Here is a 111,164-nt window from a genome sequence, read left to right as displayed (position 1 = left end):
CGGAGAACACGTCGCCCATCTGCCCGACCGGCACCCGCTCGGCGCGCAGCACCGCGTCGGGCTTGAGGATCTCCACGGCGACACCGCGCGGCTCCAGGGCCGCGGCGACCCCGCGCAGCAGCAGGGTCATGCCGTCGCGCCGCAGGTCGGAGTTCTTCCGGACGGCGGCGCGGGTGGCCTCGTCGATCACCTCGCCGAGCCGGTCGGTGAGCACGGCGTGGTCGGGGTCCTCGAAGCGGATGCGCAGGAACTCCTGCCCGGACCACTCGCCGAGCCCCTCCGGCAGCCGGGACAGGCGCTGCGCGGAGCGGAGCGTGGCGAGCGAGGACTCGACCAGGCCGCGCAGCCGGTCCACGATGCTGTCCCGGTTACGCTCCAACTGGCCCAGTTCGTCGGTCAGTACGCGCAGCCGGGGGGCGAACGCCGCGGCCCAGGCGGCGGCGTGCTCGGGCAGCGACGACGCGGGCAGCTCCCGGATCTGCTGCCGGGCGGGGGTGCGGACCTGCTCGTAGCGGACCGCGTTGGCGTGCCGGACCAACACGTCGGAGGCGTCGCGCAGTTGGGTGTCGGCGGTGGACAGGTCGGCGGCGCATCCGCGCAGACCGCGCCGGGCCTCGGCCGCGGCGTGCCGGGCCTCCTCCAGGCTGCCGGGGTACGGCTCCGGTTCGTCCTCCTCGGCCGCGGTCTGCGGGCCGTCGCGCAGCAGGTCGCGCAGGAGGGCGGCGGTCTCGTCGAAGCCGCCCGCCGCGTCCTCGGCGGCACGGTGGGACCGGACGATGTCCGCGTGCGCGGTTCTGGCCTGCTCCACCTCCTCGGTGTGGGTGGCCAGTTCGGCGTTGGCGGCGCGCAGCAGCTGCTGGGCGTGCTCGGCGTCACGCGGGGTGAGGGCGTCGGGCAGCGCCGCGTGGGTGTCGCCGTCGGCCGGGGCGAGTCGTTCGGCCTCGGCGCGCAGCCGGCCGAGTTGCTCGCTGGCGGTGGACTGGCGTGACTCCAGGGTCTGCACGAGCTGTTCCGCGCGGCCGGCGGCGGCCTGCCGGGACGGCCCGTCGGAGCCGTCGGGGCCTTCGAGGAGCTGGGCGGCGCGACTGCGGACCTTGTTGCTGAGGCGTTCGAGTTCGGCGAGCGCGGAGTTCTCGGTGCTCTCCGCGCGGGCCTGTTCGGCGCGCAGGTCGGCGCCGACGCCGACCTGTTCGTAGACCTGCGAGGCCGCACGGTACGCCTCGCGCAGGGCGGGCAGCGAGGAGGCGGACGGCTCGTCGGCGTCGGGCTCGGGGGTGTCCTCGGGGGCGCCGGCGATCTCCGCGCGTTCGGCGCGCAGCACCCGTGCGGTGCGGCGGGCGTCGTCGGAGGCGCGCTGGGCGGCCCTGCGGTCCTCGTCCGCGGCCCGGGCCCGCTCCAGACAGGTCTCCGCGCGGGCCTCGGCCTCGGCGGCGTCGGCGGCCAGTTCGCGGGCCCGGCGCTGCCAGTTGGCGCGCTCGCGCAGCCGGTGGGCGAGCCCGGCGAGCTTGTCGGCGCGGCGGCGGGCCTGCTCGGCGGCGGCCCGGCGGGCGTCGTGGTCCGCGCCGGCCTCGGCGGCGGCCGCGTCGGCCTCGGCCCGCTCCGCCCGCGCGGCCGACAGCTCGGCGCGGGCTTCCTCCGCGGTGTCCTGGGCGGCGGCGACCTCCGCGCCGAGTTCCGCCAGGCGCCCGGGCGGGCAGGACGCCCGCCAGGACGCGAGGCGCGCGGCGAGCGTACGGTCGTGCGCCAGCCGGGCGGCGAGGGTACGGATCTCCTCCTCGCGGGCGGTGGCGCGTCCGCGCAGCTCGCGGCGCTCGCCGTCGGCGGCCATCTCGTCGTGCATCGCCGGGTTCGGCGGGACCAGGAACACGTCGGGGGCGTGGCCGGCGGCGGGCGGCGGGGCCAGCAGCGCGGCGGCGGTGCCCACGGCGACGGTCGACCGCGGCAGCAGCGCCGCCTGGGCCAGGGCTTCCCTGGCCCGCGTGTACGAGTCCGGGTCGGTCACCACGACCCCGTCGACCAGTTCCGGGCGGGCCGCCATCACGGCGGCGTGGTCGGCCGGGGCGACGGCCTGGGCGAGATACCGCCAGCCGGGCAGCGCGGGGACGCCGTGCTCCGCGAGGTACTCCACGGTGGCCAGGACGTCAGGGCCGGGCGGCAGTAGCCCGCCGTCGCCGAGCGCGCCGAGAATACGGGCGTCGTCGGCCGCGGCGGTGCGCAGCTCGAACATCTGGCGTTCGGCCGCCGCGACGCCGTCCTCCAGCATTTCCCGCAGCGGTTCGGCGAAGCGGTCCAACTCCGCGGCGCTCAGCGGTCCTTCGTGGTGGACAGCTCCCCTGGCGCCCCCGGCTCCCCTGGCTTCCCCGGCTGCCGCGCTGCCGACCAGGCCGCTGGTGCCGGCGGTGCCGGACGTGTCGTCGCCCGCGGGCTCCGGCGCGATGGCTGACGCGGTGGGTGACCCGGTGGGTGACGCGTTGGCGGCCCCGGCGCCCGGGTCGCCAAGGCTCAGCAGGGCGACCGCGCGGGGGTCGGTGGTGAGTGCCGTGGTGGCGTCGAGGGCGGCGCGGTGGGCGGTGGTGGCCGCGGTGAGCGCGTCGGTGGCGCGGGCCGCGGCGAGTTCGGCGCGGGCCTCGGCGGCGGCGGCCTCGCGGGCGCGGGAGGTGGCGGCGGTGGCGGTGTCGGCGGCCGCGCGGGCCAGCTTCTCGGCGGTGCGCTCGGCGTCGGCGGCGGCGAGCGCGGCGCGGGCCGGATCGGCGTCGGGCGCGGTGTCGTCGAGCCACCCGGCGCGCACCGCCTCGGCGGTCTCCTGCTCGACCTCGGCGAGCCGCTGGCCGAGGTGCCCGCTCTCGCTGCGGGCGCGCTGCGCCTCGGTGGCGGCCGCGGTCGCGTCGCGGTGGGCGCCCTCGGCGAGGGTCTGGAGCGTGGCGGAGCGCTCCTCCTCGTCGTCGGCCTGGCGCTCGGCCCGGACCGCGGCACCCTGCAGGGCGCGCACCAGTTCGGCGGCGGCCTGCGTACGGGCGGCGAGCGCGGGCGCCGCGTCGCGCTCGGCGGCGCGGATCGCCTCGGTGACCCTGGCCAGCCGGTCGCCGGCGGCACGGTGCCGCAGCACCGTCTCCGCGGTCTGCCAGGCGGAGTGCAGGGTACGGGCGTCGGTGAGCCCCCGGCGCAGCGCGGCGGCGCCCTTCTCGGCGCCGGCCAGCGCCAGCGAGGCGTGCCGGTAGGCGAGTTCGGCGGCGATCCGGGCGCTGCCGGCCCGGGCCTGCTCGGTGTCGGTGACGGTGTGCGCGGCGTCGGCCATGTCGTGGGCGAGGTCGGCGGCCCGGTCGCGTTCCTGGCGGGCGCGGGCGGCCAGCCGCCGGGTGAGCGCGCGGGTGCGGCGCTCGGACTGGGCGTGCACACCGCGGGCCTGGTCGCGTACGGCCGCGGCCTCGACGATCCGGTCCAGCAGGTCGAGCGAGCCGGCGGTGAAGTCGCGCTCGGCGGTGAGTTCCGACCGGCGGCCGAGCTTCCCGGCGAAGCCGTGCACGAGGTCGGCGAGGCCGTCGGTGTCGCGGGTGTCGGTGACCGCGCGCAGCAGCAGGTCGGTGAAGTCGGAGTCCTTCTTGACCGCGAACAGGCCGGCGGCCTCGCCCTCGTCGGCGTTCATCTCGCGCTGGTAGCGGAAGAGTTCGGGGTCCAGGCCGAGGTCACCGAGGTGTTCGTTCCACCGGTCGTGGATCTCCTCCCAGACCACCTCCAGGTGCGGGTACGCCTTGCCTGCCTCGGTGAGGGCGTCACGGAAGCCCTTCATGGTGCGGCGGCGGCCACGCGCGCCGGACGCGCCCTCGACCGGGGGCCGTACCGTCGTCGACTCGGCGACCGGCAGCGAGTCCAGGCCGAGGCCGGGGCCGGGGCGGAAGGAGTACCACGCCTCGGCGAACCGGCGCGGGTCGGAGGAGACCTGCCGGCCGCGCCACTCGCTGACCTTGCCGACCACGACGAGTTCACCGGTGAGGGTGTGCTGCCACTCCAGGGCGACGTGGCCGCAGTCCTCGGCGAGCAGGAACTTGCGCAGCACCCCGGAGCTGGCGCCGCCGAGGGTGTTGCGGTGGCCGGGCAGCATCACCGAGAAGATCAGCTTGAGCAGGACGGACTTGCCGCCGCCGTTCTCCAGGAAGAGCACGCCGGCCGGCGCGGGGCGGCGCGGCGGCCCGGTCGACTCGTCGGCGAAGAAGTCGCCCTGCGCGGGTGCGGGCTGCGGCACGGGCTCGCCGACGCCGCGCAGGTCGAGAACCGTGTCGGCGTAGCGCGCGCCGGCCGGCCCGATCGAGTAGAGGCGCAGTCGGGAGAGCTCGTACATGCGGGGGGCTTTCGTCCTCGGGGCTTCGGCGGGTGGATGCGGTCGGGGGTAGGTCGGGGGTGGTTCGTGGGTTCGGGGAACGGGTCGGGGGTTCGGCGGGTGGATGCCGGTCGGGGCTACGAGGTCAGGGCCACGAGTCGGAGTACGGGGCAGGGCCGCGGATCGGGGGTTCAGGTGGCGCGGCGGTGGGGGCCGGCCGGGGCACGGGTCAACTGCCGGCGTGGAAGGGCAGGCCGGCGTCGGCGGCGAGGTCCGCGGCCTCGCCGTCGGCCGCGGCGGGTACGAGGGTGGCGGTGCCGTCGCCCACCGGTACGACTCCGAGGTCGAGGAGTTCGGCCATGGCGGCGCTGCCCGCCATGTCGCGGACCTGGAGCTGGTAGCGGGCGGTGGTGCGGTAGGTGCCGCCCGACTCGTCGCCGGTGCGCTGCAGGAAGCCGGAGTCGACCAGGAACGCGACGGCCTTCCCGATGATGCCGGTGGTCGAACTCGCCAGCCGGCGGGCGTCCTTGGTGGCGCCGGTGGCGCTGCGCCGGGTGTAGACCCGCCAGGCCGCCTCCAGGCCGGGCGCGTCGCTGGCCGGGTCGGTGTTCTCGCCGCTCTCGTCGGCGCGCTCCTCCAGCCGGCGGCACGCCTGCCGGACGAAGGCGTCCACGCCGTGCACGGTGATCCGACCGATGTAGCCGTCGTCGGCCAGGTCCTCGGGGCGGGGGAAAGCGAGGGCGGCAGCGGCGAGGTGGGCGAGGCCGTGCAGGAAGCGGTCGCCGGAGTCGGACGCGGCGCGGCGGGCGTAGTCGCCCATCCGGACCGCGAACACCGAGTCCTCGCCCGCGGCGACGGCCATGCCCGCCCGGGGCGACACCTCCAGCACGATCAGGCCGAGCCCGGCCGCCACGGCGTCGGCGAGCCGGGCGAACGCCGGGTCCTCGCGGTGGCGGCGGATCAGTTCCGCGTACTCCGCGTCGCGGGCCGGGATCAGCTTGGGCTGCAACCCGAACCCGACCAGGCGGGCGGCGTCCGCGACATCGCCGGGCACGATGGGGGACGGGGTGGCCGCCTCGCCGGATTCCCGTGTGTCGTCCTGCCGATCCGTGATCACGTCGTGCGTTCCTCTGGGAGCTGGGGGTGGGCTGGGTGCGGGTGGGCGGGGCAGGTCGGGCGCCCGGAGCCGAGGTGGGGGCCGGAGCCGTTGCGGAAACCGGGGCCGGGGCCCGAGCGGGGGCCGGGGCCGTCCGCCAGGCGGCGGACGCGCGGGCCGCCGCCCGTCGGACCGAGGCGGCGTTCACCCTTCACGGTCGGCACCTCCCGCCAGCAGGGCGGTCCCGAGGATGAGGTCCGCGCCGCCGAACTCCGGGTCGTCGAGCACGGTGCCGTCGTCCACGGCGAAGAGCAGGCGGGGCTCGCCCTGCCGGTGTGCGGTGCCGACCGGCGGGGACGCGGCGTGGATGGCGAGGAGCGCGACGAGGTAGGGCAGGTCGGGGTCCTGGCGGCGGGCCTCGGCGAGCAGCCCCGACAGCCGGCGGGGGGCGTCGTGCGGCAGGTCGAGGAGGGCGAGCGCGGACTCCAGTTGCTCGTCGCTGAACCGGGAGTCGTCGGGGGTGGCGACCAGGTCGGGCTCGGGCATCTCCGCGCCCAGATGGTCGCGTTCGACCGGCGGGGTGAGCAGGAGGTCGACCAGGTCGGTGACGCGGACGGCGCCGGGGGTGCGCAGGCCGGTGCCGCGGGCGAAGAACGCGTCGGTGACGCGGGACGCCTGCTCGACGGGCAGCGGCAGCAGGGGCGCGACGAGCTGGCCGTACAGGTCGAGTCCGGCGCGGGCGGGCGGCGCGGCGAACGCCTGCCGGTCCTGCTCGGCGCGGAAGAGCGGCCCGGCCTCCAGCAGCCGGGACTGGAGTTGGGTGTGGCGGCGGATGCAGTCCTTGACGATGTCCACCAGTTCGGCGGCGCGCCGCTTGTGCTCGGGCTCCTCCGCTTCGTCGCGCGCCTTGCGGATGTTGGTGAGGATCGCGTTCTCGTGGCGGTAGCGGTCGGCGACGTGGTCGAGGGCCTCGGCGATCATGTCGGGCACCTGGCGCAGCCAGTCGACCGCGCGGACGTCGCGCCGGGTGGCCTCCAGGGTGCGGCGGAGGGTTTCCGCATACTGCACCGTGCGGTAGCGGGCCTGCTCGGCGGCGAGTTGGGCGTCGGCGAGGCGGCCGCGGCTGATCAGCACCTCCAGCTTGACCTCGGCGGCGATCTGGGCGCTGGTGACGTCGGTGTCGAGGGCGCCGACCAGGACGTTGACCGCCTCGTCGGTGGTGCGCAGGTACACGCTGCCGCCGGGGCCGGCGACCTCCTCGATCAGCTTGAAGTCGTAGTCCCGCCGGATGTACGCGCCGTCGGCGCCGAACGTGCCGTAGACGGCGCGGAATCCGCGGTCGGCACTGCCGACGTTGATGAGGTTCTCCAGCACCCAGCGGGCCACCCGCTCGTGTTCGGCGAGGGTGCGGGTGGGGGCCTGGGCGGCGACGCGGGGCAGCAGTCTGGCCACTATCTGGTCGTGGTCCGCGCCGGTGTCGAAGTCCATGTTGAGGGTGACCAGGTCGATCGCGGCCAGCGCCACCTCGGCCATCGCGTAGACCGAGTACGCGCCGGCGAGGTTCGCCTTGCGGGTGTCGAGGTCGTGCAGCGGCGCGGTGCAGGCGAGCGCGCGCAGCCGGCGGGCCAGCCCTTCGTCGGCCGCCGGGCCCGGCGCGGGGCGCGGCGCACCCGGCAGCGGCTGCGGCGGCTGCCGCGACTGCTGCGGCGGAAGGTGCGGGACGGTCGTGGTCACGCCCCAACATTAGGCGGTGCCACCGACAACGCACGAAACGGCACGGATGCGTACGGGGTGGGCGGTGCCGGGTGGAAGCGGCGGGGAGCTGCCATGATCGTGCCACGGGCATCGGCGGGCCGATGCGAGGCGACGGACCCGGGCGGATCATCATGGCGCAGGACGCGGTGGCGCGAGCGGCGATCGACCTCAACGCCGACCTCGGCGAGGGCTTCGGCCGCTGGCGGCTGACCGACGACGAGGCGCTGCTGTCGGTCGTGACGAGCGCGAACGTGGCGTGCGGCTTCCACGCGGGCGACCCGGCGACGATGCGGCGGGTGTGCGATCTGGCCGCCGAGCGCGGGGTGCGGATCGGCGCGCAGGTCTCCTACCGCGACCTGGCGGGCTTCGGGCGGCGCGCGATGGACGTGCCGGCGGACGAGCTGGCGGCGGAAGTGGCCTACCAGATCGGCGCGTTGGAGGTGTTCGCGCGGGCGGCGGGCGCGGTGGTGGGGTATGTGAAGCCGCACGGCGCGCTGTACAACCGGGCGGTGCACGACGCGGAGCAGGCCGAGGCGGTGGTGGCGGGCGTACGGCTGGCGGGGGCGCTGCCGGTGCTGGGGCTGCCGGGTTCCCGGCTGCTGGCGGCGGCGGAGCGGGCCGGGTTGGCGGCGGTGCCCGAGGCGTTCGCGGACCGCGCGTACACCGCGGCCGGCACCCTGGTGTCGCGGCGCGAGCCGGGCGCGGTGGTGGAGGACGCGGACGCCGTGGTGGCCCGCTCGGTCGGGCTGGCCCGCGACGGCCGGGTGGCGGCGCTGACCGGGGAGACGGTCGCGGTCGCGGCGCGGTCCCTGTGCGTGCACGGCGACACCCCCGGCGCGGCCCGGCTGGCGGTGCGGGTGCGCGGCGCGCTGGAGGACGCGGGGCTGCGGGTGGAGGCGTTCGCATGAGCGGGAGCACGGGCGCGGGCGCGCATACGGATAAGGGCTCGGATACGGGCTCGGATACGGGCGGGCCCGTCCGGATGAGGGCGCGGGCCCTGCCGGCCGGGGAGTCCGCGGTGCTGGTCGAGGTGGAGAACGGCGAGCAGGCGCAGGCCCTGCACGCGGAGGTGGAACGGCGGCGCGCGGCAGGCGAGTTGGGCGCGGTGACGGAAGTGGTGCCGGCGGCCCGTACGGTGCTGGTCGCCGGACTGGCCGACCCGCGGGCGTTCGCGGCGGACGTGGTGCGCTGGGAGGTGCCCCCGCCGGCGACCGCCGCGGCAGGGGCGGTGGAGCTGTCCGTACGGTTCGACGGGCCGGATCTGGCGGAGGTCGCGGGTATGTGGGACATGTCGCGGGAGGAGGTCGTGGCGACCGTCACGGGCACCGCCTTCCGGGTGGCGTTCTGCGGGTTCGCCCCCGGGTTCGGCTATCTGACCGGTCTGCCGCCGGAGTTGGCGGTGCCACGCCGGGCCACCCCGCGAACGGCCGTTCCCCCGGGGTCGGTCGGCCTCGCCGGACCGTACGCGGGGGTCTATCCGCGGGCGTCGCCGGGCGGTTGGCAGATCATCGGCACGACGGACGCGGAGCTGTGGGACCCGGCGCGCGAGCCGGCGGCCCTGCTCGCGCCCGGCACCGGCGTACGCTTCACGGCCGCGCGATGACCGCCGCCGCGAGCCCGACCGCGCTGACCGTCGTCCGCGCCGGCGCCCTCACCACGGTGCAGGACCTCGGCCGGCCCGGGTTCGCGCACCTCGGCGTGCCCGCCTCCGGCGCCCTCGACCGGCCGGCGCACCTGCTGGCGAACCGCCTGGTCGGCAACCCCGCGGCCGCGGCCGGCCTGGAGACGACGCTGAACGGCTGCGCGGTGCGCGCCTCGCGCCCGATGCTCGCGGCGGTGACGGGCGCGGCCTGCCCGGTCCGGGTGGACGGCCGCCCGGTGGCCTGGGGCGCGCCGGTACGGGTGCCCGCGGGGGCGGTGCTCGACGTGGGGGCGGCCACCGGGGGCGTACGCGCCTACCTGGCGTTCGCGGGGGGCGTGGACATGCCCGAGGTGCTGGGCAGCCGCGCGACCGACCTGCTGTCGGGGCTCGGCCCCGCGCCGCTCGCCGACGGCGCCGAACTCCCCCTCGGAGCACGCCGGTCGGGCCCGACCGGCGCGTGCGACGTGCTGCCGTACGGCGGGCTCGGCACCGAACTGGTGCTTCCGCTGCTGCCCGGCCCCCGCGACGACTGGTTCGCGCCCGACGCGCCGCGCGCGCTCGCCCGCGGCCGCTACGAGGTCTCCCCCGCGTCCAACCGGATCGGCCTGCGTACCCTCGGGCCGCCCCTGGAACGGGTCCGGGATGCCGAACTCCCCAGCGAGGGAATGGTGTTGGGCGCCGTCCAGGTCCCTCCGGACGGACGGCCCGTCGTCTTCCTCGCCGACCACCCCACCACCGGGGGCTACCCGGTCATCGGTGTCGTCCCGGCCGCGGCCCTCCCCGCCGCCGCCCAGGCCCGCCCGGGCACCCCCGTCCGCTTCACCCCCGCACGGCGCCCCTGAACAGCCGCCAGCGGTCGTAGCCCCGGCGGTGGGACTCGGCCGACGCGTCGGCGCGGAACCAGCCCCGCTCGACGTCCGCACGGCGGCCCGCCGCGGTCAGCGCCTGACTGACCCGCCGCACCTGCGGCTCCGACGTGTCGCGTCCGAGCTGCCGCAACGCATGCTCGATCCATCCGGCGCCCCGCGAACGTCCCTCGGCGGGACCCCACTTGGGCACGACGAGCGTAGCGACCCAGTCGAACAGGACGGCTTCGAAGAACGGTATGCCCCGCAGTCTGCCGGGAGCGGCATCCCAGCTCAAGGGCGCCCTGCCGTAAGGGAGGAGGGCAGCACCGCGCCGAGGGCGTGTTCGGTGGCGCGGCGGGCCGCGTGGTCCAGGAGGGGCACCGTGCCGCGGACTTCGTGGCGGTACTCCTCGGCGGCGAGCCGTAGCAGGTCGGGCAGGAGGTCACGGCTGCGGTCGGCGACCCAGCGGGTGCCGCGCGTGGCCATCCACCAGGTGGAGGCACGCCGCCCGGGCGGAGGGCGGTCGGGGTCGAGCCGGGGCGGCGGACCGGCGGCGAGCCCTTGGGCAGCAAGGATCGCGTGGAAGTCGTGGGCGAGCAGCCGGTGCCCCTTCTCGCTGGGGTGCAGCCGGTCCGCGCTGAGGGTGCCGGGCGCGGTGGACCAGGGCCGGTGCGCGGCGTGCAGGTGGAGGGCGCCGTGGTACGCGGACAGGGCGTGCACGGCGGTGTTGAGCGCCGTCATACGGCGGGCGAGCGGGCGGGCCAGCGGCCAGGGCAGGCCGAGCACGCTGCCGGGGTCGGGCAGGCACGCGGTGAGCACGTCGGCGCCGGCCGCGCGCAGCTCACCGATCGCGGTGTGCAGGTCGGCCGTGACCTGGTCGATCGCGAATCCGCCGCGCAGCGTGTCGTTGCCGCCGACGACCACGGACGCCAGGCGTGGCCGGCACGCCAGGGCCACCGCGAGCTGCCGCCCGGCCACGTCCCCCGAACGGGCGCCGCCGCGGGCGGCGTTGACCACGGCGACGGCGCCCGGCCCGGCGCCGATGCCCTCGGCGAGCAACGCGCCCCAGCCGCGCCAGCCGCCCCCGGGCACGGGGTCGCCGACCCCTTCGCTCAGCGAGTCCCCCAGCACCGCGAACCGCATGGCCGGCTCCCGGCGCGCCGCCGTACCGCGCGCGTATCCCCAGGCGTCCCCGGAAGCGTCCCCGGACGTCTCCGCTCCGGAAGCATTCGCTCCCGAAGTGGCCGCTCCGGGCCGCGACATGGGCAGGTCGGTGCTCATGTCCAGGCGTCCGATCCGGTACCGGCCGGGTGCGGGACGGACGCGTCGTGGGCGACGAGGAACGCGGCGACGGCCGCCGGCCACGGGTGGAGCTCGGCGCGGGCGCGGGCGGTCGCGCGGCGGGTCCGACCGGGCACGGCCAGCAGCCGCCGGACGGCATCCGCGTACTGCGCCGGGGTGGTGGCCGCTGCGCCCGCCGGCCCGATGAGCGCCGGCAGCGCGGAGCGGGCGCTGGCCACCACGGGGGTGCCGCAGGCCAGCGCCTCCAGCGCGGCGAGCCCGAACGTCTCGACCGGCCCGGGCGCCAGCGCCACGTCCGCCGTGGCCAGCAGCGCCGCGAGGTCGGAGCGCCGCGCCACATGGCCGAGGAAGGTCACCGGCAGCCGCGCCGCCCGCACCCGTTCGGTCAGCCGGGCCCGCAGCGGCCCGTCCCCGGCCACCACGAGTGCCGCGGCCACGCCCTGGCCGCGCAGGTGGGCCAGCGCGTCGAGGGCGTCGTCCGGCCGCTTCTCCGGGGACAGCCGCGAGCACAGCACGAGCAGCACCTCGCCGTCCCGCGCGTACCGGGCCCGCACCCGCGGGTCGCGGTGCCCGGGGTGCCATGCGGCGAGGTCCACGCCGAGCGGGGCGCGTACGACGTTGCGGGCGCCGATCCGCTCGAACTCCGCCGCCGCCCACGCGGTGGTGCACACGATGCGCGTGTAGGCGTGCGCGGAGCGGCGGTTGAGGGCGTCGCCGAACCTGCGGGCGAGCGGGCCGGGCACGCCCCAGGTGCCGAGCACGCCGTCGGCGCTCTCGTGCGAGACCATCACGGCCGGCACCCGGTGCCGCCTGGCCCACTCCCCCGTCCAGCGCAGCGTGGTGCGGTCGGAGACCTCCAACCGGTCGGGGGCCAGCCGCGCGAGCAGCACCTCGACCGGGGCGCGGCGGGCCAGCACCCGGTAGCCGCCGGTGCCGGGGATCTCGGGGCCGGGCACCGTGATCACCCGCCCCTGCGGGGTGAGTTCGTCGGACCGCTCGGCGCCGGGCACGACCAGCACGGGTTCGTGGCCGGCCGCCGCGTAGCCCTCGCCGAGGTGCCGCAGCGCGGTGCGCAGGCCGCCGGAGACGGGGGTCACGAAGTTCGCCACCCGCACGATCCGCAGCGGGCCCGTACGGTCCGCGCCGTTCCCGCGCACACCGCCCACACCGCCGGCACCGGTCACGCCGTACGCGCTCGTACCGTTCACGCCGTACGCGGTCGCGTCGGCCTGGTCGTGGCCGCTCATGCCGCCGCCGCCTCGTGCCGGGTGAGGACATCGGCGTAGTGGTCGAGGAGTTGGTCGCCGACCGCCTCCCAGGTACGGGCGGCGACGGCGCGGCGGGCCTGCGCGCCGAAGCGGGCGCGGCACGCGGGGTCGGCCTGGAGCCGCCGTACGGCGTCGGCGGTGGCGCTGCCGTCGAGGGGCGGCACCAGCAGGCCGGTCGCGCCGTGGTCGACCAGGTCGAGCGGGCCGCCGGCGGCGGGGGCGACCGCGGGCAGGCCGCTGGCCATCGCCTCCTGGACGGTCTGGCAGAACGTCTCGAAGGGTCCGGTGTGGCAGAAGACGTCGAAGGAGGCGTAGAGGCGGGCCAGTTCGTCGCCGGTTCTGCGGCCGAGGAACACCGCGCCGGGCAGGGCGGCGCGCAGTCCCGCGGCGCTCGGCCCGTCGCCGACGACGACCACCCGCACACCGGGCAGCGCGCAGGTCTCGGCGAGCAGGTCGACGTGCTTCTCGGGGGCGAGCCGGCCGACGTATCCGACGATCAGCTCGCCGTGCGGGGCGAGTTCGCGGCGCAGCGCGTCGTCGCGGTGGTCCGGGTGGAAGCGCCGGGAGTCCACGCCCCGGGCCCACAGGTGCACGCGCGGCACACCTTGGCGGACGAGCGCGTCCACCGAGGCGCTGGAGGGGGCCAGGGTGCGGGCGGCGGCGGTGTGCACCGCGCGGATACGGCGCCACGCCGCGGCCTCGCCGGTGCTCAGGTACGTCTTGGCGTACCCGGCGAGGTCGGTCTGGTAGACCGCGACCGCGGGCACGCCGAGCCGGGTGGCGGCGGCCATCCCGCGCACGCCGAGGACGAAGGGGCTGGCGAGGTGAACCAGGTCGGCCCGGTGCGCGGCCACGGCGGCCGCGGTACGCCGGCCGGGCAGCGCGACGCGCACCTGCGGGTAGCCGGGCAGCGGCAGCGACGGCACCCGTACGACGGGACAGGGGTCCTGGCCGGGCTCGGGGGCGAGCGGGCCGGCGGGGGCGACGACCAGAGGGGCATGGCCGCGCCTGACGAGGTGCTCGGCCGTGCGCAGGGCGCAGTGGGCCACTCCGTTGACGTCCGGGGGGAAGGACTCGGTGACGATGGCGACTCTCATACCGTGGTTGTCGCCGGACCGGGAGTTGTCAGGGCCACGTGGATCTTTCCCGAAGGGGAACGCCCCGTGAGAAGCTGGCTTCCGAACCTTTCGGGCCGGTGCGCCGGTACCCTCATGGGAGGCGGGCCGCGGCCGTCTCTCCGGCCGCCAGGGTCTTGGCCGAGGCCGGAGGGCATCCGGGACCGAAGCCGTCCCAGCGCTTGCCAGGGGCATCCTGGCCGTGCCGCACGGGGCCGAGGAGGGGAGTCCACGGACATGGACGGCAACGAGGCTCCGGACGACGGTTCCGTCCGGCTGGGACATTCCGGCGGGTTCGCCCGCCCGCTGTCCCGATTACTCCTCCTTGCCTGCGGCTTCGGGATGGCGATCGCCCTGGCCGGTGGCGCGAGCCTGCCCGAGGCCGACGGCGGATTCACCGAACTGCTCACCCGAACCCTGCTCGCCCTAGGCCTGGCCGTGGTCGGGCTCTCGTGCGTGCTGTTGGCGATCGGCCGGTGGCTCGGCCGGCCGGCGGAGCTCTCCGCCGCGGGCATCCGGGCGCCGAAGTGGCGCGGGGAGCGGCGCATCCCCTGGTCCGAGGTCCGGGACTACCGGATACACGGCGTCGACAAGGACCGGCGGCGGCTGCTGGCGGTGTGGCTGGGTCCGGATCGCGACGGCGCACCGCTGTGGCTCGGCGACGTGTCGCGGGCCTCGGTTCCCGAGGAAGAGGTCGTGGCCCTCGTACGCCGCTCGACGAACCGCTGACATCGGTCGAGGACAGCGGGCGGAAGCGGCACTGCGGACGCGGCCTGCGGAGTGGGACGGCGGTGGGCGGAGCGACAGCGGCGGGGGCGAGTCGGTAGGCTTCCGGCGCCCGTCCCCATGGGAGTCCACTCGATCGCCAGGCATAAAAGCCCGGTGGCCGGTAAGGATGCCGGACGGCGTTACACGCCTGGCCACGGAAATCCCGTTGCCATGAGACCCCCCGCACCGGATGCTGACCTCATGTTCGACCCAGACATAGCGCCCAGTGGCACCCTTCTCGGCCTCCTCCAGCGAGGACGCGGGGACGGGCCCCTCCATGCCCTGGCGACCGAGCGGGCGGAGGCCCTCGCCGCCCTGGAGCACTGCGTGCTGCGCGATCCCCGCCTGGACTGGCGGGTCGAGTCGCGCTCGCTGTACTACGCCCGCCTCTACTCCGACCTCGAGGGCCCGCTCGACGGGGTCGAACAGCACCTCTTCCATCCCGACGACCTGCTCGTCCCCGACGAGCACCGCTGCGGGCTGGCGCTGTCCGTGCTCGGGCACCTGGCGGGGTACGGCCGCCGCGACGCCCTGCGGCTGCTGCGCCGCTACGCCGCGGCCGGCGGCTCCTGGTCCTGGGCGCTGGACGAGCTCGCCGTGCGCGACGACGAAGCCGGCCTGCGCGCGCTCGGCCCCGCCGTGGTCGCCCGGTTCCCGGAGACCGAGGAGGGCGACGCAGAGCTGGCGCGCGCCGTCCGCGAGGCGTACGAACCGCGGCCCTGGCAGCTGTGGGCCGAGGACGCCGCCCGGCCCGGCACCGCCGCCCGGGTCCGCAAGGCCACCGAGCAGGTGTCCTTCGACCGCTGGCAGCGGCAGATGCGGTCCGCCGGACCCACCCCCGGGTGGAGCGTCGCGGCCGTACTGGAGTGGGCCGAGCAGGGGCTCGCGCAGTATCCCGTGCTCGACCGCGACCAGCCCGCCGCCCGCTGCCTCGCCTCGGTGGCCGGGCCCGAGGACCGCCCCGCGCTGCTGGACGCGGCCCTGCACGGCCCGTCGGCCGCCCGCGCGGCCGCGCTGCGCCACCTCGTCGACCGCCGCGACCCCAAGGCGTTCGCCCTCCTGGAGGCTGCCGCGGCCGCCGCGGACGAGCGGGTGGTACGGGCCGCCGTCGAGTCGTTCGAGCGGCGTGCCGACGACGACGCGACCGCGCACGCGCGCCAGTGGGCGGAGCGCACCGACCCGCTCGGGTACGCCGCCGCCCGGATTCTGGCCAGACACGGCGGGCCGCGCGACGCCGACCTCGTGCTGGCCGCGCTCCGGCGGGCCGTACAGGCCGGCGGGGCCGACGCCGACGGGCTCGACGCGCTGGTCGAAGGCGCGGGGCGGCTCGCCGCGTGCCGCGCGGCGCCGGTGCTCAGGCATCTCTACCGGGAGACGTCGTCGTCGCAGTTGCGCGGGATCGCCGCACACGCGCTGGCTGCCACCGATCCCGGGTTCGCTGCCGGGTTCGCGGTGGAGTGCCTGTGGGACTGCGAGGAGAGCACGCGGGAGCTCGCGGCGCGGAAGGCCGCGTCCGGCGACGTCCGGGTGCTGGCGCAACTGCGCAGACTGGCCGCGGACCCCGCGGAGGAAGTGGACGTCCAGACGGCGGTCCGGGGCCGGTTGAGCGCCGGCTGACGCGAGGCCCCGCCGGGCGCCGGCGCCGCCCGGGCCCACCCGCACGCGCGGCCGGGCCCACCCGCACGGAAGCGGTCCGCCCCGACCCGCCCGCACCGGAAGCCGTGCCGCGCCCGGCGCCTCGCCCTCGTCGTTCCGCCTCCGGACGTTTCCGGTCCGCTCCCGGGCGGCAAGAAGCCTGGCCGGGCGTACGGCATGGCGCCGAGCGCCCGCACCGCCGACCCACGTCCCCTTTGCTCACACGGTCGGCGGCGGTCGGCCGTCGGCCGTCGGCCGTCGGCACTGATGGGACTCAGCGTGCGGTACCGGCGCCGCCTCGGTACTCCGAGGAGCCGTCCGCGACAGCGCGCCGGGCGGTCTCCTCGGCCGGACCGGCGTCCGCGTACCGCCTGGGCACCCCTTTACCGTGTCCTGCGCGCGGTCCGGTGCCGCCGCACCGTGAGGTCGCCGCCTGCCCGCCTCCATCCCGCCGCCAAGTGCCGCCGCGGTCCCGGATGTTGCGCTCCGCGCGCGGCCGGGCGGCCCGGAGGAGGTACACACGAAAGCGTGGGCTTTTGGCATATGCCGGAAGCACCACCGGAACGGGTATCGCGGAAACCCTTACGGGCCATCGCTCGCTGTGCAACAGTCGTTACTGGTCCATCTGTCCCACCGTCCGCCACGGCCGCACCAGCGGCTGCCCGCAGACATCCCTCGGAGTGCGTCATGCCGTCCCCCGCGCACGCGGATTCCCCCGCAGCACAGCCACCGGGTCCCGGGGCTGTGGATGCTCTGATCAGCCAGGCGCGCCAGTTGCGCAGCCGGGTCGACGAAGTGCTCGGCGAGAGCGTGTCGGCGGCTGAGGACCCGCGGCTGCGGTGGCAGCGTGCGCTGTGCGACCTCGCGGTGCACCAGCTCGATGATCTGGGCACCCACCTGGGGCAGTTGCGGGAGGGCTTCGAGCTGGAGGTGCCGGTCGAGGCGCCGGCGCGGGAGCCCGGGTCGCCGCTCGACGCGGCGATCGGCGCGTCCGCGCTGCCCGACCCGGTCGCGGTCGGTGCGCTCGGGCGGGCCGGAAGCGCCCAGTGGGACCTGCTCACCGATGTGGTGCAGTGGTCAGACGAGTTGTACCGCATCTTCGGCCGCGCCCAGAAGGACGGACCGTTGACCCTGGACGAGTTGCCGTCATGGCTCTTCTCGGAGGACCAGCAACTGCTCACCGAGATGGTGACCGGCTGCCTGGTCGACGGGCGGCCGATCGACGGCGAGTTCAGGATCGTGCGGGCCGAAGGCTCCGTGCGTACCGTGCACATGGTCGGCGAACCGGTCTTCGACGCCGACGGCGGCACCATCGCGATGTGGGCGGTGATCCGCGACGTCAGCGACCTGCGGCGCAGCCAGCGCACCCTCAGGGAGACCCGCGACTCCCTGGAGCGGCAGCGGCAGATCGCGCAGACCGAGCGCCGGCTCGCGGTGGAACTGCAGGAGGCCGTGCTCCCACCGTGGCGCGGCGGCCTGCGCTTCCCGCAGGAGGGCGGTCCCGCCGCGATGGACCTAGCCGCGCGCTACCTCCCCTCGGCGACCAGCGGCCTGATCGGCGGCGACTGGTACGACGCGATGCAACTGCCCGACGGTTCCTCGTTACTGTCGGTCGGCGACCTCACCGGGCATGGTGTGGTCGCGACTTCGGGCATGGCGATGCTGCTCGGCGCGCTGCGCGGCATGGCCGTCGCCGGGTTGGAGCCCGGCGCGCTGATGGCCTCGCTCAACGAACTCCTCGACACCTCCGCGCAGCCCGCCCTCGGCAGCGCCCTGTGCTGCCGGTACGAACCCGGCGAGCGGGTCCTGCGCTGGGCGCAGGCCGGGCACCCCGCCCCGCTGCTGTTCCGCAACGGGACGGGGCGCGTCCTCGACTCGCCCGACGGCATGCTGCTCGGCGCCACCTCCGGTGCCCGGTACGCCCAGGCGCGGGAACAACTCCTCCCCGGCGACCTGCTGTTGCTGCACACCGACGGCCTGGTGCCGAGCCGCTCCCCGCACAACGCGACCGCCGGCGGCAGCGCCGAACGCCTGCTCGCCATGGGACCGCTGTTCGACGGCGCCCGGTCCGCGCAGGACTGCCTGCGCATGGTGGCCGAGGAGTTCGACATCCCCGACCGGGCGGACGACGCGTGCGTACTGATCGCGAGGATCTCCTGACCGCCCGAGCGATCACCCGAGCGAATGTCCGAGCGTGAGGTCATCCGACCGCGAGGTCACCGGACCGCACGACGGACCGTACGACGAGACGGCTTCATGACCAACTGGCCGTGGAGCGCGGGCACATGACCGACCGGGGTTTCTCCCGCTGCCCGACAACGGTGTGACGTGACGGCGGCGTCACACCGAACGGGTCTGGGAGTTCTTCCCCTTGGCCTCCTTCGCCCCCTTTCCCTCCCGGGGCGCCTTCTGCTTCGGCAGCACCGTCTCGATCTCCCGGCGCAGTTCCTGGATCTCGACCTGCCCGGAGTACCGCGCGGTGAGCCGGTACATCTGGCGCAGCCGGTCCCAGGTGCGGTGCGAGGAGGTCTGCCCGATGGTCGACAGCGCGATCCGGGCGTAGCGGTCCGCCTGTTCGGGGTCGTTGGCGATGAAGCAGGCCGAAGCGAGCGAGAGGTAGTCGAAGATCATCGACCGCTCGTGGCCGCCGCCGCGCAGGTCGATCGCCCGCTTGGCGTGCAGTTGGGCCTGGACGGCGGCCGACGGGTCGTGCTCGGCCAGCGTGCGGTACGCGAGCGCCTGCATGCCGTGCAGGTCGGCCTCGTCGAAGTTCTGCATCCAGCTCGGCGGCGGCCCCTCGTCCGCGTCGGACGCGAAGAGCTCCTCGGCCTCGCCCAGGGTGCGCCGCATCTCCTGGCCGCGCCCCATCGACGCCTGCGCCCACGCCTCGACGGTGCGCAGCATCGCCTGGATACGCGGCAGGGTCTGCTCGCCGGAACCGGACGTGGCGAGCTTCATCAGGTCGATCGCGTCGTCGGGCCGGTCCAGGTGCACCATCTGGCGGGCCGCCCTGGACAGCGCCTCACCGGCCCGCGGCCGGTCGCCGCCCTCGCGTGCCGCGTGCGCGGCGATCACGAAGTACTTCTGCGCGGTCGGCTCCAGGCCGACGTCGTGCGACATCCAGCCGGCGAGCACCGCGAGGTTGGCCGCCACCCCCCACAACCGGCGTTGCAGATGCGGGGGGTGGCGGTAGGAGAGCATGCCGCCGACCTCGTTGAGCTGGCCGACCACCGCCTTGCGCTGGAGCCCGCCGCCGCGTGAGGCGTCCCAGGCGCGGAACACCTCGACCGAGTGCTCCAGCGACTCGATCTCCTGGGAGCCGATCGGGGCCGCCTCGTAGACGTCGTGCGCGACCGGATCGACGGCGAGCGGGTCGTCGAGGACGGGTGCGTCGGCCGCCAGGGCGGGATCGGTGTGCAGCCACTCGTACATGGCCGTGCTGAGTACGGTGCCGGCGGTGAGCGCGGCGCCCGCGCCCACCAGTCCGCGTCGGTTGAGCATGAGGTCCATTCCCGTGAATTCGGTGAGGACCGCGGCGGTTCGCTCCGGCGGCCACGGCAGGCCGTCGCCGGTCTGTTTCTTCCCCGCCTGCCGGCGCCGGTCGAACCCGAGATCCTCGATGGTCACGACACGTCCGAGGCGCTCGGTGAACAGCGCGGCCAGCACTCTCGGCACGGGTTCGCGCGGCGACTCACCGGTGTCGATCCAGCGGCGCACCCGCGAGGTGTCGGTCGCCAGCTGCGGATGGCCCATGGCCGCCGCATGCCGGTTGACCAGCCGTGCGAGTTCGCCCTTGGACCAGCCGGTGAGGCCGAACAGGTCCGCGAGTCGGGTGTTGGCTTCGTTGCCCACGTCAAGCCCCCAGGTTCCTCGGCACGTTGACACTAATCCCGGTGACATTCGCCTCGCGACTATTCGCCAGGGTTCGCCAGGGTCCGCCAGATGGTCTGCCACCCGCGCCAGGGTGTCAGGTAGGAACGCGCCACCCCGGCCCGGTTCCGCATTCCCCAGGGTGCGGTACCGGACCGGGACGGCGCCCCTGGAACTCCTTGGCACGCGAAGGGATCTGCTTCCACTCATGTATTCGGCATCGTCCTCCGTGTCCGCCCCGCCCCGGCCCTCGCACCCCTCCGTCACCGAGCCGGTGCTGCGCCCGCGCCCGGCCGCCTTGCGGCGGAACATGGCCGGCGGCGCCCATCCGCTCAGCGGGAGAATCGACTTGACCGGCCCGCAGGGGGCTCAGCTGCGCACCGCCGTGGCCGCCGTGCAGCGGATCTGCCCCGAGTTCGCCCCCGTGCAGTTGCTGCGGCGCGGCGGTCGTACCGCGCTGCTGATCGGCACCTCCGGCCGGGCGCCGGCGGTCGCCAAGTGTCTGCTGGACCACTCCCCCGCCTGGGCGGAACGTTTCCGCCATGAGATAGCGGCCTACCGCACGTTCGTCCGGCAGCGCCCGCCGGTGCGGGTGCCGCGGCTGATCGCCGCCGACCCGGACAGCTGCGTGCTGGTGATGGAGCGGATGCCCGGACGGGTGGTCACGCCGCAGCGGCACCCCGTGCAGACGCCCACCCGGGCGGATCTGCGCGCCGCGCTGTCGGCGTACTCGCGGATCAACGCGTGGCGGCCGGCCCCCGGTTCGTTCGACGCGCCGATCGACTACCCGGCGCGGATCGGGCGCTACCACGAACTGGGCCTGCTCACCGACCGGGATCTGGGCGATCTGCAGAAGCTGCTACGTGGACTGGCGCACGCGCCGGGCCAGTTCTGCCATGGCGACGCCCTCCTGTCGAACGTGCTGCTGTCGCCGGCCGGACCGTCGCTGGTCGACTGGGAGCACGCGGGCTGGTACCTGCCCGGGTACGACCTGGCGGTGCTGTGGTCGGTGCTCGGGGACGATCCCGCCGCGCGGCGCCAGATCAGTCAGCAGGCGCAGGCCCAGGGCGCGGAGGCCCGTGACGGGTTCCTGGTCAACCTGATGCTGGTGCTGACCCGGGAGATCCGTACCTACGAGACCGCCGTGCAGCGGACGATGCGGGCCACCGGGCCGGTCCCGCCGGGTTCCGCCGAGGCGGGCGAGGAGCAGCGGCTGCTGCTGCGGCGGCTGCACGACGACTGCGGGATGGCGCGGCGCGCGGTGCGGGCGGCGGTCGGCACGCAGTAGCGGCTGCCGGCCGGACGGGACAGCCGCCGAGCCGGGCGGGCGGCTGTCAGGAGGCGGGGCACGCCCCCTCGCCGACGGAGATGGTCACGGAGTCGTAGTCCATGGCCATCTTGCGCTTCAGCGCGTGGACGTCGAGGCACAGCTCCGTGTCCGTGCCGTCGGCGCTGACGGTGTAGTCGGCCTGTTCCGGACCGCCCTCGACCAGGGCCGACGTCGGGGGCGCCGAGGCGAGGGCGACGGTGAGCCCGCGCTCGGTGCGGTGGGCCGCTTCCGCTATCCCGCTCTGGAGGATCTCCTCGTAGCCCACGCTTCCGGGCCCGAACTCGGCGTCGCTCGCCAGCTCGGCCGTCGCCGCCGTCACGGCCTTCCGCAACTCCTTCTCGCTCCAGTCGCCCGAAGCGCCACGGACGGACGAGCGGTGCAGCAGGAACAGGGCGACGACCGCGACCAGCACGGTCCCGGCGATGAGCGCGCGGCCGATGGGGTTGTACGGGTTGTAGACGTAGCGCCTGTCGCCCCACCTGCTGCGAACGAAGATGCGGTCCGGGTCGTCGCTGCCGTCGGTCATGGTGGGATTCTCGACGCCGGCCGCCTCTTTGGCCAACGGGTTGGGCGCGGCGCACCGGCCCATACCTCCACCCCCCGGCGGGAATTGTCGACAGGCCGCTGAAACGGAGCACAGCGGGTGCACAGGTGTACGCCTCTGGCGGTCGGCAGGTGGGCGGCCGCGCGGCGCGGAAACCCGGGGTGCGGGGCCCTGACGTGCGGAAGACGCGCCGTATACGGGTGGTTGACGGGGCGTCGGGCGGGCCGGTACCTGTGGGGAACCGATCAACTCGGCAACCCCCCATCCGGAGGAGGCCCTCGTGCCGCGTTCCGCTCCCCCGTCCCCACCTGGAAGATCCGTGCCGCTCGGGCGCCGCGCCCGAAGCGCGGTCGCGGTCGCCGCGGCGGCCGTCCTGCTGCCGCTGTTCGGCGCGGGGACCGCGCACGCGGCCGCCGCGCCGGGTTCGCTCCAGCAGGCGTTCACCGACGCCGCCGGGAAGTACGGAGTGCCGAGCAGCGTGCTGCTGGGCGTGTCGTACATGGAGTCCCGGTGGGACGGCCACCAGGGCATGCCGAGCGTCACCGGCGGCTACGGGCCGATGCACCTGACCGACGCGCGGACCGCGCTGACCGACTTCCCGGTCAAGCAGGTCGGCGACGGGGGCGACGACGGGCGCGGCGACGACTCGCGCCCGCTGATCACGCCCGCGCAGGCGGCGGCGCCGGCCACCGCGGCCTTCCCGGCGAACCTGACCACGGTGCGGCGCGCGGCGACCCTCACCGGGCTGCCGTCCGCCGAGCTGCGCGACGCGCCGGCGGCGAACGTGGCCGGCGGCGCCGCTCTGCTGGCCGCGGAGCAGCGCGAGCTGGGCGAACCGCCGAGCGCCGATCCGGCCGACTGGTACGCCGCCGTGGCGCGCTACTCCGGCGCGGACGACCGGGACACCGCGGACTCCTTCGCCGACGACGTGTTCGACGTGATCCGGCAGGGCCAGGCGCGCACCACGGACAGCGGCCAGCGGGTGGCGCTCGCGGCGGTGCCCGGTCTGGCGCCCGCGACCGGCCAGGCCGCGAAGGTGGGGCTGCGCGCGGACAACGACGCGGGCACCGAGTGCCCGCCGGGGCTGGGCTGCGAGTGGGTGCCGGCGCCCTACCAGGAGATCGGCGGCGGGGACTACGGCAACTACGACCTCGCCGACCGGCCGAACGACGAGAAGATCGACACGATCGTCATCCACGACACCGAGGGCTCCTGGGCCACCTCGCTGAAGCTGGTGCAGGACCCGACGTACCTGTCTTGGCACTACACGGTGCGCTCCTCCGACGGGCACATCGCGCAGCATGTGAAGACGCAGGACGTCGGCTGGCAGGCGGGCAACTGGTACACCAACGCCAAGTCGATCGGGGTCGAGCACGAGGGCTTCCTCACCGACCCGGACGCCTGGTACACGGAGGCGATGTACCGCTCGTCGGCGCGGCTGGTGCGCTACCTGGCGCAGAAGTACGACGTGCCGCTGAACCGGCAGCACATCCTCGGCCACGACAACGTGCCGGGGCCGACGGGTTCCTACGTTCCCGGCATGCACACCGACCCCGGACCGTACTGGGACTGGGCCCACTACATGGCGCTGCTCGGCGCGCCGATCCACCCGACGGCGGGGGCGTGGGGCGGTGAGGTGACGATCGACCCGGACTACGCGACGAACCAGCCGGTCTACACCGGCTGTACCACGGCGGGCGCGACCTGCCCGGCGCACGGCTCCGACGCGGTGCGGCTGTACACGGCGCCGAGCGAGGACGCTCCGCTGGTGCACGACGTGGGTCTGCACGGTGCGACGGGCGCCAGCACCACCGACGTCAACGACGTGGGCGCGCGGGCGTCCACCGGCCAGCAGTACGCGGTCGCCGGACGGCAGGGCGACTGGACCGCGATCTGGTACCTCGGCCAGAAGGCGTGGTTCCACAACCCGAAGGCGAACCCGACGGCCGTGGACGCGACGGGTCTGGTGGTGACCCCGAAGAAGGGTCTGGCGAGCATCCCGGTCTACGGCCGCGCCTACCCCGAGGCGAGCGCGTTCCCGGCCGGCGTGCCGGTCCAGGCGCTCACCCCGATGCCGTACTCCATCCCGGCCGGCCAGCGGTACGTGGTCGGCGGCGCGGTGCACGGCGAGTACTACTACTCGGTGACCTTCGATCCGGCGAGCCACCAGGTGGTGCGGGGCAAGAACGTCTACTACGAGATCCAGCTCGGGCACCGCGTGGAGTACGTCCTGGCGTCCGATGTGGCGCTGGTGCCCTCGGCGCTGCCGTAGCCCGGGCCGGAAGGCCGCGGCGACGGGTGACACCGGTGAGCAGGTGAGCAGGTGACGCAGGTCAGGTGACACAGGTAAGGGGCGCCATTCTGGGATGGCGCCCCTTACGTCGTGCGGCTTGGTGCGGCTGGATGCGGCTCGTTCAGCTCGGCCGGCTCGCGGCCCGGGCGTTCACTCGGCCTGGAACATCTCCGCGGGCAGCGGCTTGAGCAGCTGGTAGAGGTCGTCGGTGATCGGACGGTCCCAGGTGGCGATGGTGACCTGCACGCCGTCGCTGCGGTCGAACTGCGCGCAGGCGACCCGCGACTCGGAGATCTTGATCCGGCGGACGATCAGCGGTCCGTCGCCCAGCATCACCGGGGTGCCCTCGACGTCGACGACCTCGGCCGGTTCGTCGTTGCCGAGCGCGGCCAGCAGCTGGGCCACCTCGAAGGGCACCTGGCCCTCCTCCAGTTCGCGGGCCGGGGAGCCCTCGGGGAGGTTCCCGATCAGCATCGCGGGGCCGCGGCCGCCGAAGAGGTCGTACCGCAGGTAGATGCCCTGGCAGCTCCCGTCGGCACCGGGCAGCAGCCCCGCGCCCAGGTCGCCGGGCCAGTCCCCCGGGTCCATCGCGAGGACGTCGAAGTCCGGCCCGGTGGGCGTGGCTGCGCTACGGCGGCGGAGGAAGGACATACGGCCATCGTACGGGGTGGCACGGCCGGGGCGGGAGCCCGTCTTTCACGTCTCGCGCGGTGCCGCGGCGGGCGGGGCCTGCGGTGCGGCGGGCGGGACGGACGGCGCCGCGGGCAGGGGCACGGACAGCGGTGCGGGCAGCCGGGCCAGTTCGGCCCGCGCGGTGCCCGCCAGGCCGTCCGCGCCGCAGCCCACCGCACCCTCCAGCCCCAGCCGCAACGCGTCGGCGGCCGCTCCCCGGCGCCCCGCCGCGCGCAGGGCGGCGCCCTGGGCGACCCGCGCCGCCGCGAGCTCATGGGCGGCGGGCGACACCTCCAGGCGGGCGACGGCCTCGGCGAGCAGGTCGAGGCCGCGCGCCCCGCCGATCACCTCGGCGGCGACCCGCAGCGCGCCCCCGACCGCGGACGGCGCACCGAACTGCCGGGCCCGGGCGACCGCGTCGAGCGCGGTGCGGGCCGCACGGTCGGGAGCGTCGTGCGCCTCGGCGAGGGCCAGGTGGAGCTGCCACGGGCACCAGCCCGGGTTGCGCATGCCGCGCCGGTCGAGCCGCCGCCCGACGGCGGCGAGTTCCGCGGCGGCCTCCTGGTACCGGCCCAGCGCGAGCAGGATCTCGCCGTGCACGGCCTGGGCGTCGGGAAAGGTCACGGCGGCCGGGAAGGGCGCGGCGAAGTCGTAGTCGGCGGCGAGCGCGGCCGCCTCCTCGGGGCGGCCGCGGGCGATCAGCACCCCGGCGAGCACGCCGACGGCGTACCACTGCACGGGGGTGCCGCGGCCGACCCGGTCGGCCAGCCGCAAACCGTCGCGGGCCAGTTCCTCCGCCTCGGCGAGCCGCCCGCAGCGGTGGCGGACGTAGCCGAGCAGGACATACCCGAAGGAGAGGTGGGCGCCGCGCCAGCCGTGGCGTTCGAAGTCGGCGATGCCCTCGGCGAACAGCTCCTCGGCGCGCTCGGGCCGGTCGGCGTACATGTAGGTCATCGCGACCAGCGCCGGCACCTCGAAGCCGCGGCCCTCGTCCACCCAGGGCAGGCCGCCGCGCAGGGCGCGGGCGGCGTGGCGCAGGACGGTGCCGGTGGGTTCGCCGCGCAAGGTGGCGTCCCAGGCGCGCAGGCCGATGATGTACCGCTCGGTGAGGTCGCGGCCGGTGAGGCGGTCGGCGAGCCGGGCCAGCCGGCGGGACCTGCCGGGCGAGTCGGGTTCGTCGGAGCGGAAGGCGTCCCACATGAACTGCTCGGCCTGCATGCGCAGTCGGGTGCGTGCCCCGGTGGTGGTGCGGGCGGCCCGGCCGACGACGTCGGCTGCCTCGCTGAGCCGGTCGCTGTGCGCGAGGGACTGGGAGAGCAGGAAGAGGATGCCGTCGCGCAGTTCGGGGTCGTCGATCGGCTCTTCGAGGGCGGCCCGCAGGTGGTTGACGGTGGTCGGGGGCTCCAGGAGCTGTGTGGCGCAGCCGAGTTCGTAGAGCACGCCGGCCCGCTCGCCGGGCGGCGGGGGCTCGCGCAGCGCCCGGGCCAGGCAGCTGCGGGCCGCCTCGGGGGCGCCGGCCCGCAGGATCTCCCGGGCGGCGGCGCGCAGTTGGTGCACCACCCACGGGTCCTCCTCGGGGTGGGTCTCCAGCAGGTGGCGGGCGGCCGCGGTGGGGCCGAGACCGGCGTCGACCACGGCCCACGCGGCCTTGCCGTGCAGGGCGACCCGCACCGCGTCGGGTATCGCCCGGTAGACGGCGGTGGCGATCAGCGGGTGGACGAACTCCAGGGTGCGGCTGCCGGTGAGGACGCGCGCGGCCCGCAGCCGGTCCGCGCAGTCGGCGGCCTCCTGGGTGCCGAGGCCGGCCACGGCGGCGGCCAGCGCGGGCCGGATCTCGGTGCCGAGCACGGCGGCGGCCCAGGCGAGGCGGACCGTGGAGGGGCCGAGCCGCTCCAGCCGGGCGACCAGGCCGCTGCCCTTCACCGCGGCGACCAGGTCGCGCAGCAGGTGGACGCTGCCACCGTCGGGTTGCAGTCCCCGGTCACGGACCTTCGCGGCCAACTCGACCGCCTCGAACGGGTTTCCCGCGGTGACCGCCCAGCACTCCCGGCAGAACTCCTCGTCGGCGTGCGCGCCGACCCGGTCGCGCACCAGCAGGCCGATCGCGTCGGAGGTCAGCGGTTCCAGGCCGAGCGGACGGTGCCCGGCGCGGCCGGGCAGGCCGCGGAACGCCTCGGCGGACGGCGGCAGTTCGTCCGGGCGGTAGGCCACCACGACGAGCAGCGCGAGGTCGTCGGTGCGGGGTGCGAACGCGGCCAGCCAGTTCAGTGACTGCGGGTCGGCCCAGTGCGCGTCGTCGAGCACCAGCACCACCGGGGCGTGCCGGACCACCACATGGGTGAGCACCCAGTCCAGTCCGTCGCGCAGTCCCTGGGGGTCGGGGGCGGCGCCCTGCGCGGTGCACAGCCCCAGCGCCGGGCCCACGATGCCGTACCAACTGCCCAGCGCCGCCCGCAGATCCGCCTCGGTGGAGCCGGCCAGCAGCGGTTGCAGGAGTTGCCGCGCGACGTGGAAGGCGACCTGCTGCTCCTGGTCGCCGCCGCGCGCGGACAGCACGGTGCAGCCGCGGTCCGCGGCCCGGGCCCGTACCTCGGCGAGCAGGGTCGTCTTGCCCAGCCCGGCGGGCCCGGCGAACGCCAGCAGCCCGCCCCGCCGCCGTACCTGACCGTCGGCCGGCTCCGGTACGGCGCCGGGCGCCACTCCGGTGACGGCGGTCAACGCGTCGTCGACGGCGGCGAGTTCGACGTCACGCTCGAGCAGCGTGCGGGCGACGCCGGCGGGCCCTCCAGCCATGCTCTCCCCCTTGCCGACCGGCGGGGCGCGCGCCCGGCGCACTCGGTCCGATGGGTCCACAGGGTACGCCGTCGGCTGCGCTCGGTAAGGGGGAACGACCGTGCCGGTACGCCACTGGCAGGAGGCGTACCGGCAGGGTGGAGCCCATGACTCCGCAGGGAGGCGGACGCTTCCCGGTCGGCCCGCCGCGACTGTCCCACGGGCCTCCCGGCCGCCACCACTCCACTCGGGCCCCACTCCCCGCCAAAGCTCCCATGCGCCCCGCGTGCGCCCCCGTTACCGCGCGTAACCGAAGAGGGCGGATGAAAGGGATGGGGAGTCGGGTGCGGGCGGTGCGGGAGGGTCGGGCATGCGGGCGGTGCGGGTCGTCCGGGCGGACCGGCGCGGCCGGCGCGGCTCCGGCGGCGGCGATCGGCCCCGATGCGCCCGGCCCAACCAGCCTGCTTGGAGCGTCAGTTCGGGTCGTCGGCGGTGCGGGCCCGCTGGCGGGCATGGTGGCGGGCGACGCGGGCGCGGTTGCCGCAGGAGGGCTTGCACCACTCCTGGCGGGCGTGCGCCTGGACGAAGTAGCGCACGCAGCGCGGCGCCGGGCAGGCCCGCAACCGGGCGCGGTCCGGGCCGGCCAGGAAGGCCATGCCGGCCCGGGCGAGCGCGGCGGCGAGCAGGTCGGCCGGGGTGTGGCGGCCGGCCACCGCGTAGCCGGCGGCAGGCGGGCCGTCGGCGGGCCAGGCGAGCCGGTGGGTGACCGGCACCCGCGCCGCGGCCGCGTTCAGCCGCTCCAGGGCCGCCGCCGCGTCGGGCAGCCGCCCGGCGTCGGCCTTGCTGGGGGCACCGGGCAGCACCGCCCGCGCGAACAGCGCCCGCAGCGCGGTCCGTACGCCGACGGCGGCGGCGAGCATGGCGGGGTCGGCGGGGTCGGCGGGGTCGGCGGAGTCCGCGCCCTCGTCCGCCGTCACGAAGCCGTACTCCGCCAGCGCCCGCTCGTGCTGCCGCACCCAGGCGGTCAGGCCCTCGGGGGCGGCGAGGTCGTCCGCGACTCCGCCGTGGCCGTCATGGCGCACGGTGACCGCGAGGGCGAGAGCGAGAGCGAGATGATCAACCGGCATGACCTAATGGTATCGTCGCCGTACACCATTAACGCAGAGGGGGTATTCGTGTCCGACCTGCGCGAGGTACTGCGCGAGATCGAGGTGTTCGAGGGGGAGTTGCCGGACTTCGACGTCTCTCGACTTCCCGCCGACCCGCACGAATTGTTCACCGAGTGGCTGCTGACGGCCATCCGGCAAGGGGTGCGCGAACCGCACGCGATGACCGTGTCCACCACCGGCCTCGACGGCACCCCGTCGGCACGGGTGCTGATCTGCAAGAACGTCACCGCTGACGGCTGGCAGTTCGCCGCCGACGCCGGCGGCCGCAAGGGCCGCGAGCTGTCCGGCCACACCGCCGCGGCGCTCACCTTCTACTGGTCCCCGCTCGCCCGCCAGGTGCGGGTGCGCGGAACCGTGCGCCCCGGCAACCCCGAGGAGTCCGCCGCCGACTTCCTCGCCCGCTCCCCCGGCGCCCGGGCCGAGGCGCTGCTCGGCCGGCAGAGCACCCCGCTGTCCGACCTCGCCGCCCGCGACGCCGACGTGCGCACCGCCGCCGAGCGGATCGCGGCAGAGCCTGGGCTGGTGGCGCCCGGCTGGACGCTGTACACGCTGCACGCCGAGCAGGTGGAGTTCTGGCAGGGCGACCGGGAACGCCGGCACACCCGCGTCGACTACCGCCGCACGGAAGCCGGTTGGGAGCGTGGACTGCTGTGGCCGTGACCGGAACCGCACCCGCCGATCTCCAGGCGGCGCTCGCCGAGGGGCAGTCGCGGCTGCGCGCCCTGCTGCCGGCTCTCACCGACGAGGTACTGCGCGGGCCGAGCCCGCTGCCCGGCTGGAGCCGCGGCCATGTGCTCACCCACATCGAGGGGGTCGGCCTCGCCCTTGCCCGGCAGGCCCGTTACGCCCTGCGCGGCAAGCTCATCGACGTCTACGACGGGGGGCGCCCCACCCGTGACGCCGCCATCGAGGCCGGGCACCGGCGCCCGGTGCAGCAGCTCGCGCCCGCGCTCGCGGACGCGCTGGACGAGGTCGAGGCGTCCTGGTCCCTGGTCGGGCCGGACGACTGGGAGCGGCCGGTCCGCTACCGCGACGGCACCCTGCGCGACGCCGGGCTCGCCTGGTGGCGGGAGTTGGAGATCCACACGGCCGACGCGGACCTCGGCTACCACACCCACGCGTGGTCGACACCGCTGTGCACCCACCTCATCGGCTTCCTCGCGCCCCGCGTGCCGGACGGATACCGGGTGTCGCTCACCGCCACGGACGCGGACTTCCGCTGGTCGCACGGCTCCGGGTCACCGCTGTCCGTCGAGGGCCGCCTCACCGACCTCGCCGCGTGGCTGGCCGGGCGGCACCCCGAAGAGCCGCTGCGCGGCGGTCCGCTGCCGCCGCTGGGCAACTGGCCGTAGGCGCGCGGCCGAAGCGGGAACCGCGCGGCAGCGCGTCGTCGGCAGGTGGGTCCCGCGACCGCGGAACCCACCGCCCCGAGGGGTCAGGTCAGATCGAACTCGCCGTCGCGGGCGCCCAGCACGAAGGCACGCCATTCCGCGGGGGTGAAGATCAGCGCGGGCCCCTCGGGGTTGCGGCCGTCACGCATCGCGATGTACCCCTCCACGAAAGCGATCTGCACATCCCCGGTGCCCTGGCTGCTGGACAGCCACTCGGCCCCGGTCAGATCCACCTGGGGCTTCTTCCCGTTGGCCAACGGCTGTCCGATGGTGCTCTCAGCCACGTCCTGACTCCTCCCACATCGTCGTCCGCTTCCAGCCTATCGGTGTTGGACCCACCCGGCAGAAGAAGGCGGAAGCCGCACGCGGGGGCGCCCGGATGCGCTATGGCGGCCGGTCCGGCACCGGGTCCGCGCGGTGCCGGATGCGATCCTCACCCGCCCCAACTGCCCTACCACACCACCCCGTTCGATCCGTACGCGCGAAGCGGGCCCGGCCGGTAGGGTCCGATCATGACCGCACATGATCACGACTACCGCGCGGCCGGCGACACCCGCGAGTCCCCGCTCGCGCCGGGCCTCGACCCCGCCCGTACCGCCCTCGTGCTCGTCGACCTGATGGACCGGATCGTCGCGCTGCCGCTGGCCCCGCACCCGGGGTCGGAGGTGGTCGCCGCGGCGGTGCGGCTGGCGGCGGCCTTCCGCGCGGCGGGCGCGCCGGTGGTGGCGGTGCGGGCGCGCCGGTCGGGCGCGGCCGAGCAGCCACCCGGCAGCGATCTGGTGCCGCAGGTCGCCGCGGTCGCGGACGCGCTGCTGGTCAAGCGCACGGTCGGGGCTTTCCAGGGCACCGAGTTGGACGCGCGCCTGCGGGAGCGCGGCATCGACACCCTGGTGCTCGCCGGGATCGCCACGAACATGGGCGTGGAGTCCACCGCGCGGGCCGCCGCCGACCTCGGCTACCGACTGGTGTTCGCGCACGACGCGATGTCGGGGCTGACGGCGGCCGAGCACGAGGCGGCGGTGGCGCTGAACTTCCCCCGCTTCGGCACGGTGGTCGCCGGGTCCGACGTGTACTTCGCCTGACGCACCCGACCACATTCCGGGCCCATTTCCGGGTCCACTTCCGGGTCCGGTCGGCGGCGGGGTCCACCCGCCGCCGTTCTTCGGGCTTGGTTCTGTACCTACTAGTATGTACGATGAGGTCATGGACACCGCGGAACGCCTCGTCGCAAGCGCGCAGGAACTGCTCTGGGAGCGCGGGTACGTCGGCACCAGCCCGAAGGCCATCCAGGAGCGGGCCGGTGCCGGGCAGGGCAGCATGTACCACCACTTCAAGGGCAAGCCCGACCTCGCGGCCGCGGCGATGCGGCGCAGCGCGGCGCAGTTGCGGGCGCAGGCCGACGCGCAGCTCGCCGAGGGCGACACCGCGGTGGCGCGGGTCGGCGCGTATCTGATGCGCGAGCGGGAGCCGCTGCGCGGCTGCCGGGTCGGCCGGATGGCGATGGACCCGGAGGTGATCGCCAGCGACGAGCTGAGGGAGCCCGTCCGCGACACGTTCGCGTGGCTGCGCGGACGGCTCGCCGGGATCGTCGCCGACGGCATCGCGGCCGGGGAGCTGCGCCCGGAGATCGACGCGGGCGACACGGCAGCGGCGCTGGCCGCGGTCGTCCAGGGCGGTTACGTACTCGCCCGCGCGGCCGGCGACCGCGAACCGTTCGACCAGGCGGTGCGCGGTGCGCTCGGCCTGCTCCGAGCCGCCGCGACCGACCCGGCCGCCTGACCCGGCTGCTTCATCCTGCCGCTTCACCCGGCCGCCTGATCAACGCGGCACCGGCCCGCGACCGTACGGCCGTCCGTCGCCGTACACCGGCCGAGGGCCCGAACCGCTGTGCCCGTCAAGGCACTTGGCCCGCACGAGACGTGCGGGCACCACGACACGAGGACGCGTACGCACCCGCGCGCACCCGCGCGACGGCTCGTACCGGACGAGGGAGCATCCACCCGTGCACGGCATGAACTACCGCATCGCCCTGCCCGCCGACTACGACATGGGCATCATCAGACAGCGGGTCGCGACTCGTGGCCATCTGCTCGACGCCTTCCCGGGGTTGGGGCAGAAGGCGTACCTGATCCGGGAGCGCGGCACCGACGGCTCGCCGGTGAACGAGTACGCGCCCTTCTACCTGTGGAACACCGCCCAGGGCATGAACAGCTTCCTGTGGGGACCCGGATTCCGTTCCCTGGTGGACGACTTCGGCCGCCCGACGGTCGAGCACTGGACCGGGCTCGGCTTCGAACGCGGTCCGGAGGTGGCGCAGCCGCCGGCCGCCGCCACCCGAGCGGCCCGGCAAGTGGCCGCCGGCGAACCGCTCGCGGAGGCCGTCGCACGCGAGTTGGCGGAGCTGCGGGAGGTGGCCGCACGGCCCGGCGCGCACTCCGCCGCCCTGCTGGTCGACCCGCGGCACTGGGAGTTGCTGCGTTTCACGCTGTGGCGGGACGCCGCGCCCGAGGAGCCCGGGGCCGAGCGCTTCCAGGTGCTGCACCTGTCGCGGCCCGAACTGGACGCCATCGACACCGGGAGGCAGTGGTGAAGCAGGCGAAGATCGATCGCGAGGCGGGCTACCGGCTGCTCGGCGAACTCGCCGGACCGGGCACCGTCGAGGGCACCTTGTCCCCGCTGGACACCCTGGCGCCGGGGTTCGCCGACTGGATCGTCACCGCGCTGTTCGGCGGCACCTACCAGCGCGACGGCCTCGCCCTGCGGGACCGCCTCGTCGCGAACCTCGCCGCGCTCACCGCGCTCGGCGGCGTGGAGCCCCAACTCGACGACCACGTCCGCAACTCGCTGCGGACCGGCATCGCCCCCGCGGAGATCGTCGAGGTGATGGTGCACCTCGCGCCGTACGTCGGCGTGCCCAAGGCGCTGGCGGGGCTGCGGGTCGCCGCGGCGGCCTTTGCCGACCTCGGGGTGACCCCGGAGGGCGGCTCGGCGAACGACACCGGCACGGCCATCGGCGTCGGCAGCGGCAGCGGCAGCGGCGCGGACGGCGGTGCCGGGTGAAGACCGTACGCACGGTGCTCGGCGACATCGCGCCCGAGCGGCTCGGGGTGACCGACGCGCACGACCACCTGTTCTTCGCCGCGCCCGCGTTCGCCGGGCAGGAACTGGACGATCCGGCCGCCGCGGAGGCGGAGTTGGCGGCGTTCCGGGCAGTGGGCGGCGCGGCGGTGGCGCAGTGGACACCGTTCGGGCTGGGCCGCACGGCCGCCGGACTGCCCGCGCTGTCGAGGGCGGCCGGGGTGCATGTGGTGGCGGCGACCGGCCTGCACCAGGTCACGCACTACGCTCCCGCGCTGCTGGACCGGCTGCGGTCGGACGGCCTCGCGGCCTTCTTCACCGCCGAGTTGGCCGAGGGCATGCTCGCCGGCGACGATCCGGACGGGCCGCGCGGCGACGCGAAGGCGGGCATGATCAAGGTGGCCGGGATGTTCCACGGCCTGGACGGGCACACCCGCGAGGTGATGACGGCGGCGGCGCGGGCGCACCACGCCACGGGCGCGCCGATCGGCGTCCACCACGAGATGGGCACCGCCGCGGTCGATGTACTCGCGCTGCTGCACGGCGAGTTGGGCGTCCCGGTGACCAGCATCCTGCTCGGCCACCTCAACCGGTTCCCCGACTCCGGCATCCACCGCGAACTGGCCGCCTCCGGCGCGTTCCTCGCCTTCGACGGGCCCTCCCGCGCCCATCACGGCACCGACTGGCGGCTGTTGGACTGCCTCACGGAACTCGCCGCGGCAGGGCACACCGGCCAGATCCTGCTCGGCGGCGACAACGTCCTCGCCTCCGCCCGCGCTTCGACCGGCGGCTCCCCCGGCATCCCCTACCTGCTGCGGGTGCTGCGGCCCCGGGTCACCGCCGCCCTGGGCGAGGACGCCGCCGAGGCGATCTTCGTGGCGAACCCGGCCCGCGCGTTCGCCGTCGAGTGGCGCTGACCCGGACGCCCGGGATCAGGCGCCGCTCAGCTTCAACGACGGCTCCGGCAGGGCGAGTTCCGCGATCACGGCGGCGTGGTCGGAGGGCCACACCCCGGCCACCTGCCGGTCGCCGGCGCGGCGGGCGGTACGGACCCAGCCGCGGCTGTCCGGGCCCGGCAGGCCGACGAGGATGTAGTCGATACAGCTCGGGCGATCCCCGAAGTTCACCGCGTACTCGTTGCTGATGTCCCAGGTGCCCTGCGGCAGCGCGGGATCGGCGAACCGCCAGGCGTCGAGGAGCACCAGCCCGGGGACGGCGGGCGCGGTCTTGTAGCCGCAGATCAGCCGCACCTCGTCGAAGTCGGGCTCGGCGTTGAAGTCGCCGGTGACGACCGGCGGGTAGGGCCCGTGGGCGTGCTCGGCGACGAACGCGGCCAGCTCGCGGACCTGCGCGCAGCGCACCGCGGAGTCGGCGACACCGGAGTTGAGGTGGGTGGTGAAGAAGGGCAGCGGCCCGCCGGGCACGTCGAGGAGGGCGTGCAGCGCGGTCTTGCCGTCGTCGCGGTGGCCGGGCAGCGTGGGCAGACGGCGCTCGGCCGTCGCCAGGATCGGGTGCCGGCTCAGTACGGCCACGCCGACGTCGACGCTGGTGTCGCCGCCGTTGCGGGCGTGCCAGCGGTCCTGCGCCGCCGCGCGCGACCAGGCCCAGTGCATGCCGAGGCGCTCGGCGAGCCACTCCGCCAGGTTCTCCCCGCCCGCCCCGTCGGGACCGCCGCTCGCCCACACCTCCTGAAGGCCCAGGACGTCCGGCCGTTCGGCTTCGAGGGTGCGCAGGATCGCCTCGCGCCGCTCCTGCCAGCCGCCGAAGCGCCACCACAGGTTCCAGGTCATCACGCGCAGCGCGTCCGGCCCGTCGCCCCGCCGCTCGCCCCGCCCGTCACCCGTCGTGCCGTCCGTCGTGCCGTCCGCGCTGCCGGAATCCACTGGACCTCCCCGTTCGTCCTGCCTACGGTGGCGACATGCCCACCCAGGTGATCATTCTGAACGGCGGCTCCAGTTCGGGGAAGAGCAGTATCGCGCGCGCTCTGCAGGACGTGCTGCCCGGCCCGCCGTGGCTGACGTTCGGCACCGACACCCTGGTCGAGGCGCTCCCGGCCCGCATGCGCGAGGAGGACGCGGAGTCCGGCCCGGGGCCGGACGGCGGTGAAGGCATCGCGTTCGGGCCCGACGGGGAGGTGGTGCCGGGCGCCGAGTTCCGCCGGCTCGACGACGCGTGGGCGCTGGGCATGGCCGCGACCGCCCGCGCGGGCGCGCACCTCGTCATCGACGAGGTCTTCCTCGGCGGCGCCGCTTCCCAGGCCCGCTGGCGCGACGCGACGGCCGGGCTCGGTGTGCTGTGGGTGGGGGTGCGCTGCGACCCGTCGGTGGCCGCCGCCCGGGAGGCCGCGCGCGGCGACCGGGTCCCGGGCATGGCGGCGCGGCAGGCGACGCTGGTCCACACCGGAGTCAGCTACGACCTGGAGGTCGACTCCAGCCGCGCCGACCCGATGGCCTGCGCCCGGACGATCGCGGTGCACGTCAGCGGCTGAACCGGCGCGCGCATCAGGCGGTTTCCGGCCCGGTCCGCCGCGGTCCGGGGGCGCTTCCGAGAAACGCGCGCACCGTCTCGATGAACTCCGCCGGGCGCTCGTCGTGCACCATGTGTCCCGCGTCGATCGTCACCAGGCGGGAGTCCGGGATGCGCGCGGCGGTCCGCGCGAGCTGGTCCTGCGGCAGGTGGCTGCCCGGGCCGCCGGCGATCACCAGGGTGGGCGCGCTGATCTCGGCGAGGCCGTCCCAGTGCCGGACGGCCGGCGCGTTGCGCTGCACCGCGACATCCCGCACCACCCGCCAGTCGTACGGCGTGGGGCCGTCGGGGCCCTCGGGGACCGGGCGGCGGGGCTCGGCGGGGAAGGGCAGCGGGCCCTCCTCCAGCACCAGCCGCGCCACGGCCGCCGGGCGGTCCATCGCCACCAGCGAGGCGGGCACGGTCCCCATCGAGTGGGCGACGATCACCACCTGCTCCTGCCCGAGCGCGTCGATCAGGCCGAGGACGTCGTCGCGCATGGCCTCGTACGCGTACTCCCCCGGGTGGTCGCTCTCGCCGTGCCCACGCATGTCGACGGCCAGGGTCCGCAGGCCGTCCGCCGCCAGCGCCGCCGACACGGCCCGCCACGAGCCGCGGTCCTCGCCCAGCCCGTGCAGGAGCAGCACCGCCGCCCCGTCGGCCGGCCCCTCCGCGTCGCCGACCAGCCGCACCCCGTTGACCTCGTACGTCACCACGTCGCTCATGCCGCCACGCTAGCCGCGCCGAACGGCCCGGGCCGCCGTGTTCGCCGGTGGCGTGACCGCCGACGCGCCCTTGCCGGACGGGAGGCGGGGGCGGTCAGCGGCCTTCTGCGGCAAGGCAGTTCGGCGGCCCGGTGGCTCTCAACGGCTCAACGGCAGGGCGATCCGGCCCGCGTGGCGCGGGTCCTCCGCCTCGTCGAGCATGGCCGCGGCCACCGTCTCCCGGCTCACCCGGGCGGGGAGAAGGCGTCTGGGCGCGCCGTCGAGGCCCGTGGTGCGCCGGCGCGGGCCGAGCGGGCCGTTGGAGAGCGGCCCCGCGTGGAAGACCGTGCCGCCGGCCTGGAGGACGGTGGCGTCCGCGGCGACCTTGTCGGGCAGTTGGGCGCCGAGCGCTTTGAGGAGCGTGCGGGTGACGGGACCGGCCGACCGGGCGGAGGGACCGGTGCCGTAGGCGCCCAGCCACACGATCCGCTCGGGTCCGGCGGCGACCACCGCGCGGGCGCCGGACGTCAGGGCGCCGGGCCGGTCGCCCTTGGCCACGCCGAGGCCGGACAGCACCACCTGACTCCCGCGCAGCGCTTCGGCGATGGAGGCGGGGTCGCGTACGTCGGCGGCGACGCGGGTCAGGCGCGGGTCGTCGGGGACCGTGATCCGCGCGGGGGTACGGGCGACGGCGGTGACGGTGTGCCCGCGGTCGAGCGCCTGGCGGGTCAGCGCGAGGCCCGTGGCGCCGGAGGCGGCGAGGATGGTCAGGTGCACGGCGGGTTCCTGGTGAGTGGTGGGGATGGCGGCTGCGGTGGGGCGGGGAGCCGACCCGGGTGCCCCGGTGGCCGTGCCGGTGGACCGGGGCACCCGGCCCGCGCCCCTACGACATGGTCTCGACTTCGGCATCGGCCTCAGCATCGACTTCGGCATCGACCGCTTCGGCTTGCACCTTCGACGCTAGGCGCCCGGACAGATGATTGCCAGTGCACTCTTGTAAGCCCAGAAGTTACCCTGGTGCATGTGGACCTGAATCTGCTCGTCGCGCTCGACGCCCTGCTCGAAGAGAACAGCGTCGCCGCGGCCGCCGAGCGCCTGCACCTGAGCCCGCCGGCGATGAGCCGTACCCTCGCCCGTATCCGCAAGGCGACCGGGGACGACATCCTGGTCCGCACCGGGCGCACCATGACCCCGACCCCGCGCGCCCTGGAACTGCGCCAGGATACACGGGAGTTGGTGCGTCGCGCCGGCGCGGTCCTGACCCCGGTCACCACGCTCGACCCGGCCCGCCTCGACCGCACCTTCACCCTGCGCTGCCACGACGCCCTGGTGACCGCGTTGGCCCCGCTCCTGATCACGGCCGTCGCCCGGCAGGCGCCGCTGGTCTCGATCAGGTTCCTCGCCGAACCCTCCGCCGACGTCGCCGACCTGAGCCGCGGACACACCGACGTCGAGGTCGGGGCCGCCGCGCCCGACCGGCCGGAGATCGCCGCGGAGGAGGTCGGGTCGGACCGGATGGTCGCCGTCATGCGACCCGACCACCCGCTGGCCGAGGGCGAGATCACCCCGGCGCGCTTCGCCGAGGCCGAGCACGTCACCGTCTCGCGCCGGGGCCACCTGTCCGGCCCCGTCGACGACGCGCTCGCCGGGCTCGGCCTGCGCCGGCACGTGTGCGCCGCGCTGCCCACCGCGAGTGCCGCCCTCGGCCTCGCCGCCCGGATCGGGGCCGTGACCGTGGTCGCCGAGAAGGTGTGCCGCCCCGTCCTCACCGGCCTGGGGCTGTGCGCCCGCACCCTCCCCTTCGACCTGCCGCCCGTCCCGGTCGTCGTCGCCTGGCACCACCGCCACGACACCGATCCGGCCCACGCCTGGCTGCGCGCCCAACTCGTCGACGCCCTCGGCGTCATCATCGCGGACGCCCCGGCCGGCGACCCGGCCCCGGACCCGCGCTGACACCGTAAGCGGGCTGACGCCTGGCGTAAGGCGCGCGCGGCCCGCGTACGGGACCGGGACCGGGTCAGGCGGCCGCGTGCCGTACGTGCAGATGGCCGTCGAGCGGGTAGGCCGGCGGAGCGGCCGGCAGGAGCCGGTCGAAGCGGTAACCGCCCTTCTCCGCGACACGGCAGGACGCCGCGTTGTCGAGCTGGTGGAGGAGTTCGAGGCGTTCCAGACCGGCGGCCCCGAAGACGTCGAAGGACCACGCGGTGAGCGCTTCCAGGGCGCGCGGGGCGACGCCACGGCCGCGCGCCCTGGCCACCGTCCAGTAGCCGACCTCGGCGCGGGGCACGCCGGACGCGACGTCCTTGAGCACCATATTGCCCACCAACCCCGGCGGCGCACCGTCCGGGGCCGTTTCGAGGACGGCGAAGCCGAACCGGTCGCCCTGCGCCCAGCCCCGTTCCTCGGCCCGCACCCACCGCACCGCGTCGTGCTCGCTGTCCGGACAGCGGCTCGTCCACCGCCGCATCCCCGGGTCCCGGTACGCCTCGACCAGCGCGGCGGCGTCCCCCTCGCACCAGGGGCGCAGCACGAGCGCCGGCGCGGTCGGTGTGGCGGGGGCCGCGAGGACGACGGTCGCGTTCATCGCAGGATCGTATCCGCGGGCGCCTCGACGTGACGCGGCGTCCGCCGTTCCGGGACCGCGCCGCGGCCACCACGTCATCGCGGTGCCCGGGCGTGCAGGGCGCGGGCTGCCCAGTCGAGCACCGGACGCAGGCTCTCCGGCTCGGGCCAGCCGTTGATCACCGCGAGCAGCGCGAAGTACCGCTCCCGGCGCGGGTCGTTCATGCGCTCCAGCCGGGCCGCCAGTCGCCGCCGCGGATCGGGCCCGGCACCGTCGCCACTGTCGCCGTCGCCCTCACCGTCGCCGTCCCCGTCCCCGTCCCCGTCCCCGTCGCCGCGGTCGAGGAGATGGGCGCAGCGGGTCAGGAGGACCGCGACGATCGGATCGGCCCGCGGAGAAGCCGGATCGGCGCCCGCCGCCACGGCCGGAGCGACCTGGTCACGGACGATCGCGGCCAAACTGCCGTGCAGCATGGGCGGTTCGCCCGGAGGGTGCCCGGCCGCCTGCTCCTCGACCAGCTGCCGCAGATGGGCCCGGAAGCGGGGGTCCTGCGCGAGCTCGGCCAGTTCCACCCACGCCCGGACCTGTTCCGCGTCGGGGTGATCGGGCAGTTCGGGGGTCATCGAGCGCATGATGCCGGCGAACCTCGGGTCGCCTGCCACGTCGGCGAAGGCGGCACCAAGGAAGTCGCCGACCAGCCGCCGGCGTTCGGTCTCGGAGAGCATGGCCAGCCGGTACATCAGACGGGTCTCCTCAGGGGTCGCGCCGCGCTCCGCCACGGCGGCCAGCACCGCGCGCCGCAGCCGCAGCACCCGGATCTGGACGTCCAGGGCGTCGGCGTGCACCGCGGCGACCTCCGGCAGCGCGAGTTCCCGGTCCACCACCTTCCGGACGGCCGCGAGGTCCAGCCCCAGCTCGCGCAGGGTGCGTACCAGGTCCAGGCGGGCGACGGCGTCGTGGGCGTAGCGGCGGTAGCCGGCCGGGCTGCGGTCCGCGAGCGGCAGCAGGCCGCGGTCGGAGTAGTACCGGACGGTCTTCACCGTGGTCCCGGTGCGCCGGGCCAACTCGCCGATCGAGTAGAGCGTGGGGCCGTTCATGTGCCCCATCCTCGGGTCTCCCCCGGCGGGAGACTCAAGCCCGCACCCGCGCGACGGCCCGATACCACAGCAATCTCCGTGCATTCCGCGGCCATCTTCATGCACGGAACACGTAGTGCACACAGGTAACTCCACCACTGCCAACGATGCATTTGCCGTCAAGAGCCGTGCTGCCTACCGTCGAAGAGCAGGCGGCGAGGGAACCGATTCCCCGCTCCGACCGGATGCCACCCCAGGAGAACCCCATGTCCGTTGCCCCGTCCTCCGACCTCGACCGCGCGCTTCTGGACACCGTGACCGCCGCCGTCAGGGCCGCGGGGGCCACCTTGCGCGAGCGCTTCACCGCGGACGCCCGCGGCAGCGGCCTCGACGAGATCGTCGGCGAGATCCACGCCAACGACGCCGCCGTCCTGGACGTGCTCATGCCCCCGCTGCTCACGGACCGGCCCGGATCGCGGTGGGCCGAGGACGAGTTGGCCGGTGGGGCGCTGCCGCCTGGCGAGTGGTGGGTGGTCGACCCGGCCGAGGGGAACATCAACCACGTGCACGGCATGCCGGACTGGGCGGTCACCGCCACGCTGGTGCGCGACAACCGGCCGGTCCTGACCGCCGTCCACCTGCCGCTGACCGGGGAGACGTACACGGCCGTCGCCGGCCTCGGCGCCCGGCTCGACGGCAGGCCGCTGCGGGTGTCCGCCAAGAACGACCTGGCCGCCGCCCTGACCGGCACCGGCCAGGCGAAGCCGGGCGAGGACGAGCGCACCTTCCGCAGGATCGGCGCGTCGGTCACCGCGATGCTGGTCGCGGGGCTCGTGGTGCGGGTGTCGGTACCGGCCACCTTGCAGCTCATCCATGTCGCGGCCGGGCGGATGGACGCCTTCTGGCAGTTCTCCGACGTCCGCTCCGGCCTGGTGGCCGGTGCGCTGCTGGTCGCCGAGGCGGGCGGCACCGTCACCGACATCGACGGCGCGCCCTGGAGCCTGACCAGCCGCGACTTCCTGGCCGCGGCCCCCGGCGTGCACGCCGCCACCGCCGAGGTCCTGGCACCGATCGCCGCCTGACCGGGGAGGGGAGCCCGCCGGGAGATCGAAGCGCCCGGACGAAGACAGCCCGCCGGGCGGGTGGAGTTCACCGGGCCACGGACCCGCCAGGACCCGCTAGAGGCGTTCCGGGCCGTCCTCCCGGTGGGTGGCGACGCGCCGGTACAGCGCCTGGGCCTCGTCGCTGCGGCCGAGGTGCTCCAGGCAACGGGCCTCGTCGTTGCGGCTGGTGAGGGTGTCGGGGTGGTCGGGCCCGAGCAGCGCCTCGCGCGCGTCGGCGACCTCGTGGTAGACGCCCAGGGCGTCACCCCAGCGCCCGAGCCAGCCCAGGCACACCGCGATCTCCCGCTTGCTGACGAGGGTGTCGGCGTGGTCGGCGCCCAGCACGCGCTCCCGGACGGCGGCCACGTCGCGGGCCTCGGCCAGCGCGCGGTCCCACTGGCCGAGCCGGCCGAGGCTGACGCCGAGCGCCTGACGGGCCCGCAGCGTCTCCTCGTCGCTGGAGCCGGCGGTGCGGGTGAGGGCGGCGACCAGGTCCTCGTAGAGCACGAGGGCGTCGGAGGTGCGGCCGAGCCGGGTCAGGCAGATGCCGGTCTCGTAGCGGACGGCGAGCGTGGCGGAGTGCTCGGTGCCCAGCACGCGGGCGCGGACCTCGCCGACCTCCCGGTAGACCTCCAGCGCATCCGCCCAGCGGCCCGCCCGGCCGAGCGTGAACCCGACCTCGAAACGGGTGCCGAGCGTCTCGGGGTGCTCGGCGCCCAGCACCCGCGACCGGGCGTCGGCGACCTGGACGGCAGTGGTGTACGCCTCCTGCGTACGGCCCAACTCGGCCAGGTTGTAGGCGAGGTTGTGCTTGCACCGCAGCGTGTCGGGGTGGTCGGGGCCGACGGTGCGCTCGCGGGCGTCGAGCACCGCGGAGAACTCCTGGTGGGCCTCCAGGTGCCGGCCGAGCGCGCCGAGCGCGTACGCCGCTTCGTGCCGCGCGGCGAGCGTGTCGGCGTCGTCGGGCCCGAGCACCCGGCGCCGCACCTCCGCGACATAGGCGTACAGCCGCAACGCCTCCTCGGCCCGGCCGAGTCGGGTCAGGCAGTAGGCCGCTTCGTGCCGGCTGGCCAGGGTGTCGGGGTGCTCGGTGCCCTGGGCGCGGTCTCGGGCGGTGGCGACGGCGGTGTGCAGTTCGTACGACTCCCGCCAGTTGCCGATCCGGCCGAGGTCGTCGGCCTCGGCCTGGCGGGCGGCGAGTTCGGCGAGTGCGGCCGGATCGGCGGACGCGGTGACGGTGCGGGTGGACCAGGCACCGGTCAGTTCGTGGCGGGCGGTCGCGGCGGGCGGGCGGGCCCGGGTGGAACGGGCCTGCGGTCCGGTGGTCAGCGTCCGCGCCCAGTCCGGCACGGCGCCGGTCGCGGTCGCCACCTTGTCCCCCGCGCGCATCGCCTTGAGCCGCCCGCCGACGTCGGCAGCGTCCTGCGGGCGGTCCTCGGGGTCCTTGGCGAGCAGGTCGAGGATGAGGAGTTCCAGCTCCACCGGCAGTTCGGGGCGCTCGGCGCGCGGCGGCTCGGGGATGTTGTCGCGGTGCCCGACCAGGATCGACCAGGCATCGCCGAGGTCGAACGGCGGGTGCCCGGTGGCGAGTTCGTACAGCACGCAGCCGAGCGAGTACAGGTCGCTGCGGTGGTCGACGGCGGAGTTGCCGATCTGCTCGGGGGACATGTAGTGCGGGGTGCCCATGGCGACACCGGTGCCGGTGAGGCGGGAGGTGAAGCCGATGTCGTGGCCGAGCCGGGCGATGCCGAAGTCGCAGATCTTCACGGCGCCGTCGGTGAGCCGCATGATGTTGGCCGGTTTCAGGTCCCGGTGCACGACGCCCTGAGCGTGCGTGTAGGCGAGGGCCGCGGCGACCTGTTCGGCGATGTCGGTGATGTCGGGGACCGGCAGCGGGTGCCGGCGGGCGTCATCGAGCACCTGGAGCAGGTTGCGGCCGTCGAGCAGTTCCATCACCAGGAACAGCACGCCGTCGTGCTCGCCGAAGTCGTGCACGACGGTGATGCCGCGGTGCTGGAGCGCCGCCGCCACCCGCGCCTCGCGCCGGAACCGCTCCTGGAGCACCCGGGTGAAGCCCGCGTCGCCAGAATGCCCCATCGGTTTGAGGCACTTGACCGCCACCCGGCGGCCCAGCGACTCGTCCAACGCGCGCCACACCTCACCCATGCCGCCGCGGCCGATCAGTTCGTGCAGCCGGTAGCGGCCCTGGATCAGCATGCTGTCGGCGCGGGCGCCCGCGCTGCTTCCCGGGTCGGCGGTGGTGGCGCCGCCCGCGCCCGCGCCGGCGGTCGGTGCCGCGCCGCCGGGTCCGTACGGTCCGTCGTGGTGTCCAGCCTCCATCAGCGCCGTGCCCCCGTGCTCATCGGTGCTCGTGTCGGTGCTTCCCCGCACCCAGTATGGCCGGGCGGGGCGACATAGGGGGACAGCGCATCAGGGCACTTCGGGCTCATTCGGGGGAAGGCGCCGAGCCGAAGGGCGGGTGCCGGGGCCCAGCCGGGCGACCGCCTTGAGGATGTGACCGGGCGGCAACTGCCAGCGCACGGTGGCCGGGATCGCCCGCAGCGCCCGCCCGGCGACCCGCAACCTGCGGTCCGCGGCGGCCCGCGACGGCGCGGTCCGCCCGTACAACGCGTGGGCGTACGGAGGCAGGGCGGCGAAGGCGGTGCCCGAGACGGCCGGCCACACCGCGAACCGCACCGGCCGCAGGGCGGCGTGCACCGGCGGCGCCTTCAGGAACCGGACCACGTCGAACGCCTCGGGGGTGACGGCCAGTTCGGGGCGGATCTCAGTGAAGTAGCGGGCGAGCTGCGCGGTGTCGGCGGGCACGCCGGCCGGATCGAGGCCCACCAGGCGGGCGGCCTCGCGCTGCTCGTCGACGTAGGCGTCCGCGTGGGCGTCGGTGAGCGGGAACCCCGAGCGGCGCGCGACGTTCAGATACGAGTCGATCTCGGCGCAGTGCACCCACAGCAGCAGTTCGGGGTCGTCGACGCCGAACCGCTCGCCCGTGCCGGGGTCGATCGCCGTCAGCCTGCGGTGGATGCCGCGGATACGGGCCCCGGCCTGCTCCGCGGCGGGCGTGGTCCCGTAGGTGATCCGGCCGACGAAGGACGCGGTGCGCAGCAGGCGGCCCCACGCGTCGCGCCGGAAGTCGGAGTTCTGCGCGACACCGCGCACCGCGCGCGGGTGCAGCGCCTGGAGGTACAGCGCGCGGATGCCGGCGATCCACATGATCGGGTCGCCGTGCAACTGCCAGGTCACGGAGTCGGGGCCGAACAGGCCGGGGTCCTGGTCGGGATCGGGGCCGGGGACCGCGCCGGCGGGGTCGGGGACCGTGGTGCCGGGCGCGGGGCTGTCGGGCGCGGGGTCCGGGTCCGGGTCAACGCCCGTGTCCCCGGCGGAACGCGCCGGCGGGACAGCGCTCAGGGCCGCGTCCGGGCCCGGGTCCGCGTCGCGCATGGCCGCCTCCGTACCGTCTCGCCGTCTCGTCCCGTGCCGTCCACCGTAATCGGCCCGGGCGTGCGGGCGTAGGGCGCGTGGGGCGGGCGCGACACCCCCGCCGGTACGGAGCGCGGTTTCCCGTGCACCGTGGGTGATACTGCAACTGCGCTGGTGGCGGCGGGCCGACCGGTGCGCGGGCGACGGACGCGAGGACGTGCACAACCATGGCCGAGGGGCAGCAGCAGCGCGGGACGTCCGGCGGTCCGTGGCGGCGGCCGGCGCGCGGCGAGACCGTATGGCCGGCGCGCCCGCCCCTCCCGGCCGCGGTCCGGCGCCGCTACTGGCTGCTGCGCGGACTGACCTTCGGCCTGTCGCTGGCGGTGCTGGTGGCGGCGGGCGCGGGCACGCTGGTCTACCTGCGGCTGAACGGCAACATCCGGGACATGCCGCTGTTCGGCGGCATCGGCGGGGACGCGGGCCACGAGCGCCCGGACGCCTTCGGCCGTACGCCGGTGAACGTCCTGGTGATCGGCTCCGACACCCGCGCGGACCCGGCGGACTGCAAGCTCGGCGGCGACTGCGGCCCGGGCCGCAACGCGGACGTGGCGATGGTGCTGCACCTGTCCGCCGACCGCTCCCACGCCACGGTGCTGAGCATCCCCCGCGACACCGTCACCGACCTGCCGGCCTGCCGCGCCCCGAAGGGCGGGACCGCCGCCGCGCACCGCGGCCCGGTCAACTCCTCGCTCCAGTACGGTCCCGGCTGCACCGTCGCGGCCGTGCACGCCCTGACCGGCATCCCCATCGACCACTTCGTGATGGCCGACTTCGCGGGCGTGGTGCGGATGTCCGACGCGGTCGGCGGGGTGCCGGTCTGCGTGGACCGCAACATGTACGACCCCTACTCGCATCTGAAGCTGGCCCGCGGCCGGCACGGGTTGCGCGGCCAGGCCGCGCTGGAGTTCCTGCGCACCCGGCACGCGTTCGGCGACGGCAGCGACCTGGGGCGTACGTCCGCGCAGCACCTCTTCCTGAACGCGCTGGGCACGCGGCTGCGGCGCAGCGGCTCGCTCACCGACCCGGCCGGGATGCTGTCGCTGGCCGACACGGCCACCAAGTCCCTCACCGTCGACCCCGGTCTGGCCGCGGTCCCCAAGCTGATCGGGCTCGCGGACGACGTGCGCAAGGTCCCCTCCGCCCGGGTCGACTACGCCACGATGCCGACGGTTCCCGACCCGGACGACGGCGCCCACGTGGTCCCTGCGGCCGCCGCCCGGGGCGTCTTCGCCGCGATCACCGACGACACGCCGCCGCGCAAGGCCAGGGCCCAGGGGTCGTCCCGCGTCGACGAGTCCTTCGACGGACCCGACGGCTCCGCCACGCCTGCCGCCGGCCGGTCGGCCCGGGCGAAACGGTCCTCCGGCCCGGCCTGCGTGAAGGTCGCCACCGCCGCCACGGTCTCCGTGCACGGCACCGCGATGAACCCCACCGCGGCCTACGCCGCCACCCCGCACATCCCGGTGTCGGCGCGCTGACCCCGCCGCGGCCGCGTACCCGCCGGTGCGGTCAGCCCCAGAACGCCTGGGCGAGCGCGGTGCCGGTGAACGCGGCGCCCAGTCCCGCGGTGAGGCTGCCGACGACGTTCGCGGCCGCGTAGAAACGGGCCCGGTTCTCGACCAGCCGCAACGTCTCGTAGGAGAAGGTCGAGTAGGTGGTGAGGGCGCCGCAGAACCCGGTGCCGAGCAGGAGTTGCAGATGCGGGGAGGCGGCGCCCTCGGCCGCGGCCCCGCCGACCAGGCCGAGCACCGCGCAGCCGCTGACGTTCACCGCGAAGGTGCCCCACGGGAAGGCGGTGTCGTGCTTGGCCTGCACGGCGCGGTCGGTGAGGTAGCGCAACGGGGCGCCCACCATGGCGCCGAGGACGACGAGCAGCCAGTTCACCGGACCTCCCGGCCCGTCGCCGCCGCCACGACCCGCCGGGTCGCCTGCGCGCCCGCCCACACCGCGACCAGCGCGGCCGCCACGGTCAGCGCCAAGTACCCCAGCGCGGGGCGCGGATGGCCGTGGTCGACCAGGCCGCGTACGTCGGTCGCGTAGGTGGAGAAGGTGGTGAAGCCGCCCAGCACTCCGGTGCCGAAGAACGGCCGGACCAGGTGGTGGGCGGTCCACACGTCGGTGATCAGCACCATGAACACGCCGATGATCGCGCAGCCCACGACGTTGACGCCGAGCGTCGTCCACGGGAAGGCGTCGGTCGCGGTCGGCCACAGCCGCGCGGCGCCGTAGCGGGCGCACGCGCCGATCGCACCGCCGGCCGCGATCACGGCGATGACCACCGCCGGATGCCTGCTCAGTTCGGTGCGCTGGTCCGGGACATGCAGGTCGATGTCGGAGTCGACCGGCTCCTCGAAGAGGGGCGGGCGCGGGTCTGCCACGTGAGTCTCCTACTCGCATCGGTACGGCGCACATGCCCGCGCCTCTCGGCGCGATGCGGGTGTGCGCGTCGCAAGCAGGGACCGTTGGCGGCATCCTCACCGCGGTTCGGGTACGGCGGGCCCCACCGCCGTGCGGCCCCCCACGGGGTGCCGCACCGCCATTCTAACGGTCCCTCCGGCAGGAGCCGCACTTACCAAGGGGCGCGGGGAACTACGCTCACAGCGCTTCGCCTGGGAGGTACCCCCATCCAGCCACCACCGGGAGGTGGTCCCTCAACCGGCGGAACGGGGCAGCCGGGAGGGTCCGCTCACCCGGGCGACGAGCATCGTGAAGACCCCGGCGAGCAACCCCCAGAAGGCGGAGCCGATACCGAGCAGGGTGACCCCGGAAGCGGTCGCGAGGAAAGTGACGACCGCGGCTTCACGATCACCCTCAGCGGTCAGCGCACCGTGCAGGGAACTCCCGATGGTGCCGAGCAGCCCCACCCCCGCGGTGCCGAGCACCAGCGCCTGCGGCATCGCGGTCAGCAGCGTCCCGATGGTCCCGCCGAACAGCGCGACGCACAGGTAGAACACGCCCGCCCAGACCGCGGCGAGGAAGCGCCGGTCCCGGTCGGGGTGGGCGTCGGGGCCGGTGCAGATGGCCGCGGAGATCGCCGCCAGGTTGAGCGCGAAGGCACCGAAGGGGGCGAGGACCACACCCGCCGCGCCGGTCCAGCCGATCAGCGGGGAGACCGGGACGTCGTATCCGTCGCCCCGCAGGACCGCGACGCCGGGCAGGTTCTGCGAGGCCATGGTCACCACGTACAGCGGCAGGCCCGCGCCGATCAGGGTGTGCCAGTCGAACTGGGGGGCGGTGAAGACGGGCACCGCGGGGGTGAGCCGGATGTGGCCGGCCGCGCCGCCCCAGTCACCGGCCACGGTGGTCGCCACGATGCCGACGAGGAGGGCGGCGAGCACGGCGTACCGCGGACGTATGCGCCGGACGAGCAGGTATGCCGCGAACATCGGGAAGGTGATGCCGAAGTTGCCGTGCATGCTGCGGAAGAGCCCGGTGCCGAACTCCAGCAGCACCCCGGCCAGCAGCGCCGACGCGAGCGACACCGGGATCGACGCCATCGCCCGGGCGAACCAGCCGGTCACCCCGCTGACCAGGATGAGCACGGACGAGAGCAGGAACGCGCCGACCGCCTGGCCCATCGACGCGCCGGCGAGCCCGGTGGCCAGCAGCGCCGCGCCCGGCGTCGACCAGGCGGTGACCACCGGCGCCCGGTAGCGCAGCGAGAGGCCGATGCAGGTGGCGCCGAGGCCGACCCCCAACGCGAGCATCCAGGAAGCGAGTTCGGCCGAGTCGGCGCCCGCTGCCCGGGCCGCGGCGAGCACGATCGCGGCCGAGCTGGTGGTGCCGACCAGCACCGTGACCAGGCCGGCCGTGACCGCGGACGGGGGCGCGGCCGCGCGTATGTGGGCCGCGGCGGTACGGCGGGGCGCTGAGGTGGTCATCGGCTACTTCCCGGGGAGGTCGGACGGAACGCACGGGGCTCGGGCGCGGGGCGGGGCGGGGCGGGGCGGGGCGGACTCGTTCCACGTATGGAACGTTCCGTATGTGGAACGCTAGAGTTGGCGGAGCGCGCCCGTCAATCGTCTGCGGCCGCGGGCCGGCGTCCCCGGGAAGGTCGATGGAGCTGAACGAGCAGGTGGGGCGGCGTTTGCGGGCCCTGCGCGAGGAGCGGCGGCTGTCGCTGTCCGAACTCGCCCGGCGCTCGGGCGTCGGCAAGGCGACGCTGTCCGAACTGGAGGGCGGCCGGCGCAACCCCACCCTGGAGACGCTGTACGCGCTGACCACCGCGCTCGGCACACCGCTCAGTTCGGTGCTCGCCGATCCGCTCAGCTCCCTGCTGCCCCCCGGCGGGGCCCGCGCCCACGCCAGCGGCGAGGCCGTCACCGCGCTGCTCACCGAGCGGCACGAGAGCCCGGCCAACATCACCGACGTGTTCCGTATCCACATACGCGCCGGCGCGGTCCAGCGCTCGGACCCCCATCTGCCGGGCACCCAGGAGCATCTCTACGTGCTCAGCGGCACCGCCGTCGTGGGCGAGCCCGCCGCACCCGTCACCGCCGGCCCCGGCGGGTACGCGCACTGGCGGGCCGACCGCGCGCACCTCTACAGCGCGCCGCACGGCGACGTCGAAGCGGTGCTCTTCGTCCGCTACGCGCTCGCCGGCACCTCGGCCGCCCCCACCGATCATCCGCCGGCCGATCAGCCTCCGGCCGATCCCCCGGCCCCGCACGACGGAGGCGGAAGCGCCCATGCCTGAGACCCCCGACGCCCACCCCGCCTCGTCCCCACCGGTTCCGCCGTCCCCGCCGCTTCCCGCGCCGTACCGCGCCCGACCGGCCACGCTCGCCGACGCCGGCGCGATCCACCGGCTCGTCGCCGCCTGCGAGCACGACCTGCTCGGCAGCGTGGAGACCGGCGCCGACGCCGTCACCGCGCGCCTGACGCTGCCCGACCTGGACCCGGCGCTCGACACGCTGCTCGTGCACGCCCCGGGACCGGGACCGCGGCCCGGCGCCGAGCCGGAACTCGTCGGCCGGGTGTGGGTGCACGGCGGCCGCCGCAGCGAGGTGGACGTCCATCCCGCCCACCGCGGGCGGGGGTTGGGCGGTCTGCTGCTCGACTGGGCCGAGGCGCGGGCCCGGCTGATGGGCGGGGTGCGGCTCGCGCAGCCGGCCGAGGACTGCGACGCGGCGGCCGTCGCGCTGCTGCTCTCGCGCGGGTACGCGCCGTTCGTGACGCAGTGGCTGCTGGGCATCGCGGTGCCCGACGAGCCCGAGGTGCCCGATCCGCCCGCGGGCGTCACCGTACGGCCGTTCCGCCCGGGCGACGAGCGCGCGGCGCACCAACTCGTCGAGGACGCCTTCGGCCAGTGGCAGAAGCGCCGCCTGCCGTACGACGAGTGGGCCCGACTCACCGTCGAGCAGGCCGCGTTCGCACCCGCGATGTCACCCGTGGCGTTCGCCGGCGGCGAGATGGTCGGCGCGCTGGTGGCCCTCGACGTGCCGGGCTCGGCCGAGGGCTACGTCGACCGGCTCGCGGTGCGCGCCGACCACCGCGGCCGCGGCATCGCCGGGGTGCTGCTGCGGGAGACCTTCCGCGCCTTCCACCGGCGCGGCCGGCGCGGCTGCACCCTGTGGACCCACTCCGCGACCGGCGCGCTGACCCTCTACGAGCACCTCGGCATGAGCGTGCGCCGCAGTTCCTCGGTCTACGCCAAGGCCCTCGAACCCGGCTGACGCCGCGTCACCCCGTGGCGTGCGCGAGCCGCCGCAGTGCGAGCAGGCCGCCGAAACCGGGCACGAACGCGACGGCCCTGGTCGTGCTGCCGGCCGCCCGCAGGCGCCAGGTCGTGACCACCACGAACAGGTACGCGCAGCCGTGGGTGGGACCGACCAGCGAGGAGACCGGCTGGAGGTGGGCGGTGGCGAGGTTCGCCAACAGGACCGCCAGCGAGACCAGTTCGACGTGCGCGGCGATGCGCAGGGACCGTGGACGCATCCTCATGCCCCCGTCGTGGAGCCGGGGCGGACGATCATCAGCACGGTGACCGTGGCCCACAGCAGGTTGAACACGCCGGTGAGCGAGGCGAGTCGGCCGGCGATCCGGGTGACCGGGCCCGGTTCGGCGGCCTGGGCGGCGTCGAGCGCGCGGTCCTGGGCGGGCAGGATCAGCAGCGCCAGGATCGCGGCGGCCGCCGCCGTCAGCAGGATCGACGCGATCAGCCATCCGGTCCCCAGGACGCCCAGGCTGCCGGCGGTGGCGAAGCCGAGGACGGGGACGGCGACGCCGATCGCGGCGTAGACGCGGCAGATACGGTGCAGCATCCGCAGGGTCGTCACGGCCTGGTCGTCGCGCGGTTCGCCGTGGGCGGCGCGCAGCGCGCGGGGGAACATGCTCGCGGCGACGGTGACCGGCCCGATGCACAGCAGCGCCGCCAGGACGTGCAGGGAGAGGAAGACCTTCGTCACGGCCGGCGCCCCATGCTCCCGACGGCCGAGGTCGTGGCCGTGGCCGCGCGATGGCATCCGGCGGCTGAGCCGTCGGTCAGGGCGAGGGAGCCCGCGGGGTGCGGCAGGTCGATCTGGACGTGCATGGAACTTCCTTCAGGAGCAGGTGCTTCGGGATCAAGTGGCCGGCCTGCGCCGGCTCGCCTCCGACGCTAGGGGCCGCCCGGCCGCCGCCCCAGTGGCACGAACGACACGTTTCAACGGAAAATCGCCAACGGCCCTACAAGGGGCGGGAAGAGCGGCTGAACTGCGCTCCGGGCCCGCTCCGAGAGCCGGGTCCCCGATCGAGCCGCCCGGCGGGGAGGTACCTTCTGGACATGCACACCGTCGCCGTACTCGCGCTGGACCAGGTGATCCCCTTCGACCTGTCCACGCCGCTGGAGGTGTTCGCCCGTACCCGGCTGCCCGACGGGCGTACGGCCTACCAGGTACGCGTCTGCGCCGAGCGGCCCCAGGTCGACGCGGGCACCTTCACCCTGACCGCGCCCTGGGCCCTGGACGCGCTGGCCGCCGCCGACACGATCATCGTGCCCGGCACCGCCGACCCCGCGGCGCCGATCAGCCCCGCCGTCCGCGACGCACTGCGCGCCGCCGCGAAGGACGGCACCCGGATCGCCTCCCTCTGCACCGGCGCCTTCCCGCTCGCCGCGACCGGCCTGCTGGACGGCCTGCGCGCGACCACGCACTGGGTCGCCGCCGATCTGCTGGCCGCCACCCACCCGGAGATCGAGGTGGACCCCGACGTCCTCTACGTCGACAACGGGCAGATCCTCACCTCGGCGGGCGCGGCCGCCGGCCTGGACCTGTGCCTGCACATGATCCGCTCCGACTACGGTTCCGCCGTCGCCGCCGACGCCGCGCGGCTGTCCGTGGTGCCGCTCGAACGCGAGGGCGGCCAGGCGCAGTTCATCGTGCACCCGCACACGCCCACGCCGCAGGGCTCCGCGCTCGAACCGCTGCTCGGCTGGCTCCAGGAGGACCTGGGGCGCGAGCTGACCCTCGCCGACATCGCCGCGCGGGCCGGCCTGAGCACCCGCACCCTGATCCGGCGGTTCCGCGACCAGACCGGCGTCACCCCGCTCCAGTGGCTCCACCGGGCCCGGGTCCGGCAGGCCCAGCACCTGCTGGAGACCACCGCGCACTCCGTCGAACGCATCGGCGCCCAGGTCGGGTTCGGGTCGCCCACCGCCTTCCGCGACCGCTTCAAGCGCACGACCGGCGTCAGCCCCCAGGCGTACCGCCGCGCCTTCGGCCCGCTGTCCTGACCACCGGCGCGCACGCGGTCGGCCCCGGGTCGTTACCGGGTCGACATGCACACGTGGCGCCGCATGGGCAGGCTGGGGGCATGGACGAGGAACGCGGAACTCAGGTCATCGTGGAACCGCCGGCCCCCGCCGGCCGCCGGATACGGGTCGGCCGCGAGACGCTCGGACTCGCCCGCAGCCCCGGTGACCTGCTGGAGTTCCTTCGCCGCGCGGGCCTCGACCCGGACGCGGTCAGCCTCGACGACCCCGAACTGTTCGTGTGGCACGGCGGCGGCCCGGACGTCTGGACCGCCCCGGACGACGCCCCGAACGGCTGACGGCTCCCCGATCCCCTGGTGGAACGACCCGCGCCGAGCGCTTTTTCCGGCCCCCGCCGCGCGACCTACGCTGTGCCGATGATCGATGCGCGGCAGATGCCGACCACCGCGGGCTACGCCGAAGCCGCCGAGACGCTCGCCGGGCAGTACGAGAGCGTGTCCTTCGCCGACGTCCATCGCGACACGCTGCACCTGCTCCCGACCCGGCCGGCCGCGGTCCTGGACATCGGCGCGGGCAGCGGACGCGACGCCGCCGCGCTGGCCGCGCTGGGGCACCGGGTCGTCGCCGTCGAACCGACCGCGGAACTGCGCGCCCTGGGCCGGAAGATCCATGCCGACCAGGACATCGAGTGGGTCGACGACGCGCTGCCCGGCCTCCCGGTGCTGCGCGGGCGCGGCGACGGACCCGAGCGGCGCTTCGAGCTGATCCTGCTGACCGCGGTGTGGATGCATCTCGACGCGGGCCAGCGGACGGCGGCGATGGGAGCGCTCACCGACCTGCTCGCCGCCGAGGGGCAGGTCGTGCTGTCGCTGCGGCACGGCCCGGTCCCGGCGGGCCGGCGCATGTTCGACGTCTCGGCGGACGAGACGGTCCGGCTCGGCCGCGACCACGGTCTGCGCCAGGTCCACCGCAGCGAGCGGCCGGACCCGCACGGCCGCCCCGGGGTGTCGTGGAGTCACCTGGGCCTGCGCCGGGGAGCGGCCGGCGGGTGATCGGGCCCGAACCGGCCCCCGTCCAGGGCCGGTTCGGCGGGACGAGGGTCAGTGCGCCGGGCCGGGCGCCCGCATCGGGACCCCGCGGAAGGTCTGCACCAGGATCGTCAGCGCGCCGAAGGTCACGCACTGGTCGGCGAGGTTGAAGATCCCGGAGTGGCCGATCTGGATGAAGTCCAGCACGGCACCGCGGCCGAACCCGGGGTGGCGGAAGAGCCGGTCGGCGAGGTTGCCGCCGGCGCCGGCGAAGAGCAGCCCGAGCCCGACCGCCCAGCCGACCGAGCGCACGGACGAGGACGCCCAGGTGATGAAGGAGAGCACGCCGACGGCCAGCACCGTGAAGACGAGGGTGGCGTGCGGGGCGAAGGACCCGGCCGCGCCGGAGTTGCGGAAGGCGGTGAAGGTCACGCCGCCGCCCAGCGCGTGCACCGGCTGCTTGCCCTCCACGGCCACCGCGGCGACGGCCTTCGTCACCTGGTCCACCGCGAGCCCGGCCGCGGCCGTGATCCACAGCGCCCGCCGCGGCCTCCCCATGCTGCCCGCCATCGGCCGCCTCCCCGTCCTCCCGCGTCCATGCCCATGCAATGGCTGAACGTTCACCTTTCCCGCAGCCTACGCCCGACCGCCCGCCACCCCGCCGGGCGCCCGATCCCGAGCCCGACCCTGCGCCCGATCCCGATCCGATCCCGCCACCGAGCCCGACCCGGCGCCGCACCCCGCGCCCGATCTCCACCCGCACCCGCCCCGTCCGCCCCTGCCCCCCACCCGATTCTCTGACTAGAGTCAGAGAATGGATACGGCGCAGATCGACCAGGTGCGACGGTTCAACCGCACCGTCACCGAACGCGTGGGCGTGCTCCACGACCGCTACCTCGGCCGCGACCGGCCCGTGGGCGAGGCCCGGCTGCTGTGGCAGATCGGCGAGCAGGGCCAGGACGTACGCCGGCTGCGGGACCGGCTCGGGCTCGACTCCGGGTACGTCAGCAGGCTGCTGCGCGCCCTGGAGGCCGACGGCCTGGTGACCGTGGAGCCGGCGCCCGGCGACCGGCGGGTGCGGACCGTACGGCTCACCGACGCGGGCCGGGCCGAGCGGGCCGCGCTCGACGACCGCAGCGACGAGCTGGCCGGCTCCCTCCTGGCGCCGCTCAACCCCGCGCAGCGGGCCCGGCTGACCGCGGCGATGGCCGACGTCGAGCGGCTGCTGACCGCCGCGACCGTCACCCTGGAGCCCGTCGAGCCGGGGCACCCCGACGCCGAGCACTGCCTGCGGGCGTACTTCGCCGAGATGGACGAGCGCTTCGAGGGCGGCTTCGACCCCGCGGCGAGCCTGCTGCCCGACGCGGGCGACCTGCGCCCGCCGCGCGGCGTCTTCCTGATCGCCCGGCTGTACGGCGAGCCGGTCGGCTGCGCCGGCCTGAAGCTGCCGGCCGGCGCCCCCGCCGAGATCAAGCGCATGTGGGTCGCGCCGGACGCCCGCCGACTCGGCCTCGGCCGCAGGTTCCTCGCCGAACTGGAGGCCCGGGCCGCCGCCGACGGCCGCACCGCGCTGCGGCTGGACACCAACAGGACCCTCGACGCGGCGATCAGGCTCTACCACTCCTGCGGCTTCCAGGAGGTGCCCGCGTTCAACGACGAGCCCTACGCCCACCACTGGTTCGAGAAGCGGATCACAGCGACCCCACAGGATCGTTAACACTGAGTCAAGATCGGGTCAACAGTTCCCACCCTGCGGATCGATGTCATAAGAGGCACGATCCGGTCACGATAAACGGCCACTTATATACGTACACAATCAGACAAACGGGACGGTCTTCGACGATCTTGTTTGCGCTGCGTAGGGCACGGGGTAGGCGGCGACCCGAACCCGGAGGTCCGTCTCCTGGCGGCGGTTGCCGCTGCCAGGACACTCGGGTCGCTGCCGGATAGCTTCGATGTGAACTCATTGGCCGGTAGGCGACGGCCTCCGGTTCCGTCCTGTCCCCTGCCCCCGAAAGGCAAACGTGTCACAGCTCGTCATCGAGCACGTATTCAAGGTCTTCGGCCGCAAGCCGAAGGAAGGCATTCGTCGGCTTCAGGAGGGGGCCGACCGTGCGGAACTGAGAGAGGAGGGGACGACCGCGGCGGTGATCGACGCCTCCTTCGATGTGGAGCAGGGCGAGATCTTCGTCGTCATGGGTCTGTCCGGCTCGGGCAAGTCCACGCTGCTGCGCATGCTGAACGGTCTGCTGGAGCCCACCTCGGGCAGGGTGCTGTTCGACGGCCAGGACCTCACGGGCCTGTCCGCGAAGGCCCTGCGCGACCTGCGCTCCCGCAAGATCAGCATGGTCTTCCAGCACTTCGCGCTCTTCCCGCACCGCAGCGTCCTGGAGAACGCCGCCTACGGCCTGGAGGTCCAGGGCCGGCCGGCCAAGGAGCGCGAGGAGAAGGCGGCCGAGGCGCTGTCGATGGTCGGCCTGGACGGCTGGGAGAAGTCCTGGCCGGACGAGCTGTCCGGCGGCATGCAGCAGCGGGTCGGCCTGGCCCGCGCGCTCGCCACCGACGCCGACCTGCTGCTGATGGACGAGTCCTTCTCCGCGCTGGACCCGCTGATCCGCCGCGACATGCAGGACCAGCTGCTGGAGCTCCAGCAGCGGCTGCGCAAGACGATCGTCTTCATCACCCACGACCTCAACGAGGCGATGCGGCTCGGCGACCGGATCGCGGTGATGCGCGACGGCCGGATCGTCCAGATCGGCACCGCGGAGGACATCCTCACCGACCCGGCCAACGACTACGTGGCCAGCTTCGTGCAGGACGTCGACCGCTCCCGGGTGCTGACCGCGGCCTCGATCATGGAGGAGCCGCGGGTGATGGTGAGCCCCAACGACGGCCCGCGCGCCGCCATGCGCGCGCTGCGCACCGACCAGGCGTCCGCCGCCTTCGTCGTCGAACGCGGCCGCAAGCTGGTCGGCACCGTCACCGAGGTGCGTGTCACCGAGGCGCTGCGCAAGGCCGAGGGCACCATGCGCGACCTGATGGACACCGACTGCGTCACCACGCACGCGGACGCGCCGCTGTCCGAACTGCTCACCCCCGCCTCGCAGTCGAAACTGCCGCTCGCGGTGCTCGACGACAACGGCCGGCTGACCGGCGTCATCCCCCGGGTGACGCTGCTCGCCGCGCTCGGCGAGGGCCTGGAGGACACCGGCAGCCACCGCCTGCCCGACTTCCCCACGCTGGACGACGCCGTCCCGAGCGGCGGCGATCCAGGCGGACCCGGTGGACCGGGCGGTCCGGGCGGCTCTGACGGCCTGGGCGGTCCTGACGGCGGCGGCAACGGTGACGGCGGCGACGCCGAGGGCAAGGAGGCGACCCGTGCCTAGGCTCCACTTCGGCGACTGGGCCGAGGACGTCGTCCACTGGCTCACCCACCACCTGTCCTGGCTCTTCAACTTCATCAGCCATGTCGTCAACGGCATGTACAACGGCGTGGAGTGGGCGCTCGGCGGCCCGTCGCCGCTGCTGATGGCCGCGATCCTCGCGGTGCTCGCACTGTGGATGCGCGGGCTGACCGCGGGCGTCCTGGCCTTCGTCGGCTTCGCGCTCATCGACTCCGTCGCGCAGTGGGACGAGGCGATGGAGTCGCTGTCCCTGGTGGTCGTCTCGGCGGTGGTCGCGCTGGCGCTCGCGGTGCCGCTGGGCATCTGGGCCGCCCGGCGCCGCACGGCGAGCGTGCTGATCCGGCCGGTGCTGGACGTCATGCAGACGCTGCCGGCGTTCGTCTACCTGATCCCGGCGATCATCTTCTTCAGCCTCGGTACGGTGCCCGCCGTCATCGCCACCATCGTCTTCGCGATGCCGGTCGGCGTGCGCATGACCGAGCTGGGCATCCGGCAGGTCGACCCGGAACTGGTCGAGGCCGCGGAGGCGTTCGGCACACCGCCGTCCCGCACCCTGCTGCGGGTGCAGTTGCCGCTGGCACTGCCGACCATCATGGCCGGCGTCAACCAGGTCATCATGCTGGCGCTGTCCATGGTCGTCATCGGCGGCATGGTCGGCGCGGACGGCCTCGGCTCGACCGTCTTCGGCGCGATCAGCCAGGTGAACATCGGCCTCGGCTTCGAGGGCGGCATATCCGTGGTGGTGCTCGCCATCTACCTGGACCGGATCACCGGAGCCCTGGGCGACCAGGTGTCGCCGCTGGGCCGCCGCGCCCTGGCGCGCGCCCGCAGCGCCACGCAGGGCTTCTCGGTGCTGCGCTACCGGCCGCGCCCGGCCGTCGGCCTGTCCGCGGTGGTCATCCTCGCGCTGGTCGCGGGCGGCATCGGGGTGTTCTCGGACAACGGCGGCAGCTCGTCGCCGACCGCGTCCACGAACGTCGGCAAGGGCCAGTCGGTGAAGATCGGCTCCTTCAACTGGGACGAGTCGATCGCCTCGGCGAACCTCTGGAAGGAAGTCCTCGACGAGCGCGGCTACAAGGCCCAGGTCAACACCTACGACCCCGGCGCCGCCTTCACCGGACTGGCCAGCGGCAACTTCGACTACCTCACCGACGCCTGGCTGCCCACCACGCACGCCTCGTACATGAAGCAGTACGGCAGCAGCTACACCGACCTCGGCAAGTGGTACGACCAGACCTCCCTCGAGGTCTCGGTCCCGTCCTACGTCAAGGGCGTCAAGACCATGGCCGACCTCAAGGGCAAGTCGGCCGAGTTCGGCGGCAAGATCATCGGCATCGAACCCGGTGCCGGCGAGATGAAACTGCTCAGCTCCAAGGTCCTCCCCGGCTACGGGCTCGACAAGGAGTACAAGCTCGTCGCCAGCTCCACCGCCGGCATGCTCGCCGAACTCCAACGCGACTACGACCAGAAGAAGCCCGTCGCCGTCGTCCTGTGGTCCCCGCACTGGGCCTACAGCAAGTACGACCTGACCAAGCTCAGCGACCCCAAGGGCCTGTGGGGCGCGAGCGACTCCATCCACAACATCGCGAACAAGAACAGCGCGAAGAAGCTCCCGCAGGTCAGCACGTGGATGAAGAACTTCCACATGACCGAGGAGCAGCTGAGCTCGCTGGAGGCCGACATCCAGGCCGCCGGGCAGGGCAAGACCGCCGACGGCGTCAAGAAGTGGATGAAGGCCAACCCCGGCGTGGTCGACAAGATGGCACCGGTGGCCGGAGCCACCGCCACGAACGTCGGCAAGGGCCAGTCGGTGAAGATCGGCGACTTCAACTGGGACGAGTCGATCGCCTCGGCGAACCTGTGGAAGGAAGTCCTCGACGAGCGCGGCTACAAGGCGTCGGTCAACACCTACGACCCGGGCGCCGCGTACACCGGACTCGCCAGCGGCAACATCGACTACATGACCGACACCTGGCTACCGACCACGCACGCCTCGTACATGAAGCAGTACGGCAGCCATCTGGACGACCTGGGCCCGTGGTACGACAAGACCTCGCTCGAAGTCTCCGTGCCCTCGTACGTCAAGGGCGTCAAGACGATGGCGGACCTCAAGGGCAAGTCGGCCGAGTTCGGCGGCAAGATCATCGGCATCGAGCCGGGCGCCGGCGAGATGAAGATCCTCAGCTCCAAGGTCCTCCCCGGCTACGGGCTCGACAAGGAGTACAAGCTCGTCGCCAGCTCCACCGCGGGCATGCTCGCCGAACTCCAACGCGACTACGACCAGAAGAAGCCCGTCGCCGTCGTCCTGTGGTCCCCGCACTGGGCCTACAGCAAGTACGACCTGACCAAGCTCGGCGACCCCAAGGGCCTGTGGGGCAAGGGCGACTCGATCCACAGCGTCGCCAACAAAAACAGCGCGAAGAAGCTCCCGCAGGTCACCACGTGGATGAAGGACTTCCACATGACCGAGCCGCAACTCGCCTCCCTGGAGGCCGACATCCAGTCGGCGGGCCAGGGGCAGACCACGGCGGGAGTGAAGAAGTGGATGGCCGACAACCCGGACGTCGTCGACACGATGGCACCGGTGAGCGCGAGCTGACGCCACCACCCGCACGCGGGAACTGACCCGCGGCTGCCGAACCCGCGGGAAGCGAAGGGCCGGGGACACGGAGACCGTGTCCCCGGCCCTTCGTGTCGCCCTCTCCACCCGAACCTCCACCCACGGGACCAGGTACTTCGCCCGCCACGGCGGGAGAGTCGCTCTCGGCACCACGGGAACACCGTCGAAGCGAAGGAGTGCGAGGTCATGACCGACATGGAGCAGGCGCTGGCGATCAGCGGGGGCATCTTCGGGCTGATGCTGCTGACGCAGTACGGCCGCAGGAAGTACGACCGGCACAAGGTCCTGATGCCTCTGGTGTCGGTCTCGGTGATCGGCTACTTCTACCTCAGGGGCGCGCCCACCCACACCGTCGACCTGGTGGTCTATCTGGTGGGTGCCGCGGTCGGGGTGGTGTGCGGTGGCATCGCGACGCTCACCACGGGGGTGGAGCGGGACCGGGGCTCGGGCCAGGTGTACACGCGGTGCGGCGCCGGGTTCGTCGCCATCTGGTCCGTGGTGGTGGCGCTGCGGGTGGCGTTCATCTACCTCAGCGAGCACAACGACTGGTACCGCGGCCACCTGGTCACGTTCATGACGGACCACCGCATCGTCGAGGACGCCATCGCGCCGTTCTTCGTCCTGATGGCGCTGGCCATGGTGCTCAGCCGGGTGCTGCTGGTGCTGGCCCGGGTGCGGACGCTGCCGCCGGCCCAGGGCACCGCTCCCGCGGGGGACGGCCGCCCCGCGGCGGCCCCGCGCGTCGGCTGACACCCGGCCGCCGGCCACCAGCAACCGGCAACCGGCAACCTGTCCGACAGCGCCCGGTCGGCAGCCACTCAGCGGCAGGTCAGCGGCCGGTCAGCCGGGCAAAGGGCGACAGGGAAGCCGTCAGCCGCGATCCCGCACCTCATCCACGGGCCTTCACCAGCCCGTGGATGAACGCGTACTGCACGGCGTGCGCCCGGTCGCGCAGATGCGCCTTCGCGAAGAGGTTGTTGATATGGGTCTTCACCGTGGCCTCGCTGACCACCAGGCGTTCGGCGATACCGCGGTTGGTCAGGCCCTCGCCGATGAGGGTGAGCACCTCGACCTCCCTGGGCGTGAGGTCCGGTGCGAGGCCGGCGATCGGCACCTCGGCCGGGGCCGCGCTCTTGACGGCGGCCGCGAGCAACCGCTCCTGGACCGCCGGGTCGAGGACGGCCTGCCCGGCCGCGGCGGCCCGCACCGCGCGGGCGATGTCCTGGCGGCCGGACTCCTTGGTCAGATAGCCGCGGGCCCCGGCACCGAGCGCGGCGAGGATGTACTGCTCGTCGGCCAGCGTGGTGAGCACCACCACCGCGACGTCGGGAAAGCGCTCGGTGACCAGCCGGGTGGCCTCGACGCCGTCCATCCGCGGCATGTTGAGGTCCATGAGGATCACGTCGGGGGCGTGCTCGTCCGCGGCCGCCACGGCCTCCGCGCCGTCCCGCGCCGTGGCCACGACCTCCAGGCCCGGCTGCAGGTCGAGCACCACCGCGAGCGCCTCGCGGATCGCGGTCTGGTCGTCGGCGACGACCACCCGCACCGTGCGCTCGCCGTCGGCCCCGAGAGCCTCCACCCCGTACCCCCTCGCGTCCCGCCGGTCCACGTCGTGCCCGTTCCCGGTGTGCCCGTCCGCCTCGCGCTCGCTCACGCCGGTATCACCACGCGCACCCGCCATCCTCCCGCGTCGTCGCCGTCCACGATCGGGCCGGCCGTCACCGTGCCTCCCACCAGTTCGACGCGCTCGCGCATCCCGACGAGTCCCATGCCGCTCCCGGCACCGGCCAGCGGCCGGGAGCCGTCCGGGGGCGCGGAGTTCACCACCTCGAAGGTGGTCTCCTCCGTGCCGTACCCCAGGCGCAGCCGGACCGGCGCGCCAGGTGCGTACTTGTGCGCGTTGGTCAGCGCCTCCTGGGCGCAGCGCACGATCACCTGGGCGGGCCGGACGGGCAGTTCGTGCGGCGATCCGTCGAGGGTCAGCGTACCGGTGCCCGGGCTGGAGCCGAGCATGGAGCGCAGCGTCTCCAGCAGCGGCAGCGCGTCCTCCCGCAGGTCGCGGACCGTGCGCTGGACCTCGGTCAGTCCGGCGCGGACCAGGCTCTGCGCCCGCTGGGCGGCCTGCCGGGCCTCGTCCACCGCGCCGGCCTCCAACAGCGCGTCGGTGACCTCCAGTTGCATGTTGACGCCGGCCAGCGAGTGGGCGAGCACGTCGTGCACGTCGCGGGCGATACGGGCGCGCTCGGCCAGCGCCTCGGCGCGGGCCTCGGAGCGCGAGGCCAGCTCCGCCTGCTCGGCGGCGGCCCGCGCCGAGCTGAGCGCGTCGGCCTGCGAACGGTTGGAGATGCCGACCAGCACGCTGATGCCGGTCAACGCGCCCAAGTACCACGACACATGGCCGTAGGCGCTGCCGATCGGGAAGAGCAGCACGCTCGCGCACAGCACGCTGGTGAGCACCGCGAAGGTCAGCGCCCGCTGCTGCGCGAGGCGGAACCCGGCGTGGCCGGCCGCGTAGAACGCGAACAGCGACGCCGCTCCGGAGTGGTCCTGGCTCATCAGGGCGGCCGCGCTGACCGCCGCGGCGCCCAGCACCGCCGTCTGCGGACCGGGCGGCAGCACTCCCACGGGGATCAACCGGGTGCACAGCAGCACCGAGTTCACGACGAGCAGGCACAGGACCGCGAGTCCGGTGCCGGACGTCCCGATCGGGTTCACCAGCACCGCGCACACCGCGATACCGGTGGCGGTGGTGAAGAACTGGAAGAGGTTGTTGTCCTCCGTGAACCAGCGGATCACGGCTCGAAGTCGATGCACTGGAGCTCTTTTCCCGTGGTCGGCCGGTCAGCCGGTAACGGTTCGGGGCGAAAACTACCAGCGCCCCCGCCCACCGCGACAACCGGAGGCGCCCCGCCTAGCGATCCCGCGACTCCCGGTGGGCCGGGCCGTGCCCGCCCTGGTCCTCCGCCCCCGCGGGCCGGGCGCGTGTCGCCCGGGACAGCACCACCAGCGACTCGGCCAGCACGCCGAGGCCGACCGCGAGCAGCACACCCTGGTCGGCGGCGCGCGCGGACGCGGCCGCCATCGCACGACCGGCCGACGACAGCGCCACCTGCAACGCCGCCCCCAGCAGCCACAGCAGCAGCGACCCGGCCCCGTACCGCATCGATCGCGCGCCGTCCCGTGTCCCCAGGCGTACGGTCAGGCCGCGGGCCAGCCCGACGGCCACGCCCAGCAGGCAGCTCGCCGCGATCAGGGCGACCGTCGCCCCGCCCGCCGGCCGGGCGTCGCGGACCGTGAACAGCCCCAGCACGCCGAGCACCACCGGCGCCGCCAGCACCGGCCCGGTCTCCAGGGCCTCCCCGATGATCCGGCGGGCGAGGACGTAGCCGACGCCGCTCACGAGGAGGACGATGTTCAGGGCACTCATCCCGCCCCTTTCCCACCACGTGCTTCCGCCGGCATTCCGCTGATACCGGCACGCTAAGGACCACCGCCGTTCCGTCGCTCCACCCCAGGGTGGAGATCCGGGTGGAGATCCACGTGGAAGGTCCAGGTGGAGGGTCCGCGCGGGGGCGGGGAGCGACCACGCCGTGACGTTTCTCGATCATCGGCGGATACTGGGGGTATGAACTGCCCGCCCGGACGAGTGGCCTCGACCCCGGGCTCCCGCGTACCGGGGGCGCGTCCCGCCCGCCGGCACCCGGTCGGCGAAAGCGCCGCGCCGCGCCCTCGCGCAGCACCGCGGGCCGCCGCCGTCGAGAACTCTGGACACAGCCTCTGACCTGCTACGACACAGGCGGTTGCCCTGGCTGCCGGCCTGGCGAGGAGATTCCCGTGAAGATGCTGATCAACGTACCGGAGAACGTGGTCCCGGACGCGCTGCGGGGCTTCGCGGCGGTGCACACCGATCTGACCGTCGACGTGGAGCGCCGGGTGATCGTCCGCCGCGGGGCGCCCTACGACGGGCAGGTCGGGCTGGTGTCGGGCGGCGGGTCGGGGCACGAACCGCTGCACGGCGGTTTCGTCGGGCGCGGCATGCTCACGGCCGCCTGCCCGGGCGAGGTCTTCACCTCTCCGGTGCCGGACCAGATGGTGCGGGCCGCGGCGGCGGTGGACAGCGGCGCGGGCGTGCTGTTCATCGTGAAGAACTACACCGGCGACGTGCTCAACTTCGACATGGCCGCCGAACTCGCCGAGGACGAGGGCGTCCAGGTGGCGAAGGTACTGGTCAACGACGACGTGGCGGTGACCGACAGCCTCTACACGGCCGGCCGGCGCGGCACCGGGGCCACCTTGTTCGTCGAGAAGCTGGCGGGCGCGGCGGCCGACGAGGGCGCGCCGCTGGACCGGGTCGCGGGCATCGCCCACCGGGTCAACGAGGTGTCCCGCAGCTTCGGGGTGGCGCTCAGCGCGTGCAGCACCCCCGCGAAGGGCGGCCCGACCTTCGACCTGCCCGAGGGCGAGCTGGAGCTGGGCGTCGGCATCCACGGCGAGCCGGGCCGGGAGCGCCGCGCCATGATGACCTCGGGCGAGATCGCGGACGTGGCGGTGGACGCCGTGGTCGAGGACCTGCACCCCGACGCGCCGGTGCTGCTGCTGGTCAACGGGATGGGCGCCACACCGCTGCTGGAGCTGTACGGCTTCGCGGCCGAGGTGCACCGGGTGCTGGCCGCCCGCAAGGTCTCGGTGGCCCGTACGCTCGTCGGCAACTACGTGACCTCGCTCGACATGGCGGGCGCCTCGGTGACGATCTGCCAGGCCGACGAGGAGCTGCTGCGGCTGTGGGACGCGCCCGTGTCGACCCCGGCGCTGCGCTGGGGCTGCTGACCGCGGTCCCCGGCCGCCGCCGGGTGTGCGGGCGCGCACCGCGCGCCGTGCCGCTTCGACCACCCGTGGAAAGGCACACCGTATGAACGCCGTCCCCGAACAGCCCGACCAGCCCGCCGACATAGACGCGGCCCTGCTGCTGCGATGGCTCGACACGGCGACGTCCGTGATCGAGCGGGAGGCCGCCCACCTCACCGAACTGGACTCCCCGATCGGCGACGCCGACCACGGCAACAACATGCGCCGCGGTTTCCTCGCCGCGCGCGCCGCACTTCAGCAGGAGCCGCCGGACACCCCCGGCGGGGTACTGGTCGCGGTGGGACGGCAACTGATCAGCACCGTCGGCGGCGCGTCGGGCCCGCTGTACGGCACGCTGCTGCGGCGCACGGGCAAGGCGCTCGGCGACGCGCCGGCGGTGACCGCGGCGGAACTGCGCGACGCGCTGAAGGCCGGGGTGGACGCCCTGGCGCAGCTCGGCGGCGCGGTGCCGGAGGACAAGACGATGGTGGACGCGCTGGTACCGGCGCTCGACGCGTTCACGGCGGCGCTCGACGCGGGCGAGGGCACCGCCGAAGCGCTGAGCGCCACGGCGCGGGCGGCGGGGGAAGGCGCCGCAGCAACGATTCCGCTGCGCGCCCGCAAGGGCCGGGCGAGTTATCTGGGCGACCGCAGCATCGGCCACCAGGACCCGGGCGCGACCTCCTCGGCCCTCCTGCTCACCGCGCTCGCCGACACCGCACGGGAGGCGTCCTCCTCATGACCGGCAGCACGGACAGCACCACCGGGGACCGTACGAAGGCGCTGGTCGGGATCGTGCTGGTCTCGCACAGCGCGGCGGCCGCGAACGCCGTCGCGGATCTGGCGTCCGCCCTCACCGGCGGCGACGAGGTGCCGCTGATGCCGGCCGGCGGCGGGCCCGACGGCGGCCTCGGCACCAGCTCCGACCTGATCTCCTCGGCCGCGCGCACGGTCGACCAGGGTGCGGGCGTGGCGGTGCTCGCCGACCTCGGCAGCGCGGTGCTGACGGTGAAGGCGCTGCTCGCCGACGACGAACTCCCGCCCGGCGCACGCCTGGTGGACGCCCCCTTCCTCGAAGGGGCGGTCGCCGCCGTCGTCACCGCGTCCACGGGCGCGGACATCGACGCGGTCGCGGCGGCAGCGGCGGAGGCGTACACCTACCGCAAGGTGTGATCTGCGCCGACCTGTTCGTCAGGGGGTCGGCGCCGGCCGAGCGCGACCGGGTACGCCGGCGGCCGGTCCTCCCGGGGATGGAGGCCCGGCCGCCGGACGTCAGCCGCGCGCCTGGCTGTCGATCGGGCCGCGCAGCCGCTCGGTGACCTCCCACAGCCGCTTCGCGGTCAGCGGGCTCATCGACTGGGCCGAGGAGGGGGTGGGGACGAACCGGTCGTAGTAGCGGCCGTTTTCCACCGCCGCGGCCGTCGCCAGCCGGACGATGGGCACGGCCCCCTGCGACGGGCGCATGAGCAGCACCCGTCCCACCTTGTTGAGCAGCCACATCGCCGGATTGCGCACCCCGCGCATCAACCGCGAGCGGACCACACCGGGATGTACCGCCACGATGCTGAACTGCGGGAACCTGCGGTGGAATTCGTAGGTGAACAGCAGGTTCTCCAGCTTGGTGCGGCTGTAGGTGAGGAACATGCTGTAGTGGCGCTCGCTCTGCAGGTCACCGAAGTCCACGTCGATCCCGCCGGCCCCGCTCATCGTCATCCGGTGGCCCTCGGAGTTGGTGTTGACGATCCGCCCGTCCCCGCGCGCCAGCAGCGGCAGCAGCAGCGCGGTCGTCGTGTACGGGGCCAGGTGGTGCACGGCGAAGTTCATCTCCAGCCCCTCGGAGGTCAGTTGACGGTGTCCGAGCATGACGCCGGCATTGTTGACCAGGGTGTCGACGGTGTCGGTGTGGGTGCGGATCTCCCGCACGACGGCCTCGATGCCGGCCCGCGTGGAGACGTCGCCCGCGATGAACACCGCCGGCGGGCGGGAGACACCGGCGGACCCGGCCCGGCGCAGCTCGGCGGCGAGCGCCTTGCCGCGCCCCTGGTCCCGGCCGACCACGATCAACCGGTGCCCCCCGGCGGAGAGTTGCCGGGCCGCCATCCGGCCGATGCCGGAGGTGGCACCGACCAGCACGATGGTGCGGGGCCGGTGGGAACCGCGCGCGCTCTTCGGAGTGCTCACTGTGCTCACTGTGCGGCGGGGACCTTGCCCAGGCCGGTCACGGACTTGATCAGCCGGTCGCGGGTCCGCAGCGGGAGACGGGACAGCAGGCCGAGGAGCCGCAGGTCGGGGCCCACGGTGTAGCGCGGTTTGGGCTTGCCGGTGGTCATCACCTTCGCGATGACGTCGGCGACCAGCGCCGGCGACGACAGCTTCAGACCGGCCATCCCGGCGAGCACGGCGCCCTGCTGGGCCTGGTAGAGCGCGAGCTGGTCCGGCGGCAGGGACGCGTTCGCCTTCTCGGCGACCTCCCCGGCCTTGGCGAAGATGGCGGTGTCCATCGCACCGGGCTCGACCACCACGACGGAGATCCCCCAGTGCGCGAGCTCCAGCCGCATGGCGTCGGAGAGCGAGGCGACCGCGGCCTTGCTGGCGGAGATCGGGCCGTAGAACGGGCCGGCCGCGCGGGCGGTGCCGGCCGTGATGTTCACCAGAGTGCCCTTGGCGGGCCGCAGGAAGGGCACGAACGCCTGGGTGACAAGCGCCGCACCGATCACGTTGACCTCGAACTGGCGGCGCAGGTCGGCCTCGGGGACCTGCTCCATCGGGCCCTGCACGATGATGCCGGCGTTGTTGACCACGCCGCGCAGGCTGTGGTCTCCCCGCGCGCGGATCTCCGCGGCGGCGGCGGCGATGGCGGCGCGGTCCGTCACGTCCATCGTGAGCGGGTGCACTCCGGCCAGGCCGTCCAGCGGTCCGGTCGCGCTGCGGGCCGCGGCGTAGACGCGAAATCCCTTGTCGACGAGGGCGCGGGTGGTCGCCACACCGATTCCCCCGCCGGCGCCGGTGACGAGTACCGCAGGTGGCTTGTCGTGGCTGGGCATGGGTGGCCTCTCGATATGGTTTTAGGGACATGTACACCTGGACATGTCCAATGTTAGTTACGGACCGGGTCGTGTCAAGATGAGTGAGGAAGCCGCCAGTACCTAGGAGTCGTCGATGTCGCTGCGCCATGGCCTGCTCGGATTGCTCGCGGAAGGTCCGGCCAGCGGATACGACCTCGCCCTCCGTTTCCAGGAGTCGCTGGGGTCGGTGTGGCCGGCCCAGCACCCGCGGATCTACGCCGAGCTCTCCCGGCTCGCCGAGGCCGGGCTGATCGAGGTGGACAGCCACGGGCCGCGCCGCAGGAAGGCGTACCGGATCACCGACGCCGGTCTCACGGAGGTGCGGCGCTGGCTGTCCGAGGAGGAGGCCGACCACACGTTCCGGATGGAGACGCTGCTGCGGGCGTACTTCTTCTGGCTGATGGACCCCGACAGCCTGCGGGCCCACCTGGAACGCGAGCACCGCTTCTACTCCGAGACCGCGACGACGCTGCGGGCCTACGCCGAGGCCAAGGACCGCGGCGAGTGGGGCGACAGCCCGCGCACCCGGGCCATGCGGATCGCGATCGAGGCGGGCCTGCGGATCAACGAGGCGCTGGCGGAGTGGGCCGACTGGGCGCAGCGGGCCGACCTGATGTCGGCGGAGGACTTCGGCAAGGGGTCAGCGGCGACAGGGGCACCGGCGAAGGGGTCGGCGGCGAACGGCGACGCGGGCACGGAAGGTTCGGCGGGCACGGAAGGTTCGGAGCACCCGCACGACACCCCGGCGCCGTAGGGGCGGTGGGTGCGGCTCCCTCCGCGGAGGAAGCCGCACCCACCACAGGCACGGGCGGTTACGGTCGGTCAGCGGCCGTAGGTCAGCAGGTGGCGGACCATCCGGCAGGTGATGTCGGACGGCGGGTGCACGCCTATCCGCTCGGCGGTGCGGCGAATCCGTCCGTTCCCGGCCTGAGCCGCTTCGTAGACCCCCGAGTCGAGCAGGGCGATGGTCAGGCGCATGGTCTTCAGGCGGCGGTTGTGGGCGACGTACCACTCGCGGGGCAGGCCCGCGGGCAGCGGCTTCTTCGGCAGTGCGACGACGGGCGCGGATGTGTGTCGGCGTGTATCCAGGGGCAGTACGGCAGCGGCCATCGGCTTCCTCCTGAGGCGTCGGCCAACCCTCTCGAACACTGTCGATTTTACCGCCAAGCACTGACAAAGCGGCCTGGCCAGGAGGGGGTTGGCCCGACCCGGCCGACATGTCCGCGCCGGCCGCGGGCCGATGGTCGTACCGGGGTCACGGAGCCCGGTGGCCGTCCCCGTCGAGCGCGGGTGCGGGCGCGGGGGCGGGCGCGGGCGCGAACCACGTCGGCTCCTCGCGCAGCGCCGACTCGATCCGGCCGCGGGCGATCGGCCCGAGCGGGGGCAGCTCGTCCAGCGCGAACCACCGCACGTCCAGCGACTCGTCGTCGTTGACCCGGGCCTCGCCGCCGACCGCCCGGCAGCGCAGCACGATGTCGATGTACTGGGCGTGGTCGCCGTTGTCGTACACCACCGGCTCGTTGGTGAAGACGCTGAGCACCCGCTCCACCACCGCGGACACCCCGGTCTCCTCCTGGATCTCCCGCACCGCGCTCTCGGCGGGCTGCTCGCCGGGGTCGGGGATGCCGCTGATCAGCGCCCAACGGCCGGTGTCCGTACGGCGGTTGAGCAGCACCCTGCCGCGGTCGTCGAAGACCACCATGACCACGCCGGGCAGCAGGAGGAGAACGTTCCCCGCCTTTTCGCGGATGTCCTGGATGAATTGGGGAGTCGCCATGCCCCGAGCCTACGAGATGAAAGGTGAACGCCACATCAGCACCAGGTTTCACAAGCTCGACGAGCTTCCTGTGCGACATATCCACAGGGTGGGCCCTCACCCGTTACGGTGATCCGGACAACAGCGCCCACGCGGGGAACGCGGGCACGGGGTACCCCGTCGCGCCCGGGTGGTGGCGGCAGGGGGTCGGGGATGGACACGACGGCCGGTGGCGCGCCGGAAGCGGCGCGCGGGGCCCGCGCGGCGGCGGAGGCCGGCCCGCGCCGCGCCGGTTCGCCCGAGGACGGCCGGGCGGCCGACGGTACGCCCGAGGACGACCCGGACGGGAGCGCGAGCGGCAGCACGGCCGCGGACGGCACCGGCTCCGCCCTGTTCCCCGACCTCGGCGACACGGGTGACACCGGCGGCATCGACGACATCGGTGACATCGCCGGGTCCCCGCCGCAGCCGGTCCGGCCGGCGCGGCCGCCGTCCGGCGGCGGGGCGGTCGACGCGGCGGGGATGGTCGTCCTGGCCTGCTGCGCGGTGTGGGTGATGGTCTGCGCCGGCGGCCGCGAGGCCAGGCCGGAGGGCGCGCTGCTGGCGCTGCTCGCGGTCACCGCCGGATACGCCGCGGGCCGGGTGCTCGGGGCGATGCTGCCGACGCTGACCCTCACCGTCGGCGCGGTGACCGTGCTGGCGCTGGTGCTGGGCCCGGCGCACCGGCTGTCCGGCGGCGCGAGCGCGCCGCCGCTGGGCTACCCCAACGCGGACGCGGCGCTGCTCGTCCTGGCCGCCGGGGCGGCGTGCTGCGCGGCGTGGGGCGTCCCCGACACGGTGTGGCGCGTCCCGTCGGTGGTGTGGCAGGCGCTGCTGCGGCTGCTGGCGCTGGCGGCCGCGGTGGCGGCGCTGGTGCTGGGGTCGTCGGCGGGCTTCACGGCGGGCGTGGCGGTCGTGCTGTGCTCGCTGGCCGCGGCCCGGATGCGGCACCGGCTGATCGGCCTGGTCGGGCTCGCGCTGGCCGCGGCGCTGGCGGTCGGCGGAAGCTACGCGGTCGCGGTCGACGCGGCGCCCGGCGGGCTGTCCGAGTCGCTGACCGGACAGCTCACCCAGCCGCGCGTCGCGCTGTGGCACGAGGCCGTGCACCTCGCCGGACGCCATCCGCTGCGCGGCGTCGGGCCGGGACGCTTCGCCGAGGAGAGCACACCGCTGCCCTCCGACACGCCCACCGCCGAGACCCCGCAGTCCGCGCCGTTCCAACTCGCCGCGGAGCAGGGAGTGCCGGGGGTGGCGCTGCTCGGCGGCGCCTACCTGTGGACGCTGTGCGCGCTGTGGCGCTCCCCGCGGTCGACGCCCGCGGTGCTGACCGCGGCCGCGACGCTGACCGGGCTCGGGCTGCTCGCGGCCGTGGACCACGTGCTCAGCTACACCGCGGTCACGGCCGCGGCGGGGCTGCTGGCGGGGCTGGCCACCTCGCGGCCGCTCCCGGCCCAGGCACCGGCGCCCGCACCGAAGCCCAGCCCGAAGTCCGGCCCGAAGCCCAGCCGGAAGCAGCCCATGCAGAAGCCCGCCCCGCGTCCTGCCGCGGAACGGGCTTCCCTGCCGGCTTCCGGGTCGGCGCCGGACCGTTGACGATCGGGGTGCCGAGGCGCCGCTCCGGGCTCAACGGGCGGCGGTGGGGCCCTGCGGATCGCGCGGCGCGGCGGACAGGCCGAGCATCTCGCGGATGGCGCGCACCGCGCCTTCCGCGTCGTCGACGGTGACGGTGAACCACCTACCGCCGCCGAGGTCGATCACGATGCCGGGCCCGCGGCGCACCACCACGGCGGTGCCCTTCTCCGGCCGCCAGCGGTAGCCCCAGCCGCCCCAGGCGCGCGGGCTGATCACCGGGGCCAGCCGGGCGCCGCTGACCTCGCCCATCGGGATACGGCGGCGCGGCACCCCGATGTGGCCGCAGCGCACCTGCACCGCGTCACGGTCGACGCGCACATGAACGTGGGTGAAGGCCACGGTGCCGAACAGGACGAGCAGTCCCACGGCGAGGCATCCCACCACCGACATCACGAGCGGGACGAGGCTCGCGGTGGGGCCTGGGCCCTCCACCGCGAGCGAGATGCCGAGCGCCACACAGGCGGCGCCCACGGCAGCGGGAACCCACTGCATACGGTTGCTGGCCCGGCCCGTCCACACCTGGGACGCGCCGGTCTCCGGCCGGGGAGCGTGCGTCATGCCCCGAAGCGTACCCATCCGCGGGGCGCGCGGCATCGTGCCGGGGTCAAGCCGTGGCGGGCGTCACGGCGAGTCCCGCGCTCTGCGGGTAGGTGAGGGCGGCGGCCGGGAGGGGGGCCGAGCGGCCGCTGAGGATCACCTCGACGGTGCCGCCGCCCGGGGTGTCGGCCACCCTGCGCAGGGCCTGGGCCGCCACGGCGTCCGCGGAGCCGTACAGTTCGGCGCCGGGCACGGCGGCGGAGATGCGGTCGACGACCAGTTCGTAATGGGTGCATCCCAGGACGACGGCACTTACACCCGATGGAGTGAGGGCCGCCGCGGCGGCGACCGCCGCGTCGATGGCGTCAGTGTCGGCGTTCTGCACGGCGTCGGCCAGTCCCGGACAGGGCACTTCGGTGATCCGCGCGCCGTTGCCGAACTCGGCGATCAGGCCGCGCTGATAGCTGCTGCCCGTCGTCGAGGGGGTGGCCCAGATCGCCACGGCGCGGTGGGCCGCCGCCGCGGGCTTGATCGCCGGCACGGTGCCCACGATCGGCAGCCCCGGCTCGAACGCCGCCCGCAGCGCGGGCAGCGCGTGCACCGACGCGGTGTTGCACGCCACGATCAGCCCGTCCAGCCCGTGCGCCGCCGCGGCCCGCGCGCACTCCAGCGCCCGCGCCGCCACGTCGTCCACCGACCTCGGCCCCCACGGCATGCCCTCCGGGTCCGACGCGAGCACCAGGTCCGCGTCCGCCCGCACCCGCCGCACCGCCGCGGCGGCGGCCAGCAGCCCGATTCCCGAATCCACCAACCCGATCTTCACGCCGCCACTTTAGTTCCCCCGGGCCCGGGGCGCCGTGCCCCCCGGGCCCGCCCGGATCTGCTCGTCGCGCAGTTCCCCCGCGCCCCTTACGTACGACGGGCTCACCCTCTTTGCGGGCAGAGCCGCACGAATGAGGGGCGCGTGGGGGTACTCCCCCTGGCTCCGCCGGGGGCACCCCCACCCAGGCGAAGCTCTGGGGGAGAACGGCGCGAGCAGCCAACCACCGACAGGTGGTCCCGGAACCGACGGAACTCGGCAGGGCGGGCGGGTCGGCGCGGCGCCGTACGGCACACTGCGGGGGTGAGCGTGATGACCGGGGTCGCAGGGGTGTCGTTGGTGGCGTGGGCGTGGTTGCTGGTGGGGCAGGGAGGGTTCTGGCGGACGGACGTGCGGCTGCCGCGGGGCGGCGGGGGCGAAGCGGTGAAGGCGTGGCCGGACGTGGCGGTGGTGGTGCCCGCGCGCGACGAGGCCGAGGTGATCGGGCGGAGCCTGGCCTCGCTGCTGGCGCAGGAGTACCCGGGCCGGGCCGAGGTCTTCCTCGTGGACGACGGAAGCACGGACGGGACCGGCGAGCTGGCACGGGAGTTGGGCGAGCGACCGGGCTCGCTGCCGCTGACCGTGACCTCGCCGGGCGAGCCGCCCCAGGGGTGGACCGGCAAGCTGTGGGCGGTCCGGCACGGGATGGCGCTGGCCCGGGAGCGTACGGGCGCGGAGTACTTCCTGCTGACGGACGCGGACATCGCGCACCGCGAGGGCAGCCTGCGGGCCCTGGTGGAGGCCGCGGTCGGCAACGACCTGGACATGGTCTCGCAGATGGCCCGGCTGCGGGTGGAGACCGGCTGGGAGCGGCTGATCGTCCCGGCGTTCGTGTACTTCTTCGCGCAGCTCTACCCGTTCCGCTGGATCAACCGCCCGGGCGGCCGTACGGCGGCCGCGGCCGGCGGGTGCGTGCTGCTGCGGGCGTCCGCGGCGGAGGCCGCCGACGTGCCGGACGCGATCCGGCAGTCGGTGATCGACGACGTGGCGCTGGCCCGGGCGGTGAAGCGTTCGGGCGGCCGGATCTGGCTGGGGCTGGCCGAACGCGTCGACAGCGTGCGCCCGTACCCGGATCTGGCCGAGCTGTGGCGGATGGTGGCGCGCAGCGCGTACGCCCAGTTGCGGCACAACCCGCTGGTGCTGCTGGGCACGGTGCTGGGGCTCGCGCTGATCTACCTGGTTCCGCCGGTCGCGGCGATCGGCGGGGCGCTCGCGGGCGCGTGGCCGCTGTGCGTGATGGGCGCGGCGGCATGGGCGGTGATGGCGGGGACGTACCTGCCGATGCTGCGGTACTACGGGCAGCCGTGGGCGCTGGCCCCGCTGCTGCCGTACACCGCGGCGCTGTACCTGCTGATGACGGTGGACTCGGCGGTGGAGCACTACCGCGGCCGGGGCGCGGCGTGGAAGGGCCGCACCTACGCGAAGCCCGACGCGACGGTGTGATCCGCGGCGTCCCCCGGGCTCAGCCGGGCCCGGGGGTCCAGCGCAGACCCCACCCGTAGGCGTAGTCGACCATCCGCTGCGGGCTCAGGCCGGCGCGGGGCGCGAGGTAGCGGGCCTCGCGGCGGACGAGCAGGTGCGGGCCGTCGCGGACGAGCAGGGCGAGCGCGCAGGCGGTGGCGGGCGCGGTGCAGGGGCCGAGCGGGACACGGATGCCGGCGCCGTGTCCGGAGTCCAGGATCAGGGAACCGTTCAGGCCGCGCAGGTCGTGGTCACCGGTGTGGGCACTGACGAAGAGCAGGACGCGGCGGAAGGCGGCGCCGTGGTCGAGGTCGAAGGCGACGTGGTCGCCGTGGTGCCGGTCGGTGCCGAGCCGCAGGTACGGCGGCCGGTCCAGGGCGCCGTGGCCGCCGCCGAGGGCCTGGACGACCCCGCGGCTGCCGTCGGTGAGTTCGAACAGGGCGCACAGGTCGATGCCGGCCGGGACCGGGGTGCCCGGGGCCGCGGGCTGCCAGGCGGGGGTGGCGCGCAGGGTGCCGCGGGTGGCGCCCTGGAGGGTGAGCGACGCGGTGGGCGCGTCCTCGGTGAGCGTCACGGCGGTGGGGCGGGCGTCCGCGGGGCACAGAAGGGCACGGAAGTGCCAGCGGTCGTCGTAGTGGCAGCACTCCCCCACCACGTAGTCGCCGCGCACGCCGGTGTCGGCATCGGTGCCGGTGGGGGCCGCGCACTCCATGTCGGCGAGCCCGATGGCGGGTTCGGCGCCCGGGACGCCGACGGCGAGCAGCCGTATCCGGCCCGCGGCGGGTGCCCGGCCGGGTGCGCGCAGCACGATCCGCACCGTCTGCCCGGGCTCGGCGAGTATCGCGAGGTCCACCGAAAGGATGGTGCCGCGGTCCGCCACGGTGACGCCGGGTCCGGTCTCCCCGGGGGACGGCGGGGCCGTCGGGTCCAGCCGGTCCGGCGAGGACGACGGCGCACCGGAGCGCACCGGCGGCAGCACCCCGAGCACACCCGGCCCGCCGCCGGACCGACCGCCGGGCCCGCCCGATCCGCCCGCGCCGGTCCCCCCGCGGTCCCCGCCGGCCCCCGGTTCGTACCGGAACCGTAGGACCGCCCCCGCCGGAAGCTCCACGCTCTCCCCTGCGCGCAGCGTCATTGACACCCTCTCAGCGCCCTCGTCCACGGCGTGCCGACCCCCGGGTTACGCACATGACACGCGCCTTTTACCTGATCACATCCTGAGATGGTGACCGTTTTTCGGGGGTTCGCTCATATTGGTGACCTGAGGTCACTCCCTGCACGCAAAACAACCATCCAATCGGTCTCCCCAACGACCACATCGTGGGCTTAACTTATGGCTCATGACCACCCCCCGCGGTTCGTACGGTGGCGGCTACGGCAGCTACTACCCTTCGTCTGCGTCCTTCCCGGACACCCCGATCTACGACAGCCTCGTGGCCGAGCGCGGCACCCCGCAGATCGCCCCCATCCGCGTGCCCGCGCCGTACCCCTCGTACGAGTCCGGCGGCTACAACTCCTTTGGCAGCAGCGGGAATCTGCCCGCACTGCCGGCCGCGCTCCCCGCGCTGCCGGCCGGTCCTTCGGCGCCGATGGGACAGATGGGCCAGCAGCACCAGCCGCAGCCCCAGCCGATGCAGAACGGCTACCAGGGCGGCGGCTACCAGCCGCAGCCCGCGCCCTACGTCCCGCAGCAGGCCGCGGCGCCGCGCCAGGGGTACGGCAACGGGTACAACACCAACGGCGCCGGCTACCCTGCGCAGCCGCCGCAGCCGTCTCCCTCCGGGTACCAGACGGCCCGCCCCGCGCCGCCGCGGCCGATGACGCCGCGGCAGGGGCCCGCCGGGCACCCCGAGGAGAACTACCAGCGCCGCAACCTCGGTCTCGGGGTCCCGCCGGCGCAGCCTGGAGGCGGGTACTACCAGGGCTGACCTCCCGACGAGCGGCGCCCGGCCCGGTGGCACGATGGTCATATGACCATGCCCGAAGTCAGCGCGCTGCACGTCTATCCGGTCAAGTCGCTGCGTGCGACCAGCACGCCAGCAGCGGTCGTGGAGCCGTGGGGGCTCGCGGGGGACCGCCGCTGGATGCTGGTCGACGCCGGCACCGGCAAGGCCGTCACGCAGCGCGAGGACGCGCGGCTGGCGCTGATCGGCGCCGTGCTCGACGAGCACGGCGGGCTGCGGCTGACCGCGCCCGGCCGGCGGCCGCTCGACGTCGCGGTGCCGCCGCCCGGGCCGCTGGAGACCGTCCGGATCTTCTCCGGCACGCTCGAAGTACGGCCCGCCGACGAGGCCGCGAGCGCGTGGTGCAGCGCCTACCTCGGCATGCCGGTACGGCTGGTCCACCTCGACCGGCCCGAGTCGCGCAGGCCGATCGACCCCGAGTACGCGCGGCCGGGCGAGACGGTCAGCCTCGCCGACGGCTTCCCGCTGCTGGTCACCACCACCGCGTCGCTCGACGCGCTCAACAAGCTGATCGCCGCCGGCGACCGTGCGGACGAGGGCCCGCTGCCCATGAACCGGTTCCGCCCGAACGCCGTCGTGGTCGGCACCGAGGCATGGGCCGAGGACGGCTGGCGACGGGTGCGGATCGGCGAGGTGGTCTTCCGGGTGCCCAAGCCCTGCGGGCGGTGCGTGATCACCACGACCGACCAGCGCACCGGCGTACGCGGTCGGGAGCCGCTGCGCACCCTGGGCCGGCACCGCAACATCAACAGTCAGCTCGTTTTCGGCCAGAATCTCGTGCCCGAGACATCAGGAACCCTGCACGTCGGCGATCCGTTGACGGTGGTGGAGTGACGTTTCCACGCACCCCGTCCGCGCCCCGGCGGACGGAGCAGGCATGAACCGCGCCGGTTGCGGTAGGTAGTTGATGGGTGTGAAGGGGGTGGCCGTCGATGAGGGGTCGCACGAGAGTCACCAGGCGGGGCTGGCGCTGGCGGCGCAATCCGCTGCGCCGGCGCACGGACGTGGTGGAGACGTGGCTCGCGCTGCTCTTCGCCGTCCTGCTCTGCGCGTCGCCGCTGTTCGGCTGGTGGGCGGATCGGTCGGTCGGCCGCGCCCTGCGGCATGAAGTGGCCACCGAGCACTCCGAGCGGAGCCTGGTGACGGCGTCGCTGGCCCGCTCCAAACCGTCCGGTTCCGAGACGCACCCCGCCGAGCAGCTGCGCTGGACCGGACCCGACGGCACGTCGCACACCGCCTCCGTCTCCTCCGATGTCGAGGTGGTGCAGCAGGGCCGGATCAGGATCTGGACCGACCACAAGGGCCGGCTGGTACCGCCGCCGCTGGACTCCGCCACGGCGGCCACCCACGCGGTGCTGGCCGGCGTCGCGGCCGGATCGGCCGTGGTCGGACTGCTGGTGATATCCCGCCAGTTGCTGATGTGGCGTCTGATGCTGCGCCGGCTGGACTCCTGGGAGCGCGAATGGGCCCGGGTGGGCCAGGATTGGGGCCGCGCGGGCGCCGGCGGCTGACCGTCCGGCGGCTCCTTCTGGCGTCCGGCGGCCCGCCGCGCGTCACCAGCATGCCTCCGCTCGCGCTACGGTTGATCCCCGGTCGGCCGACGCAAGAGGTGGGGGCTGAGCAGCCCGATGGCACATGGCGTGGTGCAGGTGACCAATCCGAGCAGTTCTCGGTGGCGCCGCCGCACAGGTGAGTACGAGACCCTCGCCGCCGCGCTGGAAGCGGCGAGTGACGGCGACGTGCTCTCGGTGGGTCCCGGTACCTACCGGGAGAACCTGCTGGTGGACAGCGCGGTGACGCTGCGCTGCGCGGACGGACCCGGCACCGTGCGGCTCGCGCCGGCCTCGGGGGTCGCGCTGACCCTGCGCGGCGCCGCCGTCGTGCAGGACCTGCTGGTCGAGTGCCAGGACGTCACCTCGGCCGCGCTGCTGGTCGAGGCGGGTGCCCCGGAGCTGTCGGGGGTGCGGATCAGCACCCGCTCGGCGGTCGGCCTGGAGGTGCGCGACGGCGCCCGGCCGACGGTACGCCGCTGCACCGTGGACAACCCGGCCGGTCTCGGCGTGAGCGTCCTGGACGGTGCGGGCGGCCTGTTCGAGGAGTGCGAGGTGATCGCCGCCGGGCAGAACGGCTTCGCGGTCCGCGGCGGCGCGTCCCCCCGGCTGGAGCGCTGCCGTATCCACCACGCCTCCGGCGCGGGGGTGTCGGTCACCGGTGAGGGCAGCTCGCTGGAGGCGGTGAGCTGCGAGGTGTTCGAAGTACGCGGCACCGGCGTGCAGTTGTCCGCGCGCGGTAGCGGGCAGTTCACCGACTGCCAGGTGCACCGCACCACGGGCGACGGCATCACCCTCGACACCGACGCGGTGCTCGCGATGGCCGACTGCGACCTCCACGACATCCCGGAGAACGCCGTCGACCTGCGGGCCCGTTCGGTGCTGACGCTCACCCGCTGCACGGTGCGCGGCTTCGGCCGCAACGGCCTGTCGGTGTGGGACCCGGGCACCCGCGTGGACGCCAACCAGTGCGAGATACACGACAGCACCGGCGACTATCCGGCGGTGTGGGTGAGCGACGGCGCGGTGGCCATACTGGACTCCTGCCGCGTGCACGACGTGCCGGACGCGCTGTTCGTGCTGGACCGCGGTTCGCGCGCGGACGTGGTGGACAGCGACTTCGCGCAGATCCGGAACACCGCGGTGTCGGTGAGCGACGGCGCCAGCGTGCAGCTGGACGACTGCCGGATCAAGGAGGCGGCCACCGGTGCGTGGTTCCGCGACCACGGCAGCGGCGGCACCCTCTCCCAGGTCACCATCGACGACACCGCGACCGGCGTGATCGTCACCAAGGGCGCCGACCCGGCGCTGGAGCGCTGCACGGTCACGAACCCCGCCGAGGCGGGCGTGTACGTGTCGGCGGGCGGCCGCGGCACGTTCAACGGGTGCCGGGTGATCGGCAGTCGGGGCTTCGGCTTCCATGTCATCGACGGCTGCCGGTCCCACCTGACCCGCTGCCGCACCGAGCGGTGCGCCCGCGGCGGCTACGAGTTCTCCGAGCCGGGCCCGGTCACCGAGGACTGCACCAGCGACCGGGCCGCCACCGACGACATGCCCGAGCCGGTGCCGACCGCGACCGGCGGCGTGCTGGGCACGGCGGCCCCGGCCGGCACCTCCGCCGCCCCCGGCACGCCCGCCCGGCAGCAGAGCCCCGGCACGCAGTCGTACGGCCTGCTGGGCGGCGTCCCCGCGCAGCGGCCGGCCGAGCAGCAGCAGGAGCCGCAGGTGCGGGTGACCGCGCGGGAGAGCGACGCCGTCCTCGGCGACCTGGACGCGCTGGTCGGCCTGGACGGCGTCAAGCGCGAGGTGCGCACCCTGATAGACCTGATCTCGGTCGGCCGGCGCCGTGAGAAGGCCGGGCTCAAGGCTCCCTCGCCCCGCCGCCACCTGGTCTTCACCGGCTCCCCCGGCACCGGCAAGACCACCGTGGCGCGGCTGTACGGCGAGATCCTGGCCTCGCTCGGCGTACTGGAGCGCGGGCACCTGGTCGAGGTCTCCCGCGTCGACCTGGTCGGCGAGCACATCGGCTCGACCGCGATCCGCACCCAGGAGGCGTTCGACCGGGCGCGCGGCGGAGTGCTCTTCATCGACGAGGCGTACGCCCTCGCGCCGGAGGACGCCGGCCGCGACTTCGGGCGCGAGGCGATCGACACGCTGGTCAAGCTCATGGAGGACCACCGCGAGGCGGTCGTGGTGATCGTGGCCGGCTACACCGCCGAGATGGAGCGGTTCCTCGCCTCCAACCCCGGTGTGGCGTCCCGCTTCTCACGCACCATCACCTTCGGCGACTACACCCCGGGGGAGCTCCTCCAGATCGTCGAGGCGCAGGCCACCGAGCACGAGTACCGGCTCGGCGACGACGCCGCCGACGCCCTCATGAAGTACTTCACCGCGATCCCGAAGGGCCCCGCGTTCGGCAACGGCCGCACCGCGAGGCAGACCTTCGAGGGCATGGTCGAACGGCACGCGGTCCGCATGGCCCACGTCGAGGAACCGACCCACGACGAACTCCAGCTCCTCTACCCGGAGGACCTGCCCAACCTCAACTAGCGGCTGCCCGCGTTCGGGGGCTTCTCGGGGGAAGTGCCACACGGACACAGGACCGCGGGAAGCGGCGCGGGCGACCCACCACCGCGGGGTGATCGCGAAACCGACGGTACGGACCACCCCGGGGGGTCAGGGGCGCCTAAGATAAGCGGTCGGTGTAGTTGGACAACGACACGGACGGGACGGGGTCACGGGTGAGCGACAACCAGAACCTCCTCGCGGAGCAGCGGCGGGCCCTGATCCTGGACGAGGTCCGACGGCGCGGCGGGGTGCGGGTCAACGAGCTGACCCGGCGGCTGAACGTCTCCGACATGACCGTCCGCCGCGATCTCGACGCGCTGGCGCGGCAGGGCGTGGTGGAGAAGGTGCACGGCGGCGCGGTGCCGGTGGTCGAGCCGAGCAGCCACGAACCGGGGTTCGAGGCGAAGTCGGGCCTGGAGCTGGGCGCGAAGGAGGCGATCGCGCGGGAGGCCGCCGCCCTGGTCCCGCCGGGCGCGGCCATCGCGCTGGCCGGCGGCACCACCGCGTACGCGCTGGCCCAGCAACTGCTGGAGGTGCCGGACCTGACCGTGGTGACCAACTCGGTGCGGGTCGCGGACGTCTTCCAGTCCGGTCAGCGGCTGGCCGGCGGCACGCACGGCTCGGCCGCGGCCACCGTGGTGATCACCGGCGGTATGCGCACGCTGTCCGAGACGTTGGTCGGGCCGGTCGCGGACCGGGCGATCCAGTCGCTCCACTTCGACCTGCTCTTCCTGGGCGTGCACGGCATCTCGGTGGAGGCGGGCCTGTCCACGCCGAACCTCGCGGAGGCCGAGACCAACCGCCAGTTCGTCCGCTCGGCACGGCGGGTGGTGGTGATCGCCGACCACACCAAGTGGGGCACGGTCGGGCTGAGTTCGTTCGCCACCCTGGAGGACGTGGACACGCTGGTCACCGACGCGGGCATCCCTGAGGTGCTGCGCGAGGAGATCGCCGAGCACCTGTCGGACCTGATCGTCGCGGGCGACCCCGCGTCCCCCACCCTGACCTGACCGCCGCGGCGTCCCGCAGCCGCAGCCGCCGGCGCCGCCCCCGGCGGGGAATCAGCCCTTGCCGGTGACCAGGGACCAGGCGTGGCTGGGCGAGAGGACGATCAGCAGGATCACCACGAGCAGGACGACCGCGACCATCCCGCGCAGCCGGCCGCGGCGCAGCCTGCGCCGGTCGCTCTCGTCGGTGCGGCCGGTGCGGCCGGTGCGCCAGGAGGTGTCGTCGGGTATCGGGGAGGCCGGCACGGAGGCGCCACCGCGCCTGCCGCGACGCCGTTTGCTGCCCGGTGCCGCGGCGGCGCGCGCTTCCTGCTCCCGCAGCCGCCGGGCGACGATCCGGGCGCGCGCGGACGGCTCCTTGGGCGCGGAGGCGCGGATGTCGCGCTCGTTGTCGGAGAGGAACTGTTCCCACACCTCGTCCGGGATGGACGACTCCCCTTCCGGGGTGGGCGCGGAGTCTGTGGTCATCGGGCAGGCTCTCATCTCGTCCAGGACGGCCGGGGGTGAAGAGTCGTGCTCGGTGCCCCCCCAGGCGGTACGGCTTCGACCCACCAATATACGTTCGCCGGGCGCCCGGCGGCGTGGCTCCCCCGGCTTCCCGGAAAAAGCCGGTCATCGCCGGCCCGGCGCCGCTCGCCCTCCGGGCACCGCTCAGCGGTACTCAGCGGTACTCGGCCAGCCGGGGCCGGACCGCCAGCAGGGCCAGCAGCGCGGCGGCGCCCAGCGCCCCGGAGGGCAGTGCGGGCCAACCGGCCAGATTGCCCCGGGCGTCGGCGGCGTGCGCGGCGAAGTCGTCGAGCTGCTGCCCGGCGAGGTCGTCCAGGGTGGTCGCGAAGTCCCAGAAGTCGAAGGCGATGTCCCCGCGCCCGACCGTGGTGAGCAGCACGGCCGCCTGGTCGGTCTTCCCGTCGTTCGTCAGGCGGCGCAGCGTGGTGTCGTCGGCGCGGAACCGGTGGTAGCGGGTGAGCACGTCCTCGTACGCGGGGCGTTCGCGCGCGGTGGCGTAGCCGGCGGGCGTCAGCAGGGTGTCGAGGCGCTTGGTCAGCGTGGTGAACAGGGTCGCGTCGCTCCGCCCGAGGTCGTCGCCCTGCACGAACCAGCGGCTCTCGGCGGCCGCGGCCTGCGCGGCCACGGCGCTCGCCTCGGCCAGCCGCGACCAGGGCCGCAGCCCCTGGCGGTCGGCGGCGGCGGCGCCGCTCGCGCAGGAGGTCAGGGCGAGCACGCCGGCCAGGCACACCGCGAGCACCGCGGCGGTGGCGGCCACCAGCGGCGGGTTGAACAACCGCCGGTAGTCGCGGGCCAGTTCGCGCTGCCACCACAGCAGGAGCAGCAGCGTGGCCAGGCCGACCAGGCCCACCACGAGCGCCCAGCGCCGGGTGTCCGCGCGCACCCGGGCGGTGTCGTGGTCGGCCTGCAGCTGGTAATCCGCCGCGAGCCTGTCGGCGGTCGGCAGCAGCGTCCGGGTCATCACGGCCGCGGCCTGCGCGTTCATGGCGACGGTGACCGCCGGCGGGTGACCGGCGAGCCGGTCGGGCGCCTGCTCGTCGACGTAGGACGCGCGGCCGCTCAGGTCGTCGTAGTGGCCCAGGCCGTCGAGGAGTTCGCCCACCAGGTCGCCGTGCGCGCCGTCGCCGCTGAGCCGTCGCAGCGCGTCGCTGACCTGGGCGCGCCGCTGCTGCGCGGTGATCAGGGCTTCGAGCTGGTTGCCGACGTACGTGCCGCTGCCGTCGGCCGACATGCCCGGCGCGAGGGTGTCGGCGTGCTGGGCGTCGAGGTCGGCCAACGCGAACCTCAACTGGGCGGCGACGGCGGCCCGGCCGGAGACGGTGGTGCGCAGCCGCGCGGTGTCGCCGCGTACGGTCACCGCGCCGATCACGGCGGTGGCGCACAACGCGGCGAGCAGCAGCAGCGCCAGGGCGGCGCGGGCGCCCAGCCGACGCGGCCCGTTCAGCCGCAGCCGCACCCGCCGCCGCGCACGGTGGGGCTCGGGCGGGGCAGCGGGCGGCTCGGACCGCGCCTCGGACCCGGCCGGATCGGCGGCCCTCCGGCTCGTCAACTGCGACGTGGTCATACGGTGACGCTAGGTGCGGGCGGCGAAACCCCGGTGGCCCCGGGGCATCCGTAGCGTGTCCTGGCTGTAACGGAACCGAACCGGCCCTGGGAGAAGGGTTGTCGGCGGTTCGGCGGGCTACGGTGGCGCCGTCAGCGGGTGTCCCCGTCGTCGGTGCCGCGGGAGGTCGTACCGGGTGCGGGAGAGGCGGGGGCGACGGGCGGCGGCGTGGGGGTCGCGGAGGATACGGAGGGCGCGGGCGGCTCGGGGGACGCGGGCGGCCCGGTGTGCCACAGCGGGTGCTCCCGGCGCGCCCACCAGTGCGAGACCCGGCCGGTGCGCAGGCCGCGACGGGCTTCCGGGTCGCTGCCGGCCAGCCACACGTGCCCGGTGATGACGGCGGCGACCAGCAGCGCGAGCCAGTCGTGGACGAAGGTGGCGCCGGTCCGCCACAGCAGCGGGGTGAGCCGCGGGAACCACATGATCAGGCCGGTGCCCATCATGATCAGGATCGCGCCGACCGCGAACGCGGCGTAGAGCTTCTGACCGGCGTTGAACTTGCCCGCGTACCGCGAGTCGCGCCGGCGCCTGCGGGCGGCGATGCGCAGCCACGTCCAGTCGTGCGGGAAGAACCGGCCCAGCCGCCGCGTGTCGGCGCGGTAGGCGCGGGAGGCGAGGCCGAGCACGAGCGGTACGGGCAGCAGGATGCCGGACCACTCGTGCACGGTCACCACCAGCCGGCGGCGGCCCACGATCTCGGCGAGCGGCGGGAGGTAGAGGCACGCGGCGGTGAACACGCAGACGGCCATGAGGGTGTTGAGGGTGCGGTGCACCCAGGTCTCGGCGCGGGTGAAGCGCCGTACGGTCCCGGCCGGGGCCGTACGGTCACGACGTCGGCGCGTCATGGCGGCCGTTGGACTTTCCGACCCATCCGTCGACGTCATATCCGTAGTGCTCCCAGTAGCCGCGTTCGACCTTCTCGGTGACGGTGATGCCCGACAGCCACTTCGCCGACTTGTAGAAGTACATCGGGGCCGCGTAGAGCCGGACCGGGCCGCCGTGCGCGGCGGTGACCGGCTTGTCGTCCATGGTGAGGGCCACCAGCATGTCGCTGCGACGGGCCTGCGCGAGCGTGAGGCTCTCGGTGTAGACGCCGTCGAAGCAGGTGAAGTGGACGGCGCCGCCCGCGGACTTGACGCCGGCCGCGTCGAGCAGCGTGGACAGCCGCACCCCGGAGAACGCGGTCTTGGGCACCCGCCAGCCGGTGACGCACTGCACGTCCCGCACCAGCCGGGTCTGGGGCAGCGCCCGCAGGTCGGAGAGGCGGTACGACGCGGGCCTGTCCACCAGCCCGCCCACCGTCAGCCGGTAGTCGCTCTCGCCGCGGTGCGGGATGGAGTCGGAGACCGAGTAGAACCGGAAACCGCCGCCGCCGGGCAGCAGTCCGGTCACCCCGGTCGGGTCCTTCGCGCTCACCGAGGCGAGGATCGAGTCGAGCCGGCCCTGCACGGCGCCGCCGACCCCCACGCCGACCGCGCCGAGCCCGAGCATGCCCAGCACGACCCGCCGCCCGACCGGTGCGCCGCGGCCCTCCTCTACGCCGGGCTCGACGCCGGGTTCCGCCCCCGTGCCGCCGTCCGCGGCGGCCTGGCCGGCGGTGTGGTTGTCCATACAGCGATTCGAGCACGCGCGACCGCCGAGAGCCAGGGCCTGCGGCCGATGTCAGCGTTTCGTCATATCTCAGCCCTTGCCCCCACGCCCCCGCCTGGGGCACGAACGGACCCCGTGGGAAGCCCGGCCCCGACCACGGGCGCGGGTACGGGCGGGACCGGCAGCTCGGCAGCGGTTACGGACACGGCCCCATCCACGGCCGCGGGCGCGGCTCCGGGCCACGCTCCAGGCGGGGGGCTGAACTTCCTCACGGCGGATGCCAGTTGCCGTACGCCGTCGGCCCGGTCCCGCCTTCGGCGGAGGAGGTACCCGCAGCACATTGCCACGCGGTCATGCGTCTCCCGGCCGCCAGGGCAGGGGAGATCGCCCTCTCACCGAGCGTATCCGGGCGGCTCCGCCGACGACGGGGGCGCTCCCCCTCGCCTCGCCGGAAGCCCCCCACCCGGCAAAGGCAACGGGAGAGGCGCCATGCCGCCCACCGCGCACCGGTGGGCACTTCCGGTCGCGGCCCCTACCGTTCCGCCACCGCCGTGAGCAGTCCCGACAGCGCGGCGTTGAAGGCTTCGGGTCGTTCCAGGTTCGGCAGGTGGCCCGCGGCCTCCACGATCGCGAGCCGCGAGCCGGGGACGTGTTCGTGCAGGAAGCGCGCGTCCGCGACCGGGGTGAAGACGTCGTCGCGGCCGACGACCACCAGCGTCGGCACCGCGATCCGCGCCAGGGTCGGCGTGTGGTCGGGGCGTTCGGCCCGGCCGCGCAGCGCGGCGGCGGCGCCCTCGGGCGGCGCGGCGAGCATCATCCGCAGCACGTGCGCGGCGACGTCCGGTTGTTCGTCGATGGTCGCGGGGGCGACCATCGAGTCCAGCACGCCGTGCGCGTAGTGCGCCATGCCGTCGCGCTCCAGCGCCTTGGCGCGGGCGTACCGCTCCCGGCGGCCCGCGTCGGTCTCGCCCTGGGCGAAGGTGTCGGCGAGCACGAGTCCGGCGACGCGCCCGGGGAACAACCGGTGGAACTCCAGCACGATCTGGCCGCCCATGGACAGCCCGCACAGCACGGCCCGGGGCACGCCGAGGGTGTCGAGCAGGGCGGCGAGGTCGCGGGCGAACACGTCGAGCCCGGTGCTGCCGGGCCGTACCGAACTCGCCCCGTAGCCGCGCAGATCGGGGACGATCACCCGGCGCCCCGCGCCGAACGCGGCGGTCTGCGGGTGCCACATGGTGCGGTCGAAGGGGTGGCCGTGGACCAGCAGCAGCGGGGCGGGCTCGGCGTCATCCGCGTGCTTCGCGGGCCCCTCGTGCGGGCCCAGGCCGTCGGCCGTGTCGTCGTAGCCGATCGTGATCCCGTTGACGATTACCGTACTCACCTGGGGTTTCTCCTCTGCTCCTCCGGTATGCCGATGCTAGGGAGCGGGCAATCACGAGGGCAATACGCGGCATTGATCTCGGTGCAATAGGCTGCGGGCGGACGGACGGGCTTCGACGGCGGATCAGGGGGAGGACGCGTGCGGGACTTCCGGCGGGTGGCGGACGCGGTGGCCGCGCGGATCGCGTCGGGGCAACTGCGGGCCGGGGACCGGCTGCCGACGCAGCGGGCGTTCGCGCGGCGGCACGGCATCGCGGACTCCACGGCGGGCCGGGTCTACGCCGAACTGGTGCGGCGCGGGCTGGTGGTCGGCGAGGTCGGGCGCGGCACCTTCGTACGGGCCGCGCCGCCCGCCGCCGGGCCCGCGCTCGCGGAGCCCGCGCGGCAGCGGGTCGACCTGGAGCTCAACTACCCGGTGGTGCCCGGGCAGTCGGAGTTGCTGGCCGCGGGCCTGGCCCGGCTGGCCCGGCCCGACGTGCTCGCTGCGGCGCTCGGCCCGGGCGGCGCGCGGGGCACCGGCGCGGCCCGCGCGGCGGTCGCCGCGCTGCTGGCCCGGCCGGGCTGGCAACCGGCCGCGGCGGACGTGCTGTTCGCCGGAAGCGGTCGCCAGGTCATCGCGGGCGCGCTCACCGCGCTCGTCCCGGTCGGCGGGCGGATCGGGGTGGAGGAGTTCACCTACCCCGTGGTCAAGGCGCTGGCCGCGCGGCTGGGGCGCACGGTGGTGCCGCTGGCCTGCGACGCGGAGGGGCTGCGGCCGGACGCGCTGGTCGCCGCGCACCGCGAGGGGCCGCTGCACGTGGTGTACGCGCAGCCCACGCTGCACAACCCGCTCTCCCTGACCATGTCCGACCGCCGCAGGACCGAGGTCGCCGACGCGCTGCGCCGCACCGGCACCGTGGCGGTGGAGGACGCGATCTGGTCGTTCCTGCGGCCGGACGCCCCGCCGCCGCTGGCCGCGTACGCCCCGGAGCGGGTGGTGCTCGCCGACAGCCTCTCCAAGCGGCTCGCGCCCGGCCTGACCGCCGGGTTCGCCGTCGTCCCGGCCGGGTTCGCCGAGCGGGTGGCGGCGGCGCTGCGCTCGGGCGGGTGGGGCGTGAGCGGCTACGCACTGGAGGCGCTGGCCGGGTGGGTCGGCGACGGCACCGTGTCCCGGCTGTCGGCGGCGAAACGGGCCGAGGCCGCGGTACGCCAGACGCTCGCCGCGGAGGTGCTGCACGGGTTCGCGGTGCGCGCCGACCCGTACTCCTGCTTCTGCTGGTGGGACCTGCCGGAGCCGTGGCGGGCCGACACGTTCGTGGCCGCGGCCGGGCGCCGGGGCATCGCGGTCACGCCCGCGGCGTCCTTCGCCGCCGGGTCGCGCCGGGCCCCCGACGCGGTGCGGATCGGCCTCGCCTCTCCGCCGCGGGACGTGCTGCGCACCGCGCTGGCCACCCTCGCGGACCTCGCCCGCACGCTGCCGGAGGACTCGGCGCCGGAGTAGCCCCGCGGCATCCCCCGGAACCGCCTCCGGACCCCGGATCAGGAACCGCTCGCCGCCGCGATAAACGCGCCGTAAGACTCCGAGTTGCGGCAACCCCCGCAACGGGTGAACCTGATTACGCATCACGGAGTACTGCAGCAGTCACTCTACGCATTCCCGCTCAAGTGTTCCCATCGGAGCGGTGAAGCCCGGCCCCCGTACGGGAGCCGGCCCCACCGCGGAGGGAGTCGCAGCCGTGATCATGCAATCCGACCAGACCGACCCAGCCATGCGCGAGTGCGCACTCGAACTCGAAGCGCACCCCTACCGCATCCAGCAGATCCGCCGCATCGTCTCCGCCCAGCTGCGCTACTGGCGGGTGGAACCCCTCGTCGACGCGGCCTCCACCGGCATCAGCGAGCTGCTGGCGAACGTCCACCGCCACGCGAAGCCCGACAAGCAGTGCGCGGTGAAGATGACCCTGGTGCCGGACCGCCTGACGGTGGCCGTCGCCGACCACGACACGCGGCTGCCGCACCTCCAGCCGATGGAGCCGACCGCGACCACCGGCCGCGGCCTGGCGATGGTCGAGGCGATGTGCGACGGCTGGGGCACCGACCTGCTGCCCGACGAGACCGGCAAGGTGGTGTGGTTCGTGCTGCGCACGCCCACCCAGCAGCCGAAGCTCGTCCCGCTGCGGACCGCCGCGGTACCGCTGGAGGAGACCGTGCCCGAGGAGCGTGTCGCGGTCGCGGCCTCGGTCGCCTGACCGCCTCCCGGACCGCCGTCGGACCCCGTGTCCGACCCCGCGTCCGACACCGTGTCCGACACCGCGCCTGACGCGCACCGCGCGCACGCGCGCAGAGCGCAGGCGTACGCCGTAGAGATGTGAGCGCCGGACCGGCCGCCGCCTCCCGTGACAGGGAGGAGGCGGCCGGTCCGGCATCCGGAGGCCCAGCGGACGGGCCTGCCATCTCCGGTCGGCCGCACGGGACTTGGCCCCGCGCCGGACCGCGCCCCGCGCGGGACTGCACTCCCCCGTGCGCCGCTTCACTCCGCCGCGATCGCCCGCAGCACGTCCAGGCGGGCCGCCCGGCGGGCCGGGCGCCAGCCGGCCAGAACCCCGGCCGCGACCCCGACCAGCACGACCACCGCGAGCTGCGCCGGCGGCAGCGTGAACGCGCTGATCCCGTCGCCGTCGGCGGCCCGTACCAGCGCCCAGCCGAGGAACGCGCCGAGCCCGAGCCCGCCCGCGGTGCCGAACGCGGCGACCACCACCGACTCCCAGCGCACCATGGCCCGCAGCTGGCCGCGGGTCTGGCCGACCGCGCGCAACAGGCCCAGCTCGCGGGTGCGTTCGTGCACCGCGAGGGTGAGGGTGTTGGCGATGCCGAGCAGGGCGATCAGCACCGCGAGCGCCAGCAGGGCGTAGATCAGGGTGAGGAAGGTGTCGATGCCGGCGGCCGACGACGCGGCGTACTCGCCCTTCGTCTGTACGTCGGGCGAGCCGAAGGGCACCACCGCCTTCTGTACGGCGGCCTTGCCCGCGGCCGTGGACACGCCGTCCTTGAAGCCGATCGCGACGAGGGTGTCCTTGTCCTGGAGGTGGTGGGGCGCCCAGGCGGCGCGGGTGATCAGGTAGTCGCCCGCGAGGTCGGCCCGGTCGTAGACGGCGCCGACGGTGAACGGCAGCCGCTGCCCGTCCGCGAACCCGACCGTGATGCTGCTGCCGGGGTGCCAGCCGTGCCGCTTCGCCTCGTCCTTCGCGACCGCGATCCCGTGCGTGCCCAGGCCCGCCAGGGAGCCGCGGACCGTGCCGAGGTCCAGCAGCCGGGAGAGCGCGACCGGGTCGGTGACCGTCAACTGCCGCCCGGCGCCGTCGATCTCGCCGACCCCGCGGCCGAGTCCGACCGACGCGCCGACCTGCGGCAGCGCGGCCACGGTGGGGGCGATCCGCGGGCTGAGCCCGGCGCCGCCCGCGCCGTAGACCTGCGCGCTGATCGCGACGTCACCGGCGAAGGAGCGGTCGACGGTCCGGTGCATCGTGGTCCTCATCGACGCGCCGAGCACCGTGAACAGCGACACCACCGCCACTCCGATCATCAGCGCGGTCGCGGTGGCCGCCGTCCGCTTGGGGCTGCGCAGCGCGTTGCGCCGGGCGAGCGTGCCGCTCACCCCGCGCAGCCGGCCGAGCGGAGCGCCGAGCACCCGCACCGCGAGCGAGGAGGCGACCGGGCCGAGCACCACGAACGCGGCCAGGGTCAGCGCGGCGCCGGCCGCGGCGGGCGGCAGCGTCGGGCCGGCCACACCGGCAACGGTCAGCGCGACCCCGGCCACCGCCATGGCCGCCCCGGTCACGGCCCGCCGCCGGGACCCGCCCGAGGTGTCGACGGCGCTCTCCCGCAGCGCGGCCAGCGGCGCGGTCCACCCGGCCCGCAGCGCGGGCAGCAGCGCCGATCCGACGCAGACCGCCAGCCCGACCGCGAGCGGCACCGCCATCGACAGCGCGTGGATCACCAGGCCCCCGCCGGGGAAGGGGAACCCGACCGCGGGGAAGAGCGCCTGCAGGCCGGCCGCGATGCCGATGCCGCCGAGCAGGCCCGCCGCCGAGGAGACCATGGCGACGGCCGTGGCCTCGGCGAGCGTGGCCGCCAGCACCTGGCGGCGACTGGCGCCGAGGGCCCGCAACAGGGCGTTCTCCCGGGTCCGCTGGGCCACGACGATCGCGAAGGTGTTGTGGATGCTGAACGTCGCCACGAGCAGCGCGATGCCCGCGAAGACCACCAGCAGGCTGGTGAAAAGGGTGAGGAACGTGCCCGCGGTGGCGTCCTCGGTCTCGTCGCCGGCCTGCTTGCCGGTGATCGCCTGGTACCGCGCCGGCAGCGCCGCGCCGACCCGGTCGGTCAGTTCCCGCTGGCCGATCCCCGGCCCGGCCCTGACCTTGATGGCGCTCGCCTCGCCGGGTTCTGGCATCAGGTAGCGCTCGGCGTCGGACCGGGTCAGCCCGGTGAAGGTGGTCTGGCCCTCACCGCTCTGGCCGCCGAAGGTGGCGATGCCGACGATCGTGATCGGCACCGGGTCGGGCGTGCGCAGCAGCGTGTGGTCGCCGACCTTCAGCTTCGCCCGGTCGGCCGCGCCGCGGTTGATCACCGCCTCGCCGGGGCGGCTCGGCGCGCGGCCCTGGACCAGCCGGTACGGGTTGAGCTTCGGGTCGGCGATCCAGTTGCCCGCGTTGGTGGGGCCCTTGGTCTGCAGGGTCCTGCCGTCGTGGGCGACGATCTCGCCGGCGCCCTCGATGTCGGGCTCGGCCGCCGCGACACCGGGCACCTTCCGGATGGTGGCGATCAGGTCGGTCGGCACCGGCGGGCGGGTGCCCACGCCCCGGCCCGCCTTGATCTGCTCCGCGCCGCGTACGACCGTGCCGGTTCCGCTGTCGGCGTCGGCGAACAGCGCGCCGAAACTCGCCCGCAGGGTGTCCCCCATGACCATGGTGCCGGCCAGGAACGCGACGCCCAGGAAGACGGCGACGACGGTCCCGGCGAAGCGCCGCTTGTGGGCGCGTAGACCGGCCAGGCCGAGGCGCAGCGCCGTACGGTTCGCGCCGCCGCCGCTGCCGGCCGCGCCCGCCGGGGTCGTCGCCGTCGCTCTCGTCGTCGGGTCGGTCACGGCGTGCCCCCGCTCGGGGCGAGGGCACCGCCGGTGCGGGTGTCGAACGCCTTCATCCGGTCGAGCACCCGCTCGGCGGTGGGCCCGGTCATCCGGTCCACCAGGCGGCCGTCGGCGAGGAAGACCACCTCGTCGGCGTGCGCGGCCGCGTTCGGGTCGTGGGTGACCATGACGACCGTGCGGCCCATCGCGTGCACGGCCCGGCCGAGCAGGTCGAGCACCTCGCCGCCGGAACGGGAGTCCAGGTTGCCGGTGGGCTCGTCGGCGAACACCACGTCGGGCCGGCCGGCCAGCGCGCGGGCCACCGCGACCCGCTGCTGCTGGCCGCCGGACAGCTCGCTCGGCCGGTGCGCCAGCCGCCCGCCGAGACCGACGACGTCGATGAGCGCGTCCACCCACTCCCGGTCGGGCCGCTGCCCGGCCAGGTCCATCGGCAACGTGATGTTCTCGGCGACGGTCAGGGTCGGCACCAGGTTGAAGGACTGGAAGACGAAACCGATCCGCTCGCGGCGCAGCAGCGTCAACTGCCGGTCCCCGAGCGTGCCCAGCTCGGTCTCCCCGATGAACGCCGTGCCCGAGCTGAGCGTGTCGAGCCCGGCCGCGCAGTGCATCAGCGTGGACTTCCCCGAGCCCGACGGGCCCATGATCGCGGTGAAGCGCCCGGCGGGGAACGCGACCGTCACCCCGCCGAGCGCCCGCACCTGGGCGTCGCCCGTGCCGTACACCTTGGTGGCGGCGGCGACCCGGGCGGCCGCGACACCGCCCGGGGCGGCCACGTCACCGGGGGCGGCGCCGGCCACCGGACTCACGCCGCACCGCCCTTGCCACCGGGCCGGCCGCCGCCCGCGGTGCCGCGCGGGTCCCTGGCGAAGTGCTCCTCCAGTACGGACATCCGCCGCCAGTACTCCTCCTCGTCGATCTCGCCGGAGGCGAACCTGCGCCCGAGCACCGCCATCGGCGAGTGCTCGCCGCCGACGCCGCCGCGCTGCTGGTAGTGCCACGGCCCGCCGCCGCCCCAGCCGCGCCGCCATCCGACCCGCCGCAGCGTCGTGATCACCACGGCCACCATGGCGACCCACACCAGCGGGAAGAACAGAATCCACGGGCCGGGCCCGCCGTTGTGCCACGCCAACGTGTCCATCGTCCGTCATCTCCTCGATCGGTGCCGGACCCTCTCGCCGGTCCGTCGTCCGGCTGTTCCGACACCACCGAGCCTGGTCCGCGCCCACCCCCCGCGTCGTCGTCCGGCCGGCGACACCTCCGCTGCTCCCCGGGCAGTACCCCGGCGGCCGGCGACCTGCTCCCCGCCCCCTGCGCGGCCGGGCCCGGCGCGTTGTCGGTGGGGCCGCCTACGGTGGACGCCATGTGGCGGAGCACGGGTATGCGCTGGCGGGAGGAGGGGGCGCGCTGGATGTGGTGGCACCCCTCGCACGGAGTACGGGCGAGCCCGCTGGAGCTCGGCGCCCCGCTCCACCTCGCGCTGGACGGCTCCGCGGTCCGGCGCTGCGCGGGCGTGTGGCGCGCGGCCCGCAACACCCCGTGCCCGTACGCCGCCGAACTCCCGCCGGGCGCGCGGCGCGACCGGTGCGAGGCGTGCGCGGCGCTGGACCGTACGTCGTCGGTCGCCGCGGACACCGTGCCGGACGACGGGCAGCCGTACCGCGTGTACCTGGCGTACTTCGGGCCGGGCCTGCACAAGGTCGGCATCACCGCCGCCGCCCGCGGACGGCTGCGGCTGCTGGAGCAGGCCGCGGTGTGCTTCGCGTTCCTCGGCGAGGGTCCGCTGATGGCGGCCCGCCGGACGGAATCGGTGCTGGGCGCCGCCCTCGACCTGCCCGACCGGATGCTCGACCCGGCCAAGCGCGCGGCCCGGCACCTCCTGCCGGGACCGGCGGCCCGCGCCGCCGAACTGGCCGCCCTGCACGCGCGGGTGACGGAGCTGCGCGGCGCGCTGCCGGAGTCGCTGGCCCCGGCCGCCCTGCGCTGCGTGGACCACGCCGAGGTGTTCGGGCTCGCCGCCGAGCCGCCGCCTCCAGCCCCGGTCGCCGAGGTCACCGCGCTGCTGCCCGGCCGCGCCCTGGCCGGCACGGTCCGCGCGATCGCGGGCCACGACGTGTACCTCGACACTGCGGACGGCCCGCTGCTGTTCGACGCCCGCCTGGCCGCGGGATGGCCGCTGCGCCGCCCCGCCCCCGGCGAGGACCTCTCCGCCGCCCGCCCCGCCCCGACCGCGCCCCTGCGCCCTCGACAACCCGAGCCGGAGCCGCTGTTCTGAGCGCCCGGCGGCGCGCTGCGGTCCCCTGGTCGGCCGGTCGCCGTCACGGCCTGTCGCGCGGCCGCCCCGCCTCCGGTGTCACCGCCCGGGCCGCTCCCGCCCGACCAGCAGGACCACCGCGGCCCCGGCGGCGCAGATCGCCGCGCTGACCAGGAACCCGCGGTTCGCGCCGGCGGCCAGTGCGGCCGCCGGGGTGCGCCCGTGCGCGGCGCTCGCCACCGACACCGTCAGGGCCAGCCCCAGCGCGGAACCGACGTACCGCGCGGTGTTGTTCGCGCCGGAGCCCATGGCACTGCGGTCGGCCGGAACGCTGGAGACGGCGAGCCGGGCCAGTGCCGCGTTGAGGACGCCGCCGCCGATTCCGGCGACCGCGAGGCCCGGCACGAGGTGGCCGTAGGAGCCGCCGGCCCGCAGGCCGTACAGCGCGGCCTGGCCGGCCCCGGACAGCAGCAGGCCGAGCGCGACCTGGGCGGCGGCGCCGATCCGGCCGGCCAGGTGGCGGGCGAAGAGCGCGGTGACCGCGGACACCCCGGCCCAGACGATGAACAGCAGGCTCGCGGCGAGCGGGCTCATGCCGAGGACGAGTTCGAGTTCGGTCGGCAGGTAGCTGAACAGTCCGACGACGGCCAGCCCGGTGCTGAACGCGCCGACGCCCGCGGCCAGGAAGGCGCGGCTGCGCCACAGCGCGGGATCGAGCATCGGCTCGCCCGCCCGCCGCTCGACGGCGCCGAAGAGCGCGAGAAGTGCCAGCCCGGCGGCGAGCGGCACCAGGACCGCGGCCCGCGTCCAGCCGCTGCGGCCCTCGCCGAACGCCGCGACCAGGCAGGCGATCCCGGCGCCGAGCACGAGCGCGCCGCTCAGGTCGAGGCCGCGGGCCCGCTCGGCCCGCGACTCCGGCACGGAGCAGGTCGCCACGGCGGTGGCCGCGGCGAGCACGGCCAGGCCCCAGTACAGCGAGCGCCAACCCCAGACCTGCGTGAGCAACGCGGAGTAGGCCGGGCCGAGCGCGATGCCGGCGCCGAGGGTGGCGCCGAAGAAGCCGAGCGCGCGCACCCGGTGCGGCCCGGCGGGGTGGGTCTGGGCGATCAGGCCGAGACCGGACGCGAGCACGGCGGCACTGGCGGCGCCCTGGAGTATCCGGCCGGTCAGGAACAGCGCCGTGTCGGGAGCGGCGGCCGACAGCACGCTGGCCAGGACCAGCAGGACGGCGCCCGCGCCGAACACCCGCCGCCGGCCGCGGGCGTCGGCGGCCGACCCGGCGGTGAGCAGCAGCGCGGCGAGCCCGACCGGGGTCCCGGTGAACATCCAGGTCTGGGCGACCGGCCCGGCGTGCAGGCCGCCGGCGGTGGCGGCGAGCGTGCTGGCCGGCGCGGTGAAGGCCATCAGCGTCACCAGGGTGCCGAGCCCGACGGTCAGCAGCGTGGCGACGGCCCCTGGCGCGCGCTCCGCCCCGGCCGCGTCCGTACCGGCCCTTTCCGGGCCGCTCGCCGCCGTGTCCTCCACCCCCGCTCCGGCACCCGGCACGGGTGGCACCTCGGCGCTTTGTGCGGCCTGAACGTCCATACGGGGCTCCTCCGTCGAGGGCTGCCGACCCACCCGAACAGGTAGGTCTGGTGAATGAACTCACGAGCGGAACGGCAGCCTAGCAGTCTGAGTCTGTTCACCGAACCGAGCAGTACCCTGTCCCCCATGGCCCTCGGCACCGACTACGCCCAGCAGGACTGCTCCCTCGCCCGCGCCCTGGAGGTCGTCGGCGAGCGCTGGAGCCTGCTGATCCTCCGGGACGCCTTCTACGGCGTGCGCCGGTTCAATGACTTCCTGGTCCACCTCGACATCCCGCGCGCCGTGCTCACCACCCGGCTCGCCGCCCTCACCGAGGCGGGCGTCCTGAGCCGGGTCGCCTACCAGCAGTCCCCGCGGCGCCACGACTACGTACTGACCGACGCCGGCCTCGAACTGTGGCCCGTCGTGCACGGCCTGGCGCTGTGGGGCGGACGGCACGCCACCCCGGGCGGCCCGTTGCGCACCTTCCACCACGCGCGGTGCGGCACCCGGCTCGACGCCAGCGGCGGTTGCCCGCCGTGCGCGGTGCATCCGGTGCCGCCGCAGGACGTGGAGATGCGCTCGCACTTCGGCCCGGAGGGCCCCGGCCGGGACGACCCGGTCTCCGCGGTGCTCGCCGGCCGGTGGCGGCTGCTGCGGCCGGTACGTGCCACCACGTGACCGGGTGCGTTTGCCGGTGCCGATGATCCGGGCAATTCGTAGGGGTCAACGGAGAAGGGGGCACCGTGATCATCTGGGTGAACGGGGCGTTCGGCGCCGGCAAGTCCAGCGCGGCACGCGAGATGCTGGACCTGGTACCGGAGAGCACCCTGTACGACCCCGAGGCGCTCGGCGGCTGCCTGCGCCAGCTACTGCCGGAGAAGCGGCTCCAGGAGGTCACCGACTACCAGGAACTGGCGATCTGGCGGCGGCTGGTGGTGGAGACCGCCGCCGCGCTGCTCGCCGAGGTCGGCGGTGTGCTCGTCACACCGATGACGCTGCTGCGCCAGGAGCACCGGGACGAGATATTCGGCGGGCTGGCGGCCCGGGGCATCGAGGTGAAACATGTACTGCTCGACCCGGGAGAAACGATCCTGCGCGCGCGGATCGCCGCCCGGGCCGACGCTCCGGACGACCCCGGGGCCGACGACGCCGCCCGGCGCTGGGCGTTGGACCGTATCGCCGACTACACCGCGGCCCTGCCCTGGCTCACCGGCGACGCGCACGTGGTCGACACCGGCGGGCTCGACCCGCGGCAGACGGCGGTGGCGGTCACCGAGGCGGTCGGCCGCGGCCGGGGCGTCTGCGGGATCATCCAGACGCCCGAGCCACGCGCGGAGACGGTGGCCGCCGGGGTGCTGCTCTTCGACGACGCCGACCGGGTGCTGCTGGTCGACCCGACCTACAAGCCGGGTTGGGAGTTCCCCGGCGGCATCGTGGAGCGCGGCGAGTCGCCGGCCCGGGCCGGCTACCGCGAGGTCGCCGAGGAGTTGGGCATCGAACTGACCGGCGGGCTCGAACTGCTCGTCGTGGACTGGGAACCGCCGCACCCGCCGGGCCACGGCGGTCTGCGGCTGCTCTTCGACGGCGGCCGGATGCCCTCCGCGGACATCGGCCGGCTGCTGCTGCCCGACGCCGAACTGCGCGGTTGGCGCTTCGTCACCGAGGACGAAGCAGCCGGGCTGCTGCCCCCGGTCCGGCTGGACCGGCTGCGCTGGGCGCTGCGGGCGCGGGAGCAGGGCCGCGCCCTCAACCTGGAGGCCGGGCACCCTGCGCCGTGACCCGTCCGCGGACCCGTCCAGCGGGGCGTCGGACGCGCGCCGGCCGACGCCCCGGCCCGTTCCCTCGGCCTCGGCCCGGACCACTCGCCCGGCCTGACCGCTCCCCGTCCGAGGCCGATACCCCGGCCCCGGACGGTTTCCCGACCTCGGACTGCTCCCCGGTCAGACCCCCTGGCCGGCCGAGTGCGCCGCCGCGTACCGGCGCAGGAACAGCGCCTCGGTCAGCGTCATCCGCTCCAACTCCTCCGGCGAGACGCTCTCGTTGACCGCGTGGATCTGCGCCTCGGGCTCGCTCAGCCCGATCAGCAGGATCTCGGCGCTCGGGTACAGGGTGGCCAGGGTGTTGCACAGCGGGATCGAGCCGCCCTGCCCCACCACCGCCATCTCCTGGCCGTACGCCTCCCGCATCGCCTCGGCCATCGAGGCGTACGCCGGGCTGCCGGTGTCCGCGGCGAACGGCTGGCCGCTGCCCCGCCGGGTCACCTCGACCTTCGCTCCCCACGGCGCGGCCGCCCGCAGGTGGGTCTCCAGCGCCTCGGCGGCCTTGGCCGCGTCGACGCCCGGCGGCACCCGGACGCTCACCAGGGCGCCCGCCTCGGCCTGCACCGACGGGGTGGCGCCGACCACGGGCGGCGCGTCGATGCCGAGCACGGTCACCGCCGGCCGGGCCCACAGCCGGTCCGCGACGGCGCCGCCGCCGACCAGTTCCACACCGTCGAGCACCTTGGCGTCGCGGCGGAAGTCGGCCTCCTCGTAGGCCAGTCCCGACCACTCGCCGGAGCCGTCCAGGCCGTCGACGGTGGTGGCGCCGGACGCGTCGCGCAGCGTGGCGAGCATCTGGATCAGCGCGGCCAGCGCGTCGGGGGCGGCGCCGCCGAACTGCCCGGAGTGCAGGTTCCCCGCGAGGGTCGCCACCCGGACCTCGGTCAGCACCATGCCGCGCAGCGAGGAGGTGACCGTCGGCAGGCCGACCCGGAAGTTGCCGGTGTCGCCGATCACGATGGCGTCGGCGGTCAGCAGGTCGGGGTGGGCTTCGGCGTACCGCTCCAGGCCGCCGGTGCCCTGCTCCTCGGAACCCTCCACGATCACCTTGACGTTCAGCGGGACGCCACCGTGCTCGCGCAGCGCCCGCAGCGCGGTCAGGTGCATCACCAGACCGCCCTTGCAGTCGGCCGCGCCACGCCCGTACCACCGGCCGTCCCGTTCGGTCAGTTCGAACGGCGGGGAGAGCCAGGCCGATTCGTCCAGCGGCGGCTGGACGTCGTAGTGCGCGTAGAGCAGCACCGTCGGCGCGGCGGCCGGGCCGGGCAGCACTCCGTAGACCGACTGGGTGCCGTCGGGCGTGTCGAGCAGCGCCACTTCCTCGAAGCCCTCCTCCCGCAGCGCCGCCACGATCCAGGCCGCCGCTTTCTGCGACTCGCTGCGGGGGAACTGGCGCTCGTCGGCCACCGATGCGAACGACACCAGCTCGGCCAGTTCGGTCCTGGCCCGGGGGATCAGCGACGCGACGGTCTCGGACAGCGGGACTGACGACATGAATGCTCCTGGTAGGGACGGACGAGGCCGACACGACGGCGACGAAAAGCCGACAAAGGATGACAGGCACCGGCAGACCGGCGCCCCCGCCGGGGCCGGCGGGCCGTTGCCGATGGTGCCACAGCGAGCCCTTGGCCACGGGCGCAATAGGATGCTTGCGAACAGCGCTGAACAGCGAGGACAGCCGAGCGTGGCGAGCGGGAGCGAAAACGACGTGAGCGGTGAGCAGGCGGCCCAGGGCAGCGGTGCGGAGAACGACGGGACCGAGCCGGTCTGGGACGTCGTGGTGATCGGCGCGGGTCCGGCAGGCGCGTCTGCCGCCCACGCGGCAGCCGTGACCGGTCGGCGGGTCCTGCTGCTGGAGAAGTCCGAACTGCCGCGCTACAAGACCTGCGGCGGCGGCATCATCGGGCCGTCCCGGGATTCGCTGCCCCCCGGCTACGAACTCCCGCTGCGCGACCGCGTGCACGCGGTCACCTTCAGTCTCAACGGCCGGCTGACCCGCACCAAGCGCTCCCGGCAGATGCTCTTCGGCCTCATCAACCGGCCCGAGTTCGACAACGGGCTGGTCGAAGCCGCCCGCGAGGCCGGCGCCGAGGTGCGTACCGGGGTGACGGTCTGCCGGGTCGAGCAGCACGGACCGGGCGTGCCCGACCGCAGGACCGTCGCGGTCGTGGTGACCGGCGGCGCCGGGGGCAAGCGCGGCGAGGAGGAGACCCTCTACGCCCGCGCGGTGGTGGGCGCCGACGGCAGCGCCAGCCGGATAGGAGCACACGTCGGGGTCAAGCTCGACCAGGTCGACCTCGGCCTGGAGTCCGAGATCCCGGTGCCCGCCTCGGTCGCCGAGGACTGGGCCGGCCGGGTGCACATCGACTGGGGCCCGCTGCCCGGCAGTTACGGCTGGGTCTTCCCCAAGGGCGACTCCCTCACCGTCGGCGTGATCTCCGCGCGCGGAGACGGCGGCGCCACCAAGCGCTACCTGGACGACTTCATCGCCCGGCTCGGCCTGGCCGGTTTCGAGCCGAGCGTCTCCTCCGGCCACCTGACCCGCTGCCGCGCCGACGACTCCCCGCTCTCCCGCGGCCGCGTCCTGGTCTGCGGCGACGCGGCCGGACTGCTGGAGCCCTGGACCCGCGAGGGCATCTCCTACGCGCTGCGCTCCGGCCGGCTGGCCGGCGAGTGGGCGGTGCGCATCGCCGAGGCGCACGACGCGGTGGACGCCCGCCGGCAGGCCCTCAACTACGCGTTCGCGGTCAAGGCCGGGCTCGGCGTCGAGATGGGCGTCGGACGGCGGATGCTGGCGCTGTTCGAGCGGCGCCCCGGTCTGCTGCACGCCGCGCTGACCACCTTCCCCCCGGCCTGGCGCGCGTTCGCCGGGATCACCCGGGGGAAGCGCTCGCTCGCCGAGCTGGTCCGCACCCACTCGATCGCCCGCCGCGCGCTGGACGCGTACGACCGCACCTGACAGCGGCCGGCCCGGGTCCGGCGCCCCGCCTTCCGGCGCCCGGCGCCGACCCGGGGTACTTCGTACGGAGTACCCGCGCCGCCCACCGCCGGTGGACGCGGGGCCGGCGGGTGGCGGTCTAGCGTGGGGCGCATGACGTACGAGGACCGGCCGGAACCGCGGCGGCGCGGGCTGCTCGGCACCCGGCGCGTCTGGGTGCCGGTGATCGTGCTGGCGTTCGTCCAGCTGGTCGGGTCCAGCGTGGCCGGGCGGCACCAGCCGAGCCGCACCGAACTCGACGCGCTGGGGTACACCCTGCTGCTGGCCGGGCCGGTCATGCTCCTGTTCCGGCGGCAGCGGCCGGTCGCCGTGGCCGCCGGCACCGCCGCGGTCACGCTGCTCTACGTCATGCTCGGCTACCCGTTCGGGCCGGTGTTCGCCTCGATGGTGGTGGCGTTCTTCAGCGCGGTCGCCGCTGGCCACCGCAGAGCCGTGCTGGTCATCGCGGCGGCGGCCTACACCGCGCACATCCTGGTCGGCGCCTGGCTCTACCAGTGGCTGCCGTCGTCCGGCAGCCAGCGGCTGACGTGGGCGGAGGCGTCGGGGGTCGGCGCCTGGCTGCTGGCGGTGCTCGCCGGCGCCGAGCTGTACCGGGTCAGACGGGAGCAGGTCGCCCGGGACCGGCGGGAGCGCGCGGAGGCGGAGCGCCGCCGGGCGGACGAGGAGCGGCTGCGGATCGCCCGCGAGCTGCACGACGTGCTCGCCCACAGCATCTCGGTGATCAACGTCCAGGCGGGCGTCGCCCTCGCCCTGATGGACGAGCGGCCCGAGCAGGCGCGGACCGCGCTGACCACGATCAAGGCGGCGAGCAAGGAGGCGCTGGGCGAGGTGCGCCAGGTGCTCGGCACACTGCGCGCGCCCGGCGAGGCGCCGCGCTCCCCCGCGCCCGGCCTGGACCGGCTGCCCGAGCTCGTGGAGCAGGCGACCGCCGCGGGCCTCGCCGCCGAGGTCGCGGTCGAGGGCACCCGTGTGCGGCTGCCGCCGGGCGCGGACCTGGCCGCCTTCCGGATCGTCCAGGAGTCGCTGACGAACATCGTGCGGCACTCCGGCTCCCGCACCGCCCGGGTCCGCCTGACCTACCGGCCGGGCGCCGTCGAGGTGCTGGTCGACGACGACGGCCCGGCGGTCACGGGCGGCGAGACCGGCGGCGGCAACGGCCTGGTCGGCATGCGGGAACGGGTGGGCGCGCTGGGCGGTGAGCTACGGGCCGGGCCGCGGGCGGACGGCGGCTTCCGGGTTCGCGCGGTGCTGCCGCTGGGCGGGGAGAACCGGGACGGCGCGCGCCCTTCGTCCGCCCCGGACTCTCCGTCCGCCCCGGACTCTCGATCCGACCCGGGCCGACCCTCCGACCAGGACCACCCGTCCGACCAGGGGCACCCCTCCGACCCAGGGCGCCCCTCTGCCGCTGACCGTCCCTCCGGCTCATCCGATCCCTCCGGCCCCAGCGGCCTGACCTCCGCCGAGGAGCGCACATGATCCGCGTACTGCTCGCCGACGACCAGCTTCTGGTCCGGGCCGGGTTCCGGGCGCTGCTGGACGCGCAGCACGACATCGAGGTGGTCGGCGAGGCGGCGGACGGCGGGCAGGCGGTGCGCATGGTGCGCGAACTGACCCCGGACGCCGTGCTGATGGACATCCGGATGCCGGTGATGGACGGGCTGGTCGCCACCCGCACGATCACCGCGGACCCGGCGCTCGTGCAGGTGCGGGTGGTGGTGCTGACCACCTTCGAACTCGACGAGTACGTCTTCGAGGCGATCCGGTCAGGTGCCTCCGGGTTCCTGGTGAAGGACACCGAGCCGGCCGAACTCCTGCGCGCGGTCCGGGCAGTGGTCGGCGGCGACGCGCTGCTGTCCCCCGGCGTGACCCGCCGGCTGATCGCCGAGTTCGCCGCCCGTTCCAAGGAGCCGGCCACCGCCGCCGACCTCGAACAGCTCACCGACCGGGAGCGCGAGGTGATGGCGCTGGTCGGGATCGGCCTGTCCAACGACGAGATCGCCCGCCGGCTGGTGGTCAGCCCGCTCACCGCGAAGACGCACGTCAGCCGGGCGATGGTGAAGCTCGGCGCCCGCGACCGGGCCCAACTGGTGGTGCTCGCCTACGAGTCGGGGCTGGTCCGGCCCGGTTGGCTCGGCTGATCCCACACTGATCCGGCGGCGCCCCCGCCGCCCGCCCCGCGCTCAGCCGATCCGGTCGGCGCCGCCCCGCGCGCCGGACCTGCCGGCACCGCTGCTCGCGGCCCGCCGCACCACCCGCCGCGGCCGGTGCGGCGTCACCACCGGCACCAGGGGCGCCGCGCCCGGGTCCGTACCGCCGTCACCGTCGGCGCGCCCGTGGCCGTAGCCGTAGCCGTAGCCGGGACCGTGGTCGTCCCCGTGGCCGGCCGGGATGCGGGTCGGGTCCCACGGGTACGGCGGCGGGGCCTGTCGCCGCTGCCGGGCGCGGCGTTCGAAGCGGTGCAAGGTCAGCACGATCCGGCCGAAGAAGAGCCCGGCCGCCACGATCACCGCGGCGCTGACCCACCCGTCGCGGGCCGATCCGTGCGCCGCGCCCGCCATCACCGGGGTGGTCACGACGAGGAAGCCGGCCGCGCCGAGCACCGCGGCGGTCACCACCGCGTACATCGCCTCGACGGACGCGGCGTCGCGTTCCGCCTGCGTACGGCGCCCCGTCACGCCCCGGCCGCCCGTGCCCGCCCCGCTCATCTCCACCGCCTCCCGCACTCGCGTCCGCCGCTTCCCGGCCACCGCGCTAGACGCCGTACGGTACAGCCGCGTTCCCCCGAACCCGCCCGGAACGTGCGGCGCGTGGTCGGCAGTCGGCAGTCGGCAGTCGGCGGGAGGGTGCCCGGCGGCACCGGAGCGCGCGGGGCGCGGACGTGGACCGGCCCCGCGCGTTCCCTCCTCGCGCGGGGCCGGTCGTTCGTTCGTGAGCGGCGGGACGGTCCGGCTCAGTCGCGTGCGGTCACGCGGCCGTCGCGGACGTCGCGCTCCGTGCCGTCGGTGGCGTCGGCGCCCTGGGCGGCGGTGGCCTTGCCGGGCGCCTCCGTGTCCGAGGAGGCGACGAGGATGCCGTAGGAGGGACGGCGGCGGCGCAGCCCCGAGAGGGTGAGCAGCAGCCCGGCGAAGCCGACACCGGTGACCACCCACAGCCCGGGCCGGTAGCTGTCGAGGGTGGCCTGCGGGCCGGCGGGGTGGCCGCCCGCGCTGGAGGTGACCACCGCCGTGACGACGGCGAGGAAGATCGCGCCGCCGACCTGGAAGGACGTGTTCAGCAGCCCGGAGACCATGCCCTGCTCCTCGTCGCGCACCCCGTTGGTGGCCTGGATGTTCAGCGACGGGAAGGCGGTGGCGAAGGCGGCGCCGAGCAGCAGCATCGAGGGCAGGATGACGGTCGCGTAGTTCGGGTGCAGGCCGATCCGCAGGAACAGGACGTACCCGACGACCAGCGAGGTGAAGCCTGCCGCGATCACCCGCGGGGTGCCGAAGCGGTCGACGACCGGCCCCATCCGGGTGGAGAGGATCGCGACGAGCGAGCCCGCGGGCAGGAAGGCGAGCGCGGTGTGCATGGCGCTGTAGCCGAGGACGTTCTGAAGGTACTGCGTGACCAGGAACTGGAAGGCGACGTAGGACCCGAAGAAGGTGGCGGCGCCGAGGTTGGCGCGGACCTGGCTGGAGTCGCGCAGCACCGCGAGCCGGACCAGCGGGTGGGACGAGCGCTGCTCGATGACGGTGAAGGCGGCCAGCAGGGCCGCGACGGCGGCGAAGGAGCCGAGCGTGCGGGCCGAGGCCCATCCGACCGACGACGCCGAGACCACGGTGAACACCAGCAGCAGCATCGCGCCGGCGCCGGTGATCGCGCCCGGCAGGTCGAAGCCCCGGCCGTCGGCCTTCTCGCGCGGCGTCTTCGGGATCAGCTTCAGCCCGGCGATCAGGGCGATCAGGGCGACGGGGGCGGGCAGCAGCATCGTCCAGCGCCAGCCGGCCTCCGTCAGGAACCCGGAGAGCACCAGGCCCATGGAGAAGCCGGTGGCGCCGCAGCTAGAGTAGATGGTCAGCGCCTTGTTGCGGACCGGGCCCTCGGCGAAGCTGGTGGTGATGATGGACAGGCCCGCGGGCGCGGTGAACGCGGCGCTGAGGCCCTTGACGAACCGGGTGGCGATCAGCAGTTCGCCGGAGTCGACCAGGCCGCCGAGGAGCGAGGCCACCGCGAAGACCGCGAGGGCGATCAGGAAGACCCGGCGCCGGCCGAGCAGGTCGGCCGCGCGGCCGCCGAGGAGCAGCAGGCCGCCGTATCCGAGGATGTAGCCGCTGACGACCCATTGCAACGAGGACGTGGACAGGTGCAGGTCGCTGCCGATCGAGGGCAGCGCCACGCCGACCATCGAGACGTCGAGGGCGTCGAGGAAGAGCGCGGCGCACAGCACGAGGAGGGCGCCCCACTGCAAGGCGCTCCATCGCTGGTCGGAGCGGGGGACGGTAGGGGACGGGACTGACGGAGAGGTCATGCGGAACAGATTACATGCACGCGCATCCAATGCAAGCGCATTTAATGCCCGTGCATAAGGGTCGGCTTTCTGCTAACGTTGTGTCATGACCGGCGACAAGGGTGAGCGCGCGCTCGTGCAGGAATGGCGGGACATCCTGGCCGTTCACGCCCGTACGGCTTGCGAGATCGACCGCGAGCTGCACCGGTACGGACTCGGCGCCAGCGACTTCGAGGTGCTGGACGTCCTGATCGGCGACGACGCGGAGGACGGCTGCACCTTCCGCGTCCAGGAGCTCGCCGACCGCGTCCACCTCAGTCAGAGCGCGCTGTCCCGGCTGGTGGCCCGCCTGGAGAAGGAGGGCCTGGTCGACCGCGGCATCTGCAGCGAGGACCGGCGCGGGGTGCGGGTCGCCATCACGGAGGCCGGCCGCAGCCGCTACGAGCAGGCCCGCCCGTGCCACCGCGCGGTGCTGGAGCGGATGCTCGTCAGGTCCTGAGCCGACGGGGCGGCTGGGCGCCGGCCGGTGCCGCGGCCCCTCGCACTTCGGCGAGCGCCGCTTCCCTCCGGCGGAGGACCCTTGAGCTGCACTTACGCGGGTCGGTTGGTGTGGTGGCGTGCCCAGTCGCCGCGCGCTTCGATGAGTGCGTGTCGTACGTGGGTGTCCAGCACCTCGGCGTGAGCCCGGAATGCCGCGGCCGGTTCGGTGACGCCTTCCGGTCCGAGGGCTTCCATGCGGTAGTCGTCGACGAGGCGGAAGTTGAAGACGGGGATGCGTAGTTCGGGTTCGGCGGCGTAGGGGTCGCAGTCGATGCTGCCGCTGAAGACCGGCACCGGGTCGGTGTCGTGGCCGGGCTCGTCGGAGCCGTCGGGTGTACGCAGGGGCAAGGTGTGGCCGCGGACGTCCTGGTGGTGGTTGGTGTCGCTGAGCGCGATGCCGAGGCGGTCGACGGGGAGTTGGTGCTCGCTGGGGTCGTCGGCGGCCCACGGCGGGAGGTGGCCGCTGATGCTGAATCCGGTGTCGGTGGTGATGGTCCAGGTGCGGTTGCTTGCGGACGATGCGAGGGACGGTTGGTCGGTGGTGGCGGCGAACGTACGGTTGTCGGCCGCTGGGGTGACGGGCACGTGGTGTTCCTTGTCTACTGAGGTCCAATGAGGCTCGGCGGAGTCAGGCGGCCGGGTCGTTGAGGTCGATGACGGTGAAGTCCGCCAGCCGCATGATCAGTTGGTAGGCGCGGACCCAGGGCATGCGGGGGTCGCCGAAGGCGATCGGCGCGTCCTCGGCGACCTTCGGGCCGTCGGACGTGGGGGGCGTAGAGGACGCCGTTGACACCAAAGCCTCCGGTGACCGGGCTTTTGGAGGCTACGTGATAGCGCTCCTGGTCAACCAGGCAGTCTTCATGCGGGACTTTCGCCAAGCCGTCGCCTTCGCCGAAGCTGGCATCCGTACGGCGGGCGCGCACGTCTCTCCCGCGCTGGCGACCGACCTCCATGCCATGCAGGCCAAGGCGTTCTCCCGTATGGGTGACCAAGGCGCCGCCCATCGCTGCATGGTTCTCGCCGAAGCCGCCGCTACCCGAATCCGGCCCGCCGATGAGTCGGCCGAACTCGGCTACGTCCAACCCGGCCTAGGGCGTGTGTGGAGTTGTGATCTCGTGGGGTCCCGGCCTGGGAGGGCCGGGCTCCTTGGGGTAGAACGGTAGGGTGTCTCGACCTCAACTTTCGGATGCCGAGTGGGAGTTCGTCTCCCCGTTTCTGCCGGTCGGTGAGTACGGTCCGTATCCGGAGAACCTGCGGGCGCACTTCGAGGGCGTCGTGTGGCGGTTTCGGAACGGGGCGAAATGGCGGGAGTTGCCCGAGCGGTTCGGGCACTGGTCCACCGTGTACGGCCGGTTTCGGCAGTGGCGGGATGCCGGGGTGTTCACTGCGGTGTTCCAGGGTGCGATCGCCGAGGCGGCGAGGCGGGGCCTGGTGGACTTGTCGCTGGTCAGCGTGGACTCGACCACGGCGAGGGCCCATCATGATGCCGCCGGGATGATCATGGAGCCCGGGACTCTGGACGCATTGGAGAAGGCCGCCGCTGAAAAAGGGGAGCCAGCGGGGAACAAGACGGGCAGATAGGTCTGGAGCGGGAGGAACGACGGCGCGTGAGGCGTCGCCGCAGAGTCCGGCTCGCTGCCGCTGACCTGGGGCGTTCCCGCGGCGGACTGACCACGAAGACGCACCTGTCCTGCGTTCCGCAGTGCCTGCCCCTCTCGCTCAAGATCACCGCAGGTCAGGCGGGAGACAGTCCGCAGTTCATCCCCGTCCTGGACAAGATCCGCGTCCCCGGCCCGGTCGGCCGACCCCGCACCCGGCCCGGCGCAGTCGCCGGCGACAAGGCGTACTCCTCCCGCAAGAACCGTGCTCACCTGCGCAAACGCGGGATCAAAGCGGTCATCCCCGAGAAGAAGGACCAGGCCGCCCACCGCAAGAAGCGCGGCTCACGTGGCGGACGGCCCGTCACCTACGACAAGGAGCTGTACAAGCTCCGCAACAGCGTCGAACGCACCATCAACAAGATCAAGGACTGGCGCGGCCTCGCCGTCCGCTACGACAAAAAGCCTGGAAGCTACCAGGCCGGACTCGAATTATGCGCCGGCCTGCTCTGGATCCGACACCTCGGATCACAGTCTTGATCACAACTCCATACAGACCCTAGTTGAGGCCCAACTCGCCGAAGCCCTCATCAGCCTCGGCGACTGGACCCCAGCCCAGACCTACGCCACCGAAGCTGTACGTGCCCAAGCACACGCCCGCGGGTCCGTGCATCGCCTGGCCATCCTTGCCACTGCTGACCTCGGCCGCGGCGATCCCGAACAGGCCGCAGCCCACAGCCTCGCGGCTCTCGCCCTGGCACAGGGCCAGGAGTCGCAGCGTCTACGGGACCGATTCACCCGCCTTCGCGCCCTGCTCGCCGACCACAGCTCGGTCGCCGGGCGCGATGCCGTCGAGCAGATCGACGCCTCACTCTCCCTGCCTCTGTGACCAGCCCGGTCCGGTACCGTCCCAGGCACCGGGCAGCCAGCCATGGACGGAGCACGTACGTGTCGGTGTGGAAGAACCACGGCGAGAAGACGGTCTACGAGAATCCCTGGCTCACCCTCAACCTCGCCGACGTCGAACTCCCCGACGGCCGCCACCTCGACCACTACCTGATCCGCCAACGCCCGGTAGCGCTGGCCACCACCGTCAACGAAGCAGGCGAAGCCCTCCTGCTGTGGCGGCACCGCTTCATCACCGACACCTGGGGCTGGGAACTCGCCGCCGGCGTGGTCGAACACGGCGAGGACGTCGAAGCAGCCGCCGCCCGCGAGATGCTGGAGGAAACCGGATGGCGCCCCGGCCCCCTCAAGCACCTCATGACCGTTGAGCCCTCCAACGGCCTCGCCGACGGCCACCACCACGTCTACTGGTCCACCACCGCCGAGTACGTCGGGCACCCCGAGGACGACTTCGAGTCGGAGCGACGGGAATGGGTGCCGCTCGCGTCCGTACCCATGCTCGTTCAGCGGGGCGAGATCAGATCGGCGAACGCGGTGGCCGCGCTCCTCCTGCTCCACCACATGCACGGCACCGAAGGCCTATCGCCCGCAGATGCCGGCTGACGGGCGGCTGCGCCCCCGTACGCGGTACGGCGTCAACTGCCGTGCCCCGCGCTGCCGTCGCCGAGGATGAACGGCGACGGGATCGGCACGGCGTCGCGTCTCCGGTGCCGGATACTGGCGGGATGGCGTCCCCCCAACTGGCACCCGAGGTCACCACCTTCTACACCAGCCTCTTCGACGAAGGGAGCCGGTTGACGTCTTCGGCTGACGGAAGACTGGAACTGCTGCGCACGCAGGAGTTGTTGCGGCGCTTCCTGCCGGAGGCACCCGCACGCGTGCTGGATGTCGGCGGCGGAACCGGCGTGCACGCCCGCTGGCTGGTGGCGGACGGATACGAGGTGCGGCTCGTCGACCCGGTCGCACGCCATGTGGAGCAGGCACGCGACATCTGCCCGGCCGAACTCGGTGACGCCCGCGGCCTCGACGCGCCGGACTCCTCGTACGACGTCGTGACGCTGCTCGGTCCGCTGTACCACCTGCCCGAGCGCGAGGACCGCCTGCGAGCGCTGCGCGAGGCCGCCCGCGTGACGCGGCCCGGGGGCCTCGTGGCAGCCGCGGCGATCAACCGCTACTCGTCCGTCTTCGAACACACCGCCCTGGCGCACCTGCACCACGAACGCCTGCGGGACTCGATCACGGACATCCTCGCCACCGCCACCTACGACGGCCGGCGCGGCTTCACCGTGTCCTACTTCCACCGGGCGGAAGAGCTCGCCGCGGAAGTGGGGGCCGCGGGGCTCCGGGAGGTGGAGGTGTTCGGCATCGAGGGCCCCACCTGGTCGCTGCTCAAGGCCGTCGAGCAGAGTACGGGCGCCCCGCCGAGCGAGGAACTCTTCCAATCCGCCCTGACCGCCGCCCGCCTGGCCGAGCCCTACCCCGAACTCCTCGCCGCCAGCTCCCACCTCCTGGCCGTCGGCCGCAACCCGGACTGACCGGACTGACCGGGCCGACCGGGCCGACCGGGCCGGCGTCCCCCGGGCACCCCGAAGACGCCGGGGGCCGGGGGCCGAACACCGGGTGGCGGGTTCGTCAGGACGCGGCGCCGGAGGACAGCCAGAGGTCCATCACGTCGCGGTCGCCGCGTACGGACAAGCGGTCGTGGGGCAGCCGGTTCCACAGCGCCAGGTACAACTCAGCAGCCGGCGCGCTCACTTCGCAGTCGGCGCGGCCGTCCGCACCGCCCCGCTCCCAGCGCGGCGGCTCCGGGGTGAAATGCAGGGTCCAGCCGCTGTCCCCCGCCACGTCCTCGGTACGCACCCGCAGGGTGCGCGGCTGCGGGCTGCGCGCCCGGTTGCGGCCCTTGCCCTCGAACCGGAGCATGAGTTCGTCCACGCCGTCCGCGGCGAAAGCGGGGTCCACCGCTGACGGGGCCAGGCCGGCGGCGGCCTGGGCGTCGACGCGGTGGACGGTGGTCTCGTGTGCCTGGCGGCGGACCCAAAACTCCAGCGGCGAGGGCGCGGGCATGAAGGTCCAGCAGACCAGGTCCGCCGGGGCGTCCTCCAGCACCTCCACCAGCCGGGCGTGCGAGAGCCGGTACCAGTCGACGAGTTCGCCGCGGTCGGAGCCGGTGCCGTCGCTCCCCGTGCCGCTCGGCGCCGTGTCGTCGAGTTGGGCGGGCTCGGTACGCCCCTCGGCGACGAACCCGGCCGCCCAGCGGTGCACCGACCCGGTGTGCCGCAGCAGATCGCGGACCTGCCACTTCGGGCAGGTGGGCACGGGCGCGTCCAGCCCCGCACGCTGTGCGGCGTCGGCCAGCAGGGGTCCCTCGCGGCGCAGCGTCTCGATGAACTCGGCAGTCTCCATAGGGGAATTGTGCCGGGTCGGCGGCACCGGTCAACGTGCGGCGACACGGCGCCGGGCGGCGCGCACCCCGTAACCGATCAGCACGGCGTCCAAGTCCGCCGCGACGACCGCGGCGATCACGGTCAGCGTCCAGCCGGTCCACCCGCTCGCGGCCGACGACACGTCCAGCCCGCCGACGGCCGCGAACAGCCGCCACAGCGCCGGTGTCCAGGGCAGCGTCGCCAGTTCGAGCAGCACCCCGCTGAACGACAGCGCCGGGCCGCCCGCGATCGCGGTCTGCAGCAGCGTCAGCAGCAGGCACACCGCGACCACGCCCAGATAGATCCGCGCGGCCCGCTCACCGGCCACGACACGAGCGGCACGGGCGGTACGGCCGGCACGAACCGTACGGGCGGTACGGCCGGCCCAGGGCAGCATGCGCATCGGCTCCTCCTGCGGTGCGTACGGGGCCCCCGCGCGGGGGCACCTGCGGGCTCGTACCGGCGGCGACAGGCCGCAGCGGCCTTACGCCACCGCGACGTTCCGCGGGGCCACCAGCATGCCGCCTCGACGCCGTTCGCGCGCCTGTGATGTACGTCAAGCCGACCGGGGCGGTGAGGTGTGCCGTACCGACCAGGCGATCACCGCGGCGACGGCGGCGAGCGCGGAGACCGTGGTCAGCGCGGTGGGCAGGCCGACCGCGTCGGTGAGGAAGCCGATCGCGGGCGGGCCGAGCAGCATCCCGCCGTAGCCGAGCGTGGAGGCGGCGGCCACTCCGCTCGGACCGGTCAGCGCGCCGGCGCGTGCGATGGCGGTCGGGAAGAGGTTCGCCAGGCCGAGGCCGGTCAGCGCGAAGCCGACCATCACCAGCGCGGTGAACGGCGCGAGCGCGCCCAGCAGCATCCCGCCGCACGCGGTCAACCCGCCGAACACCAGCGCGCGGCTCTGCCCGAGCCGGGTGATCAGCGCGGCGCCGGTCAGCCGCCCGATGGTCATCGCCGAGGTGACGCAGGCGTAGCCGGCCGCCGCGATCCCGGGCCCGTTGTGCAGGTCCTGCTGGATGTGCAGCGCGCCCCACTCGGCGAGCGCGCCCTCGCCGTACGCCGAGCAGCCCGCGATCATGCCGAACACGGCGACCAGCAGGGTCGTACGGTGGCCGGCGGGTCCCCGCTTCCCGTCCGGCGCCTTCCCGGCGGGTGCCTTCCCGGCGGGCGCCGTCCCGTCCGGCGCCGGCGTCGTACGCTCCAGGTCGGCCCCGGCCCCAGCGCCGGCCTCGGCACCCCTTCCGGCCTCGGCACCCGCACCCGCCCCGCCCTCCTCCCGCGCCGCGGGACCCCGTACGCCCCCGCGGCTGAGCGGATGCGCCACCAGCACCCGCCCCGCGAACAGCACCGTCAACAGGCCGATCGGCGTGAGCAGCATCAGATGGGTGGCGGGCGACAGGTGCGACGCCAGCAGCCCGCCGATACCCGCGCCGAGCAGACCGCCCATGCTGTAGGCGGCGTGGAAACTGGACATCACCGGGCGGCGCAGCGCGGCGACCAGGTCGACGGCGACGCTGTTCATCGCGACGTTGAGGCCGCCGTAGGACGCGCCGAAGAACAGCAGCACCAGGCCGAGGGCGAGGGCCGAATGGGTACGCGGCGGCAGGGCCACGCTGACCGCCAGCATGGCCGCGGTCACGACGGTCACCCGCTCGTTCCCGAAGGTGCGGCACAGCCGGCCGGTGAGCACCATCGTGGCGATCGCCCCGACCGACACGCCCAGCAGCGCGAGCCCCAACTGCCCGGCGGACGCGCCGACCTGGGCCTTGATGGCAGGGATGCGCACCACCCACCCGGCGAACAGGAACCCGTCAACGGCGAAGAAGACCGTCAACGCGACGCGCAGCGCGCGCAGGGCCGGGTCGGCGGCGAATGTGTGGTGGGATCGGGACAGCGCCGTCCCTATTTTGTTCAACGTCGGCACAAAGTGAGAATAGAGTGGTGACACAGATTCGGACAAGGCTTGAGCGCGGCCGAGGCGCGCTCGGTCCAGCGCTCGGCCTGGTACACACCGGCCGCGCGCCGACC

The 111,164-nt window shown here is 74.7% G+C and carries 107 protein-coding genes and 2 pseudogenes (2 of these 109 cut by a window edge); 55 read left to right on the top strand and 54 right to left on the bottom strand.

Annotated elements, in window-relative coordinates; genetic code table 11:
- From OG370_RS37855 to OG370_RS37845, 3 genes are all read right to left on the bottom strand, one after another.
- Positions 1 to 4,336, bottom strand: partial view of a hypothetical protein gene (locus OG370_RS37855; protein WP_328472449.1) — the 5' portion only. 410 nt of this gene lie to the left of the window's left edge; 4,336 of the gene's 4,746 nt are visible here — the first part of the coding sequence; it begins with the start codon at positions 4,334 to 4,336; the stop codon falls past the left edge of the window.
- Between the two features lie 208 nt (positions 4,337 to 4,544).
- Complete coding sequence (locus OG370_RS37850; RefSeq protein ID WP_328474806.1) at positions 4,545 to 5,372, bottom strand: hypothetical protein; 828 nt, start codon at positions 5,370 to 5,372, stop codon at positions 4,545 to 4,547.
- Positions 5,373 to 5,615: 243 nt separating this feature from the next.
- Positions 5,616 to 7,088 (bottom strand): hypothetical protein, encoded by a 1,473-nt coding sequence (locus OG370_RS37845; protein WP_328474804.1) that lies wholly within the window; start codon positions 7,086 to 7,088, stop codon positions 5,616 to 5,618.
- A gap of 209 nt (positions 7,089 to 7,297) precedes the next feature.
- Here OG370_RS37845 and OG370_RS37840 point away from each other — a divergent pair, with 209 nt between their 5' ends.
- The 3 genes from OG370_RS37840 (at position 7,298) to OG370_RS37830 (ending at position 9,650) form a co-directional block, all read left to right on the top strand.
- Positions 7,298 to 8,074 carry a LamB/YcsF family protein gene (locus OG370_RS37840; protein WP_328474802.1) on the top strand — a complete coding sequence of 259 codons (777 nt, stop codon included), beginning with the start codon at positions 7,298 to 7,300 and terminating at the stop codon, positions 8,072 to 8,074.
- Positions 8,075 to 8,148: 74 nt separating this feature from the next.
- Positions 8,149 to 8,769 carry a 5-oxoprolinase subunit B family protein gene (locus OG370_RS37835; protein ID WP_328474800.1) on the top strand — a complete coding sequence of 207 codons (621 nt, stop codon included), beginning with the start codon at positions 8,149 to 8,151 and terminating at the stop codon, positions 8,767 to 8,769.
- Positions 8,766 to 9,650, top strand: coding sequence for a biotin-dependent carboxyltransferase family protein (locus tag OG370_RS37830; protein WP_328472447.1), 885 nt, complete (start codon positions 8,766 to 8,768; stop codon positions 9,648 to 9,650). The genes OG370_RS37835 and OG370_RS37830 overlap by 4 nt, the downstream gene beginning before the upstream one ends.
- Here OG370_RS37830 and OG370_RS37825 read toward each other — a convergent pair.
- The 4 genes from OG370_RS37825 to OG370_RS37810 form a co-directional block, all read right to left on the bottom strand.
- Complete coding sequence (locus OG370_RS37825; RefSeq protein ID WP_328472445.1) at positions 9,628 to 9,951, bottom strand: hypothetical protein; 324 nt, start codon at positions 9,949 to 9,951, stop codon at positions 9,628 to 9,630. The two genes, OG370_RS37830 and OG370_RS37825, sit on opposite strands and share 23 nt — an antisense overlap.
- Positions 9,948 to 10,799, bottom strand: coding sequence for an SGNH/GDSL hydrolase family protein (locus tag OG370_RS37820; RefSeq protein WP_328472443.1), 852 nt, complete (start codon positions 10,797 to 10,799; stop codon positions 9,948 to 9,950). Before OG370_RS37820 ends, OG370_RS37825 begins: the two co-directional genes overlap by 4 nt.
- A 134-nt stretch (positions 10,800 to 10,933) precedes the next feature.
- Complete coding sequence (locus OG370_RS37815) at positions 10,934 to 12,205, bottom strand: glycosyltransferase (RefSeq protein WP_328472441.1); 1,272 nt, start codon at positions 12,203 to 12,205, stop codon at positions 10,934 to 10,936.
- Positions 12,202 to 13,323, bottom strand: a complete 1,122-nt coding sequence (locus tag OG370_RS37810; protein WP_328472439.1) for a glycosyltransferase family 4 protein — start codon at positions 13,321 to 13,323, stop codon at positions 12,202 to 12,204. Before OG370_RS37810 ends, OG370_RS37815 begins: the two co-directional genes overlap by 4 nt.
- 255 nt (positions 13,324 to 13,578) lie before the next feature.
- Between OG370_RS37810 and OG370_RS37805 the strand changes: the two genes are divergently transcribed.
- The 3 genes from OG370_RS37805 to OG370_RS37795 all read left to right on the top strand — a co-directional run bounded on the left by OG370_RS37805 (position 13,579) and on the right by OG370_RS37795 (position 17,904).
- Entirely contained in the window at positions 13,579 to 14,070 is a 492-nt protein-coding gene (locus OG370_RS37805; protein ID WP_328472437.1) for a hypothetical protein, read from the top strand.
- 240 nt (positions 14,071 to 14,310) lie between these two features.
- The gene (locus OG370_RS37800; protein WP_328472435.1) at positions 14,311 to 15,726 is read left to right on the top strand and encodes a HEAT repeat domain-containing protein; all 1,416 of its coding nucleotides are present in this window, start codon (positions 14,311 to 14,313) and stop codon (positions 15,724 to 15,726) included.
- Between the two features lie 705 nt (positions 15,727 to 16,431).
- Positions 16,432 to 17,904, top strand: a complete 1,473-nt coding sequence (locus OG370_RS37795; protein WP_328472433.1) for a PP2C family protein-serine/threonine phosphatase — start codon at positions 16,432 to 16,434, stop codon at positions 17,902 to 17,904.
- A 180-nt stretch (positions 17,905 to 18,084) separates the two neighbouring features.
- On the opposite strand, the gene OG370_RS37790 is transcribed toward OG370_RS37795, so the two are convergent.
- Positions 18,085 to 19,596, bottom strand: coding sequence for a DNA-binding protein NsdB (locus tag OG370_RS37790; RefSeq protein WP_328472431.1), 1,512 nt, complete (start codon positions 19,594 to 19,596; stop codon positions 18,085 to 18,087).
- Positions 19,597 to 19,822: 226 nt separating this feature from the next.
- On the opposite strand from OG370_RS37790, the gene OG370_RS37785 reads away from it, so the two are divergent.
- Positions 19,823 to 20,902 carry an aminoglycoside phosphotransferase family protein gene (locus OG370_RS37785; protein ID WP_328472429.1) on the top strand — a complete coding sequence of 360 codons (1,080 nt, stop codon included), beginning with the start codon at positions 19,823 to 19,825 and terminating at the stop codon, positions 20,900 to 20,902.
- Between the two features lie 46 nt (positions 20,903 to 20,948).
- Here the strand turns inward: OG370_RS37785 and OG370_RS37780 are convergent, their stop codons facing one another.
- Positions 20,949 to 21,470: a hypothetical protein gene (locus OG370_RS37780; RefSeq protein WP_328472427.1), complete on the bottom strand. Its 522-nt coding sequence runs from the start codon at positions 21,468 to 21,470 to the stop codon at positions 20,949 to 20,951.
- A 337-nt stretch (positions 21,471 to 21,807) separates the two neighbouring features.
- On the opposite strand from OG370_RS37780, the gene OG370_RS37775 reads away from it, so the two are divergent.
- Complete coding sequence (locus tag OG370_RS37775) at positions 21,808 to 23,760, top strand: N-acetylmuramoyl-L-alanine amidase (RefSeq protein WP_328472426.1); 1,953 nt, start codon at positions 21,808 to 21,810, stop codon at positions 23,758 to 23,760.
- A 171-nt stretch (positions 23,761 to 23,931) separates the two neighbouring features.
- On the opposite strand, the gene OG370_RS37770 is transcribed toward OG370_RS37775, so the two are convergent.
- The 3 genes from OG370_RS37770 to OG370_RS37760 form a co-directional block, all read right to left on the bottom strand.
- Entirely contained in the window at positions 23,932 to 24,432 is a 501-nt protein-coding gene (locus OG370_RS37770; protein WP_328472424.1) for a hypothetical protein, read from the bottom strand.
- A gap of 45 nt (positions 24,433 to 24,477) precedes the next feature.
- On the bottom strand, positions 24,478 to 27,246 hold the full coding sequence (locus tag OG370_RS37765; RefSeq protein ID WP_328472422.1) for an ATP-binding protein: 2,769 nt from the start codon (positions 27,244 to 27,246) through the stop codon (positions 24,478 to 24,480).
- A 452-nt stretch (positions 27,247 to 27,698) separates the two neighbouring features.
- Positions 27,699 to 28,352 carry a CGNR zinc finger domain-containing protein gene (locus OG370_RS37760; RefSeq protein WP_328472420.1) on the bottom strand — a complete coding sequence of 218 codons (654 nt, stop codon included), beginning with the start codon at positions 28,350 to 28,352 and terminating at the stop codon, positions 27,699 to 27,701.
- A gap of 48 nt (positions 28,353 to 28,400) precedes the next feature.
- On the opposite strand from OG370_RS37760, the gene OG370_RS37755 reads away from it, so the two are divergent.
- Entirely contained in the window at positions 28,401 to 29,054 is a 654-nt protein-coding gene (locus OG370_RS37755) for a pyridoxine/pyridoxamine 5'-phosphate oxidase (RefSeq protein ID WP_328472418.1), read from the top strand.
- Positions 29,051 to 29,746: a maleylpyruvate isomerase family mycothiol-dependent enzyme gene (locus OG370_RS37750; protein WP_328472416.1), complete on the top strand. Its 696-nt coding sequence runs from the start codon at positions 29,051 to 29,053 to the stop codon at positions 29,744 to 29,746. The genes OG370_RS37755 and OG370_RS37750 overlap by 4 nt, the downstream gene beginning before the upstream one ends.
- A gap of 83 nt (positions 29,747 to 29,829) precedes the next feature.
- Here OG370_RS37750 and OG370_RS37745 read toward each other — a convergent pair whose 3' ends face one another.
- Complete coding sequence (locus OG370_RS37745; protein WP_103889877.1) at positions 29,830 to 30,069, bottom strand: DUF397 domain-containing protein; 240 nt, start codon at positions 30,067 to 30,069, stop codon at positions 29,830 to 29,832.
- Positions 30,070 to 30,297: 228 nt separating this feature from the next.
- Between OG370_RS37745 and OG370_RS37740 the strand changes: the two genes are divergently transcribed.
- The 5 genes from OG370_RS37740 (at position 30,298) to OG370_RS37720 (ending at position 33,780) form a co-directional block, all read left to right on the top strand.
- Positions 30,298 to 30,867, top strand: coding sequence for an isochorismatase family protein (locus OG370_RS37740; protein WP_328472410.1), 570 nt, complete (start codon positions 30,298 to 30,300; stop codon positions 30,865 to 30,867).
- 121 nt (positions 30,868 to 30,988) lie between these two features.
- The gene (locus tag OG370_RS37735) at positions 30,989 to 31,564 is read left to right on the top strand and encodes a TetR/AcrR family transcriptional regulator (protein WP_328472407.1); all 576 of its coding nucleotides are present in this window, start codon (positions 30,989 to 30,991) and stop codon (positions 31,562 to 31,564) included.
- Positions 31,565 to 31,787: 223 nt separating this feature from the next.
- Positions 31,788 to 32,375, top strand: coding sequence for a DUF4865 family protein (locus OG370_RS37730; RefSeq protein ID WP_328472405.1), 588 nt, complete (start codon positions 31,788 to 31,790; stop codon positions 32,373 to 32,375).
- Positions 32,372 to 32,845: a carboxymuconolactone decarboxylase family protein gene (locus OG370_RS37725; RefSeq protein ID WP_328472403.1), complete on the top strand. Its 474-nt coding sequence runs from the start codon at positions 32,372 to 32,374 to the stop codon at positions 32,843 to 32,845. The genes OG370_RS37730 and OG370_RS37725 overlap by 4 nt, the downstream gene beginning before the upstream one ends.
- Positions 32,842 to 33,780 carry a phosphotriesterase family protein gene (locus OG370_RS37720; protein WP_328472401.1) on the top strand — a complete coding sequence of 313 codons (939 nt, stop codon included), beginning with the start codon at positions 32,842 to 32,844 and terminating at the stop codon, positions 33,778 to 33,780. Before OG370_RS37725 ends, OG370_RS37720 begins: the two co-directional genes overlap by 4 nt.
- Before the next feature lie 15 nt (positions 33,781 to 33,795).
- Here the strand turns inward: OG370_RS37720 and OG370_RS37715 are convergent, their stop codons facing one another.
- Positions 33,796 to 34,653 (bottom strand): endonuclease/exonuclease/phosphatase family protein, encoded by an 858-nt coding sequence (locus OG370_RS37715; RefSeq protein ID WP_328474798.1) that lies wholly within the window; start codon positions 34,651 to 34,653, stop codon positions 33,796 to 33,798.
- 128 nt (positions 34,654 to 34,781) lie between these two features.
- On the opposite strand from OG370_RS37715, the gene cpt reads away from it, so the two are divergent.
- The gene (cpt, locus tag OG370_RS37710) at positions 34,782 to 35,351 is read left to right on the top strand and encodes a chloramphenicol phosphotransferase CPT (protein WP_328472399.1); all 570 of its coding nucleotides are present in this window, start codon (positions 34,782 to 34,784) and stop codon (positions 35,349 to 35,351) included.
- Between the two features lie 13 nt (positions 35,352 to 35,364).
- On the opposite strand, the gene OG370_RS37705 is transcribed toward cpt, so the two are convergent.
- A complete protein-coding gene (locus OG370_RS37705; RefSeq protein WP_328472397.1) occupies positions 35,365 to 36,093 on the bottom strand; it encodes an alpha/beta fold hydrolase in 729 nt (242 codons plus the stop codon).
- A gap of 138 nt (positions 36,094 to 36,231) precedes the next feature.
- Positions 36,232 to 36,849, bottom strand: coding sequence for an NAD(P)-dependent oxidoreductase (locus tag OG370_RS37700; RefSeq protein ID WP_328472395.1), 618 nt, complete (start codon positions 36,847 to 36,849; stop codon positions 36,232 to 36,234).
- Between the two features lie 25 nt (positions 36,850 to 36,874).
- On the opposite strand from OG370_RS37700, the gene OG370_RS37695 reads away from it, so the two are divergent.
- Together OG370_RS37695 and OG370_RS37690 are read left to right on the top strand one after the other, a co-directional pair.
- Complete coding sequence (locus OG370_RS37695; RefSeq protein ID WP_328472393.1) at positions 36,875 to 37,036, top strand: hypothetical protein; 162 nt, start codon at positions 36,875 to 36,877, stop codon at positions 37,034 to 37,036.
- 59 nt (positions 37,037 to 37,095) lie between these two features.
- A complete protein-coding gene (locus OG370_RS37690; protein ID WP_328472391.1) occupies positions 37,096 to 38,025 on the top strand; it encodes a LysR family transcriptional regulator in 930 nt (309 codons plus the stop codon).
- Between the two features lie 64 nt (positions 38,026 to 38,089).
- Here the strand turns inward: OG370_RS37690 and OG370_RS37685 are convergent, their stop codons facing one another.
- Positions 38,090 to 38,656, bottom strand: coding sequence for a GNAT family N-acetyltransferase (locus OG370_RS37685; protein WP_328472389.1), 567 nt, complete (start codon positions 38,654 to 38,656; stop codon positions 38,090 to 38,092).
- A gap of 74 nt (positions 38,657 to 38,730) precedes the next feature.
- Positions 38,731 to 39,732 (bottom strand): MerR family transcriptional regulator, encoded by a 1,002-nt coding sequence (locus tag OG370_RS37680; RefSeq protein WP_328472387.1) that lies wholly within the window; start codon positions 39,730 to 39,732, stop codon positions 38,731 to 38,733.
- A 245-nt stretch (positions 39,733 to 39,977) separates the two neighbouring features.
- On the opposite strand from OG370_RS37680, the gene OG370_RS37675 reads away from it, so the two are divergent.
- Entirely contained in the window at positions 39,978 to 40,793 is an 816-nt protein-coding gene (locus OG370_RS37675; RefSeq protein ID WP_328472385.1) for an inositol monophosphatase family protein, read from the top strand.
- 96 nt (positions 40,794 to 40,889) lie between these two features.
- Here the strand turns inward: OG370_RS37675 and OG370_RS37670 are convergent, their stop codons facing one another.
- On the bottom strand, positions 40,890 to 43,031 hold the full coding sequence (locus tag OG370_RS37670; RefSeq protein WP_328474796.1) for a serine/threonine-protein kinase: 2,142 nt from the start codon (positions 43,029 to 43,031) through the stop codon (positions 40,890 to 40,892).
- Between the two features lie 213 nt (positions 43,032 to 43,244).
- Complete coding sequence (locus OG370_RS37665) at positions 43,245 to 44,270, bottom strand: oxygenase MpaB family protein (RefSeq protein WP_328472383.1); 1,026 nt, start codon at positions 44,268 to 44,270, stop codon at positions 43,245 to 43,247.
- 206 nt (positions 44,271 to 44,476) lie between these two features.
- Between OG370_RS37665 and OG370_RS37660 the strand changes: the two genes are divergently transcribed.
- Positions 44,477 to 45,787 carry an LCP family protein gene (locus tag OG370_RS37660; protein ID WP_328472381.1) on the top strand — a complete coding sequence of 437 codons (1,311 nt, stop codon included), beginning with the start codon at positions 44,477 to 44,479 and terminating at the stop codon, positions 45,785 to 45,787.
- A gap of 31 nt (positions 45,788 to 45,818) precedes the next feature.
- Here the strand turns inward: OG370_RS37660 and crcB (OG370_RS37655) are convergent, their stop codons facing one another.
- The 3 genes from crcB (OG370_RS37655) to OG370_RS37645 all read right to left on the bottom strand — a co-directional run bounded on the left by crcB (OG370_RS37655) (position 45,819) and on the right by OG370_RS37645 (position 48,190).
- A complete protein-coding gene (gene crcB, locus OG370_RS37655) occupies positions 45,819 to 46,193 on the bottom strand; it encodes a fluoride efflux transporter CrcB (protein WP_328472379.1) in 375 nt (124 codons plus the stop codon).
- Positions 46,190 to 46,687: a fluoride efflux transporter CrcB gene (crcB, locus tag OG370_RS37650; RefSeq protein ID WP_443060819.1), complete on the bottom strand. Its 498-nt coding sequence runs from the start codon at positions 46,685 to 46,687 to the stop codon at positions 46,190 to 46,192. The genes crcB (OG370_RS37655) and crcB (OG370_RS37650) overlap by 4 nt, the downstream gene beginning before the upstream one ends.
- A gap of 273 nt (positions 46,688 to 46,960) precedes the next feature.
- Positions 46,961 to 48,190 carry a benzoate/H(+) symporter BenE family transporter gene (locus OG370_RS37645; RefSeq protein WP_328472377.1) on the bottom strand — a complete coding sequence of 410 codons (1,230 nt, stop codon included), beginning with the start codon at positions 48,188 to 48,190 and terminating at the stop codon, positions 46,961 to 46,963.
- Between the two features lie 176 nt (positions 48,191 to 48,366).
- Here OG370_RS37645 and OG370_RS37640 point away from each other — a divergent pair, with 176 nt between their 5' ends.
- A complete protein-coding gene (locus OG370_RS37640; protein WP_328472375.1) occupies positions 48,367 to 49,005 on the top strand; it encodes a helix-turn-helix domain-containing protein in 639 nt (212 codons plus the stop codon).
- Positions 48,998 to 49,984, top strand: a complete 987-nt coding sequence (locus OG370_RS37635; RefSeq protein WP_328472373.1) for a GNAT family N-acetyltransferase — start codon at positions 48,998 to 49,000, stop codon at positions 49,982 to 49,984. The genes OG370_RS37640 and OG370_RS37635 overlap by 8 nt, the downstream gene beginning before the upstream one ends.
- Positions 49,985 to 49,991: 7 nt before the next feature.
- Here OG370_RS37635 and OG370_RS37630 read toward each other — a convergent pair whose 3' ends face one another.
- The 3 genes from OG370_RS37630 to OG370_RS37620 are packed head-to-tail and all read right to left on the bottom strand — an operon-like array spanning position 49,992 to position 50,841.
- Complete coding sequence (locus tag OG370_RS37630) at positions 49,992 to 50,252, bottom strand: DUF3817 domain-containing protein (RefSeq protein ID WP_443060818.1); 261 nt, start codon at positions 50,250 to 50,252, stop codon at positions 49,992 to 49,994.
- Positions 50,249 to 50,716 (bottom strand): DUF2269 family protein, encoded by a 468-nt coding sequence (locus tag OG370_RS37625; RefSeq protein ID WP_328472371.1) that lies wholly within the window; start codon positions 50,714 to 50,716, stop codon positions 50,249 to 50,251. The genes OG370_RS37630 and OG370_RS37625 overlap by 4 nt, the downstream gene beginning before the upstream one ends.
- Positions 50,713 to 50,841: a hypothetical protein gene (locus tag OG370_RS37620; RefSeq protein WP_328472369.1), complete on the bottom strand. Its 129-nt coding sequence runs from the start codon at positions 50,839 to 50,841 to the stop codon at positions 50,713 to 50,715. Before OG370_RS37620 ends, OG370_RS37625 begins: the two co-directional genes overlap by 4 nt.
- Before the next feature lie 231 nt (positions 50,842 to 51,072).
- Here OG370_RS37620 and OG370_RS37615 point away from each other — a divergent pair, with 231 nt between their 5' ends.
- The 3 genes from OG370_RS37615 to OG370_RS37605 all read left to right on the top strand — a co-directional run bounded on the left by OG370_RS37615 (position 51,073) and on the right by OG370_RS37605 (position 53,051).
- Positions 51,073 to 52,020, top strand: coding sequence for a GlxA family transcriptional regulator (locus tag OG370_RS37615; protein ID WP_328472367.1), 948 nt, complete (start codon positions 51,073 to 51,075; stop codon positions 52,018 to 52,020).
- A gap of 80 nt (positions 52,021 to 52,100) precedes the next feature.
- Positions 52,101 to 52,337, top strand: coding sequence for a hypothetical protein (locus OG370_RS37610; RefSeq protein ID WP_328472365.1), 237 nt, complete (start codon positions 52,101 to 52,103; stop codon positions 52,335 to 52,337).
- Between the two features lie 78 nt (positions 52,338 to 52,415).
- Entirely contained in the window at positions 52,416 to 53,051 is a 636-nt protein-coding gene (locus OG370_RS37605) for a class I SAM-dependent methyltransferase (RefSeq protein WP_328472363.1), read from the top strand.
- 48 nt (positions 53,052 to 53,099) lie between these two features.
- Here OG370_RS37605 and OG370_RS37600 read toward each other — a convergent pair whose 3' ends face one another.
- Entirely contained in the window at positions 53,100 to 53,597 is a 498-nt protein-coding gene (locus OG370_RS37600; RefSeq protein WP_328472361.1) for a signal peptidase II, read from the bottom strand.
- Between the two features lie 244 nt (positions 53,598 to 53,841).
- Here OG370_RS37600 and OG370_RS37595 point away from each other — a divergent pair, with 244 nt between their 5' ends.
- The 4 genes from OG370_RS37595 to OG370_RS37580 all read left to right on the top strand — a co-directional run bounded on the left by OG370_RS37595 (position 53,842) and on the right by OG370_RS37580 (position 59,801).
- Entirely contained in the window at positions 53,842 to 54,744 is a 903-nt protein-coding gene (locus OG370_RS37595; protein WP_328472359.1) for a bifunctional helix-turn-helix transcriptional regulator/GNAT family N-acetyltransferase, read from the top strand.
- A gap of 307 nt (positions 54,745 to 55,051) precedes the next feature.
- Positions 55,052 to 56,413: a quaternary amine ABC transporter ATP-binding protein gene (locus tag OG370_RS37590; RefSeq protein ID WP_328472357.1), complete on the top strand. Its 1,362-nt coding sequence runs from the start codon at positions 55,052 to 55,054 to the stop codon at positions 56,411 to 56,413.
- On the top strand, positions 56,406 to 59,030 hold the full coding sequence (locus OG370_RS37585) for an ABC transporter permease/substrate binding protein (RefSeq protein WP_328472355.1): 2,625 nt from the start codon (positions 56,406 to 56,408) through the stop codon (positions 59,028 to 59,030). The genes OG370_RS37590 and OG370_RS37585 overlap by 8 nt, the downstream gene beginning before the upstream one ends.
- 207 nt (positions 59,031 to 59,237) lie before the next feature.
- Positions 59,238 to 59,801, top strand: a complete 564-nt coding sequence (locus OG370_RS37580) for a hypothetical protein (protein WP_328472353.1) — start codon at positions 59,238 to 59,240, stop codon at positions 59,799 to 59,801.
- A 139-nt stretch (positions 59,802 to 59,940) separates the two neighbouring features.
- Here the strand turns inward: OG370_RS37580 and OG370_RS37575 are convergent, their stop codons facing one another.
- From OG370_RS37575 to OG370_RS37565, 3 genes are all read right to left on the bottom strand, one after another.
- Positions 59,941 to 60,630, bottom strand: coding sequence for a response regulator transcription factor (locus OG370_RS37575; protein WP_328474790.1), 690 nt, complete (start codon positions 60,628 to 60,630; stop codon positions 59,941 to 59,943).
- 71 nt (positions 60,631 to 60,701) lie between these two features.
- The gene (locus OG370_RS37570) at positions 60,702 to 61,865 is read right to left on the bottom strand and encodes a sensor histidine kinase (RefSeq protein WP_328472351.1); all 1,164 of its coding nucleotides are present in this window, start codon (positions 61,863 to 61,865) and stop codon (positions 60,702 to 60,704) included.
- Between the two features lie 97 nt (positions 61,866 to 61,962).
- On the bottom strand, positions 61,963 to 62,478 hold the full coding sequence (locus tag OG370_RS37565) for a hypothetical protein (protein WP_328472349.1): 516 nt from the start codon (positions 62,476 to 62,478) through the stop codon (positions 61,963 to 61,965).
- Between the two features lie 407 nt (positions 62,479 to 62,885).
- Between OG370_RS37565 and dhaK the strand changes: the two genes are divergently transcribed.
- The 3 genes from dhaK (at position 62,886) to OG370_RS37550 (ending at position 65,069) form a co-directional block, all read left to right on the top strand.
- A complete protein-coding gene (gene dhaK, locus OG370_RS37560; RefSeq protein ID WP_328472347.1) occupies positions 62,886 to 63,878 on the top strand; it encodes a dihydroxyacetone kinase subunit DhaK in 993 nt (330 codons plus the stop codon).
- Between the two features lie 82 nt (positions 63,879 to 63,960).
- Entirely contained in the window at positions 63,961 to 64,638 is a 678-nt protein-coding gene (gene dhaL / locus OG370_RS37555; protein ID WP_328472345.1) for a dihydroxyacetone kinase subunit DhaL, read from the top strand.
- Entirely contained in the window at positions 64,635 to 65,069 is a 435-nt protein-coding gene (locus OG370_RS37550) for a PTS-dependent dihydroxyacetone kinase phosphotransferase subunit DhaM (protein ID WP_328472343.1), read from the top strand. The genes dhaL and OG370_RS37550 overlap by 4 nt, the downstream gene beginning before the upstream one ends.
- Before the next feature lie 99 nt (positions 65,070 to 65,168).
- On the opposite strand, the gene OG370_RS37545 is transcribed toward OG370_RS37550, so the two are convergent.
- A complete protein-coding gene (locus OG370_RS37545) occupies positions 65,169 to 66,077 on the bottom strand; it encodes an SDR family NAD(P)-dependent oxidoreductase (RefSeq protein ID WP_328472341.1) in 909 nt (302 codons plus the stop codon).
- A gap of 5 nt (positions 66,078 to 66,082) precedes the next feature.
- Positions 66,083 to 66,940 (bottom strand): SDR family NAD(P)-dependent oxidoreductase, encoded by an 858-nt coding sequence (locus tag OG370_RS37540; RefSeq protein WP_328472339.1) that lies wholly within the window; start codon positions 66,938 to 66,940, stop codon positions 66,083 to 66,085.
- 115 nt (positions 66,941 to 67,055) lie between these two features.
- On the opposite strand from OG370_RS37540, the gene OG370_RS37535 reads away from it, so the two are divergent.
- Positions 67,056 to 67,715, top strand: coding sequence for a PadR family transcriptional regulator (locus OG370_RS37535; RefSeq protein WP_328472337.1), 660 nt, complete (start codon positions 67,056 to 67,058; stop codon positions 67,713 to 67,715).
- Positions 67,716 to 67,783: 68 nt separating this feature from the next.
- Here the strand turns inward: OG370_RS37535 and OG370_RS37530 are convergent, their stop codons facing one another.
- On the bottom strand, positions 67,784 to 68,071 hold the full coding sequence (locus OG370_RS37530) for a hypothetical protein (RefSeq protein ID WP_328472334.1): 288 nt from the start codon (positions 68,069 to 68,071) through the stop codon (positions 67,784 to 67,786).
- Between the two features lie 145 nt (positions 68,072 to 68,216).
- Entirely contained in the window at positions 68,217 to 68,738 is a 522-nt protein-coding gene (locus OG370_RS37525; protein ID WP_328472332.1) for an NUDIX hydrolase, read from the bottom strand.
- Positions 68,739 to 68,930: 192 nt separating this feature from the next.
- Here OG370_RS37525 and OG370_RS37520 point away from each other — a divergent pair, with 192 nt between their 5' ends.
- On the top strand, positions 68,931 to 70,349 hold the full coding sequence (locus tag OG370_RS37520; RefSeq protein ID WP_328472324.1) for an O-antigen ligase family protein: 1,419 nt from the start codon (positions 68,931 to 68,933) through the stop codon (positions 70,347 to 70,349).
- Between the two features lie 30 nt (positions 70,350 to 70,379).
- Here the strand turns inward: OG370_RS37520 and OG370_RS37515 are convergent, their stop codons facing one another.
- The gene (locus tag OG370_RS37515; protein WP_328472322.1) at positions 70,380 to 70,946 is read right to left on the bottom strand and encodes a hypothetical protein; all 567 of its coding nucleotides are present in this window, start codon (positions 70,944 to 70,946) and stop codon (positions 70,380 to 70,382) included.
- Between the two features lie 46 nt (positions 70,947 to 70,992).
- Positions 70,993 to 71,748 carry a glutamate racemase gene (locus tag OG370_RS37510; protein WP_328472320.1) on the bottom strand — a complete coding sequence of 252 codons (756 nt, stop codon included), beginning with the start codon at positions 71,746 to 71,748 and terminating at the stop codon, positions 70,993 to 70,995.
- Between the two features lie 309 nt (positions 71,749 to 72,057).
- Here OG370_RS37510 and OG370_RS37505 point away from each other — a divergent pair, with 309 nt between their 5' ends.
- Complete coding sequence (locus OG370_RS37505) at positions 72,058 to 73,227, top strand: glycosyltransferase (RefSeq protein ID WP_328474788.1); 1,170 nt, start codon at positions 72,058 to 72,060, stop codon at positions 73,225 to 73,227.
- Between the two features lie 19 nt (positions 73,228 to 73,246).
- Here the strand turns inward: OG370_RS37505 and OG370_RS37500 are convergent, their stop codons facing one another.
- Positions 73,247 to 74,380, bottom strand: coding sequence for a Tellurium resistance (locus OG370_RS37500; RefSeq protein ID WP_328472318.1), 1,134 nt, complete (start codon positions 74,378 to 74,380; stop codon positions 73,247 to 73,249).
- Positions 74,381 to 74,585: 205 nt separating this feature from the next.
- Here OG370_RS37500 and OG370_RS37495 point away from each other — a divergent pair, with 205 nt between their 5' ends.
- The 5 genes from OG370_RS37495 to OG370_RS37475 all read left to right on the top strand — a co-directional run bounded on the left by OG370_RS37495 (position 74,586) and on the right by OG370_RS37475 (position 80,337).
- Positions 74,586 to 75,173 carry a DUF6643 family protein gene (locus OG370_RS37495; protein ID WP_328472317.1) on the top strand — a complete coding sequence of 196 codons (588 nt, stop codon included), beginning with the start codon at positions 74,586 to 74,588 and terminating at the stop codon, positions 75,171 to 75,173.
- Between the two features lie 42 nt (positions 75,174 to 75,215).
- Positions 75,216 to 76,043: an MOSC domain-containing protein gene (locus OG370_RS37490; protein WP_328472315.1), complete on the top strand. Its 828-nt coding sequence runs from the start codon at positions 75,216 to 75,218 to the stop codon at positions 76,041 to 76,043.
- Positions 76,044 to 76,141: 98 nt separating this feature from the next.
- Positions 76,142 to 76,720, top strand: a complete 579-nt coding sequence (locus tag OG370_RS37485) for an Rv1733c family protein (RefSeq protein ID WP_328472313.1) — start codon at positions 76,142 to 76,144, stop codon at positions 76,718 to 76,720.
- Between the two features lie 117 nt (positions 76,721 to 76,837).
- Positions 76,838 to 79,309 (top strand): right-handed parallel beta-helix repeat-containing protein, encoded by a 2,472-nt coding sequence (locus OG370_RS37480; protein WP_328472311.1) that lies wholly within the window; start codon positions 76,838 to 76,840, stop codon positions 79,307 to 79,309.
- 191 nt (positions 79,310 to 79,500) lie between these two features.
- The gene (locus OG370_RS37475) at positions 79,501 to 80,337 is read left to right on the top strand and encodes a DeoR/GlpR family DNA-binding transcription regulator (RefSeq protein ID WP_328472309.1); all 837 of its coding nucleotides are present in this window, start codon (positions 79,501 to 79,503) and stop codon (positions 80,335 to 80,337) included.
- A gap of 51 nt (positions 80,338 to 80,388) precedes the next feature.
- Here the strand turns inward: OG370_RS37475 and OG370_RS37470 are convergent, their stop codons facing one another.
- From OG370_RS37470 to OG370_RS37450, 5 genes are all read right to left on the bottom strand, one after another.
- On the bottom strand, positions 80,389 to 80,802 hold the full coding sequence (locus OG370_RS37470; protein WP_328472307.1) for a hypothetical protein: 414 nt from the start codon (positions 80,800 to 80,802) through the stop codon (positions 80,389 to 80,391).
- A 193-nt stretch (positions 80,803 to 80,995) separates the two neighbouring features.
- Positions 80,996 to 82,405 (bottom strand): hypothetical protein, encoded by a 1,410-nt coding sequence (locus OG370_RS37465; RefSeq protein WP_328472305.1) that lies wholly within the window; start codon positions 82,403 to 82,405, stop codon positions 80,996 to 80,998.
- A 131-nt stretch (positions 82,406 to 82,536) separates the two neighbouring features.
- Positions 82,537 to 83,289 carry a cytochrome b/b6 domain-containing protein gene (locus OG370_RS37460; RefSeq protein WP_328472303.1) on the bottom strand — a complete coding sequence of 251 codons (753 nt, stop codon included), beginning with the start codon at positions 83,287 to 83,289 and terminating at the stop codon, positions 82,537 to 82,539.
- Positions 83,270 to 84,055, bottom strand: coding sequence for a molybdopterin-dependent oxidoreductase (locus OG370_RS37455; RefSeq protein ID WP_443060817.1), 786 nt, complete (start codon positions 84,053 to 84,055; stop codon positions 83,270 to 83,272). The genes OG370_RS37460 and OG370_RS37455 overlap by 20 nt, the downstream gene beginning before the upstream one ends.
- 511 nt (positions 84,056 to 84,566) lie before the next feature.
- Complete coding sequence (locus tag OG370_RS37450) at positions 84,567 to 85,415, bottom strand: alpha/beta fold hydrolase (RefSeq protein ID WP_443060816.1); 849 nt, start codon at positions 85,413 to 85,415, stop codon at positions 84,567 to 84,569.
- Between the two features lie 138 nt (positions 85,416 to 85,553).
- On the opposite strand from OG370_RS37450, the gene OG370_RS37445 reads away from it, so the two are divergent.
- Together OG370_RS37445 and OG370_RS37440 are read left to right on the top strand one after the other, a co-directional pair.
- Positions 85,554 to 86,894, top strand: a complete 1,341-nt coding sequence (locus OG370_RS37445) for an aminotransferase-like domain-containing protein (protein ID WP_328472301.1) — start codon at positions 85,554 to 85,556, stop codon at positions 86,892 to 86,894.
- Between the two features lie 241 nt (positions 86,895 to 87,135).
- Positions 87,136 to 87,642, top strand: coding sequence for an ATP-binding protein (locus OG370_RS37440; protein ID WP_328474782.1), 507 nt, complete (start codon positions 87,136 to 87,138; stop codon positions 87,640 to 87,642).
- Between the two features lie 281 nt (positions 87,643 to 87,923).
- Here OG370_RS37440 and OG370_RS37435 read toward each other — a convergent pair whose 3' ends face one another.
- The 3 genes from OG370_RS37435 to OG370_RS37425 all read right to left on the bottom strand — a co-directional run bounded on the left by OG370_RS37435 (position 87,924) and on the right by OG370_RS37425 (position 91,680).
- On the bottom strand, positions 87,924 to 90,458 hold the full coding sequence (locus OG370_RS37435; RefSeq protein ID WP_328474780.1) for an ABC transporter permease: 2,535 nt from the start codon (positions 90,456 to 90,458) through the stop codon (positions 87,924 to 87,926).
- Positions 90,459 to 90,535: 77 nt separating this feature from the next.
- A complete protein-coding gene (locus OG370_RS37430; protein WP_328472299.1) occupies positions 90,536 to 91,348 on the bottom strand; it encodes an ABC transporter ATP-binding protein in 813 nt (270 codons plus the stop codon).
- Positions 91,345 to 91,680 (bottom strand): SHOCT domain-containing protein, encoded by a 336-nt coding sequence (locus tag OG370_RS37425; RefSeq protein ID WP_328472297.1) that lies wholly within the window; start codon positions 91,678 to 91,680, stop codon positions 91,345 to 91,347. Before OG370_RS37425 ends, OG370_RS37430 begins: the two co-directional genes overlap by 4 nt.
- A gap of 222 nt (positions 91,681 to 91,902) precedes the next feature.
- On the opposite strand from OG370_RS37425, the gene OG370_RS37420 reads away from it, so the two are divergent.
- The gene (locus OG370_RS37420; protein WP_328472295.1) at positions 91,903 to 92,814 is read left to right on the top strand and encodes a DUF2797 domain-containing protein; all 912 of its coding nucleotides are present in this window, start codon (positions 91,903 to 91,905) and stop codon (positions 92,812 to 92,814) included.
- Between the two features lie 78 nt (positions 92,815 to 92,892).
- Here OG370_RS37420 and OG370_RS37415 read toward each other — a convergent pair whose 3' ends face one another.
- Positions 92,893 to 94,377 carry an MFS transporter gene (locus OG370_RS37415; protein ID WP_328472293.1) on the bottom strand — a complete coding sequence of 495 codons (1,485 nt, stop codon included), beginning with the start codon at positions 94,375 to 94,377 and terminating at the stop codon, positions 92,893 to 92,895.
- 126 nt (positions 94,378 to 94,503) lie between these two features.
- Between OG370_RS37415 and OG370_RS37410 the strand changes: the two genes are divergently transcribed.
- Positions 94,504 to 95,037, top strand: a complete 534-nt coding sequence (locus OG370_RS37410) for a winged helix-turn-helix transcriptional regulator (protein ID WP_328472291.1) — start codon at positions 94,504 to 94,506, stop codon at positions 95,035 to 95,037.
- Between the two features lie 65 nt (positions 95,038 to 95,102).
- A complete protein-coding gene (locus OG370_RS37405; RefSeq protein ID WP_328472289.1) occupies positions 95,103 to 96,137 on the top strand; it encodes an NUDIX hydrolase in 1,035 nt (344 codons plus the stop codon).
- Positions 96,138 to 96,299: 162 nt separating this feature from the next.
- Here OG370_RS37405 and OG370_RS37400 read toward each other — a convergent pair whose 3' ends face one another.
- Positions 96,300 to 97,673, bottom strand: a complete 1,374-nt coding sequence (locus OG370_RS37400) for a dipeptidase (RefSeq protein ID WP_328472287.1) — start codon at positions 97,671 to 97,673, stop codon at positions 96,300 to 96,302.
- A gap of 214 nt (positions 97,674 to 97,887) precedes the next feature.
- Here OG370_RS37400 and OG370_RS37395 point away from each other — a divergent pair, with 214 nt between their 5' ends.
- The 3 genes from OG370_RS37395 (at position 97,888) to OG370_RS37385 (ending at position 101,315) form a co-directional block, all read left to right on the top strand.
- On the top strand, positions 97,888 to 99,138 hold the full coding sequence (locus OG370_RS37395; RefSeq protein WP_328472285.1) for a geranylgeranyl reductase family protein: 1,251 nt from the start codon (positions 97,888 to 97,890) through the stop codon (positions 99,136 to 99,138).
- Between the two features lie 132 nt (positions 99,139 to 99,270).
- On the top strand, positions 99,271 to 100,653 hold the full coding sequence (locus tag OG370_RS37390; RefSeq protein ID WP_328472283.1) for a sensor histidine kinase: 1,383 nt from the start codon (positions 99,271 to 99,273) through the stop codon (positions 100,651 to 100,653).
- Complete coding sequence (locus tag OG370_RS37385) at positions 100,650 to 101,315, top strand: response regulator transcription factor (RefSeq protein WP_328472281.1); 666 nt, start codon at positions 100,650 to 100,652, stop codon at positions 101,313 to 101,315. Before OG370_RS37390 ends, OG370_RS37385 begins: the two co-directional genes overlap by 4 nt.
- Before the next feature lie 42 nt (positions 101,316 to 101,357).
- On the opposite strand, the gene OG370_RS37380 is transcribed toward OG370_RS37385, so the two are convergent.
- Both OG370_RS37380 and OG370_RS37375 read right to left on the bottom strand, forming a co-directional pair.
- The gene (locus OG370_RS37380) at positions 101,358 to 101,882 is read right to left on the bottom strand and encodes a DUF6332 family protein (protein ID WP_328472279.1); all 525 of its coding nucleotides are present in this window, start codon (positions 101,880 to 101,882) and stop codon (positions 101,358 to 101,360) included.
- A gap of 245 nt (positions 101,883 to 102,127) precedes the next feature.
- Positions 102,128 to 103,684 (bottom strand): MFS transporter, encoded by a 1,557-nt coding sequence (locus OG370_RS37375; protein ID WP_328472277.1) that lies wholly within the window; start codon positions 103,682 to 103,684, stop codon positions 102,128 to 102,130.
- 85 nt (positions 103,685 to 103,769) lie between these two features.
- Between OG370_RS37375 and OG370_RS37370 the strand changes: the two genes are divergently transcribed.
- Positions 103,770 to 104,162 carry a MarR family winged helix-turn-helix transcriptional regulator gene (locus OG370_RS37370; RefSeq protein ID WP_328472275.1) on the top strand — a complete coding sequence of 131 codons (393 nt, stop codon included), beginning with the start codon at positions 103,770 to 103,772 and terminating at the stop codon, positions 104,160 to 104,162.
- Between the two features lie 92 nt (positions 104,163 to 104,254).
- On the opposite strand, the gene OG370_RS37365 is transcribed toward OG370_RS37370, so the two are convergent.
- Positions 104,255 to 104,788: a DUF6907 domain-containing protein gene (locus OG370_RS37365; RefSeq protein WP_328472274.1), complete on the bottom strand. Its 534-nt coding sequence runs from the start codon at positions 104,786 to 104,788 to the stop codon at positions 104,255 to 104,257.
- Between the two features lie 43 nt (positions 104,789 to 104,831).
- A complete protein-coding gene (locus tag OG370_RS37360; RefSeq protein ID WP_328472272.1) occupies positions 104,832 to 104,996 on the bottom strand; it encodes a hypothetical protein in 165 nt (54 codons plus the stop codon).
- Between the two features lies 1 nt (position 104,997).
- Between OG370_RS37360 and OG370_RS37355 the strand changes: the two are divergent.
- The 5 genes and pseudogenes from OG370_RS37355 to OG370_RS37335 all read left to right on the top strand — a co-directional run.
- Positions 104,998 to 105,303: pseudogene (locus OG370_RS37355) on the top strand (transcriptional regulator); the annotation flags it as partial.
- Positions 105,304 to 105,367: 64 nt separating this feature from the next.
- Positions 105,368 to 106,341, top strand: a pseudogene (locus OG370_RS37350) (IS5 family transposase).
- Positions 106,342 to 106,468: 127 nt separating this feature from the next.
- On the top strand, positions 106,469 to 106,690 hold the full coding sequence (locus OG370_RS37345; RefSeq protein ID WP_328472270.1) for a hypothetical protein: 222 nt from the start codon (positions 106,469 to 106,471) through the stop codon (positions 106,688 to 106,690).
- Between the two features lie 59 nt (positions 106,691 to 106,749).
- Entirely contained in the window at positions 106,750 to 107,310 is a 561-nt protein-coding gene (locus OG370_RS37340; RefSeq protein WP_443060815.1) for an NUDIX hydrolase, read from the top strand.
- 122 nt (positions 107,311 to 107,432) lie between these two features.
- Positions 107,433 to 108,242 (top strand): class I SAM-dependent methyltransferase, encoded by an 810-nt coding sequence (locus OG370_RS37335; RefSeq protein WP_328472268.1) that lies wholly within the window; start codon positions 107,433 to 107,435, stop codon positions 108,240 to 108,242.
- 97 nt (positions 108,243 to 108,339) lie between these two features.
- On the opposite strand, the gene OG370_RS37330 is transcribed toward OG370_RS37335, so the two are convergent.
- From OG370_RS37330 to OG370_RS37320, 3 genes are all read right to left on the bottom strand, one after another.
- Positions 108,340 to 109,113 carry a maleylpyruvate isomerase family mycothiol-dependent enzyme gene (locus OG370_RS37330; RefSeq protein ID WP_328472266.1) on the bottom strand — a complete coding sequence of 258 codons (774 nt, stop codon included), beginning with the start codon at positions 109,111 to 109,113 and terminating at the stop codon, positions 108,340 to 108,342.
- 30 nt (positions 109,114 to 109,143) lie between these two features.
- Complete coding sequence (locus tag OG370_RS37325) at positions 109,144 to 109,536, bottom strand: SCO4225 family membrane protein (RefSeq protein ID WP_328472264.1); 393 nt, start codon at positions 109,534 to 109,536, stop codon at positions 109,144 to 109,146.
- Positions 109,537 to 109,689: 153 nt separating this feature from the next.
- On the bottom strand, positions 109,690 to 111,060 hold the full coding sequence (locus OG370_RS37320; RefSeq protein WP_328472262.1) for an MFS transporter: 1,371 nt from the start codon (positions 111,058 to 111,060) through the stop codon (positions 109,690 to 109,692).
- A gap of 17 nt (positions 111,061 to 111,077) precedes the next feature.
- Here OG370_RS37320 and OG370_RS37315 point away from each other — a divergent pair, with 17 nt between their 5' ends.
- Positions 111,078 to 111,164, top strand: partial view of an ROK family protein gene (locus tag OG370_RS37315; protein WP_328472260.1) — the 5' portion only. It continues 1,137 nt past the right edge of the window; only the first 87 of its 1,224 coding nucleotides appear in the window; its start codon is at positions 111,078 to 111,080; its stop codon lies beyond the right edge, outside the window.

The organism is Streptomyces sp. NBC_00448 (assembly GCF_036014115.1).
Lineage (GTDB): Bacteria > Actinomycetota > Actinomycetes > Streptomycetales > Streptomycetaceae > Actinacidiphila.
The sequence above is the reverse complement of the archived record's forward strand: the minus strand, read 5'-3'. Positions and strand labels throughout refer to the sequence as shown.

Excerpts from the sequence above, each read along its gene's own strand:
- OG370_RS37840 (WP_328474802.1), top strand. The coding sequence starts at position 7,298 with ATGGCGCAGGACGCGGTGGCGCGAGCGGCGATCGACCTCAACGCCGAC.
- OG370_RS37835 (WP_328474800.1), top strand. The coding sequence starts at position 8,149 with ATGAGGGCGCGGGCCCTGCCGGCCGGGGAGTCCGCGGTGCTGGTCGAG.
- OG370_RS37830 (WP_328472447.1), top strand. The coding sequence starts at position 8,766 with ATGACCGCCGCCGCGAGCCCGACCGCGCTGACCGTCGTCCGCGCCGGC.
- OG370_RS37820 (WP_328472443.1), bottom strand. The coding sequence starts at position 10,799 with ATGCGGTTCGCGGTGCTGGGGGACTCGCTGAGCGAAGGGGTCGGCGAC.
- OG370_RS37815 (WP_328472441.1), bottom strand. The coding sequence starts at position 12,205 with ATGAGCGGCCACGACCAGGCCGACGCGACCGCGTACGGCGTGAACGGT.
- OG370_RS37810 (WP_328472439.1), bottom strand. The coding sequence starts at position 13,323 with ATGAGAGTCGCCATCGTCACCGAGTCCTTCCCCCCGGACGTCAACGGA.
- OG370_RS37805 (WP_328472437.1), top strand. The coding sequence starts at position 13,579 with ATGGACGGCAACGAGGCTCCGGACGACGGTTCCGTCCGGCTGGGACAT.
- OG370_RS37800 (WP_328472435.1), top strand. The coding sequence starts at position 14,311 with ATGTTCGACCCAGACATAGCGCCCAGTGGCACCCTTCTCGGCCTCCTC.
- OG370_RS37795 (WP_328472433.1), top strand. The coding sequence starts at position 16,432 with ATGCCGTCCCCCGCGCACGCGGATTCCCCCGCAGCACAGCCACCGGGT.
- OG370_RS37785 (WP_328472429.1), top strand. The coding sequence starts at position 19,823 with ATGTATTCGGCATCGTCCTCCGTGTCCGCCCCGCCCCGGCCCTCGCAC.
- OG370_RS37780 (WP_328472427.1), bottom strand. The coding sequence starts at position 21,470 with ATGACCGACGGCAGCGACGACCCGGACCGCATCTTCGTTCGCAGCAGG.
- OG370_RS37770 (WP_328472424.1), bottom strand. The coding sequence starts at position 24,432 with ATGTCCTTCCTCCGCCGCCGTAGCGCAGCCACGCCCACCGGGCCGGAC.
- OG370_RS37765 (WP_328472422.1), bottom strand. The coding sequence starts at position 27,246 with ATGGCTGGAGGGCCCGCCGGCGTCGCCCGCACGCTGCTCGAGCGTGAC.
- OG370_RS37760 (WP_328472420.1), bottom strand. The coding sequence starts at position 28,352 with ATGCCGGTTGATCATCTCGCTCTCGCTCTCGCCCTCGCGGTCACCGTG.
- OG370_RS37740 (WP_328472410.1), top strand. The coding sequence starts at position 30,298 with ATGACCGCACATGATCACGACTACCGCGCGGCCGGCGACACCCGCGAG.
- OG370_RS37735 (WP_328472407.1), top strand. The coding sequence starts at position 30,989 with ATGGACACCGCGGAACGCCTCGTCGCAAGCGCGCAGGAACTGCTCTGG.
- OG370_RS37715 (WP_328474798.1), bottom strand. The coding sequence starts at position 34,653 with ATGACCTGGAACCTGTGGTGGCGCTTCGGCGGCTGGCAGGAGCGGCGC.
- cpt (WP_328472399.1), top strand. The coding sequence starts at position 34,782 with ATGCCCACCCAGGTGATCATTCTGAACGGCGGCTCCAGTTCGGGGAAG.
- OG370_RS37705 (WP_328472397.1), bottom strand. The coding sequence starts at position 36,093 with ATGAGCGACGTGGTGACGTACGAGGTCAACGGGGTGCGGCTGGTCGGC.
- OG370_RS37695 (WP_328472393.1), top strand. The coding sequence starts at position 36,875 with ATGGCGGCTGCGGTGGGGCGGGGAGCCGACCCGGGTGCCCCGGTGGCC.
- OG370_RS37685 (WP_328472389.1), bottom strand. The coding sequence starts at position 38,656 with ATGAACGCGACCGTCGTCCTCGCGGCCCCCGCCACACCGACCGCGCCG.
- OG370_RS37680 (WP_328472387.1), bottom strand. The coding sequence starts at position 39,732 with ATGAACGGCCCCACGCTCTACTCGATCGGCGAGTTGGCCCGGCGCACC.
- OG370_RS37675 (WP_328472385.1), top strand. The coding sequence starts at position 39,978 with ATGTCCGTTGCCCCGTCCTCCGACCTCGACCGCGCGCTTCTGGACACC.
- OG370_RS37670 (WP_328474796.1), bottom strand. The coding sequence starts at position 43,031 with ATGCTGATCCAGGGCCGCTACCGGCTGCACGAACTGATCGGCCGCGGC.
- OG370_RS37665 (WP_328472383.1), bottom strand. The coding sequence starts at position 44,270 with ATGCGCGACGCGGACCCGGGCCCGGACGCGGCCCTGAGCGCTGTCCCG.
- OG370_RS37660 (WP_328472381.1), top strand. The coding sequence starts at position 44,477 with ATGGCCGAGGGGCAGCAGCAGCGCGGGACGTCCGGCGGTCCGTGGCGG.
- OG370_RS37645 (WP_328472377.1), bottom strand. The coding sequence starts at position 48,190 with ATGACCACCTCAGCGCCCCGCCGTACCGCCGCGGCCCACATACGCGCG.
- OG370_RS37640 (WP_328472375.1), top strand. The coding sequence starts at position 48,367 with ATGGAGCTGAACGAGCAGGTGGGGCGGCGTTTGCGGGCCCTGCGCGAG.
- OG370_RS37635 (WP_328472373.1), top strand. The coding sequence starts at position 48,998 with ATGCCTGAGACCCCCGACGCCCACCCCGCCTCGTCCCCACCGGTTCCG.
- OG370_RS37630 (WP_443060818.1), bottom strand. The coding sequence starts at position 50,252 with ATGAGGATGCGTCCACGGTCCCTGCGCATCGCCGCGCACGTCGAACTG.
- OG370_RS37620 (WP_328472369.1), bottom strand. The coding sequence starts at position 50,841 with ATGCACGTCCAGATCGACCTGCCGCACCCCGCGGGCTCCCTCGCCCTG.
- OG370_RS37615 (WP_328472367.1), top strand. The coding sequence starts at position 51,073 with ATGCACACCGTCGCCGTACTCGCGCTGGACCAGGTGATCCCCTTCGAC.
- OG370_RS37610 (WP_328472365.1), top strand. The coding sequence starts at position 52,101 with ATGGACGAGGAACGCGGAACTCAGGTCATCGTGGAACCGCCGGCCCCC.
- OG370_RS37605 (WP_328472363.1), top strand. The coding sequence starts at position 52,416 with ATGATCGATGCGCGGCAGATGCCGACCACCGCGGGCTACGCCGAAGCC.
- OG370_RS37600 (WP_328472361.1), bottom strand. The coding sequence starts at position 53,597 with ATGGCGGGCAGCATGGGGAGGCCGCGGCGGGCGCTGTGGATCACGGCC.
- OG370_RS37595 (WP_328472359.1), top strand. The coding sequence starts at position 53,842 with ATGGATACGGCGCAGATCGACCAGGTGCGACGGTTCAACCGCACCGTC.
- OG370_RS37580 (WP_328472353.1), top strand. The coding sequence starts at position 59,238 with ATGACCGACATGGAGCAGGCGCTGGCGATCAGCGGGGGCATCTTCGGG.
- OG370_RS37565 (WP_328472349.1), bottom strand. The coding sequence starts at position 62,478 with ATGAGTGCCCTGAACATCGTCCTCCTCGTGAGCGGCGTCGGCTACGTC.
- dhaL (WP_328472345.1), top strand. The coding sequence starts at position 63,961 with ATGAACGCCGTCCCCGAACAGCCCGACCAGCCCGCCGACATAGACGCG.
- OG370_RS37550 (WP_328472343.1), top strand. The coding sequence starts at position 64,635 with ATGACCGGCAGCACGGACAGCACCACCGGGGACCGTACGAAGGCGCTG.
- OG370_RS37540 (WP_328472339.1), bottom strand. The coding sequence starts at position 66,940 with ATGCCCAGCCACGACAAGCCACCTGCGGTACTCGTCACCGGCGCCGGC.
- OG370_RS37535 (WP_328472337.1), top strand. The coding sequence starts at position 67,056 with ATGTCGCTGCGCCATGGCCTGCTCGGATTGCTCGCGGAAGGTCCGGCC.
- OG370_RS37530 (WP_328472334.1), bottom strand. The coding sequence starts at position 68,071 with ATGGCCGCTGCCGTACTGCCCCTGGATACACGCCGACACACATCCGCG.
- OG370_RS37525 (WP_328472332.1), bottom strand. The coding sequence starts at position 68,738 with ATGGCGACTCCCCAATTCATCCAGGACATCCGCGAAAAGGCGGGGAAC.
- OG370_RS37520 (WP_328472324.1), top strand. The coding sequence starts at position 68,931 with ATGGACACGACGGCCGGTGGCGCGCCGGAAGCGGCGCGCGGGGCCCGC.
- OG370_RS37515 (WP_328472322.1), bottom strand. The coding sequence starts at position 70,946 with ATGACGCACGCTCCCCGGCCGGAGACCGGCGCGTCCCAGGTGTGGACG.
- OG370_RS37505 (WP_328474788.1), top strand. The coding sequence starts at position 72,058 with ATGACCGGGGTCGCAGGGGTGTCGTTGGTGGCGTGGGCGTGGTTGCTG.
- OG370_RS37500 (WP_328472318.1), bottom strand. The coding sequence starts at position 74,380 with ATGACGCTGCGCGCAGGGGAGAGCGTGGAGCTTCCGGCGGGGGCGGTC.
- OG370_RS37495 (WP_328472317.1), top strand. The coding sequence starts at position 74,586 with ATGACCACCCCCCGCGGTTCGTACGGTGGCGGCTACGGCAGCTACTAC.
- OG370_RS37490 (WP_328472315.1), top strand. The coding sequence starts at position 75,216 with ATGACCATGCCCGAAGTCAGCGCGCTGCACGTCTATCCGGTCAAGTCG.
- OG370_RS37485 (WP_328472313.1), top strand. The coding sequence starts at position 76,142 with ATGAGGGGTCGCACGAGAGTCACCAGGCGGGGCTGGCGCTGGCGGCGC.
- OG370_RS37480 (WP_328472311.1), top strand. The coding sequence starts at position 76,838 with ATGGCACATGGCGTGGTGCAGGTGACCAATCCGAGCAGTTCTCGGTGG.
- OG370_RS37470 (WP_328472307.1), bottom strand. The coding sequence starts at position 80,802 with ATGACCACAGACTCCGCGCCCACCCCGGAAGGGGAGTCGTCCATCCCG.
- OG370_RS37465 (WP_328472305.1), bottom strand. The coding sequence starts at position 82,405 with ATGACCACGTCGCAGTTGACGAGCCGGAGGGCCGCCGATCCGGCCGGG.
- OG370_RS37460 (WP_328472303.1), bottom strand. The coding sequence starts at position 83,289 with ATGACGCGCCGACGTCGTGACCGTACGGCCCCGGCCGGGACCGTACGG.
- OG370_RS37455 (WP_443060817.1), bottom strand. The coding sequence starts at position 84,055 with ATGGACAACCACACCGCCGGCCAGGCCGCCGCGGACGGCGGCACGGGG.
- OG370_RS37440 (WP_328474782.1), top strand. The coding sequence starts at position 87,136 with ATGCAATCCGACCAGACCGACCCAGCCATGCGCGAGTGCGCACTCGAA.
- OG370_RS37425 (WP_328472297.1), bottom strand. The coding sequence starts at position 91,680 with ATGGACACGTTGGCGTGGCACAACGGCGGGCCCGGCCCGTGGATTCTG.
- OG370_RS37420 (WP_328472295.1), top strand. The coding sequence starts at position 91,903 with ATGTGGCGGAGCACGGGTATGCGCTGGCGGGAGGAGGGGGCGCGCTGG.
- OG370_RS37415 (WP_328472293.1), bottom strand. The coding sequence starts at position 94,377 with ATGGACGTTCAGGCCGCACAAAGCGCCGAGGTGCCACCCGTGCCGGGT.
- OG370_RS37410 (WP_328472291.1), top strand. The coding sequence starts at position 94,504 with ATGGCCCTCGGCACCGACTACGCCCAGCAGGACTGCTCCCTCGCCCGC.
- OG370_RS37400 (WP_328472287.1), bottom strand. The coding sequence starts at position 97,673 with ATGTCGTCAGTCCCGCTGTCCGAGACCGTCGCGTCGCTGATCCCCCGG.
- OG370_RS37390 (WP_328472283.1), top strand. The coding sequence starts at position 99,271 with ATGACGTACGAGGACCGGCCGGAACCGCGGCGGCGCGGGCTGCTCGGC.
- OG370_RS37385 (WP_328472281.1), top strand. The coding sequence starts at position 100,650 with ATGATCCGCGTACTGCTCGCCGACGACCAGCTTCTGGTCCGGGCCGGG.
- OG370_RS37380 (WP_328472279.1), bottom strand. The coding sequence starts at position 101,882 with ATGAGCGGGGCGGGCACGGGCGGCCGGGGCGTGACGGGGCGCCGTACG.
- OG370_RS37375 (WP_328472277.1), bottom strand. The coding sequence starts at position 103,684 with ATGACCTCTCCGTCAGTCCCGTCCCCTACCGTCCCCCGCTCCGACCAG.
- OG370_RS37370 (WP_328472275.1), top strand. The coding sequence starts at position 103,770 with ATGACCGGCGACAAGGGTGAGCGCGCGCTCGTGCAGGAATGGCGGGAC.
- OG370_RS37335 (WP_328472268.1), top strand. The coding sequence starts at position 107,433 with ATGGCGTCCCCCCAACTGGCACCCGAGGTCACCACCTTCTACACCAGC.
- OG370_RS37330 (WP_328472266.1), bottom strand. The coding sequence starts at position 109,113 with ATGGAGACTGCCGAGTTCATCGAGACGCTGCGCCGCGAGGGACCCCTG.
- OG370_RS37325 (WP_328472264.1), bottom strand. The coding sequence starts at position 109,536 with ATGCGCATGCTGCCCTGGGCCGGCCGTACCGCCCGTACGGTTCGTGCC.